This window comes from Streptomyces sp. NPDC032198, assembly GCF_040636975.1.
Classification (GTDB): domain Bacteria; phylum Actinomycetota; class Actinomycetes; order Streptomycetales; family Streptomycetaceae; genus Streptomyces.
The window spans coordinates 109771-222070 of sequence record NZ_JBEZVL010000008.1; the positions used below are offsets into that span (position 1 = coordinate 109771).

109 protein-coding genes and 3 pseudogenes (1 of these 112 cut by a window edge) are annotated in these 112300 nt (G+C 69.4%); 62 read left to right on the plus strand and 50 right to left on the minus strand.

Annotated elements, in window-relative coordinates:
* The first annotated feature begins 74 nt into the window (after positions 1-74).
* Positions 75-1067 carry a phospholipase gene (locus AB0E78_RS22135; RefSeq protein WP_361834990.1) on the plus strand — a complete coding sequence of 331 codons (993 nt, stop codon included), beginning with the start codon at positions 75-77 and terminating at the stop codon, positions 1065-1067.
* A 305-nt stretch (positions 1068-1372) separates the two neighbouring features.
* On the plus strand, positions 1373-3982 hold the full coding sequence (gene rph, locus AB0E78_RS22140) for a rifamycin-inactivating phosphotransferase (RefSeq protein WP_361835866.1): 2610 nt from the start codon (positions 1373-1375) through the stop codon (positions 3980-3982).
* Between the two features lie 33 nt (positions 3983-4015).
* Here the strand turns inward: rph and AB0E78_RS22145 are convergent, their stop codons facing one another.
* From AB0E78_RS22145 to AB0E78_RS22155, 3 genes are all read right to left on the minus strand, one after another.
* Positions 4016-4903, minus strand: coding sequence for a hypothetical protein (locus AB0E78_RS22145; RefSeq protein WP_361834993.1), 888 nt, complete (start codon positions 4901-4903; stop codon positions 4016-4018).
* 140 nt (positions 4904-5043) lie between these two features.
* Entirely contained in the window at positions 5044-5301 is a 258-nt protein-coding gene (locus AB0E78_RS22150; RefSeq protein ID WP_361834996.1) for a hypothetical protein, read from the minus strand.
* Between the two features lie 89 nt (positions 5302-5390).
* A complete protein-coding gene (locus AB0E78_RS22155; RefSeq protein ID WP_361835869.1) occupies positions 5391-8339 on the minus strand; it encodes a family 16 glycoside hydrolase in 2949 nt (982 codons plus the stop codon).
* Between the two features lie 647 nt (positions 8340-8986).
* On the opposite strand from AB0E78_RS22155, the gene AB0E78_RS22160 reads away from it, so the two are divergent.
* Together AB0E78_RS22160 and AB0E78_RS22165 are read left to right on the plus strand one after the other, a co-directional pair.
* Positions 8987-9622, plus strand: a complete 636-nt coding sequence (locus tag AB0E78_RS22160) for a TetR/AcrR family transcriptional regulator (RefSeq protein ID WP_361834999.1) — start codon at positions 8987-8989, stop codon at positions 9620-9622.
* 92 nt (positions 9623-9714) lie between these two features.
* The gene (locus AB0E78_RS22165; RefSeq protein WP_361835872.1) at positions 9715-10476 is read left to right on the plus strand and encodes an alpha/beta hydrolase; all 762 of its coding nucleotides are present in this window, start codon (positions 9715-9717) and stop codon (positions 10474-10476) included.
* Between the two features lie 94 nt (positions 10477-10570).
* On the opposite strand, the gene AB0E78_RS22170 is transcribed toward AB0E78_RS22165, so the two are convergent.
* Entirely contained in the window at positions 10571-11563 is a 993-nt protein-coding gene (locus AB0E78_RS22170; protein WP_361835002.1) for a hypothetical protein, read from the minus strand.
* Between the two features lie 179 nt (positions 11564-11742).
* Here AB0E78_RS22170 and AB0E78_RS22175 point away from each other — a divergent pair, with 179 nt between their 5' ends.
* Positions 11743-11997 (plus strand): hypothetical protein, encoded by a 255-nt coding sequence (locus AB0E78_RS22175; protein ID WP_361835005.1) that lies wholly within the window; start codon positions 11743-11745, stop codon positions 11995-11997.
* Between the two features lie 40 nt (positions 11998-12037).
* Here AB0E78_RS22175 and AB0E78_RS22180 read toward each other — a convergent pair whose 3' ends face one another.
* On the minus strand, positions 12038-12724 hold the full coding sequence (locus AB0E78_RS22180; protein ID WP_361835008.1) for a TetR/AcrR family transcriptional regulator: 687 nt from the start codon (positions 12722-12724) through the stop codon (positions 12038-12040).
* Positions 12725-12790: 66 nt separating this feature from the next.
* Between AB0E78_RS22180 and AB0E78_RS22185 the strand changes: the two genes are divergently transcribed.
* The gene (locus tag AB0E78_RS22185; protein WP_361835010.1) at positions 12791-14404 is read left to right on the plus strand and encodes an FAD-binding oxidoreductase; all 1614 of its coding nucleotides are present in this window, start codon (positions 12791-12793) and stop codon (positions 14402-14404) included.
* A gap of 27 nt (positions 14405-14431) precedes the next feature.
* Here AB0E78_RS22185 and AB0E78_RS22190 read toward each other — a convergent pair whose 3' ends face one another.
* Positions 14432-15721, minus strand: a complete 1290-nt coding sequence (locus AB0E78_RS22190) for an ROK family transcriptional regulator (protein ID WP_361835013.1) — start codon at positions 15719-15721, stop codon at positions 14432-14434.
* Positions 15722-15938: 217 nt separating this feature from the next.
* Here AB0E78_RS22190 and AB0E78_RS22195 point away from each other — a divergent pair, with 217 nt between their 5' ends.
* Positions 15939-18035, plus strand: coding sequence for a hypothetical protein (locus AB0E78_RS22195; RefSeq protein WP_361835016.1), 2097 nt, complete (start codon positions 15939-15941; stop codon positions 18033-18035).
* A gap of 56 nt (positions 18036-18091) precedes the next feature.
* A complete protein-coding gene (locus AB0E78_RS22200; protein ID WP_361835019.1) occupies positions 18092-19903 on the plus strand; it encodes an RICIN domain-containing protein in 1812 nt (603 codons plus the stop codon).
* Positions 19904-19960: 57 nt separating this feature from the next.
* Here AB0E78_RS22200 and AB0E78_RS22205 read toward each other — a convergent pair whose 3' ends face one another.
* The 5 genes from AB0E78_RS22205 to AB0E78_RS22225 form a co-directional block, all read right to left on the minus strand.
* Complete coding sequence (locus AB0E78_RS22205; RefSeq protein WP_361835021.1) at positions 19961-22522, minus strand: FtsX-like permease family protein; 2562 nt, start codon at positions 22520-22522, stop codon at positions 19961-19963.
* 93 nt (positions 22523-22615) lie between these two features.
* Positions 22616-23368, minus strand: a complete 753-nt coding sequence (locus tag AB0E78_RS22210) for an ABC transporter ATP-binding protein (protein WP_361835875.1) — start codon at positions 23366-23368, stop codon at positions 22616-22618.
* A 179-nt stretch (positions 23369-23547) separates the two neighbouring features.
* Entirely contained in the window at positions 23548-24855 is a 1308-nt protein-coding gene (locus AB0E78_RS22215; protein ID WP_361835023.1) for a HAMP domain-containing sensor histidine kinase, read from the minus strand.
* Positions 24856-24860: 5 nt separating this feature from the next.
* A complete protein-coding gene (cseB, locus tag AB0E78_RS22220; protein WP_361835025.1) occupies positions 24861-25601 on the minus strand; it encodes a two-component system response regulator CseB in 741 nt (246 codons plus the stop codon).
* 339 nt (positions 25602-25940) lie between these two features.
* Entirely contained in the window at positions 25941-26864 is a 924-nt protein-coding gene (locus tag AB0E78_RS22225; RefSeq protein ID WP_361835028.1) for a LysR family transcriptional regulator, read from the minus strand.
* A 121-nt stretch (positions 26865-26985) separates the two neighbouring features.
* Here AB0E78_RS22225 and AB0E78_RS22230 point away from each other — a divergent pair, with 121 nt between their 5' ends.
* Positions 26986-27798, plus strand: coding sequence for an inositol monophosphatase family protein (locus AB0E78_RS22230; protein WP_361835031.1), 813 nt, complete (start codon positions 26986-26988; stop codon positions 27796-27798).
* Positions 27799-27935: 137 nt separating this feature from the next.
* On the plus strand, positions 27936-28583 hold the full coding sequence (locus tag AB0E78_RS22235; RefSeq protein WP_361835034.1) for an NAD(P)-binding domain-containing protein: 648 nt from the start codon (positions 27936-27938) through the stop codon (positions 28581-28583).
* Between the two features lie 48 nt (positions 28584-28631).
* On the opposite strand, the gene AB0E78_RS22240 is transcribed toward AB0E78_RS22235, so the two are convergent.
* From AB0E78_RS22240 to AB0E78_RS22250, 3 genes and pseudogenes are all read right to left on the minus strand, one after another.
* Positions 28632-28829 (minus strand): hypothetical protein, encoded by a 198-nt coding sequence (locus AB0E78_RS22240; RefSeq protein WP_361835036.1) that lies wholly within the window; start codon positions 28827-28829, stop codon positions 28632-28634.
* A gap of 102 nt (positions 28830-28931) precedes the next feature.
* A pseudogene (locus AB0E78_RS22245) lies at positions 28932-29150 on the minus strand (ABC transporter permease); the annotation flags it as partial.
* Between the two features lie 39 nt (positions 29151-29189).
* The gene (locus AB0E78_RS22250; protein WP_361835039.1) at positions 29190-30056 is read right to left on the minus strand and encodes a YwqG family protein; all 867 of its coding nucleotides are present in this window, start codon (positions 30054-30056) and stop codon (positions 29190-29192) included.
* A gap of 130 nt (positions 30057-30186) precedes the next feature.
* Here AB0E78_RS22250 and AB0E78_RS22255 point away from each other — a divergent pair, with 130 nt between their 5' ends.
* The 11 genes from AB0E78_RS22255 to AB0E78_RS22305 all read left to right on the plus strand — a co-directional run bounded on the left by AB0E78_RS22255 (position 30187) and on the right by AB0E78_RS22305 (position 39442).
* Positions 30187-30717 (plus strand): isochorismatase family protein, encoded by a 531-nt coding sequence (locus tag AB0E78_RS22255; protein ID WP_361835041.1) that lies wholly within the window; start codon positions 30187-30189, stop codon positions 30715-30717.
* A gap of 148 nt (positions 30718-30865) precedes the next feature.
* Positions 30866-31459 carry a class I SAM-dependent methyltransferase gene (locus AB0E78_RS22260; RefSeq protein ID WP_361835044.1) on the plus strand — a complete coding sequence of 198 codons (594 nt, stop codon included), beginning with the start codon at positions 30866-30868 and terminating at the stop codon, positions 31457-31459.
* A 205-nt stretch (positions 31460-31664) separates the two neighbouring features.
* Positions 31665-32411: a DUF1838 family protein gene (locus tag AB0E78_RS22265; protein WP_361835047.1), complete on the plus strand. Its 747-nt coding sequence runs from the start codon at positions 31665-31667 to the stop codon at positions 32409-32411.
* 192 nt (positions 32412-32603) lie between these two features.
* On the plus strand, positions 32604-32783 hold the full coding sequence (locus AB0E78_RS22270) for a hypothetical protein (RefSeq protein ID WP_361835048.1): 180 nt from the start codon (positions 32604-32606) through the stop codon (positions 32781-32783).
* A gap of 190 nt (positions 32784-32973) precedes the next feature.
* Positions 32974-33696 (plus strand): peptidoglycan-binding protein, encoded by a 723-nt coding sequence (locus AB0E78_RS22275; RefSeq protein ID WP_361835878.1) that lies wholly within the window; start codon positions 32974-32976, stop codon positions 33694-33696.
* A gap of 83 nt (positions 33697-33779) precedes the next feature.
* Entirely contained in the window at positions 33780-34253 is a 474-nt protein-coding gene (locus AB0E78_RS22280) for a DUF6086 family protein (RefSeq protein WP_361835050.1), read from the plus strand.
* A 177-nt stretch (positions 34254-34430) separates the two neighbouring features.
* Positions 34431-35399, plus strand: coding sequence for a DUF3500 domain-containing protein (locus AB0E78_RS22285; protein ID WP_361835053.1), 969 nt, complete (start codon positions 34431-34433; stop codon positions 35397-35399).
* Positions 35400-35557: 158 nt separating this feature from the next.
* Complete coding sequence (locus AB0E78_RS22290) at positions 35558-36439, plus strand: hypothetical protein (RefSeq protein WP_361835055.1); 882 nt, start codon at positions 35558-35560, stop codon at positions 36437-36439.
* A gap of 172 nt (positions 36440-36611) precedes the next feature.
* Positions 36612-37295: an alpha/beta hydrolase gene (locus tag AB0E78_RS22295; RefSeq protein ID WP_361835058.1), complete on the plus strand. Its 684-nt coding sequence runs from the start codon at positions 36612-36614 to the stop codon at positions 37293-37295.
* Between the two features lie 191 nt (positions 37296-37486).
* Positions 37487-38314, plus strand: a complete 828-nt coding sequence (locus AB0E78_RS22300; RefSeq protein ID WP_361835061.1) for a PP2C family protein-serine/threonine phosphatase — start codon at positions 37487-37489, stop codon at positions 38312-38314.
* Positions 38315-38401: 87 nt separating this feature from the next.
* Positions 38402-39442, plus strand: a complete 1041-nt coding sequence (locus tag AB0E78_RS22305) for an MASE1 domain-containing protein (protein ID WP_361835063.1) — start codon at positions 38402-38404, stop codon at positions 39440-39442.
* 31 nt (positions 39443-39473) lie between these two features.
* Here AB0E78_RS22305 and AB0E78_RS22310 read toward each other — a convergent pair whose 3' ends face one another.
* The 4 genes from AB0E78_RS22310 to AB0E78_RS22325 all read right to left on the minus strand — a co-directional run bounded on the left by AB0E78_RS22310 (position 39474) and on the right by AB0E78_RS22325 (position 43509).
* On the minus strand, positions 39474-40079 hold the full coding sequence (locus tag AB0E78_RS22310; protein WP_361835066.1) for a sugar O-acetyltransferase: 606 nt from the start codon (positions 40077-40079) through the stop codon (positions 39474-39476).
* A gap of 258 nt (positions 40080-40337) precedes the next feature.
* Complete coding sequence (gdhA, locus tag AB0E78_RS22315; protein WP_361835069.1) at positions 40338-41693, minus strand: NADP-specific glutamate dehydrogenase; 1356 nt, start codon at positions 41691-41693, stop codon at positions 40338-40340.
* A gap of 216 nt (positions 41694-41909) precedes the next feature.
* On the minus strand, positions 41910-42374 hold the full coding sequence (locus tag AB0E78_RS22320; protein WP_361835071.1) for an STAS domain-containing protein: 465 nt from the start codon (positions 42372-42374) through the stop codon (positions 41910-41912).
* A gap of 226 nt (positions 42375-42600) precedes the next feature.
* On the minus strand, positions 42601-43509 hold the full coding sequence (locus AB0E78_RS22325; protein WP_361835073.1) for a LysR family transcriptional regulator: 909 nt from the start codon (positions 43507-43509) through the stop codon (positions 42601-42603).
* A gap of 71 nt (positions 43510-43580) precedes the next feature.
* Here AB0E78_RS22325 and AB0E78_RS22330 point away from each other — a divergent pair, with 71 nt between their 5' ends.
* Positions 43581-44543 carry an NAD-dependent epimerase/dehydratase family protein gene (locus AB0E78_RS22330; protein WP_361835076.1) on the plus strand — a complete coding sequence of 321 codons (963 nt, stop codon included), beginning with the start codon at positions 43581-43583 and terminating at the stop codon, positions 44541-44543.
* Between the two features lie 12 nt (positions 44544-44555).
* Positions 44556-45443, plus strand: coding sequence for an aldo/keto reductase (locus tag AB0E78_RS22335; protein ID WP_361835079.1), 888 nt, complete (start codon positions 44556-44558; stop codon positions 45441-45443).
* Positions 45444-45497: 54 nt separating this feature from the next.
* Here the strand turns inward: AB0E78_RS22335 and AB0E78_RS22340 are convergent, their stop codons facing one another.
* The gene (locus AB0E78_RS22340) at positions 45498-45926 is read right to left on the minus strand and encodes a VOC family protein (RefSeq protein ID WP_361835082.1); all 429 of its coding nucleotides are present in this window, start codon (positions 45924-45926) and stop codon (positions 45498-45500) included.
* Positions 45927-45975: 49 nt separating this feature from the next.
* Positions 45976-47442, minus strand: coding sequence for an FG-GAP repeat protein (locus AB0E78_RS22345; RefSeq protein ID WP_361835084.1), 1467 nt, complete (start codon positions 47440-47442; stop codon positions 45976-45978).
* Positions 47443-47731: 289 nt separating this feature from the next.
* Here AB0E78_RS22345 and AB0E78_RS22350 point away from each other — a divergent pair, with 289 nt between their 5' ends.
* On the plus strand, positions 47732-48184 hold the full coding sequence (locus AB0E78_RS22350; RefSeq protein WP_361835087.1) for a hypothetical protein: 453 nt from the start codon (positions 47732-47734) through the stop codon (positions 48182-48184).
* Positions 48181-48351, plus strand: a complete 171-nt coding sequence (locus tag AB0E78_RS22355) for a pentapeptide repeat-containing protein (RefSeq protein WP_361835090.1) — start codon at positions 48181-48183, stop codon at positions 48349-48351. Before AB0E78_RS22350 ends, AB0E78_RS22355 begins: the two co-directional genes overlap by 4 nt.
* 32 nt (positions 48352-48383) lie before the next feature.
* On the opposite strand, the gene AB0E78_RS22360 is transcribed toward AB0E78_RS22355, so the two are convergent.
* Both AB0E78_RS22360 and AB0E78_RS22365 read right to left on the minus strand, forming a co-directional pair.
* Positions 48384-49565, minus strand: a complete 1182-nt coding sequence (locus tag AB0E78_RS22360; protein ID WP_361835093.1) for a serine hydrolase domain-containing protein — start codon at positions 49563-49565, stop codon at positions 48384-48386.
* 253 nt (positions 49566-49818) lie between these two features.
* On the minus strand, positions 49819-50166 hold the full coding sequence (locus AB0E78_RS22365) for a hypothetical protein (RefSeq protein WP_361835096.1): 348 nt from the start codon (positions 50164-50166) through the stop codon (positions 49819-49821).
* A 378-nt stretch (positions 50167-50544) separates the two neighbouring features.
* Here AB0E78_RS22365 and AB0E78_RS22370 point away from each other — a divergent pair, with 378 nt between their 5' ends.
* From AB0E78_RS22370 to AB0E78_RS22380, 3 genes are all read left to right on the plus strand, one after another.
* Positions 50545-51210, plus strand: coding sequence for a pyridoxamine 5'-phosphate oxidase family protein (locus tag AB0E78_RS22370; protein ID WP_361835099.1), 666 nt, complete (start codon positions 50545-50547; stop codon positions 51208-51210).
* A 386-nt stretch (positions 51211-51596) separates the two neighbouring features.
* A complete protein-coding gene (locus AB0E78_RS22375; protein WP_361835102.1) occupies positions 51597-52508 on the plus strand; it encodes a MerR family transcriptional regulator in 912 nt (303 codons plus the stop codon).
* Between the two features lie 527 nt (positions 52509-53035).
* Positions 53036-53425, plus strand: coding sequence for an STAS domain-containing protein (locus AB0E78_RS22380; protein WP_361835104.1), 390 nt, complete (start codon positions 53036-53038; stop codon positions 53423-53425).
* Positions 53426-53577: 152 nt separating this feature from the next.
* Here AB0E78_RS22380 and AB0E78_RS22385 read toward each other — a convergent pair whose 3' ends face one another.
* A complete protein-coding gene (locus tag AB0E78_RS22385; RefSeq protein WP_361835107.1) occupies positions 53578-53862 on the minus strand; it encodes a hypothetical protein in 285 nt (94 codons plus the stop codon).
* A 584-nt stretch (positions 53863-54446) separates the two neighbouring features.
* Between AB0E78_RS22385 and AB0E78_RS22390 the strand changes: the two genes are divergently transcribed.
* From AB0E78_RS22390 to AB0E78_RS22410, 5 genes are all read left to right on the plus strand, one after another.
* Positions 54447-56069, plus strand: coding sequence for an AMP-binding protein (locus tag AB0E78_RS22390; protein WP_361835110.1), 1623 nt, complete (start codon positions 54447-54449; stop codon positions 56067-56069).
* 428 nt (positions 56070-56497) lie between these two features.
* Positions 56498-57289 (plus strand): phosphotransferase, encoded by a 792-nt coding sequence (locus AB0E78_RS22395; protein ID WP_361835113.1) that lies wholly within the window; start codon positions 56498-56500, stop codon positions 57287-57289.
* 224 nt (positions 57290-57513) lie between these two features.
* Positions 57514-58767 carry an enoyl-[acyl-carrier-protein] reductase FabV gene (fabV, locus tag AB0E78_RS22400; RefSeq protein WP_361835116.1) on the plus strand — a complete coding sequence of 418 codons (1254 nt, stop codon included), beginning with the start codon at positions 57514-57516 and terminating at the stop codon, positions 58765-58767.
* A gap of 220 nt (positions 58768-58987) precedes the next feature.
* Positions 58988-59884 carry a hypothetical protein gene (locus AB0E78_RS22405; protein ID WP_361835119.1) on the plus strand — a complete coding sequence of 299 codons (897 nt, stop codon included), beginning with the start codon at positions 58988-58990 and terminating at the stop codon, positions 59882-59884.
* Between the two features lie 310 nt (positions 59885-60194).
* The gene (locus AB0E78_RS22410) at positions 60195-60473 is read left to right on the plus strand and encodes a hypothetical protein (protein ID WP_361835122.1); all 279 of its coding nucleotides are present in this window, start codon (positions 60195-60197) and stop codon (positions 60471-60473) included.
* A gap of 136 nt (positions 60474-60609) precedes the next feature.
* Here the strand turns inward: AB0E78_RS22410 and AB0E78_RS22415 are convergent, their stop codons facing one another.
* The gene (locus AB0E78_RS22415) at positions 60610-60975 is read right to left on the minus strand and encodes a hypothetical protein (protein ID WP_361835125.1); all 366 of its coding nucleotides are present in this window, start codon (positions 60973-60975) and stop codon (positions 60610-60612) included.
* Positions 60976-61138: 163 nt separating this feature from the next.
* On the opposite strand from AB0E78_RS22415, the gene AB0E78_RS22420 reads away from it, so the two are divergent.
* Positions 61139-61774 (plus strand): hypothetical protein, encoded by a 636-nt coding sequence (locus tag AB0E78_RS22420; protein WP_361835128.1) that lies wholly within the window; start codon positions 61139-61141, stop codon positions 61772-61774.
* Positions 61761-62686, plus strand: a pseudogene (locus AB0E78_RS22425) (hypothetical protein). The gene AB0E78_RS22420 and the pseudogene AB0E78_RS22425 overlap by 14 nt, the downstream one beginning before the upstream one ends.
* Before the next feature lie 34 nt (positions 62687-62720).
* Here the strand turns inward: AB0E78_RS22425 and AB0E78_RS22430 are convergent.
* On the minus strand, positions 62721-63203 hold the full coding sequence (locus AB0E78_RS22430) for a nitroreductase family deazaflavin-dependent oxidoreductase (protein WP_361835131.1): 483 nt from the start codon (positions 63201-63203) through the stop codon (positions 62721-62723).
* A 188-nt stretch (positions 63204-63391) separates the two neighbouring features.
* On the opposite strand from AB0E78_RS22430, the gene AB0E78_RS22435 reads away from it, so the two are divergent.
* Positions 63392-63796 carry a nuclear transport factor 2 family protein gene (locus tag AB0E78_RS22435; protein WP_361835134.1) on the plus strand — a complete coding sequence of 135 codons (405 nt, stop codon included), beginning with the start codon at positions 63392-63394 and terminating at the stop codon, positions 63794-63796.
* A gap of 17 nt (positions 63797-63813) precedes the next feature.
* Here AB0E78_RS22435 and AB0E78_RS22440 read toward each other — a convergent pair whose 3' ends face one another.
* Both AB0E78_RS22440 and AB0E78_RS22445 read right to left on the minus strand, forming a co-directional pair.
* A complete protein-coding gene (locus AB0E78_RS22440; RefSeq protein WP_361835136.1) occupies positions 63814-63990 on the minus strand; it encodes a hypothetical protein in 177 nt (58 codons plus the stop codon).
* Positions 63991-64178: 188 nt separating this feature from the next.
* On the minus strand, positions 64179-64868 hold the full coding sequence (locus tag AB0E78_RS22445) for a nitroreductase family protein (protein ID WP_361835139.1): 690 nt from the start codon (positions 64866-64868) through the stop codon (positions 64179-64181).
* 107 nt (positions 64869-64975) lie between these two features.
* Between AB0E78_RS22445 and AB0E78_RS22450 the strand changes: the two genes are divergently transcribed.
* Complete coding sequence (locus tag AB0E78_RS22450) at positions 64976-65590, plus strand: TetR family transcriptional regulator (RefSeq protein WP_361835142.1); 615 nt, start codon at positions 64976-64978, stop codon at positions 65588-65590.
* Positions 65591-66127: 537 nt separating this feature from the next.
* Positions 66128-68017 carry an FHA domain-containing protein gene (locus AB0E78_RS22455; protein WP_361835145.1) on the plus strand — a complete coding sequence of 630 codons (1890 nt, stop codon included), beginning with the start codon at positions 66128-66130 and terminating at the stop codon, positions 68015-68017.
* A gap of 449 nt (positions 68018-68466) precedes the next feature.
* On the opposite strand, the gene AB0E78_RS22460 is transcribed toward AB0E78_RS22455, so the two are convergent.
* Positions 68467-69114, minus strand: coding sequence for a helix-turn-helix domain-containing protein (locus AB0E78_RS22460; RefSeq protein WP_361835147.1), 648 nt, complete (start codon positions 69112-69114; stop codon positions 68467-68469).
* Between the two features lie 124 nt (positions 69115-69238).
* Between AB0E78_RS22460 and AB0E78_RS22465 the strand changes: the two genes are divergently transcribed.
* Positions 69239-70600 (plus strand): cytochrome P450, encoded by a 1362-nt coding sequence (locus tag AB0E78_RS22465; RefSeq protein WP_361835150.1) that lies wholly within the window; start codon positions 69239-69241, stop codon positions 70598-70600.
* A 50-nt stretch (positions 70601-70650) separates the two neighbouring features.
* Here AB0E78_RS22465 and AB0E78_RS22470 read toward each other — a convergent pair whose 3' ends face one another.
* Positions 70651-70962, minus strand: a complete 312-nt coding sequence (locus AB0E78_RS22470; protein ID WP_361835152.1) for a putative quinol monooxygenase — start codon at positions 70960-70962, stop codon at positions 70651-70653.
* A gap of 233 nt (positions 70963-71195) precedes the next feature.
* On the opposite strand from AB0E78_RS22470, the gene AB0E78_RS22475 reads away from it, so the two are divergent.
* Positions 71196-72167, plus strand: coding sequence for an SDR family NAD(P)-dependent oxidoreductase (locus AB0E78_RS22475; protein ID WP_361835155.1), 972 nt, complete (start codon positions 71196-71198; stop codon positions 72165-72167).
* Positions 72168-72284: 117 nt separating this feature from the next.
* Here the strand turns inward: AB0E78_RS22475 and AB0E78_RS22480 are convergent, their stop codons facing one another.
* Positions 72285-72830 carry an AAA family ATPase gene (locus tag AB0E78_RS22480; protein ID WP_361835881.1) on the minus strand — a complete coding sequence of 182 codons (546 nt, stop codon included), beginning with the start codon at positions 72828-72830 and terminating at the stop codon, positions 72285-72287.
* Positions 72831-73389: 559 nt separating this feature from the next.
* On the opposite strand from AB0E78_RS22480, the gene AB0E78_RS22485 reads away from it, so the two are divergent.
* From AB0E78_RS22485 to xdhC, 3 genes are read left to right on the plus strand one after another with little or no spacing between them, the layout of a single operon-like run.
* Entirely contained in the window at positions 73390-74859 is a 1470-nt protein-coding gene (locus AB0E78_RS22485; RefSeq protein WP_361835158.1) for an FAD binding domain-containing protein, read from the plus strand.
* Complete coding sequence (xdhB, locus tag AB0E78_RS22490) at positions 74856-77282, plus strand: xanthine dehydrogenase molybdopterin binding subunit (RefSeq protein WP_361835161.1); 2427 nt, start codon at positions 74856-74858, stop codon at positions 77280-77282. The genes AB0E78_RS22485 and xdhB overlap by 4 nt, the downstream gene beginning before the upstream one ends.
* A gap of 1 nt (position 77283) precedes the next feature.
* A complete protein-coding gene (gene xdhC / locus AB0E78_RS22495; protein ID WP_361835884.1) occupies positions 77284-78093 on the plus strand; it encodes a xanthine dehydrogenase accessory protein XdhC in 810 nt (269 codons plus the stop codon).
* Between the two features lie 114 nt (positions 78094-78207).
* Here the strand turns inward: xdhC and AB0E78_RS22500 are convergent, their stop codons facing one another.
* Complete coding sequence (locus AB0E78_RS22500) at positions 78208-79431, minus strand: FAD-dependent monooxygenase (protein WP_361835164.1); 1224 nt, start codon at positions 79429-79431, stop codon at positions 78208-78210.
* A gap of 71 nt (positions 79432-79502) precedes the next feature.
* Between AB0E78_RS22500 and AB0E78_RS22505 the strand changes: the two genes are divergently transcribed.
* Positions 79503-80393 carry a LysR substrate-binding domain-containing protein gene (locus AB0E78_RS22505; RefSeq protein WP_361835167.1) on the plus strand — a complete coding sequence of 297 codons (891 nt, stop codon included), beginning with the start codon at positions 79503-79505 and terminating at the stop codon, positions 80391-80393.
* A gap of 69 nt (positions 80394-80462) precedes the next feature.
* On the opposite strand, the gene AB0E78_RS22510 is transcribed toward AB0E78_RS22505, so the two are convergent.
* Positions 80463-80831, minus strand: a complete 369-nt coding sequence (locus tag AB0E78_RS22510; RefSeq protein WP_361835170.1) for a VOC family protein — start codon at positions 80829-80831, stop codon at positions 80463-80465.
* Between the two features lie 63 nt (positions 80832-80894).
* Here AB0E78_RS22510 and AB0E78_RS22515 point away from each other — a divergent pair, with 63 nt between their 5' ends.
* From AB0E78_RS22515 to AB0E78_RS22525, 3 genes are all read left to right on the plus strand, one after another.
* On the plus strand, positions 80895-81353 hold the full coding sequence (locus AB0E78_RS22515) for a MarR family transcriptional regulator (RefSeq protein WP_361835173.1): 459 nt from the start codon (positions 80895-80897) through the stop codon (positions 81351-81353).
* 85 nt (positions 81354-81438) lie between these two features.
* Entirely contained in the window at positions 81439-82002 is a 564-nt protein-coding gene (locus AB0E78_RS22520) for a GNAT family N-acetyltransferase (protein WP_361835176.1), read from the plus strand.
* A gap of 156 nt (positions 82003-82158) precedes the next feature.
* The gene (locus tag AB0E78_RS22525) at positions 82159-82473 is read left to right on the plus strand and encodes a hypothetical protein (protein ID WP_361835179.1); all 315 of its coding nucleotides are present in this window, start codon (positions 82159-82161) and stop codon (positions 82471-82473) included.
* Between the two features lie 71 nt (positions 82474-82544).
* Here the strand turns inward: AB0E78_RS22525 and AB0E78_RS22530 are convergent, their stop codons facing one another.
* Positions 82545-83186, minus strand: a complete 642-nt coding sequence (locus AB0E78_RS22530) for a TetR/AcrR family transcriptional regulator (RefSeq protein WP_361835182.1) — start codon at positions 83184-83186, stop codon at positions 82545-82547.
* 84 nt (positions 83187-83270) lie between these two features.
* On the opposite strand from AB0E78_RS22530, the gene AB0E78_RS22535 reads away from it, so the two are divergent.
* On the plus strand, positions 83271-84008 hold the full coding sequence (locus tag AB0E78_RS22535; protein ID WP_361835185.1) for an SDR family oxidoreductase: 738 nt from the start codon (positions 83271-83273) through the stop codon (positions 84006-84008).
* 397 nt (positions 84009-84405) lie between these two features.
* A complete protein-coding gene (locus tag AB0E78_RS22540; protein WP_361835188.1) occupies positions 84406-85491 on the plus strand; it encodes a hypothetical protein in 1086 nt (361 codons plus the stop codon).
* Between the two features lie 119 nt (positions 85492-85610).
* Here AB0E78_RS22540 and AB0E78_RS22545 read toward each other — a convergent pair whose 3' ends face one another.
* From AB0E78_RS22545 to AB0E78_RS22555, 3 genes are all read right to left on the minus strand, one after another.
* Positions 85611-87722 (minus strand): PQQ-binding-like beta-propeller repeat protein, encoded by a 2112-nt coding sequence (locus tag AB0E78_RS22545; protein WP_361835191.1) that lies wholly within the window; start codon positions 87720-87722, stop codon positions 85611-85613.
* A gap of 173 nt (positions 87723-87895) precedes the next feature.
* Positions 87896-90250, minus strand: coding sequence for a PQQ-binding-like beta-propeller repeat protein (locus AB0E78_RS22550; protein ID WP_361835194.1), 2355 nt, complete (start codon positions 90248-90250; stop codon positions 87896-87898).
* Positions 90251-90266: 16 nt separating this feature from the next.
* Positions 90267-91121 (minus strand): hypothetical protein, encoded by an 855-nt coding sequence (locus AB0E78_RS22555; RefSeq protein WP_361835197.1) that lies wholly within the window; start codon positions 91119-91121, stop codon positions 90267-90269.
* A 216-nt stretch (positions 91122-91337) separates the two neighbouring features.
* On the opposite strand from AB0E78_RS22555, the gene AB0E78_RS22560 reads away from it, so the two are divergent.
* A complete protein-coding gene (locus AB0E78_RS22560) occupies positions 91338-94355 on the plus strand; it encodes a BTAD domain-containing putative transcriptional regulator (RefSeq protein ID WP_361835200.1) in 3018 nt (1005 codons plus the stop codon).
* A gap of 39 nt (positions 94356-94394) precedes the next feature.
* Here AB0E78_RS22560 and AB0E78_RS22565 read toward each other — a convergent pair whose 3' ends face one another.
* The 3 genes from AB0E78_RS22565 to AB0E78_RS22575 form a co-directional block, all read right to left on the minus strand.
* The gene (locus tag AB0E78_RS22565; protein WP_361835203.1) at positions 94395-94808 is read right to left on the minus strand and encodes a VOC family protein; all 414 of its coding nucleotides are present in this window, start codon (positions 94806-94808) and stop codon (positions 94395-94397) included.
* The gene (locus tag AB0E78_RS22570) at positions 94805-95389 is read right to left on the minus strand and encodes a dihydrofolate reductase family protein (protein ID WP_361835205.1); all 585 of its coding nucleotides are present in this window, start codon (positions 95387-95389) and stop codon (positions 94805-94807) included. The genes AB0E78_RS22565 and AB0E78_RS22570 overlap by 4 nt, the downstream gene beginning before the upstream one ends.
* Before the next feature lie 315 nt (positions 95390-95704).
* Positions 95705-96106 carry a RidA family protein gene (locus AB0E78_RS22575; RefSeq protein ID WP_361835208.1) on the minus strand — a complete coding sequence of 134 codons (402 nt, stop codon included), beginning with the start codon at positions 96104-96106 and terminating at the stop codon, positions 95705-95707.
* Between the two features lie 101 nt (positions 96107-96207).
* Between AB0E78_RS22575 and AB0E78_RS22580 the strand changes: the two genes are divergently transcribed.
* A complete protein-coding gene (locus tag AB0E78_RS22580; protein ID WP_361835211.1) occupies positions 96208-96591 on the plus strand; it encodes a helix-turn-helix domain-containing protein in 384 nt (127 codons plus the stop codon).
* Between the two features lie 169 nt (positions 96592-96760).
* Here the strand turns inward: AB0E78_RS22580 and AB0E78_RS22585 are convergent, their stop codons facing one another.
* Both AB0E78_RS22585 and AB0E78_RS22590 read right to left on the minus strand, forming a co-directional pair.
* Positions 96761-97162 (minus strand): hypothetical protein, encoded by a 402-nt coding sequence (locus AB0E78_RS22585; RefSeq protein WP_361835214.1) that lies wholly within the window; start codon positions 97160-97162, stop codon positions 96761-96763.
* 87 nt (positions 97163-97249) lie between these two features.
* A complete protein-coding gene (locus AB0E78_RS22590) occupies positions 97250-97876 on the minus strand; it encodes a TetR/AcrR family transcriptional regulator C-terminal domain-containing protein (protein WP_361835217.1) in 627 nt (208 codons plus the stop codon).
* A gap of 65 nt (positions 97877-97941) precedes the next feature.
* Between AB0E78_RS22590 and AB0E78_RS22595 the strand changes: the two genes are divergently transcribed.
* On the plus strand, positions 97942-99420 hold the full coding sequence (locus tag AB0E78_RS22595; protein ID WP_361835220.1) for an FAD-dependent monooxygenase: 1479 nt from the start codon (positions 97942-97944) through the stop codon (positions 99418-99420).
* Between the two features lie 33 nt (positions 99421-99453).
* On the opposite strand, the gene AB0E78_RS22600 is transcribed toward AB0E78_RS22595, so the two are convergent.
* Positions 99454-100572 carry a universal stress protein gene (locus tag AB0E78_RS22600; protein WP_361835223.1) on the minus strand — a complete coding sequence of 373 codons (1119 nt, stop codon included), beginning with the start codon at positions 100570-100572 and terminating at the stop codon, positions 99454-99456.
* A 326-nt stretch (positions 100573-100898) separates the two neighbouring features.
* Between AB0E78_RS22600 and AB0E78_RS22605 the strand changes: the two are divergent.
* The 8 genes and pseudogenes from AB0E78_RS22605 to AB0E78_RS22640 all read left to right on the plus strand — a co-directional run.
* Positions 100899-101012 (plus strand): annotated as a pseudogene (locus AB0E78_RS22605) (alpha/beta hydrolase); the annotation flags it as partial.
* A gap of 49 nt (positions 101013-101061) precedes the next feature.
* A complete protein-coding gene (locus tag AB0E78_RS22610; protein ID WP_361835226.1) occupies positions 101062-101214 on the plus strand; it encodes a hypothetical protein in 153 nt (50 codons plus the stop codon).
* Between the two features lie 108 nt (positions 101215-101322).
* Positions 101323-101766 (plus strand): SRPBCC family protein, encoded by a 444-nt coding sequence (locus AB0E78_RS22615; RefSeq protein WP_361835229.1) that lies wholly within the window; start codon positions 101323-101325, stop codon positions 101764-101766.
* On the plus strand, positions 101763-102182 hold the full coding sequence (locus AB0E78_RS22620; RefSeq protein WP_361835232.1) for a YrdB family protein: 420 nt from the start codon (positions 101763-101765) through the stop codon (positions 102180-102182). The genes AB0E78_RS22615 and AB0E78_RS22620 overlap by 4 nt, the downstream gene beginning before the upstream one ends.
* Positions 102183-102332: 150 nt before the next feature.
* The gene (locus AB0E78_RS22625) at positions 102333-102710 is read left to right on the plus strand and encodes a VOC family protein (protein ID WP_361835235.1); all 378 of its coding nucleotides are present in this window, start codon (positions 102333-102335) and stop codon (positions 102708-102710) included.
* The gene (locus AB0E78_RS22630) at positions 102707-103582 is read left to right on the plus strand and encodes a sigma-70 family RNA polymerase sigma factor (RefSeq protein WP_361835238.1); all 876 of its coding nucleotides are present in this window, start codon (positions 102707-102709) and stop codon (positions 103580-103582) included. Before AB0E78_RS22625 ends, AB0E78_RS22630 begins: the two co-directional genes overlap by 4 nt.
* A gap of 70 nt (positions 103583-103652) precedes the next feature.
* On the plus strand, positions 103653-104363 hold the full coding sequence (locus tag AB0E78_RS22635) for a hypothetical protein (RefSeq protein ID WP_361835240.1): 711 nt from the start codon (positions 103653-103655) through the stop codon (positions 104361-104363).
* A gap of 466 nt (positions 104364-104829) precedes the next feature.
* Positions 104830-105030, plus strand: a complete 201-nt coding sequence (locus AB0E78_RS22640) for a hypothetical protein (protein WP_361835243.1) — start codon at positions 104830-104832, stop codon at positions 105028-105030.
* A 336-nt stretch (positions 105031-105366) separates the two neighbouring features.
* Here the strand turns inward: AB0E78_RS22640 and AB0E78_RS22645 are convergent, their stop codons facing one another.
* The 5 genes from AB0E78_RS22645 to AB0E78_RS22665 form a co-directional block, all read right to left on the minus strand.
* Complete coding sequence (locus tag AB0E78_RS22645; RefSeq protein WP_361835245.1) at positions 105367-105678, minus strand: SCO5918 family protein; 312 nt, start codon at positions 105676-105678, stop codon at positions 105367-105369.
* A 70-nt stretch (positions 105679-105748) separates the two neighbouring features.
* The gene (locus tag AB0E78_RS22650) at positions 105749-106153 is read right to left on the minus strand and encodes a CBS domain-containing protein (protein ID WP_361835248.1); all 405 of its coding nucleotides are present in this window, start codon (positions 106151-106153) and stop codon (positions 105749-105751) included.
* A gap of 46 nt (positions 106154-106199) precedes the next feature.
* Entirely contained in the window at positions 106200-107711 is a 1512-nt protein-coding gene (locus AB0E78_RS22655; protein WP_361835251.1) for a DEAD/DEAH box helicase, read from the minus strand.
* A 352-nt stretch (positions 107712-108063) separates the two neighbouring features.
* A complete protein-coding gene (locus AB0E78_RS22660) occupies positions 108064-108267 on the minus strand; it encodes a cold-shock protein (protein WP_361835254.1) in 204 nt (67 codons plus the stop codon).
* A gap of 396 nt (positions 108268-108663) precedes the next feature.
* Entirely contained in the window at positions 108664-109053 is a 390-nt protein-coding gene (locus tag AB0E78_RS22665) for an ATP-binding protein (RefSeq protein WP_361835257.1), read from the minus strand.
* A 776-nt stretch (positions 109054-109829) separates the two neighbouring features.
* Here AB0E78_RS22665 and AB0E78_RS22670 point away from each other — a divergent pair.
* Positions 109830-110174, plus strand: coding sequence for a MerR family transcriptional regulator (locus AB0E78_RS22670; protein WP_361835260.1), 345 nt, complete (start codon positions 109830-109832; stop codon positions 110172-110174).
* Between the two features lie 358 nt (positions 110175-110532).
* On the opposite strand, the gene AB0E78_RS22675 is transcribed toward AB0E78_RS22670, so the two are convergent.
* On the minus strand, positions 110533-111099 hold the full coding sequence (locus tag AB0E78_RS22675; protein WP_361835263.1) for a rhodanese-like domain-containing protein: 567 nt from the start codon (positions 111097-111099) through the stop codon (positions 110533-110535).
* Positions 111100-111181: 82 nt separating this feature from the next.
* Between AB0E78_RS22675 and AB0E78_RS22680 the strand changes: the two genes are divergently transcribed.
* Positions 111182-111460 carry a metal-sensitive transcriptional regulator gene (locus AB0E78_RS22680; RefSeq protein WP_361835886.1) on the plus strand — a complete coding sequence of 93 codons (279 nt, stop codon included), beginning with the start codon at positions 111182-111184 and terminating at the stop codon, positions 111458-111460.
* Between the two features lie 39 nt (positions 111461-111499).
* On the opposite strand, the gene AB0E78_RS22685 is transcribed toward AB0E78_RS22680, so the two are convergent.
* Both AB0E78_RS22685 and AB0E78_RS22690 read right to left on the minus strand, forming a co-directional pair.
* Positions 111500-112243, minus strand: coding sequence for a sulfite exporter TauE/SafE family protein (locus tag AB0E78_RS22685; protein WP_361835266.1), 744 nt, complete (start codon positions 112241-112243; stop codon positions 111500-111502).
* Positions 112240-112300 carry the end of a rhodanese-like domain-containing protein gene (locus tag AB0E78_RS22690; protein ID WP_361835269.1) on the minus strand. Its footprint extends 305 nt past the window's final position, so the window shows 61 of its 366 coding nt (coding positions 306-366); its start codon lies beyond the right edge, outside the window; the stop codon is at positions 112240-112242. The genes AB0E78_RS22685 and AB0E78_RS22690 overlap by 4 nt, the downstream gene beginning before the upstream one ends.

The window sequence follows — 112300 nt, forward strand, 5'->3', positions numbered from 1 at the left end:
TACGACAGGCAGCCGCCGCACGACAGTCGGGCTGCCGCACGACGCAGCCCGGGGAACAGAAAGGACCCGTCCTCATGACCGCCCCACGTCGGCTTCGCACCACCTTGCTCCCGCTGGCTCTGGTCGTCTCCGCGGCCACCCTGGGCACCGGAGCCGCAATGGCCGTAGCGCAGGACGCGACCTCCCAGAGCACACCGAGGACTGCCGCGCAGCGCCCCACCTGGGCCATCGCCCACCGGGTGCTGACCACCGGCGGGGTGACCAAGGCGCTCGCCAACGGGGCCAACGCGCTGGAGATGGACGCCACGGCCTGGCGCAAGGGCTGGTGGGCGGACCACGACGGCACCCCCACCAGCTCCGGCGACACCATGGCCGACATGTTCGACCAGGTGGCCAAGGAGCACGAGGGCGGACGTCATGTCTCCTTCGTCTGGCTGGACATGAAGAACCCCGACTGGTGCGACAGCAGCGACCCCCAGTGGCGCCACTGCTCCGTGGCGGCGCTGCGGGACATGGCGCGCGAGAAGCTGGAGAGCAAGGGCATACGAGTGCTCTACGGCTTCTACGGCAAGGAGGGTGGCAGCGGCTGGAAGAACGTCCTCGGTGACCTGAACTCCAAGGAAGCCGTCAGCTACAGCGGCACCTACGCGCAGGTCCGGGACGGCTTCGCCGAGCACGGGCCGGATGTCCCCGGCGGCCAGCGCGTGATGGACAACGGCCTGTTCGACATGGCGCTGAAGTTCGGCAGCATCCGCAAGGAGCTCGAAGCAGGCCGGAAGGCCCGGGACGCCGGAGACCTGGCACAGACCGTCGGCTGGACAGTGGGCAAGGGCGACGGCGAGCGCACCGCCACCCTGCTCGACTCCTCCGACGGGAGCGCCGCCGTGGACAGCCTCATCTACGGCAACCGCATGTCGTGCTACCCCGACGGCGTCACCGGTCCCCAGGGCTGCGGCACCGACGACAGCGGGGTGCGGGAGTCCCTCTCGTACATCACGGATTACGTGAAGGCCCACCCGGAATCCCGCCGCATGGCCACCCCGAAGGACATCCCGTTCGGCAACTGACGCCACGAGCCGACTCGGAGCTGACGCCATGAGCTGCCCGCATAGAGCCGATCGGAGGGCAAAAAACAAAGGCAAGGAGAGAGAGCTCTCCTTGCCACTCTCAACTTATAGCGTGCTGGGGGGCTTGCCGCAAGGCCCCGGTCACGTCGCACAATCGTCGGCCGATGCCATAACCCCGACCCGGCAGAGGGACGGCAACCAGGGATGAGGACGTGCTCGACGTGAGGTTCGACAGTGTGGGAGGCGCCGGTCAGCCGATCGGCGACCGCAGGGCAACGGAGCACGGCTGCGTCGGAGGTAGCGCAATGGTCCAGCAGTACGTGTGCGAACTGCAAGAGGCCGACGAGACGCACGTCGCGGTCGTCGGTGGCAAGGGCGCGCACCTGGGCGGGCTCTCGCGGATCGACGGCATCCGCGTGCCGGACGGCTTCTGCGTGACGACGGAGGCCTTCCGGCGGATCATGGCGGAAGCGCCGTCGATCGACGACCGGCTCGACCGGCTGGCACGCCTGGACCCGGACGACCGGGAGACGATCCGCGCGCTGAGCGCGGAGATCCGAAAGACCATCGAGGACATCGCCGTCCCCGGGGATCTCGCGGCGGCGATCACCCACGCGCTCACCCGGCACGGCGAGCAGGCCGCCTACGCCGTCCGCTCCAGCGCGACGGCGGAGGACCTGCCGACGACCTCCTTCGCCGGCCAACAGGACACCTACCTGAACATCGTGGGACCGACGGAGATCCTCCGGCACGTCAGCCGGTGCTGGGCCTCGCTGTTCACCGAGCGGGCCGTGACCTACCGCCAGCGCAACGGCATCGACCACCGCACGGTCCACATGGCCGTGGTCGTGCAGCGGATGGCCTTCTCGCAGGCGGCCGGCATCCTGTTCACCGCCGACCCCGTCACGGGCAACCGGAAGGTCGCCACCGTGGATGCCGGATTCGGCCTCGGCGAGGCCCTGGTCTCCGGCCTGGTCAACCCGGACGTCTTCACGGTGCGGGACGGCGAAGTCGTCGCCAAGACCATCGCCGCCAAGGAGCGTGCCATCGAGGCCCTGCCGGCCGGCGGCACGCAGGAAGTGACGATCGACGCGCAGCGGCAGGAGCAGCCGGCGCTGACGGACGCCCAGGCCGTACACCTCGTCGAGCTCGGGCGGCGCATCGAGGCGCACTTCGGCCGCCCGCAGGACATCGAATGGTGCCGGGTCGACGACGGCTTCCAGATCGTGCAGAGCCGGCCGATCACCACACTGTTCCCCATCCCCGTCCCGGAAGAAGGCGACGAGGACAACCACGTCTACGTCTCCGTCGGCCACCAGCAGATGATGACCGACCCCATGAAGCCCCTGGGGTACTCCCTGTGGCAGCAGACGGCCATGGTGGCGATGCACGAGGCCGGCGGGAGGCTGTTCGTCGACGTCACCCGGCGCCTGGCCTCGCCCGCGAGCCGCGCCGGCCTTTTGGACCTCATGGGGAAGGGTGATCCGCTGGTCAGGGACGCGCTGGAGACCGTCCTGGACCATGACGGCTTCGTCCCGACGCTTCCGGACCCCGACCCCGCCCCCAGCAGGCCGTCGACCGGCGCTGCGCCCGACCCCATCGCGACCGACCCGGCCCTCGTCACCGAGCTGATCGAGCGCAGCGAGGCGTCCGTCGCCGCCCTGGAGCGCGAGATCCGCACGAAGAACGGACCGGCGCTCTTCGACTTCCTGCGGGAGGCCTTCGACGAGCACAAGCGAGTCCTCGGCGACCCTTTGAGCATGCAGGCGATCATGGCGGGGATGGAGGCCACGTGGTGGCTCAACGACAAGCTGCAGGAGTGGCTGGGCGAGAAGAACGCGGCTGACACGCTCACGCTCTCCGCCCCCGACAACATCACGTCGGAGATGGGCCTGGCGCTGATGGACGTCGCGGACGTGATCCGCCCGCATCCGGAGGTCGTGGCCTACCTCCAGGGCGCCACGGATGAGGACTTCCTGGACGAGTTGGCGAAGGTCGCGGGTGGGACGGAGGCACGCGACGCCATCGAGGCCTACCTCGACCGGTACGGCATGCGCTGCGTCGGCGAGATCGACATCACGAGGCCGCGCTGGAGCGAGAGCCCCGCCACGCTGGCGCCCGCGCTCCTGGACAACGTCAGGAACTTCGAGCCGGGCGCCGCCGAGCGCCGCTTCGAGCAAGGGCGGCAGAAGGCGCAGCAGAAGGAACAGGACGTGCTGTCACGCCTGCGGGCCCTGCCGGACGGGGACCGGAAAGCCGACGAGACCAAGCGGATGATCGACCGGATCAGAACCTTCATCGGCTACCGGGAGTACCCCAAGTACGGCATCATCAGCCGCTACTTCGTCTACAAGCAGGCCCTGTTGGCGGAGGCCGAGCGCCTCGTGCAGGCCGGCGTGCTGCGTGAGAAGGAGGACGCCTTCTACCTCACGTTCCAGGAACTGCACGACGTCGTGCAGTCGAACCAGGTGGATGACGGGCTCATCCAGCAGCGCAAGGACGCGTTCCGGTCCTACCACGCGCTGACACCGCCCCGGGTGCTCACATCGGACGGCGAGGCCCTCACCGGGGCGTACCGGCGCGACGACGTACCGGAGGGCGCTCTGGTCGGCCTGCCGGTGTCCGCAGGGACCATCGAGGGAAGGGCCCGCGTCATCCTCGACATGGCGGACGCCGATCTCGAAGCGGGTGACATCCTGGTCACGACCTTCACGGACCCCAGCTGGTCGCCGCTGTTCGTCGGGATCGCGGGCCTGGTCACGGAGGTGGGCGGCCTGATGACCCATGGCGCGGTGATCGCCCGGGAGTACGGCCTGCCGGCCGTCGTGGGCGTGGAGCGAGCCACCGGGCTGATCCGGGACGGGCAGCGGATCCGCGTGCACGGAACCGACGGATACATCGAGATCCTGCCCTGACCTTGCCGCCGAGCAGTTCCCGGAGGACGGGCCTCAACTGAGGGTCGTCCACTGGGGCGCGGGGGTGGGCCCCGGCCGCGCTTCGATGGCTTCCCCCCGCCCCCACGGCCCGTACCGCACCCGGAAGACGTCGTCGCCGGACCGTGAAGGCACCTCGGCCTTCAGCGACTTGGGCAGGTCGTGCGCGGTGACGACGAGGGTGAAACGTACGGCTCCTTCGGGGCGGGCGGTCGCGTAGGGGCGGTAGAGGCCGCCGATGGTGAGGTCGGCGTCGAGGGCGTTCAAGGGGGTGCTTCCGGTGAGGGTGCGGGTGCCGTTCGCCCGCTCGGTGGTCAGTTCGGTGGCGTTGTCGAGGAGTGCCACGAGGTGCGCGGGCTGGGCCAGCCAGCGGGTCTCCAGGGCGTTGCGCAGCGCAACGTCGTCCGCTGCCGCGGCGGATGCGTCGGCCTCGGTGCGGTACGCGCCCTGCGGGCCGAGATCGGGGCCGGTCATCTCCTTGGCCGGGGTGATGACGGCGCGGTTGCCGATCAGCACGATCTCCGGCGGGTACCAGCCGTGGCCTTCGCCCATGTCGTAGAGGACGTGCGTCGCGGCCCTGGCGGTGGTGGCGTCGACCAGATCGAGGCGGGCCTGGCCGGTGAAGGAGTCGGGATCACCGCCCTGGCGGGCGACGACCGCGACGCTGACCCGCTGTTTGGCCAGCATCGCGGAGCGGATGGGCTCGGCACGGGGTCCGGCCGTGGTTGCAGCCGTGGGGGCGGCCGACGGCTTCGCCCGGCTGTCGCTCTCAGTGTCGTCGGAGTCCAGCAGATGCGCGCCGACGCCCCCGAGGGCCCCGATCAACAGGCCGACCGCGACGGCCACGGCGACCGCGTGGCGGCGTGGCCGCGTGGGTTTTTGAGGGATTCCTTCGTCGGACACGGTCCCGCCCCCGTTCGCACCATCCCCGGCGACGCCGGAGTGGTCAGATCACCAAGAGGACTCCACGGTAAGGCCGTTCGAGGGGATTTACGCCGCTTCCGGAACTTCCACCCCCTTCGTCGTCGAAGGCGACCTGTGCATCAGAGCTCGGCGAAGACGCCCTCCAGCCAGTGGCCGAGCACACCTAGGTCTGTCTCCGTGAGGCCGATCGTGGAATCGACGCGGTGGAGCAGGGCCTGTCCCTCGTGCCGTGCCCGGGGATGACCTTGGCCAGCTGCGGGTTGGACGGGTGCTGTCACCGGTCCCACTAGGGGCGACGGCAACTGTGCGCCGCCGTAGGGCAGGAGCGTTCCGTCGACGTCCAGGAAGAGCAGGGGGCGCTGCGCGGGATCGGCCATGACGGCACGGTATAGCCCGGTAGCCGCGCACTGGCTTGAGGCTGTGCGGGCCGCCCGCCTGGTGGCGGGCGGCCCGCAGGGGAGTGGGTTCAGCTCGCGGGTTCGATCCAGACGTTGCGGAAGCGGACCTTGTTGCCGTGGTCCTGGAGCCTGATCGCGCCAGCCGCCGCGGATTCGGCGTCGCCTGCTCCGGTCGGGCCGTCGACGGCCACGTTGTCGTGGACCTTCTTGCCGTTCCAGATCACGGTGATCCTGGCGTCCTCGGTCTTCTTTCCGTCCGCGTCGAAGCGGGCGGCGCGGAAGGTGATGTCGTAGGTCTGCCAAGTCTCGGGCGCTGTCGAGGCGTTGAGGTCGGCGGCCTTCTTGGTGTAGATGGAGGCGGCCTCGTTCGCGGCGAGCTTCTGCACTCCGTATGAGTCCAGGATCTGGACCTCGTACCGCTCCTGGAGGTAGATCCCGCTGTTGCCGCGGTCCTGCCCGGTGACGTCGTCCGGCAGTTTGGGCACCCGGAACTCGGCGTGCAGCTTGAAGTCGCCGTAGGCCTGCTTGGTGCGGATGTCCCCGCAGCACACCTCGATCGACTTGTCGGCTGTGTGCGGCCACTCGACGCTGCGGCCGTCGGTGTGCTGCCAGGCCGAGGAGACGCTGCCGCCGGAGAAGAGGTCGATGCGGCCGCCGGGGCGGCGCACGTCGATCGCGTCGAGGTTGACGTGGCCGGTGTCCTCGGGCCGGTAGGTGTACTTGATGGTGTTGCGGCCCTTGCGCAGATCGAGCTTCTCGGTCTTGGTGGACCAGCGCTTCCACGTCTCGGTCGAGGGAAGGCTCGTCTGCCGCGCCGCCCCGCCGTTCACGCTGACACCCAGGGTCTTGGTGCCGGCGGACGGGTTGGGGCCGTTGGAGTAGCGCAGGCCCACGGCGTAGGTGCCCTTGGCCGGGACCTGGACGTCGAAGGTGGCAGAGGCGCCGGGTTCGCTCATGCCGTCGACGAAGCCGCCGCCGGTGAATCCGGCGTGCTCGGTGTCGATGTCGGCGCCGCCGGACAGCCGCGCCGACTCGGCGTCGTAGGTGGTGACCGGGTCGGTGTGGCCGGGGCGGGCGTTGAGGGTGTACCAGGCCTCGGTGGACCACAGCTGCTCGTCGTCGGCCGAGGAGAACGGGCGCGGCGAGCGTACGTGCACCACCCGGTCGCTCTTGAGACCGGGGATGGTCAGGTGCACGGTCCGGCGGTCGTCGGAGATGCGGGCGTCGGGGACGGGCAGGGATTCCTCGTCGACCTTGGGGCCGCCGTAGGCGGGGGTGGGGGCGTAGCGCCACTGCTCGACGGAGTAGGCCCCGCTGGTCAGCTTCTCGACCGTCTTGTCCGACAGCGGCTTGGTGTAGGTGAGCTTGAAGCCGTCGCTGGTGGCGCGCATGGTCTTGATGTCGAAGGCGGTCTTGCCGTTCGGGGTGAGCTTCTGCAGCCCGAAGCGGAGTTTGCCTTCCTGGCCCCAGTTGCCGTCCGCACCGAGCCCGCCCGTGTAGATCGCCCCGTCGGGCCCGGTGGAGATGCGGGTGATGCCCGACTCCAGACCCTGGGTGTGGCGGAACACCGCGCCCTGGAACTCGCCGTTGACCTTCTCCAGGTCGGCGCGCTGCAGACCGCCGTAGGTGACGTCGCCGAACATCAGCTGCCCGGCGAAGGTCCCCTTCTTGACCGTCATGGGGGTGCTGGGGGAGTTGGCTATCTCGTTCTGCGGCAGCCACAGCACCGGCTTGGTGACGCTCTCGTCGTCGAACGGGCCCTCAGGGTTGGTGTAGTGGTTGAAGAACCGGTCCTGCTTGACGTGCACCAGCTTCGAGGCGGGCAGCCAGCCGCCCTGGTTGTCGGTGACGAACAGTTCGTTGTCCGGACCGCGTCCGATGCCGTTGGGAGTGCGCAGCCCGCCCGCCAGGTAACTGACCTTGCCGCTCTTCTTGTTCACCTTGATGGTGGTGCCGCGATTCGCTGCGGGCTGTGGATCAGTCGTCGCGCCGCCGTAGTTGATGGCGACGGACAGGTTCAGATAGAAGTCACCCTTGTCGTAGAGCAGCCCGAAGGCGAACTCGTGGAAGTTCCCGCCGTACGGCCACTCGGCGATCTTCCGGATCTCGCCCGCGTCGTTGTTCCCGTCGAGGTCGGCGAGTTCGGTCAGCTGGTGCTTCTCCGAGACATACAGCTTCCCGTCCACATATTTGATCCCCATCGGCTCCTTGAGCCCGTCGGCGATCTTCTCGTACGTGACCTTGTCCGGGCCCGTGTCGCCGGTGACGTTGTCCAGGACGTACACCGCGCCCTTGGTCTCCTGGCTGCCGCCCCAGGTGGTCACCGCGAGCCGGCCGTCGGGCAGCCAGTCCATCGCGGACACCTGTGGCTCGAATCCCTTGGGGCGCAGGTCGGTCAGCGTGTAGCCGGGGTTGACCGACTTCAGCGGGAGGCCGTCGCCGGGCGTGTCGTAGCTGCCCTCGCACTCCTTGCGGCCCGGCGCGGTGACGCGTACGACGTCGGCGTCGGTGCTGAGCACGGAGTTGGGCACGAGGGTGAAGGCGTCGGCGCCCGGGGGCTTCCACTGCAGGGTGACCTGCTGGTCGTTGCCGCGGTCGAAGTGGTCGATGCGCAGGGGGTGGTAGCCCGGGTCGAGCGTGATCTCGCCGTCCTTGGGCTCGGCCCCGTGCAGTCCGTCGTGATCGATGACCTTCTTGTCGCCGATGAACAGGCGGGAGCCGTCGTCGCTGATCAGACGGAAGGTGTACGCGCCGTTGGCGGGCACGTTGATGTTGCCGATGATCTGCGACACGAAGTTGTCGGTGAACCCGAAGCCGTCGGTGGACGACCAGTCGATGGTGGGGATCAGCTTGTCGACGTTGGGGGTCTGGGCGGGCTTGAGGTCGCAGAGCTTGCTGAGCGGGGACTGGATGTCGAAGACCCGCAGCGTGACGCCGGGTTCCTGCGGCGGCAGGTCGGCGAAGGGCTTCTCCTTGGCCCCGGCGGCGGGAGTGGTGAGGGCGCCGCCGGCGAGCAGCACCCCGAGGAGTACTCCGAGGGTCCTGCGCGGTCTCAGGCGCGTACGTGGGCGGATGCGGTGTGGGCGCGGGGGGTGGCGGTGCTCGTGTGGCGTCACTCTGTCTCCTGCTGGGCGCTGCGAGGCGGCCCGGGCCGCCTCGGCCCGCGTCCGCGGAGTGGAGGTGATGCACGTACCGGTGGTGCGGGCAGCGGCATTTGGCCGCGCCTTGCGCAGACTTCCGTACGAGAGCGACGCCCAGCGTACGAACAGCGCCGCACATCGTCCATACTTTGTCCTCAACAAGGAGGAACTGGCGGGGAGTTGACCCGTCGGCAATTCGGTTTCAACTCCTTGCGAACGGCTGCCCCCGTGAGTGGTACAGCTGGCCCAAGGATCTGCGGCAGAACCCGGACATCGACATCCTCGCCTCCGTCGACCCCAGCAGCTTCCCGCGGGGCACGGATCCCGATTGCTGTATGCCAACTTCGGCCACAACGCGATGAATTACTCGCGGAGCCGTCCGGTAGGGGCTTCGGCTTCCTTCTGCACGTGCAGTGCACGCATCCCTGTCTCTGATTCGCCGTTCGTTCCGTCTGGCTGCTTGCCCCTTTCTAGAGGTGTCTCTAGATTTAGAGAGCTCTCTAATATTCGGAGGTGGGGCGGGGATGTCGGGAGATGGCGAGGGACTGCGGGAGGGACTGCGCGAGCGGCACAAGGCGCGGCGGCGGTCGCGGATCGTGGACGCGGTGCGTGAACTCCTGCGGGAGAGCCCGGAGTCGGCGGTCAGCGTCGAGCGGATCGCCGAGCGCGCCGGGGTCGCCCCGGCGACCGTGTACAACCTGATCGGGCCGCGCGAGAGGATCTGGGAGGCGCTCGCGGCCGGGTTCATGGAGGAGCTGGAGCGCCGCCTGGCGGGGCCGGAGGCCGGTGACCCGCACGTGGTCGTCCGTACGACGGTGCAGCTGTTCGTGGGCGATCCGGTGGTGTCGCGTCACATGGTGCGCGCGTGGGACGAGAGCGGTCTCGTACTCGACCGCAGTCCGCTCACCCGGCTCGCTGAGGCCATGGCGCAGGCACGGACGCAGGGCCTGCTGCGTGCGGATATCGACCTTGACGCGTTGGCCGCCGTGGTCGGCGCCGCGTGTGTGGGCGCGCTGCATCAGTGGGTGGCCGCCCTCATCGATGAGGACCGGTTCCTCTCGCGCGCGCTGTTCGCGCTGGACGTCGCGCTGGCCGCGGCAGCTTCGGATCCCTGCCGCGAGGAACTGGTGGCGCCGCTGCGATCCCGGGACACGGGGTGACGGCGGGGGCACGGCCGAGGCCTCGAAGCTTCGTGGGCGGCGGCGGGATCGTACTGGCGGCGGACGTGTGGGGTGAAGCGTCCGGCCCGCCGGTGCTCCTGCTGCACGGCGGTGGCCAGACGCGGCACGCCTGGGGTCGGACCGGTCCGCGACTGGCCGCGTTGGGGTGGCGGGTGATCGCCCCGGATCTACGCGGGCACGGGGAGAGTGGTTGGTCTGCCGACGGTGACTACGACCTGGGTCTGTTCGCGCAGGACGTGAGGGCGCTGGTTGCCGAACTCGGCGGCCGGCCGGTGCTCGTCGGTGCCTCGCTCGGTGGCCTGAGCGCGTTGCTCGCTGCCGGGGAAGCGCCCAGGGCGGCGGCTCGTGCCCTGGTGCTCGTCGATGTCGCCCATCGGCCCGATCCCCGCGGGTTCCGCCGAATCGCGGAGTTCATGCGCCGCGCCCCGGAGGGATTTGCCAGCGTGGAGGAGGCGGCTGCGGCGGTCTGCGCCTATCTGCCGCAGCGCTCGCGTCCGGAGGGCCCGGCGGAGATGGGGAACAACTTGCGACGCCGGGGCGACCGGTGGGTCTGGCACTGGGACCCGCGGATGCTGGACAGCTTCGAGGGCCGGATGGACCCGCCGGGCATGGCGGAGCGCCTTCTGTCCGCCGGACGTCACGCCGACGTCCCCGTCCTCCTTGTCCGCGGCCAGGTCAGTGACGTGGTGCGCGAAGACATCGCCGAGCAGTTCTGTGCCCGGGTTCCGGGAGCGCGACGCGTGGAGGTGGCAGGGGCGGGACACATGGTGGCCGGCGACCGAAACGACCACTTCCTCGACGCGATCGTCCCGTTCCTGGACGGGCTCGGGTGAGCGGGGATCGGGCCGGGGCGGGTGGGCAGGCGCGCGCGGGGCGCTACCGGCGGCGGTTGTGGTTGCGGCAGGAGGTCACGGCGCGGCCGGGAGGTCACGCTTCGGTTCGGGGCGGGCCACCGATTGCCGCAGCGGCAGGGTCCGCGCCACCGCCCTGGCCCCGCCCGCCGAAACGTGCCGCAACCGCCTGTTCCAGGGACAGGCCGCTCGGTTCGTTCTCCGGTTCGAGGAAAGCGTGGATCACGGCGAGGGTGACCGTGCCGGTCAGGGAGCGGCGGCGGGCGTCGTCGACGACGCCGGATGCCGGGTCGCCGAGGGCGCGCAGCGTGACGCCGTCGTTGGCGGCGGACAGCGCGTTGGCCAGGTCGTCGAGGGTGAGCCCCTGGCGCAGGCGCAGACCGCGCTCCCGCAGGACGGCGGCGTACAGCTGCTTCCATGAGCCCAGGTAGTCCGCGTAGATGCCGGAGGCGATCCGCGCGATCTCCTCGTCGGCGTCGGCCACCGTCATCAGGGCGAGGCCCAGCCGCACGGAGGGCATGTCCATGCCGTCCGTGGTGTGCCGGTGGGCGATGTCGTGGACGGCGCGCACGAACTCGCGCCCGTCACGCCCGTGCACGAGCCGTCTGGTGTTCGCGGCACGCTGTGTGCGGAACCCCGGGCGGTAGTTCTCCTTCCACATCGCGAAGTTGATCAGATCGACGATGAAATTCGAGTATGGCGTCCAACGGTCCCGCAGCAGCCCCGCGCCGTCGCCGTGGCGGTCGAACGGCTCGGGGTTGGCGCCGAACGCATCGCCCACGCAGCGCTGCGACAACGGGCCGAGAAGCAGGCTCTTGCTCGTGACCGGCCGCTCGGCGCACGGCCCGAAGTGTTGCTCCAGCAGCCGCATCCCTGCGGCCAGGAGCGACGCCGTCACACGGTGGTTGGCGAGCCGGGCGCGGCCCCAGACGGTACGGCGGTTCAGGCGCGGCAGGATGCCTGACAGGTCCTGGTTGTAGGGGAAGGGCAGGTCCCGCTTCCTGCGGTGCGAGCGCGGCTCGCGCATGTCGTTCAGGTCATCGCTGTCGTCCCGGTCCCAGTTCTCCATGCGCGCATGCTCTCCACCGCGGATGCGGCCAACAACCCCTCAGGCGCGTGGAGGTGACGGGGAGCCATGAGCGCCCCCGATCCCGCGGAGGAACTCCACGCTCCTGCGGGGCATCGAACCGCGGGCCCACGGCAGTACACCAGGCAGCTCACCCCCCTCTTCGTGGAAGGACGGTCAAGATGCTCACCTCCAGTACCGGCTGCCTCGCCCTGTGGCTCATGGCCTGCGCCGCCGCGAGCCGCGCCCTGACCCGGCTGCTCATCGGCCTGCTCGCCGCACACGCCACCCGCAAAGCCCTCAGCCAGCCGGACACGCCCCGGGATGAGCCGGAGGCGGCGGAACGGCTCCGCACCCACCGCCTCGCGGTCCTGCGCACCCTCCTGAACGGCCTCAAGGCTCTCGGCCCCACGCACAGGCTTCGCCGGGGGGAATGAGTAAGGGGCACATCGAGTGATCTACGACCAATCTCTGAAGCTAAACCTCAGCTTCAGTGTTGCCCGTATCCGCACCCGCACTCGCATCCCCATCCTCATCCCCATTCGCATTCGCACCGAGCATGGCGACGATCCGCCCGAAGCGGGAAGTCATCGCCGCGGCGGTCTGCTCGGGGTGGTGGCGCCACCAGGCGACCGCGGCGCTCACCGTCCCGTACCAGAGGTGCGTGGCGAGGTCGGCGTCGAGCGGGTCGGTGGCCGGGGTGGAGTGGAGGAACTCGGCGACTCCGACTGCTCCCAGGCGGTTGAGCTCGCGCCGGTGGACCATGGCCGCGGTGTGGAGGCCGCCCCCGGCCGGCAGGGTCGAGTCGTAGACCAGTTCCCAGTCGTGCAGCCGTGACTCCAATGCGTGGAAGACAGCCGTGAGGGTGCGTGCCGCGCGCGTGAGGTCGGACGGGCCCGCCTGCGCGCCCCGCACGGCATCGACCAGGCGGGTGCCGGCCTGCTCCAGGCAGGTCAGGTAGAGGCCGTCCTTGGATCCGAAGTACTCGTAGATCATGGGCTTCGTGATGCCGGCCCGTGCCGCCACCTCTGCCGTCGACCCGCGCGCGTAGCCCTTCTTGCCGAACTCGTCGGCCGCCGCCTCCAGGATTAGCCGCTCCCGGTCTTTACGGGGCATTCCCTTCGTGCCGACGCCGCGAGCGGCGGCCTTCTCCTGCTTGCTCATGACCTCACCCTATGCCAAGGTGACCGCCAGGTAACTTACCCTGCGTTCAGATGGGTGGTGCGGGCCATGAGGGGCAAGACGCGGTCGTGGTGGGGCTGGGGAAACGTCGAGGACGCGGTGGCCGGGGCGGAGCGCGAGGAGCTCACCCGCCGGACGGCGGCGCTGCTGCCGAAGGCCGATCTGACCGTCCATGAGGCACCTCCGGTCGAGGCGTTCGGCGTGGGCGCCAGCAGGATCGAGGCGCCCGAGACCCTCGCCGCGATCGCCTCCGTGGATGTGCGCGACCGCCTGGCGCACAGTCACGGGCAGGCCTTCCGGGACGTCGTACGGGCGCTGCTGGGCACGTTGTCCCATCTGCCCGACCTCGTCGTACGCCCGGCCTCCGAGCGCCAGGTCATCGACGTACTGGAGTGGTGCCACGACGCCGGCATCGCGGTCATCCCCTTTGGTGGCGGCTCCTCGGTCGTCGGCGGTGTCGAACCCCGCGTGGGGGATCAGTACGCCGGAGTGGTCAGCCTCGACCTCACGTCGATGGACCAGGTGCTCGAGGTCGATGCCACCAGCCGGGCCGCCCTCGTCCAGGCCGGCGTCCTGGGCCCGCACCTGGAGGAGCAGCTGCGGCCCAGGGGATACACACTGAGGTTCTTCCCCCAGTCCTTCGAGTTCTCCAGCCTCGGCGGCTGGCTGGCCACCCGGGCCGGCGGCCACTTCGCCACGCACCTCACCCACATCGACGACCTCACCGAATCACTGCGGGTCGTCACCCCCGCCGGAGTCGTCGAGTCGCGCCGCCTGCCCGGCTCGGGTGCCGGCCCGTCACCCGACCGCATGTTCCTCGGCTCCGAAGGCTCGCTCGGTGTCATCACCCAGGCCTGGGTCCGCCTCCAGGACCGGCCCCGGTGGCGGGCCGGAGCCTCGGTCGGCTTCGCCCACTACGACGCGGGCGTCCAAGCGGTGCGCGCCCTCTCCCAGTCCGGCCTGAACCCGGCCAACTGCCGCCTGCTCGACCCTATGGAAGCCCTGATCAACGCGGGGTCCGCGACCGCCGTCCTGGTCCTCGGCTTCGAATCCGCGGACCACCCCGTCACCGCCTGGATGGAACGCGCGCTGGAGTTGTGCCGCGACCACGGAGGCACCCTGGCCGAGGCGCCGCGCCACACCGACAGTTCCGGCGGGGCCGCGCGCACCGCGGCCGCCGACACCTGGCGCTCCGCGTTCGTGCGCATGCCCTATCAGCGGGACGCCCTGGCCGCGCAGGGCATGATCGTGGAAACGTTCGAGACGGCCTGCACCTGGGACCGGTTCGACGCCCTGCGCGGAGCCGTGGACGACGCCGCGCAGGACGCCCTGCGCCAGGTCGGCGCCGAGGGTGTCGTGACATGCCGGTTCACGCACGTCTATCCGGACGGTCCCGCACCGTACTTCGGCATCTACGCGGCGGGGCGGTGGGGCAGGACCGTGGAGCAGTGGGACGAGATCAAGCAGGCCGTCTCCCAGGCGCTCATCGCCACGGGCGCCACCATCACCCACCACCACGCGGTGGGCCGCGACCACCGGCCCTGGTACGACCAGCAGCGCCCCGACCTCTTCGCCGCCGCCCTGCAGGCCGGAAAAAGGGTGCTCGACCCGGCCGGGATCCTCAACCCGGGCGTGGTCATCGACTCCTTGCGTGCTGCCTGACGCGGGCGGCCCCCACCTCGGGGCAGATCACTCCATAAGCCCGGCACCCACGGACGCGGCCGTCCCGCTCGGGTCCTGGTACACCCGGTCAAGTGCCAGGTAGGCGCCGCCGCGTGCCGCGGCGCTGAAGCCCAGCGACGACAGCATGATCTCGCAGCCGCCCGCTTCGGGGGCCATGACGCGGGCGGAGAACTCGGCGCGTACGCGGTCGATGAGGTAGTCGCCGAAGTGGGTGAAGTAGCCGCCCAGGACGACCGCCCGGGGGTTGAGCACATCGGCGAGGAGCGCCACTCCCAGTGCCAGGCCGTCGGCGATCCGCTCCAGTGCGGCGAGGGTGGCGGCGTCGCCCGTGTCGGCGCGCCGGCGCAGCTTCGTCAGTCGCTGTTCCAGGTCGACGGTGGGGTCGTGGACCGGGTCGTGCGGCGGTGCGGCCTGGCGGAGCAGGGCCGTCAGGCCGACCAGGGTCTCCCAGCAGCCGACCCGGCCGCAGGCGCAGGGCAACCCGCCCGGGTCCAGGGGCATGTGGCCGATCTCGCCGGCGAATCCGGCCGACCCTTGCAGCAGTCGGCCGTCGGAGATGATGCCGCCGCCGACGCCCGTCTCGCCGGTCACGTAGATCAGGTCGTGGATGTCGGCCGACGCGGCGACGAGATACTCGGCGATGGCGCCCAGCTTGGCGTCGTTCTCCAGGCCGATCGGCGGCGCTCCAGGGCCCAGCCGGGCGCGCAGTCCTTCGGTGACGGCGACGTCCTGCCAGCCGATGTTGGGGGCGTAGGAGACCACGCCGGAACCGGTCTTGATCACGCCGGGGGCGGCGACGGTCACCGCCACCGGGGTCACGCCCTGCGCGATCAGGGTCGTGCGCGCCTCACCGATGGCCTGTGCCATCTGGTCGAGTACGGCGGCCGGTTCGGTGCCCCGGGTGTCCAGCGGAGTGCGGTGCCGGAGGACGATCTCGCCGCGCAGGTCGATGGCGATCAGGCTCAGATAGGCGACGTTGATCTCGACGCCGATGCCGCAGACAGTGCGGCCGTCGATCTCGACGGTGCGGCTGGGGCGGCCGACGGAACCGTGGCGTTCCGTCTCGCCTTCGCGCACCAGACCGCTCTCCATCAGCTCGGCGACCAGGTTGGTGATGGTGGCCTTGGGCAGGCCGGTCTCGGCGGCGATCCGGGTGCGGGGCCGTGGTCCGGCATCACGCAGCAGGCGCAGCACCAGGCTGAGGTTGGACCGGCGCAACGAGGCACGGTCGCCGGCTCGGGGTGCCCCCGCCCTGCCCAAGTCGCGTACGCCTGCGCCGCGTAGGTCTGCCTTCACCGGGTCCGCTCCTTGGTCCGTGCTGATGCTGATCGTCGCGTATCGCGGATGCCCGTCAAATTACGTGGTGGCCGGGGCGCGGGGGAGTGGGGGTGAGGCCGGAGTACCGGATTTGTTGTCGTGAACCTGTTGACGAGGGTGCCTTTATTTTGGATCCTAGCCGAACTAATTACGGCTGGGGGCGCGTCAGCCGTGTTCGGCAAGGGGGCCCGCACAGATGGACACCGGCACGGAGCAGGGCCCGGCGAGGGCCCGGGCCGCTCGGCGAGCGCGATATCACCTGCGGTTCCAACTGCGGCCCGGCGACGACCTCGCGGACCGTGCCCGCGCCCTGGCGAAGGTGTGCGGCGAGAACGGGGTGGAGGAGGTGGTGCTGTTGCTGGGTGCCGAGCAGCAGTACACCGGGCACCTCGCCGGAGCGGACGAGGCGCGCTGGTTCGCGGCCGCGGGCGAGGCCCGTGATGTGCTGAGCGCGGCCGGTCTGGACGTCAGCCTCAACCCCTGGGTCACCGTCGGCCACGCGGACCGGGGCCGGGCCGGCACGTTCGACTTCGCGCCCATGGTCTCGCCCACGGGCCAAGTCGCCGCCGCCCAGGCGTCCTTCGCCTGCCCCACGTGGCGGCGCTGGCTCTACGCGCACTACGGGCTCGCCGCCGAGCTGGGCTTCCGGGTGCTGTGGGTCGAGGACGACTTCCGCTACCACAACCATGCCCCGCTCGACTGGGGTGGCGGATTCGAGCCGCTCATGCTGGAGCGGCTGGCCGCGGTCGTGGGTGAGCCGGTCACCCGGGAGCAGGCGGTCGCCGCCGTCACCGCGCCCGGCCGTCCCCACCCCTGGCGCGCCCTGCTCCAGCAGGTGTGGCGCACCGCCCAGCTGGAGGTTGCCGAAGGCCTGGCGGAGGTGGTGAGCCGGCGCTCCGGCGGCCGCTCCCACCTGGGACTCATGAGCTCGCTGCCCGCGATGCACTCCGTGGAGGGCCGCGACTGGCGGGAGCTGTTCGCCGCGCTGTCCGTGGGGCGCGAGGTGACCCACCGGCCGCACTTCGCCCCGTACTCGGACACCCCCGCCCGTGGCCTCGCCGCCGCGCTCTGGTCCCTTGAGGCGCAGCGCCCGCTCCGCCCGCACGGTACGGCCTGCGAGCCGGAGATCGAGAACTGGCCGCACACCGCGTGGTCGAAATCGGACACCCAGACCTGGTCGGAGATGGTGACCGCCCAACTCTCCGGAGCCGACGCGCTGTTGCTGAACCTCCACCCCACCCATGCCGAGCACGCCGAGAACTTCCCGCGCATCGACCGGCTGCTGCGCCGCTCCCGCCCGGCCCTGGACTGGCTGGCCGCACACCGTACGGGCGAGGGTGAGGGGGTCCCGCTCGGCGTGGGGCTGCCATGGCGGCAGGACACCGCCGCCCGGCTGCCCGCCGAGACGGGCCGGATGCAGGACCTGGTGGCCGACCCCGCGCGGACCGCGGACTTCCTGCTCGGCTACGGAGTGCCGGTCACCGCACAACCGGCCCCGGTCCAGGCCCTGTTCGGCCGCATGGTCCACGCCTTCGACGACGACGAGATGCATGAACTGCTGCGCGGCGGGCTGCTGTTGGACGGCGTGGCCGCACACACCCTGACCCGGCGTGGGTTCGCCGAGCTCCTGGGCGTACGGGCGAGTGAGCTGGTCGGCCGCGAGGACCCGGCGCCGCCAGGACCGTACGCGATCGAGCAGGTCACGGGGGAGTGCGGCACGGACGAGGGTGCGGTCCTGAGCGTCGACGTACAGCCCGCGCTGGCCCGCATGCAGCCGCTGGCGGGCGCCCGCGCCCTCACCCGGATACAGACGCCCGACGGACGTCTCTGGGGCGCGGGCCGGTGTCACTTCGTCAACGCGCTGGGCGGGCGCGTCGCGGTCCTGGCCGCGACGACGCCCGCCGACCTGGCCCGCAGCGACGAAGGCCGCAGCCTGCTCCACACCACGGTCCGCTTCCTGGAGGGCGAAAAGCCCCGCCTCCCCTTGGTGAGCGGCGGCACGCACCTGATCCCGTACGCGACGCGTTCCGCCGGAGGTCACCGGCTCGCGGTGGCCAACGGCAGCGCCGACCCGGCGCACCCCCGCATCCACCTGCCGGGAACCGGCCACGACGTGAGCGCCACCCTGCTCGCACCGCTGGCCGAACCCGCAGAAGCCCGCGTCGAAACGCCTGGCGCCGGGCCGGACTCCGAAGCGGCCACCCCCGGAACGCGGGGCGTCCCCGGAGCCGTCCCCGCCCTGGAACTCAAGACCCCGCTGCCGCACCGAGGTTGGGCGGTCTTCGCATGGTGAACCACCGCCTCGCGGGCGCGCCGCCCGTGAGGTGTCCGGCCCCGAGAGGAGTCCTTGTGTCACTCCGTTCCCGAGCAAGAACCCTGGCCGCCTGCACGGCGGGCGCCGCCGTCCTGCTCGGTGTGGCAGCGCCCGCACCGGCGGCCCCCGACGCGCCCACGTACCAGGTCGCCGTCGGACAGAAGGGCCCGTGGACCCACCCCGACGACACCCCGGCCGCCACCTATATCGACAAGGACGGATCGTTCCACTACCAGTCCGCACACGCTCTGTACGGAGCCAACGACCCGCGCAAGTGGACGTTCTACTCGGGCAAGGACTTCGACGCCGCCACGCGTGATGCCAAGCTGAGCGACGCGGTCAACCCCGCCAACTCCAAGGACCGCAACAACGACACCACCTGGCGGTGCAACAACAGTCCCACCGGCCGCGAGGCCACCTCGGCCCCGGACACCTCCCACTACGCGCAGAAGAACTACTGCGACCTCATGGGCGTGTGGGTCGGCCCGGACACCGGCCACTGGTACGGCCTGGTCCACAACGAATTCACCCCGCAGCCCTTCGGTGACGGACTGCACTACGACGCGATCGACTACGCCGTCTCCAAGGACCAGGGCAGGACCTGGAACATCAAGGACCACGTCCTCACCTCGCCGTACAGCACCAAGCGAGGCGACAACACGGCGTTCCCGCACGACACTTACCACTACGGCAACGGCGACGCGCGCCTGTTCGTGGACACCGCATCCGGCTACTTCTACGTCTACTACAACTCCCGCGTCATCCCCAAGGGCGGCGTCCCGGGCGCATGGACGGACGGCAGCCGGGCCCATGTGGCCCGCGCCCCCATGTCCGCCAAGCTGGCCCCCGGCTCCTGGAAGAAGTGGTACGACGGCGCCTGGTCACAGCCCGGCATCGGCGGCCTGGAGAGCAACATGGAACCGGTCGACGCCGACAACACCACCGGCTACACCCCCGTGGAGCACGACTACGACCCAGCCACCGAAGGCTCCGTGAGGGAACAGCAGGCCGCCGGTGAACTGCCCGCCAAATCGGACCTGTTGACCATGAACATCGCGTACGACGCCTACCTCGGCAAGTACATCGGCCAGCCCGAGGCCCTCGTCCAGGACAGCACCCAACCGCAGCGCTTCTACGCCACCGACGACCTCTCCACCCAGAAGTGGGAGCTGATCGGCGACACCGGCGCCTACCGCTCCGGATCCTGGTACCGCTGGATGCTGGACTCGGTGAACAAGACCGGTTCCACGATCGTCGGCAAGAAGTTCCGCAGCTACTGCTCCTTCCAGTGCTCGGGCGGCACCGACGGCGAGTACTACGACACCACCATCGGGACCAGCAGCCCGGCCGCCCCCGTCGACACCGGCACCGCTTACACCATCAGCAGCGGCGCGGGACGTGTCCTTGCCCAGTCGGCCGGCGGCAGCGCTACGACCTCACGGCCGACCGGCGAGGACTCCCCGCGCAGCCACTGGCGCTTCACCTCCCAGGCCGACGGCTCGTACCGCATCGCCAACGCCGCAACCGGACGGCTCCTGGGCGTCGACTCCACCACCGACGCCGGCCGCGCCTGGGCCGCCAAACCGACCGTGACCGCGGCACCCCAGGCCGGTCCCACCGTCGGCCAGCAGTGGTTCGTCGTCCCCGGCCGGGACGCCCAAGGCCGCGCCACGGACACCGTGCACCTGGTCAACCGCTACAGCGGTCTGGTCATCGGCCTCTCCGACGCCAAGGGCCGGCTGGCCGAGACCACTCCGACCCGTGCCTGGACCGACGCCACCGGCGGCAGCGTCGGCGGAGGCAGGACCGCGGCCGAGCAGACACTGACCCTCAAGCCGGTGGACTGAGCAAGCCGCCCCCTTCCCTCTCGGCAGGAGAGGGAAGGGGGCGTCGGTCTGCCCGCCTCAGGCCTCCGCGACGGCCTCCAGCGGGCTCAGCGCTGCCGCCCGGCGGGCCGGAAGAGCGGCCGCGAGCGCACCGATCGCCAGAGACGCCAGGCATACGAGCGCCAGCGTCCCCCACGGCATCGACAGCGTGTACTGCTCCATCGCCCCGTTGGCCAGCGCACCGACCGCCCAGGCCCCGAACACCCCGCCCGCCAGGCCGAGGAGGGTGCCGAACGCGGCGACGGTCACCGCCTCCAAGCGGATCATCCGGCGGATTGCGGAGCGGTTCATGCCGATGGCGCGCAGTACACCGATCTCGCGGGTGCGTTCCGCGACCGACATGGCCAGGGTGTTCACGATGCCGAGGGCGGAGATCACGACACCGATGGCCAGCAGCCCGTACATCAGTGTCAGTAGATTGCCCACGGCGCCGGCCGCCTCGCGCACGAGTTCCTCGCGGTCCTGCACCTTCAGGAGCGGGCTGTCACCCACGGCCGTACGCAGCTCCTCCTGGGTCCCTGAGCTCGCCCCCTTGTCGGTGCGGACGAGGATGCGCTGCACGGAACCCGGCTTGAAGCTCTTCTGCTGCACCTCGCCGCGGGCGCCCAGCGCGTCGTGCGCGGTGGGGTTGTCCCGGTAGACGCCCACGACGGTGTACTGCGTGACCTTCTGGTCGCGGCCCATGGACGCGGTGAACTTGCCACCCACGCCCACACCTTGCTTCCGGGCGAGGGTGTTGGAGAGGGCGATCCGGCCCGGCCCGAGGTCGTCGAGCGAGCCGCTGACGAAGTCGAGCTTCATGGTGGCGTCGGCGGCCTGCGGATCGACGCCGGAGATCTCCTGGACGTGTCCGCCGACGAACAGGGTGGAGTCCGAGACCGCGGCCGCGGTCCGCACCCCGGAGAGGTCGGCCACCCGCCGCACGGCGGCCCGGCCGATGCCGGTCGTGGGGGTGCGGGTGCCGATCACGTAGTCGGCGCCGAGACCGGACGCGGTCTGGCGATCCAGCGCCTGCCCGGTGGAGTTGCCGATGACGGCGAGCCCGGCCACCAGCGCCGTACTGATCATCAAAGTGGCGGCGGTGGCAGCGGTGCGCCGCGGATCGCGCAGCGCGTTCTCCCGCGCGAGATGGCCGGTCACACCGAAGCGTCCGGTGAGGCGTCCGGCGAGACGGATCACGGGAGCGGCGAGCAGCGGCGCAAGGACGATCATGGCGGCGACGAGGACGGCGCAGCCGAGCATCGCGCTCCGCACGTTCTCCTCGGAAGCGTCCTCGGCCCCGGTCAGCGACACCAGCAGACCGGCGCCGAGAACCAGCAGGGCCAGCCCCGCCATGCCGCGCCGCCGGGATCGCGCGGCGCAGGGCGGCTGTTCGGCCACGCGCAGCGCCTCGATGGGGGCGACCTTGGCGGCCCTGCGCGCGGGCAGCCACGCGGCGAGCACCGTGACGCCCACCCCCACGCCGAGCGCTGCGAGGACCGGACGCGCGCCGATCACCAAGGGCCCGTCGGGCAGGGTGTCGCCGGTGTTGCTCAGGACGTCCGGGAGTACGGCGGCGATGCCCAGGCCGAGCAGGAAACCGGCCGCCGACGCGGCAAGGCCGATCAGCAGGGCCTCCAGGAGGACGGAGCGCACCACTTGGCGGCGATCGGCTCCGATGGCCCGCAGCAGCGCGATCTCACGGGTGCGCCGGGACACCAGCATGGTGAACGTGTTGACGACGAGGAACGAGCCGATGAACAGCGAGACCCCGGCGAAGATCATGGGCATCTTCTCGTAGCCGCGGGTCATGGTGTCGATGTTCGTCGCCTGCTGGTCGGCCTGGGCGCTGCCGGTGGTGGCCTGGGCCCGGTCGGCGGGCAGGACGTCCTCGATGCGGCGCAGGAGGTCGAACGGGTCGGTGCCGTCAGCGGCGGTGAGGTCGATGCCGGTGTAGTGGCCGCTGGACGCGAACAGTCGCTGGGCGCTCGCCTTGTCGAACAGGGCGAGGGTGCCGCCGGCCGTCACCCGCGTGTCCTTGGTCGAGACTATGCCGACAAGTCGCTTTTTCATGGCCGGGCCGTCGGTGGCCACCGTGACCAGGTCTCCGATGCCGAGGTGCCCGGCGGATGCCGTCCCGCTGTCCACGGCCATTTCCTTGCCGGTGCGCGGGGCGCGGCCCTCGGTCAGGGGATAGCGGCTGTCCTGGCCCTCCTTGCCCGGTACGTAGGCGGCGCCCAGGTTGGACCATGCCTTGTCGGCCCGCAGCGGAGTGCCGTCCGCCGCGTTCAGGACGGCTGAGCCGTCGGCCGCCGGGCGCGCGGCGGCGACACCGGGCACGCCCGCCACCTTCCTGACCAGGGCGTCGTCCAGTACGGGGGAGTGCTCATCGACGGCGGTTCCCGGCGGTGGGTCCTTCGGGGTCACGGTGACGGCGATGCCGGCGAAGTTCTGGGAGGCGGCGGCGCGGTAGGCCGCGGCCGAGGAGTCGGCGAAGACGAGGGTGCCGCTGACGAACGCGACACCCAGGCAGACCGCGAGGACGGTCATGGCCAGGCGGGCCTTGTGCGCGAAGACGTTGCGCAGAGCGGTACGGAACATACGAGGCGGATCCTGGGAGGCAGGCTCGACGGGCGCGAGCGGATGGCTGGTGGGCGCGAGCGGCGCGGGTGGGGCATGGGGAGTGAGGGTGTGTCAGCTGGTGCGCGGGCCGGTGTCGAGGGTCTTCATCAGGTCCAGGACCCGCTCCGGTGTGGGGTTCGCCATCTCGTCGACCAGGCGGCCGTCGGCCAGGAAGACCACGCGGTCCGCGTAGCCGGCGGCGACCGGGTCGTGGGTGACCATGACCACGGTCTGGCCCAGCTCGCGCACCGAGTCGCGCAGGAAGCCGAGCACTTCGGCCCCGGCCCGCGAGTCGAGGTTGCCGGTGGGCTCGTCTCCGAAGATGATCGCAGGCTTGGACGCCAGGGCGCGGGCCACCGCCACGCGCTGCTGCTGACCGCCGGACAACTGCCCGGGGCGGTGGTCAAGTCGCCCCGAGAGGCCGACCATCGACACCACGCGCCGCAGCCACTGTTCGTCGGGGCGACGGCCCGCGATGCTCAGCGGCAGCGTGATGTTCTCGATGGCGGTCAGGGTCGGCAACAGATTGAACGCCTGGAAGATGAAGCCGATCCGGTCACGGCGCAGCTCCGTCAGCTGCCGGTCGCCCAGCGTGCTCAGCTCGGTCGTGCCGATGCGTACGGAGCCGGAGCTGAAGGAGTCGAGTCCGGCGGCACAGTGCATCAACGTGGACTTGCCGGAGCCCGACGGTCCCATGATCGCGGTGAACTCGCCCTCACGGAAGGAGATGCTGACCTGGTCCAGGGCGCGGACGCGGGTGTCTCCGCTGCCGTAGACCTTTGACAGGTCGGTGGTGGCGGCCGCGATTCCGGTGGTCGCGTGCAGGTGGTGCGGGGCAAGGGGGCCGGGGGTCACGGGAGAACTCCTCTTCGGTGCGGAAGGTGCACGTCGAAGGGTGTCCGGGGAACGTATCGGCGCCTGGGCCGCGACGTATCGATGGCCGCTTTGGAGTGCGTCGGTTGTGTAGTGGGTGGAGCGAGTGCGGTGCGTGCGGTGTGCGCGCCTCAGGTGGGCAGGCGCAGGGTGGCGACGGCGCCGCCGTCCGGGGCGTTGTCCAGGCGCAGTTCGGCGCCGAGCAGCCGGGCCTGGCCCAGCGCGATGGTCAGGCCCAGGCCGTGTCCCGAGCCGCGCTCCGCCGCGCCGGTGTGGAAGCGCCGCGGCCCGTCGCGCAGTACGTCAGGGGGGAAGCCGGGACCCTGGTCGCGTACGACGACGGTGTGCTCCTCGATGGTGACCCGCACCGGGGTCTTCCCGTGCCGATGGGCGTTGACGACGAGGTTGCTGACGATGCGTTCGAGGCGGCGCGGATCGGTCTCCACGGTCTGCGAAGCCTGCTCTTGCGACGTCTTCTTTTGCGGCGCTCGCCGCTGGGGAGTGTGGCCCCCGGTTCCGTCGGCGACGGCGATCTCGGTGTCGAGGCCGGTGCGCGCCACCGCTTCGGAGACGACTGCGGCCAGCGGCACATGGGCCCGGACCGGCTGCTCGGCCCCCGCGTCGAGGCGGGAGATCTCGAGGAGGTCCTCGACCAGGCCGCGCAGATCGCGTACGCGGGCCCGCAGCAGATCCTCCGTCTCGCCCGCGGGCAGCAGGTCGGCGGCGGCCAGCAGACCCCCGACGGGGGTGCGCAATTCGTGGGCCACGTCCGCGGTGAAACGGCGCTCGGAGCGCAGCTGCCGGGCAAGGCTGTCGGCCATGAGGTCGACGGTGGCGGCGATGTCGTCCACCTCGTCGCGGCTGTCGGCCGACCCGGTCCTGGCGTCCAGATCTCCGGCGGAGATCCGGCCCGCCGTCTCCGAGACCCGCCGTAGCCGCCGGCCGAGGAGCCCGGCCCCGTAGACCGCCAGGGGGACGGCCGCGGCGAGCGCCAGCAGCGAAGCCACTGCCATGACCACGTCGAGCCGCCGCAGCTCGTGCAGTTCCGGGCTCATGTTGACCCGGACGGCCAGCACCCGGCTGCCCGTACCGCCGACCCGCTGGGCACCCCAGTAGCTGGGCCCCAGGTTGTCCTCGACGCGTTCGTCGTATGCCGTGTGCCGATCGCCGTCGGAGGGATGGCGCAGCGCGGTAGGCAGATCGTCCGGATCCAGCTCGGCGCCGTCCGCCAGCGTCCCGGTGCGGCGGTAGACGTCCATCGCGGAGTAGACGGTGTTGAAGGCGGTCGCCTCGGCCCGACCGCGGATGTCCTGCGCGGTCCACAGGTGCACGAGCACGCCCACCACCACCGCGACCAGACAGGCCGTGGCCGCTGCCAGCGCGGCGATCTTCCAGCGCAGGGCAACACGGACCGGCCGCCGCCGACGGAACGAGGACACGCGCCTCAACGCCGGAGCTTGTAGCCGAAGCCGCGGACCGTCTCGATGCGATCCCGTCCCAGCTTGCCGCGCAGCCGCTGCACACACAGGTCCACGACCCGGCTGTCGCCGTCCCAGCCGTACTCCCAGACGTTGCGCAGCAGCGTGTGCCGCTCCAGCACGATCCCTGGATGAGCGGCGAACTCGAGGAGCAGCTTCAGTTCGGTGGGGGTGAGCGCCACCGGCCGCCCGGACACCGATACCTCCAGGCCACCCGTGTCGATGGTGAGCTCCCCGAAGACCAGCATTCTCTCCTCGGACGGCGCCGCCTCCTCGCCTTCGGCCGGGCCGGGCCCTTGGGCGGGCGCGTACGTGGCCCGGCGCAGCAGCGAGCGGATGCGGGCCACCAGCACATAGGTGTCCACGGGCTTGACCACGTAGTCGTCGGCCCCGCCCTCCAGACCGGCGACGACATCGAGTCCGTCGCCGCGCGCGGACATCATCAGGACCGGCACCAGGCTGGTCTCGCGGACCCTTCGACACAGCCCGATCCCGTCGAGACCGGGCAGCATCACATCCAGGACCAGCAGGTCGAAGCTCTCCTCGCGGAAGAGTTCGAGCCCGGCGAGCCCGTCGGCGGCGACCTTGACCTCGTAGCCGTAGCGCTCCAGGGCGACGGCGAAGGACCGGCGCATCAGGTCGTCGTCCTCGACCAGCAGCACACGAACGGCCTGCGGGGCAGCAGGAGCCGGGGTGGGCGACGACACGGGGGATCACTCCTGTTCGGACGGACGGACTGAGAGACGGCCGGTGGGCCGGTCGGACGTCGGGCGGAACCCCGGTACCCGCACCTGCGGCGACCGACGACCCGCAAGGAACGATAGGGCAGACATCGGACGCGGCGACCGCGCCGCGCACCGGACACACGCCGCGCCTCTGCCGGGTTCTTCACCCGTGGAACCGCAGGTCAGGCGGACGAAGCGGCACACAGACTTCCGGCCCGCGCCCCCTGGACCCCTGCCACCCGGGGGCGGCGCCCCCCGAACCGATGGCCGACCAAGCGCTCCCTGATACCCACTGGATACAAACCGCTGGACGGCGAGGGCCTACGCGGAGGTGGCCGGTGGGGCGAACAGTGCCTGGACGGTTTCGGTGGCCAGGTCGCGCAGCCAGGTGTGGGCGCGGTCGTCGTCGTGGCGCTGGTGCCACAGCAGATACAGCGGGACGGCGGGCATCTGGAGCGGCAGGGGCAGCGGCAGTGTGATGAGGCCGAGCCGGTCCCGGGCTGTGCGGGTGACCGCGTCGGGGAGGGTGAGCACCAGGTCGGTCTCGGGGGCGAGTTGCAGCGCGAAGGCGACGGTGGGCCCGGCGGCGACGACACGGCGTTCGAACCCGCACGTGGCCAGGGCATCGTCGATCGGGTCACGCAGCCGCCCGCGCCGCGAGATGGTGAGGTGTTCGGAGGCCGCGTAACGCTCAAGGCTCAGCGGCCCCTCGGTGAGGGGATGGCCGGGCCTGACGGCGACGACGAGCTGATCGTGGCCGACCAGGCGGTGGCGGATGTCGGGCAGGACCGGCGGCCTGGAGCTGGACGCGAGGTCGACCTCGCCCCGGCGCAGCTCGGGGGTGTCCGTGCCGGGTTCGCCCGGCAGGCGCAGCTGGACGCCGGGGGCTTGGCTGCGGACGGCGGCGAGCAGAGCCGTCCCGCAGGCGGTGGTCAGGGCGTCGTGCCAGCGCACGGTGAACACCCGCTCCAGAGCCGGCAGGTCGAGCTCCTGCTGCTCGGACAGGAGGTGGTGGGCCTGCTGTACGAGGGCGTGGACCTGGGTGCGGATGGCCAGCGCGCGGGTGGTGGGGACCATGCTGCGGCCGGTGCGGACCAGGATCTGATCACCGGTGGCCTTTCGGATGCGGCCCAGCGAGCGGCTCATCGCGGGCGCGGTGACATGGAGGCGGGCCGCGGCGCCCGCGACACTGCCCTCTTCCAGCAGCGCGTCCAGGGCCGTGAGCAGGTTCAGATCCAGTTGCATGAGAGTAACTCTACGAGTGAAAAGCATGCACTTGTTGTTAATCACCGGGCGGCCTAGGTTCGAAGCACGGGAGCGGGACAAGCCGCCCGCCCGCACCACACCGCAACCACTGGAGTCCGCCATGAGCACAGCCATGCCTTTCGACGCCGACACGACGCTCATGTCCGAGGTGAAGGCCGCGGTGGAAACCGCCGGGCAGACGCTGCGCGAGCGCTACACCTCCCACGCCCGAGGGGTCAGCCTGAGCGAAGTCGTCGACGAGATCCATGCCAACGACGACGTGGTGCTCGACGTGTTGCGCGAACCGCTGCTGCGGGCCCGGCAGGGATCGCGGTGGGCCGAGGACGAGTTGGCGGGCGGCGCGCTCCCGCCGGGGGAGTGGTGGGTCGTCGACCCCGCCGAGGGCAACATCAACCACGTACACGGCATGCCGGACTGGGCCGTCACCGCCACCCTGGTCCGCGACAACCAGCCGGTACTCACCGTCGTGCACCTGCCGCTGACCGGCGACACCTACACCGCCGTCGCAGGCGGCGGCGCCCACCTCAACGACCGCCCCCTGAAGGCGTCCGCCAAGACAGACCTGGGTGCCTCGCTCGTCGGCACCGGGCAGGCCAAGCCCGGTGAGGACAAGGACACCTACCGGCGGATCGGCGACTCGGTCACCGCCATGCTCACCGGCGGACTCGTCGTGCGGGTGTCCGTTCCTGCCACGATGCAGCTCATCCACGTCGCCGCCGGACGCATGGACGCGTTCTGGCAGTTCTCCGACGTCCGCTCCGGCCTGGTCGCAGGTGCCTTGCTGGTGACCGAGGCGGGAGGCACCGTCACCGACCTGGCGGCCGAGCCCTGGAGCGCGGGCAGCCGGGACTTCCTCGCCGCCGCGCCCGGCATCCACGCCGCCGCCCTCGAAATCCTGACGCCGATCGCCTGACCGCATCGTGAGGCTGATCGCCTGACAGCGCAGCGGCGTACCCCCGCCCCACTTGCCCGACATCACCCGGGCGCCCAGGCGTCTCACCTCGGCACCTCGGCACCCCGGCACCCCGGCATCACAAGGAGCATCACCTGATGACCAGCATCGGCATCCTCGGCGCAGGCCGCGTCGGCACCAACCTGGCCGACAAGCTCGCCTCGGCAGGCCACCACGTCACCCTCGGCCTCCGCAGCCCGAAAGAGCCGACCGCAGCGCCCGCCGAAGACATTGACCCCCGCATCTCATACTCCGACCAACGCACCGCCGCTCGCACCGCGGAGATCGTGATCAACGCGACGCCCGGCGACAGCGCCTTGGAGCGCCTGACCGACCTGCGTACGGAACTCGCCGGAAAGATCCTCGTCGACGTCTCCAACGCCACCCGCGACGCCGCCGACGGCCTGCCCGGCGAACTCTGCTACCCCGGCAGCAGCCTCGCCGAGCAACTCCAGGCCGCTCTCCCCGGCACCCGGGTGGTCAAGACCCTCAACACCATGCTGTTCATGGTCATGACCGCCCCTCAAATCCTGGCCACCCCGCCGACCGCCTACGTCTCGGGCAACGACGAGCATGCGAAGAAGACCGTCACCAGCCTGCTCGCCGACCTGGACTGGCAGCCCGCGTGGATCGAGGACCTCGGGGACATCAGCACAGCCCGCGCCACCGAGGCCATGATCCTGGTCGTGCCCCACATTCTGCGCCGGGACGGCTTCAAGCCTTTCGCGGTCTCCCTCACCCGCTGAGAGGGCAGGGAGGGACGGAAGGGGCTGGGACGGGGCAGCGGGGAGGACCTACTGGGCCGCGTCACGCTCCTGGTTCCGCAGATAGGCATCATGCGCGGCAGGAGCGAAGAGTCCGGCGATGAACGCTGCCGGGCCGCCGTAGAGCAGCGGGGGCCCGACATCGGAAATCCAGTCTCCGATGGCGAGAACCGCCAGGACATCTACGTAGCAGAACAGGAACAGAGCCCCCGAACCGACCTTCAGCATCCTTCACCCCCGCTCGATCAGCACATGCCTCCCCTTGCATGCCCGGCCTGGTATCGACCAACACCGTTGGGAAGGCGGCTGGTTGACGCAGTGCCGTGGCGGCTACTTCGGGTCGCGGTTGAACTGGGTCATTGACCAGCGATAGCCGAGGGTGATCAGGGCGAGGCACCAGGCGAGGGCGATCCAGCCGTTGTGGCCGATCTCGCTGCCGAGGAGGAGGCCGCGGAGGGTTTCGATGGCGGGGGTGAAGGGCTGGTATTCGGCGATGGGCTGGAACCAGCCCGGCATCGTGTCCGCCGGGATGAAGGCGCTGGAGACGAGGCCCTCGTTCATGTCCATCGAGACGTGGACCCGAGCGCATCAGGCGCATTGCCAGGTGAACATGGCACGTTCGAAGCGTCGTTCGGCCAGGTCCTGCGGGCGGATCAGCCAGTACAGGGCCCCGCAGTCACCCCACATCATGTCCGCGGCGTTCTCGCTGTCGATCTGCGCCAGCAGCACCCAGTCACCCGCCTCGTCGGGCAGGCGCGGATCGTCCCAGGACGTGTCGCCGCCCAGGGCCGCCTGCGCGATCTCGATCTCCACCGGGTTCTGGACCGGGTGGGCGTGGCCGCCTATCTGGTGGCCCACGGAGCCGTCGAAGTCCCACAGCGCTTCGAGGAACTCCTGGGCGCACACCGGGTGGTCGTATCGATGCCCCAGTGGAGCTTCCGGCGCGAACGCCTCCCGGACGCGTGGGTGCCAGGGTTCGGCCGCCGTCATCTCCGGCCGGGCGGCCAGCGGTACCGCCGGATACGGCGTGAGCTCCTCAGGAGCGGCGCGCTCCATGGCCACCTCTCCGCCTGCCACGTAGAGCACGCGGGCGCCCGCCCAGCTTTCCGGGTCCTCGGGCAGGACGAGGGCATCCCCGTCATCAACCTGGCCGTCGAAGTAGTAGAACAGCAGGCACCCTTCCTCCGGCAGATCGATGTCCAGAACACCTGCGGGCAACATCGAGCAGTCGACCGAGGCGATGAAGGACAAGGGCCCGTGCCCGTCCCACCACGGCCACTCCGCATGGGCCGGCAGCCTCGGCAGACCCCCCAGCTGACCGACTGCCTTGTCCGAACTCGTTCCAACGCCAAGACATACGCCGGGCCGGAGCAGACCGAGCCACCGTTCTGCCGTCTCGGGGGAGAGGTACTGCTGAGCGAGGGCGCGCAACTCCTCAGAGGATCCATGTGTCATGCCTGCGATCATGCACGGTGCCACTGACATGCAGGCGGCGACCGTACTTGCTCCCCACGGAAGCCGGGGAAGCCAGCGAAGCCCGGGGAAACCCGGGGCAGCCCACGAAGATCATGCGTAGGCTGCGCCAATGGTCACCCTGGAACCCGCGAGCACGGCTCTTGTCCTGGTCGACTTGATGCCCCGGATCATCGACCTGCCGCTCGGCCCTCGTTCCGGCACCGAGACGCTGGATGCTGCCTGCGCTCTGGCCGAACGGTTCCGAGCCGGCGGTGCGTCGGTGGTCGCGGTGAGGACGGAACGACCCAACGTCGTGGAACAGCCGCCCGGCAGCGAACTGCATCAGCGGGTAGCGGCTTTGGCCGACGCAGTGGTCGTCAAGGGCACCATCGGCGGCTTCCACCACACCTACTTGCATGAGCTCTTGCAGGGGCGGGACGTATCCACCCTCGTCCTTGCCGGCATCGCCACCAACATGGGCGTTGAATCGACGGCGCGCGCAGCATCTGACCATGACTACGAGCTGGTCTTCGTGGAGGATGCGATGACCGCCCTCACAACGGCGGAGCACCAGGCGGCGATCACCCTGAACCTGCCCCGCTTCGGCCAGGTGACGTCCAGTCCCGAACTCACCCTGAGGGTGGCCGCCACCCCGTCCTGAGACGTCAGCCGCGCCTTGCGATCCTCGATCGCCCCGCTCGCCAGATGCGGCGCAGCTGCCGTGGCCGTATGGATCAGGATGAACTGGTGCTTCACGCCTCGTCGTTCGGCGCGCGGCGGCCGCATACGCCGAGCACCGTCCGGACTACGTGCAGACCGCGGTGCGTTGGGCGCTCGAACCCGCTCCTGGCCCACGCGTGCTCGACCTGGGTGCTGGAACCGGCAAGCTGACGGCCACGCTGGTCGCGCTGGGCGCCGAGGTCATCGCGGTGGAGCCCGACGCGGCCATGCTGACCGAGCTGCGCAGCGCGTTGCCGGGTGTGCGTGCCCTGTTGGGCGGTGCCGAGTCGATCCCGTTGCCGGATGCTTCCGCCGATGTCGTTCTGGCCGGGAATGCAATGCGTTGGTCCGACATGGCTGTCGCGGGACCGGAGATCGCCAGAGTTCTCGCGCCTGGCGGCATCCTGGCCGGCCTGTGGAACCTCATGGACGACGAGGCCGAGTGGATTGCCGAGCTCGCACGTGTCAGCGTCAGCGCAGCCATCGGCCCACGTGACACGCCCGCCAGCGGGCGCGCCGAGATAGCCGGCATGCACCTACCGAAGACAGGTGCGGCGGTCCGGTTCGGCTCGCCGGAGCGGACAGAATTCCCGCACCGCCGACTCGCGCGTCGCGACCATCGCGACGCGCGCGGGAATGCTGGTCATGCCGGAGCAGGAACAAGAGGCCGCACTGGGCCGTAACCGGGCATTTCTCGCGAGTACGCCGGAGACTGCTCGGGGCGAGTTCACCCTGCCGATGCTCACCGGCGTACTGCGGGTCCGTCGGCCCGGTGAAAAGAGGGCCGTTGGCACGAACAGCGCCCAGGAAGTGGCTCTTTCGGTCACTTTCACCCCCGCGTGGGGGTTGCCCGCCCGGCCCGTGCGGTAATCGCGCAAAGTACTCCGTATGACGACACCCGCAGAGCTGCTTCGTTCCTTCGCCCGCACCCGGGCCTCGCTCGACGGCGAGCAGGTCACGTACTGGTGGTCCGGAGACGTGTACTCCTGGGGCCCCGATGAGCCCTACCAGCGTCTCTTCGGCTTCGAAGGGCTCAATGTCGCCCGCCTTGTCCAGGACCCCGAAGCAGGCCCCGACGCCTACCAACTGCTCACCCGCGAGGCCGCCTTCTACCTGGACCCCGTATCGCGCGAGATCCTGGAGACCTGGCAGGACCTGCCGGTGGTGCACATCTGGAACGACCCGGCGAACCAGCGGTGGCGCCCCTTCCCCATACCGACGACCGATCTCGGCGGACAGGTCTGCTTCAGCCTGGAGATCCCGCTCGCCTACCCCTCCCCGCTGCCGGTGGCGGAGTACCCGCTGAACTCGGCCGACGACACGTACCGGGCCCTGGAGCTCTTCCAGTTCTTCGCGGACCGCACCGACCTGGCGGGCTCGGCGCCCAGCATCCCGGCCAGCATGTCGTGGACCCGAATGTCCCAGTGGCTCCCGTGGATGGCGCGCGGTCAGCGGCCCGGCGGCCTCACGTATCACTGCCGGGGTCGCAAGCTCGACGCGTACGCCGAGGTCCCCGAGCGGACCCGGGCCTACATCGCCGACCACCACCCGCAGTTCGCCGAGGCCCCGGAGAAGTGGAGCGAGCCGAACGAGACGAGCTGGACGTACTTCCGAAAGCTCCACCCGCCGAAGTAGCCGCGTGGCCTCACCGGCCCGGCGGTGAGGCTCTTCGCCCATCGCGTGCCGCTTCCCCTGGGAGTGGCTGTTCCGCGCCCGGGGGTCGGCTCTATCGTGATCACGATGAAGACTCGACTTGTCGATCCCCGGGACACCCAGTGGGAAGTGGACCGCCCTGCGTACCGTGTGTGTTTCTGGGACAGATCGGCCATGCACGCACACGAGCACGAAGTCACGGACGCTGATGCCGATGAGGTGCTGGCCTGGGCCAAGGAGCAGGCAGAGGCCGAGGGCTGGACGTACACCGCGTACCTCGTCGTGGAATCCGACGGCGCGGTCGGGCTCGTACGGATCAGCGGCGTCATCGGTGATCCGTGGGCTGCGCGATAGGGCCCGGCCGCGATGGTGACGCCGGGACACCAACTTCGTGGTCACTGGCCGGGCAGACTTATCCGGTCCTGAGTCGATCATCAACGCAGCCTTAAGGATCACGCTCTGGGGCCGACAGCGGGGGATCAGCGGCAAGTGGACGCTTACGTTCGGTCGTGTGAGTTTCCAAGCAACCGCCCCAGACCCGTCCATGTACCCAGCGCTTTCCTCCTACCTGACGCGCACATCAGATCTACGCCCGCGCAAGGCGTTCGGGGTGTCACGCCCGGCGGACGGGCCCACGTACGCCGCGCCATCGAGCGGAGCGCCCACTCCTGGCCGAGCTCCTGACCGAGAGGGCAAGGGGCGCCATCGCGCAGCCGCCTCCACACATCGGCAGCCTCGCCTCCGCGCCCTCCCTCGCCACGGCGCGATCAGACGTAGGAGAGGCATCCCCCCGCTTTCCTACGGCTACGCCTCCGCAGCCCTGCTCGTCCTGACCGCCGCGCTCGTGGCCCAGCCCCACGAGCCCGCTCCCGGCAGCCCGCATGCCGCGCCGCCCGCGGAGCAACCGGACGCTCCCCGTCATGTGTCTCCGCCCGCACCCGACAAGGAACCCTCCGCGCTCGCCCCGCCGAGCAAGCCCGGACCACACCCGAGGTCCCCGGCGAACGCCGACGCCCCGCCTGCCCGATCGGCGCCGGCGGCCAACAGCGCACCGAGCGTGCTGCGTTTGGGCAGCACGGGCAGCTCAGTACGGCAGTTGCAGGAGCAGCTGGGCCAACTACGGCTCTACACGGGCCCCGTGGACGGCTACTACAGCCACGACGTCGCAGCCGCGGTCGCACGCATGCAACAGGCGCGCGACATCCCCGAACCGCTCGGCGTCTACGGCCCGGGCACCCGCACCGCCGTCACGACCGCGGCCATGTGACTGTGGCCGCATCCCGCCGGCCGCGCATGACCGCGACACGACGTTCTACGCTGTGCCGAGGCTGCCGAGCAGGGGGATCGACGATGAGCATGTACTTCGATGTCGGCGACGAGACCTTGTGGAACCCGTCGAACGGGGCGGGCCGCCTCTTCCTCCGGCACGTCCAGGTCTTCGAGGCGGAACTCGGGCTGCCCTCGGGAATCGGCCAGGGCAAGAACTGGGGCGATCCGGACACACTTGAGGTCGACCCGGTCGCCTACGAGGAGTTCGCGCGCGGCCTGGTCGCCTGGCACTGTCGGGTGGGCCACTCCGTGATCCTCACACTCTCCGAAGGATTCGTGGCGACGGCACTCGCACTTGCGCGGCGCGCAGGAATCGAGGTCGAGATGCCCGAACGGAGTGCTGGGGCCTGCCGGGTGCCTGAGGGAGTCCAGCGCGACTTGCAGGTCGCAGGCACTCCCCGGACCACGTCGGACGACTCCGTCACCGACGCGCTCGGCACGCCCGACGCTCTCGACGCCCGGGCGCGGCAGGTGGACAGCTGGATGCCTCGCTGAGCCCATCGCCCGTAGCTCATAGCCCATAGACCTGAGCCAGGTCGACGAGGTCGAGGTGAGTGCGGCGCAGGGCCGGGATCCGGTGTCGTGTCGTCGCCGGATGGCGCACCATGGATCCCAGGGAACGACATCGCCTTGCGGGTGCGCCGAATCCGGCGCCGTGGCGGAGGAGGCGTGGTGGACGGGTATCGGTGGGAGGCGGCGGCCGCGGGAATGCGGGACGCGGTGGGCGCGCTGCTGAGCGTGCTGGAGCCGGAGCAGGTACGCGTGCTGCGCGCGGGGCCCGCCCACCTGGACGCTCCCGAGCTGCGGGAGTGGACGTACCTGCCGGGCTCACGCCCGGGGCTGCCCACTGAAGGCCTCGACGCTCGCCAGCGCGAGGCGGTCGATGCCGTGCTGGCCGCGGCCCACAGCGTGGCGGGCGCGGAGCTGGCTCGCGGGGCGATCGAAGTGGAGCGGTACCGCCGCGCCGCGGCCGGCGGCACGGGTGCCGACCGCTACTGGGTTCGCTTGTTGGGTGACCTTGAGGGCGGCGGGCCGTGGGGCTGGCGGATGAACGGCCATCACCTTGCCGTACACGTACTGATCACGGCGGCGGGCATCCGGGTGACGCCGCACTTCATCGGGGCGGAACCGGCGCGCATCGCGGACGGGCCGCAGGCCGGCCGCCGACTGCTGGGGCCGGAGGAGGATCTGGCGCGGCACCTGGTCACGGACCTGGACGACGGTCAGCGGGGCAAAGCTGTCTTCGCCGCTGCCCCGCCGGACGACATCTTGACCCGCGACGACCCATTCGCCGATCCGGACCTGCTGCCGACGGGCCTGGCCCATGGCGACATGACGCCCGGCCAACAGCAGTTGCTCGAGCGCTTGGTGCGCCGCTACCTGGACCGCGCGCCCGCTGCGTACGCGCGGGAGTGCTGGTCGGACACCGTGGCACAGGGGCTGGATGCCCTCACGTTCGCCTGGGCCGGTGGTCGCGCGCCAGGTGACCGGCACTACTACTGCGTTCGCGCCCCGGACTTCCTCATCGAGTACGACAACACCCAGGACAACGGCAATCACGCCCACTCGGTCTGGCGGCACATGCGCCATGACTGGGGCACCGACCTGCTGCGCGCGCATTACACGCAACAGCACAGGTAAACGACGCCTGTTCGGCTACTGGACCTTTACTACGTCCCTGTGCTGTGTCTACTGCAGGGAGCGTAGAAAGATCGGCTGCATGCGTGGGGTGTCATGTATGGGGCACTTGGGGCGCTGACCTGACACAGACTCAGTGCACGTATTGAGGGGTGGATTTGATGATCAGCGCAAAGTCCCGCACGTTCCGTCTGGCCCTGCTCGGCTCGGCCGGTCTGCTGGGGGCCACCGCGTTGACGGGCTGCGGTTCCGGTGACGAGGGCGATGGCGATCAGGCGGCGCGGTCGGGGAGTGAGGACAACCGGCAGTCTGCGACGCAGGTGGTCCGGGCGACGAACGCCAAGACGTCCAAAGCAGGTTCGGCCCAGGTGAAGCTGGAGACGACGGCCACTTCCGGCGGCCGCAGCGAAACCATCAAAGGCTCGGGCGTGATGGACTTCGGGGACGGTACGAGTCGGATCGAGCTGGGGCAGGACGGCCAGCGGATCGAGCAGCGGATCGTGGACAAGGTGCTGTACCAGAAGCCCCCGAAGGGAAGCGGGGGACTGCCTGGAGGCAAGGCATGGATGAAGATCGACCTTGAGCGGCTGCAGGCCGCGGGAGGGTCGGGTGGAAGCCAGGTCAGTGATCCCGCGGACTCGTTCGCCTACTCCAAGTCGCTGTCCGAGAAAGACGTGAAGAAGGTCGGACAAGAGCAGGTCGGCGGCGTGAAGACCACGCACTACCGGGTCGCGGTCGATGTGAAGAAGCTGGCCAAGGGCAGCCCCGAGCAGCAGAAGAAGCTCCGTCAGCAGCTCGGCGACACGGTCCCGATGGACCTGTGGATCGACGGCAAGGGCCTGATGAGGCGCCAGCAGCTCGAGATGTCGATGCCGGGGAAGGCCGGAGGCGGCACATCAAAGACGTCCGCCGAGAAGATCGAAGCGAAGGTCGTGATGAACTTCAGCGACTTCGGCACCGACGTCACCGTGAAGGCACCTGAGGCCGGCGACACGGTGGACATGACGAGCAAGGCCATCAAGCAGGGCGAGCAGAAGGCCTGAATATCCAGAGGCGTGGGCGCGTACGAGAGGCTGTGGGGATACGTTGCGTGGGGAGGCCGATCCGAGCGCGGTGATTCGCCGCGTGTACGGAGCAATGGGTAAGGCGCTCTGACGGTGGCGGCCTTTCGAGTTGTCGTCGGCCGGTGATCGTGCCGAGAAGCGGAGCCTTGCAATGACTACGTTCGTATTGGTCCACGGTGCCGGTGACGTCGGGTGGTACTGGCATCTGGTCGAGGCGGAGCTTCGGGCGCGTGGGCACGACGTGGTGGCTCCCGATCTTCCGGGCGACGATGACTCACTGACGCTGGACGACTATGCCGACGCCGTGGTCGAGGCAGTCGGTGATCGCCACGATCTTGTGGTCGTGGGTCAGTCGTTCGGTGCGTTCACCGCGCCCCTGGTCGCGGCCCGACGTCGGGTCGAGGAGCTGATCCTGGTCGCCGGGATGGTCCCGGCGCCCGGAGAGTCACCGGACCAGTGGTGGAGCAACACCGGCTACACCGAGGCTGTGCGAAGCCAGGCCGCCCGGGACGGCGGGCTCACGGGCAGCGACGATCCTTACGTGGGGTTCTACCACGACGTGCCCCGCGTGCTTGCCGCGGAGGCGATGAGCAGGGAGCGGGCTCACCCGTCGTCGGCGGCGTCAGCCCAGCCGTGGCCGCTCGATGCGTGGCCGACTGTGCCGACCAGGTTCGTGCTGTGCACCCAGGACCGCTTCTTTCCGCCCGGTTTCCTGCGCCGGCTCGCGCTGGAACGTCTTGGAGTGGTCCCGGACGAGATCGCCGCGAGCCACTGCGTCGCGCTCAGCCACCCTATGGAGCTCGCTGACATCGTTGCTGGTGCAGCCAAGAGCTGACGTCGTGGGGTACGACTGCCGTCACCTGCGGCGTCGAGGTTCCAGTTGCCGGACCGCTGGGGCGTCCCGGGCATCCAGGGTGCGATCGCCGTCATCTGAGGGCAAAGTTGATCGCGAGGTCATGCCAGTGGTGCACGTGGCGGAAGAGAGCTGAACTGACGCGAGGTGCTCTCGCGGAACCGGGGCGACCAATGTTCCGTTCGCAGGCGGCGGACGACGGTGACGAGCTGCTTGCCAGGCTCGGGGCGCTGACTGCCCGGGCACGGGAGCTCGCGGAGATGCAGCGCTCCCGGGTCGAGCTGGCGGTGGCCCTGCAGCGCGGCATGCTGCCTCATGATCTTCCGCACCCTCCGGGCGTCAGGCTGGCCGTGGGCTATATGCCCGCCAATCACGGGCTCAACGTGGGCGGAGACTGGTACGACGCCTTCACCATGCCGGACGGCCGTATCGGGCTGTCCATCGGAGACGTACAGGGGCACAACATCAAGGCCGCGGCGTTCATGGGGCAGGTCCGGGTGGGCCTGCGTGCGCTGGCCTCCGTCACGGGCGACCCGGGGGAGCTGCTCGCTCGTACCAACGATCTCCTGGTCTCCCTGGGCGAGGACCTCTTCGCGACGTGTACTTTTCTTCGGCTCGATCCGGCCACTGGCGTCCTGGAGTGCGCTCGGGCCGGCCACATCCCCCACATCTGGGCCACGGCCGACGGCCGCTCCGGTGTCGACGAAGGAGAGTGCGGCCCCCCGCTCGGCGTGCTCGAAGGCGCCGAGTACCCCGTGGTGTGCCACCGGCTCACCACGGATGGTGTCGTCGTGCTGCTGACCGACGGAGTGGTGGAGGGGCCGTCGCTGAGCCTCGACGAAGGCCTGAGCCGGGTGATGCGGCTCGCCGAGATCACCACCGCTGCCGGTCTTGGCATCAACACTCTCGTGAGCGGTGTGATGCGGCTGGCGGACACGGTGGGGCACGAGGACGACGCCGCCGTCCTCGTCGTCGGCCACGACGGCGGCGCGCTGGGGTGATGCCCACCGCGCGCCCGAGCCCGAGAGGGGCCGACGGAGGCGCGGACGGAGGCCCTCGCATGGCCGAAGTGGCCCGCTCGGTGTCTGATGGCTGCTGTGTTGGTGACTCGTCGGTTCCGGCTGTCCTTGGAGGTAGTGCTCAAGACACTGGCCGTGGCCGCCTGCTATTACGTGGCCGGGCGTCTGGGCCTGCTGGGCCGGCTGACGGTCGAGGGAGTCATCGTCACACCCATTTGGCCGCCCACCGGCCTCGCCGTCGCCGCGCTGCTCGTCTACGGCATGTCGGTCTGGCCCGGGATCGCCGTCGGCTCCTTCCTCGTCATCGCCTCCCTCACCACTCCGCAGCTCCCCACACTCGTCACCGTGGCGGGCAACACCCTCGCCCCGGTCTGCGCTTATCTGATGCTGCGCCGGGTCGGTTTCCGGGTCGGCATCTCACGTCTGCGGGACGGTCTCGCCCTGGTCTTCCTCGGCGGGCTCGGCGCCATGCTGATCAGTGCCACGGCGGGGGTCGGGCTGCAGGTGCTGACGGGTGGACTGGCGAGGGGGGAGTTCTGGTCGGTCTGGCTGGCCTGGTGGGTGGGCGATGCGATGGGCGTCCTGCTCGTCACTCCGCTCCTGCTCGTACTGGTGGGCGCCACTGGCCCCCTGCGGCTGAGGCGCTGGAAGGAGATGCTGTTCCTGGGCCTCGCGGCCGTGATCGTCGTACCTCTGGCCGTGGTCAGCGAATTGAGCCTGCTCTTCCTCGTCTTCCCCCTGCTCATCTGGGTGGCGTTGCGCTTTCAACTGGCCGGGAGCATGTTGTGCGCGCTGTTCGCGTCGGTGCTGACCACCCTCGCGGCGAACACGCAGCAGGGCGCCTTCCTCCATCTGTCGGCCATCGAGGTCATGACCAAACTTCAGGCGTTCAACGGTGCCACCGCGCTGACGGCGCTCTTGCTGTCCGCCATGGTCGCCGAACAGCGCGCCACCCGACGGTCGGTGCAGAGTGCCTGCCGGGAGCTCGCGGAGGTACTGGAGCACCTGGCCGCGGGGGAGACCCCGCCCGAACTGTCCCCCAGGCACGCCGCCGACCCTCAAGCCGACGAGAGGACGACGCCGGCGACGGACCGCCTCCGGGAGACGTAGCAGACGTACGAGAAGGAGGGCCCCACCAGTGTTACCCATGCTCGGCGGTACGTGTGGTGAGGTCCTCGTCCGTGATGGCGCGGACCACCTGGCAAGGGGTTCCGACCGCCACGGTCATCGGGGGAATGCTGCGGCTGACGACGCTTCCGGCGCCGATGACCGACCCGTACCCGATGCGCACGCCGGGCAGGACGACGGCGTTGGCACCGATCCACACCTTGTCCTCGATCACGATCGGTTCCGAGAACCGTCCGAAGTCAGCACGCCGCGAGGGATGCACCGGGTGACCCGTCGTGGTCAGTGTCACGCCGGGCGCGATCATGACGTCGTCGCCTATGCGGATGTCCACATCGTCGACGAACGTGAGGTTCACGTTCCCGAAGAAGTCGTCGCCGATGTGCACGTTGCTGCCGAACCCGGCATGGAACGGCGGCAGCAGCACCGTGCGTTCACCGACCGAGCCGAAAATCGCGACGAGCAGCGTTCGACGCTTCTCCGTTTCGCCGGGTGGCGTGTGGTTGTACTCGAAGATCTGCTCGGTGCGGCGCCGAGGGCCCTGGAAGGCTGCTTCCGATTCGGTGTAGACAAGCCCCTTGGCGATCCGCGCCAGGACTTCTTCCTCGTGCGGTTGCGTCACAGCGGGTAAGCCCCTTCGTTCAGCCGCTGGGGCACAGGCAGCCCCTCGGGCACAGGTCCGGCGCACCGCCCCTCGACGGCACGCGTCCAGAGCCTAGGTGCACCGCACACCCCTCGCCCCGAGTTGGAGACATGCAGAGGCCCGGGGCGCGGGCTGGTGCCGCGCCCCGGGCCTCAGCGGTGGCGTCCGGGTCTGCGGTGTGATGGTGAGCGGGGTCGTGCTACGGCCCTGTCATCACGCCGCGGTCGGTGATTCGGTTCAGATGACGCCCTGGGCCAGCATCGCGTCCGCCACCCGCTCGAAGCCCGCGATGTTCGCGCCTGTCACGTAGTCGCCGGGGGCGCCGTAGCGCTCGGCGGTCTCGTGGCAGGTGGTGTGGATGTCGTTCATGATGTGCGTCAGTTCCTCCTCGACGCGGTCCGCCGTCCACGACGTACGGGCGTGGTTCTGGGCCATCTCCAGGGCACTGACCGCGACGCCGCCCGCGTTGGCCGCCTTGCCGGGCCCGAACGCGACCCCCGCCTGCTGGAACAGGTCGACCGCCTCGGGGGTCGTGGGCATGTTGGCGCCCTCCGACACCACCTTCACACCGTTGCCGATCAGCGTGGCGGCGTCGTTGCCGTTCAGTTCGTTCTGGGTGGCCGACGGCAGCGCGATGTCGGCCGGGACCTCCCAGACGCGCCCGCCCGGCACGAAGCGGGCCGAGGCGCCCCGGCGTTCGGCGTACGTGTCGACCCGGCCGCGCTCGACCTCCTTGATCTGCTTGAGCAGCTCGAGGTCGATGCCCTTCTCGTCGACCACGTAGCCGGATGAATCCGAGCAGGTCACGGCGTTGGCGCCGAGGGCGGCCAGCTTCTCGATGGTGTAGATGGCGACGTTGCCGGAGCCGGAGACGACCGCTGTACGGCCTTCGAGGTCCTCGCCGCGCTGGCGCAGCATCGCCGCCGCGAAGAGGACGTTGCCGTATCCGGTGGCCTCCGGGCGGATCAGTGAGCCGCCCCAGCCCTGGCCCTTGCCGGTGAGGACGGACTCCCAGCGGTTGGTGATGCGCCGGTACTGGCCGAAGAGGTAGCCGATCTCCCGGCCGCCGACGCCGATGTCACCCGCGGGCACGTCCGTGTGCTCGCCGATGTGCCGGTACAGCTCCGTCATGAACGACTGGCAGAAACGCATGACCTCCGCGTCGCTGCGGCCGTGGGGCTGGAAGTCGCTGCCGCCCTTGCCGCCGCCGATGCCGAGCCCGGTCAGCGCGTTCTTGAAGATCTGTTCGAAGCCAAGGAACTTGATGACGCCGAGGTTGACCGAGGGGTGGAAGCGCAGGCCGCCCTTGTACGGGCCCAGCGCGCTGTTGAACTCCACCCGGAAACCGCGGTTGACGTGGACGCGCCCCCGGTCGTCCTGCCACGGCACCCGGAACATGACCTGCCGCTCCGGCTCGCACAGCCGCTCGATCAGTCCGGGTTCGGCGTACTCGGGGCGGGCCGCGATGACCGGCGCCAGCGTCTCCAGGACCTCGTGAACGGCCTGGAGGAACTCCGGCTGGGCCGGGTTGCGGTCCTCGATCTCGGTGAGCAACTGCGCGAGCGTGGTCTTCGTCTCGGATCGCGTGGTCAAGGGAGCCCTTTCTGGCACGGCTGACACCGGGGATCCGTCACGGTGCGCGGCGCATTGGCGGCGCACTCCGGAACGGCCCGGTCGGGGCGCTCGGCGCCGTTGCCGTGCGCGGGACACTCAAGCGTTACGCGCATGTAAACATACTGACCAGCACCCGAGTCCAGGGTTCGACCACCATGCGAGACCAGGATCACGGCAGGCACGTGGTGGTCCATGTCAGGACGCCGACGCCGACGGTGGCACCGGACGTGACGCCGGGTCCGTAGCCGGCTGCCTGCCAGGGGGCTGGTGAGGAAGCACGGAGCCGTCCCGGGCGTCGAGGAGCGTGCGGAGTTTCTGCATCCCCTGTTCGCGGGTGTCCGCCAGGGGCAGGAAGTCGGTGACGCCGGTGAGTTCGAGCAGGCGTTGGACGGCGCTGTGGAGGGGCCCGGCCAGGACGAAGGGGCGTTGTGCCTGCTCGTGGTCGATGCGCGCCTGGAGGATCAGACCGAGCAGGGTGCTGTCCGCGAAGGTGAGCATGGAGAGATCGAGCAAGGTGGCGTCGGTCTCGCTGTGGGTGCGGACGCGGTGGAAGGCTTCGGTGACGGCGTCCGCGTCCTGGAGGTCGATCTCGTGGCGCAGTGCGACCACGGCGACCCGTTCGTGTGGGGAGAGTTCAAAACTGTTGTCGTTGGGAAACATTTCACGACCTTGTCATACGTGCGCCTGGATGCGCACGGACACCCCTGTTCCCAGCAGGGTGGAGTAGGTGAAGTGACGGCGCACCGGCGCATCCGGTACCCCGCGTACACGGATGAACACGCCGGACGTTGCCGGCGTGCATGCAGGGACCTCCTCGGCCACGTACGGACGAATGGGGAGGCCCTCAGCCGCGTACATATGAACAGGGCTAGATCGGCTGTGCGGGTCAGGTCTTGTCCAGCGCTGCCACTTGTCCCTGGAGGGCCTGAACCAGTGTCATGACCTGGGGATGATCGCGGCGGAGAATGGTGGCAACGCCGATGTGCCGTACCGGAGTTGGCGGCGCGATCGGGACAGTGCGCACGCCCGCGACCTGCGGGCTCTGTGCGATGGAGGGGATCAGCGAGATCCCCAGGCCCGCGGCGACGAGCGAGCGGGCGAAGAAGTAGTCGGTCGTCGTGCTGCGTACGTCCGGCTCGAAGCCGGCACGCTCGGCGTAGCGGCGCAGGTACGCCTCGGTCTTCAGGCAGCCAAGTACCCATGGCTCGGGGGCCAGTTCGGCGATGTCGAGTGAATCGCGGCCGGCCAGCGGGTGGGTGTCGGGCAGGACGACATGCAGGGGGTCTTCCATGAGCGCCGTCCACGCCAGGCTGGAGCTCGGGCCGAGCTGACCGGGCAGCGGGCCGTCGAAGTGGTAGGCGAGGGCGAGGTCCACTGCGCCTTGGCGGACCAGCGGCAGGCTGTGTTCGGGCTCGGCCTCCCTGACATGGACCACGGCGTCGGGATGGGCGGCGGTGAGGCGAGCGAGCGCGCCGGGGAGCAGGAGCCTGCCTCCGCTGGTGAAGGTGGCGATGGTGAGCTGGGTGAGACCACTGCCGAGCTGGTCGACCTGCTGCTTGGCGTGCACGAGCTCCGCGGCGACCGATTCGGCGGCCCCGACCATGATCCGCCCGGCCGGGGTGAGGGTGACTCCGCGGGTGCTGCGCGCGACGACCTGGGCGCCGAGGCTGCGCTCGAGTGCGGCGATGTGCTGCGAGACAGCCGAGGGGGTGAGGTGGAGGGCCGCTGCCGCCCGGTTGAAGCTGCCGTGCTCCGCCACGGTCCGCAGCACACGGAGCCGCTGGACATCAATCAACAGTTTTCCTTAACACGTATCCAGTAAGTGGGTACTTCTGCTGCCGACTCTAGATGTTCAGGCTGGGGGGCATGCAAAAGATCTGCGTCATCGGCGGAAGCCGCTACTTCGGCAAGCTCCTGGTACAGCGCCTGCAGGCGGCCGGCCACCAGGTCACTGTGATCAATCGCGGCTCCACGCCGCCGCCGGCCGGGGTCGAACACCTCGTCGTCGACCGCGACGACGAGGCAGCCCTGATCGCCGCGTTGGGCTCCCGCAGCTTCGACGTGGTCGTGGATCAGGTCTGCTACACCCCGGTGCAGGCCGCGATCGCGGCCCGCGCCTTCAGCGGTCGCACCCGGCGTTACGTCATGACCTCCACGATCGAGGTCTACGATCCGGCGACCGCCGCACTTCCCGCCGTCCCGCTGGGGACACCGGTGCCGGAGGGAACGGTCGACCCGGCCACGTGGCTGGTGCGGATGGACCTGCCCTGGCACAACGCGGCCTACCTGGAGGCGCATTACGCCGAGGGCAAGCGCCAGGCGGAGGCCGTCTTCACGCAACACCACGTACTCGACCACCAACACCAGGGATTCGACTTCGCCGCCATACGCAGTGCCCACGTCCTCGGCGGCGGCTCCCAGGAGTTCACCGGCCGGCTGGCGCACTACATCGAGCACATCACCCACGGCGAGCAGATCAGGGTCCACGCCGAGGCGCTGCCCACGGTCTTCATCCACTACGCGGAGCTGGCGGAGCTGCTGGCATGGGCGGCCACGGCCAGCGACTTCACCGGTCCGCTCAACGCCTGCTCCGACGGCCCGCTCGACGCCCGCGGCCTGAGCGCTCTGATCGCCGCACAGATCGGCCGGGAGCCCGTATACCGCCGTGTCGCCGAGGGGGAGCCGGCATCGCCGTTCTCCTTCGACCGCCACTACGCAATGAGCAACTCCCGCGCGAAGAAGCTGGGCTTCGCCCCCTCCCACACCTCCGACTGGCTCCCCGGCGCCGTCACCGAAGCCCTCGACACCTTCGAAATCCCCGCCACCTGAGGAGCAGCCACCATGCAGTACCGCACCATCGGAGACACCTCCGTGAGCGCCGTGGGCCTGGGCGCCATGCCGCTGTCCATCGAGCACCGCCCGGACGAAGCGCGGGCGATGGCCACCCTCCACGCGGCCCTGGACGCCGGGGTCACGCTCATCGACACCGCCGACAGCTACCACTGGCACGCCGATGAAGCCGGCCACAACGAACTCCTCATCGCCCGCGCCCTGGCCCGCTACGGCGGCGACACCTCTCGCCTGCTCGTCGCCACCAAGGGCGGACGCGGCCGCCCCGGCGACGGCAGCTGGACCGTCACCGCCACCCCCGCCCACCTCAAGCACGCAGCCGAGGCTTCCCTCAAGCGCCTGGGTGTGGAGGCCATCGGCCTGTACCAACTCCACAAGCCGGACCCGACCGTGCCCTGGGCGGATTCCGTCGGCGCGCTACGCGATCTGCTCGACGCGGGCACCATCCGTTCCGCCGGGATCTCCAACGTCACCACGGGCCAGATCCGCGAGGCCCACGCAATCCTCGGCGATGGCCTCGTCTCCGTACAGAACCAGTACTCACCCGCGGTTCGCGACAGCGAACCCGAGCTGCGGCTGAGCACGCAACTGGGGCTGGCGTTCCTGCCCTGGAGCCCGCTGGGCGGCATCTCCCGAAGCTCCCTGGACGGCCCCTCCGGCCGGCGGGCCGCGGACACCGCCTTCCACAGCATCGCAGCTGAGCGCGGCGTGAGCCCACAACAGATCGCCCTGGCCTGGCTGCTGAACCGCTCCCCGGCAGTGATCCCCGTACCGGGAGCCAGCCGGCCGGCATCGATCCAGGACTCCGCCAAGGCAGCCGATCTCAAGCTGAGCGAGGAGGAGCAGACGCAGTTGGACTCCGCCGCATTGCCCAGCTGAGTGGTGCGGGGGGCGCGCTCCAGCGAATCCGCGGCGAAGCGCGCCCGGTCGTCGTCAATCGATGCAGAACTCGTTGCCCTCGATGTCCAGCATCGGAATGCACGAGTCATTGCCGTCATACAGCGTTTGCACGTGCACCGCACCGAGCGGGACCAGTCGTGTGCGCTCGGCCTCGAGTACGGCGAGACGCTCCTCACCCACGAGGCCCGTGCCGACCCGCACATCAAGATGCACCCGGTTTTTGGCGGCCTTGCCTTCCGGTACGCGCTGGAAATACAGCCGGGGGCCCTCGCCCGAGGGGTCCATACAGGCACACCACGCGTCCTGCTGTTCAGGTGGTTGGGAACGCTTGAAATCGTCCCACGTGGCAAACCCCTCCGGTGGCGGCGATACGACGTACCCCAGCACCTCGCACCAGAAGCGGGCGAGGCGCTCGGGTTCCGCGCAGTCGAAGGTGACTTGGAACTTCTTGATCGACATCATCGGGCCACCGTATGGGCACGTGCACTCCACCAGGGAGCTGTCGGCACAATCAGCGGCTGTTCAGCGGATTGCCGTACTTCTGAGCCGTGGAGAGGTACGGGAGGCCGAGCGTGCGGGGCGAGAAGGCCGCCGAGCCGTCGGCCGAGCCGTTGGGCAGGAGCCATACGGCACCCAGGGAGGCGTTCTCACCCGGGGACCCGACCGTGACATCCGGTACGCCGCCGGTGTTGTAGCCGCCCGTGGCGACCGCCGTACCGAAGGCGTCGCCCGCCTCGGCGACGCCCGGGACACCGGGTGTGTCCTGGTTCCAGGCGACGGACGAAGCAGCGCCGTTGGCATCGAGCAGGCCCTTTGAACCGCCGCGGAGCAGCCAGGCGGCGCCCGCCCCCGCTCTGCTTCCGATGGCCTCACCGGGAGCACCCGCGATCAGGTCGGAGCGGCCGTCGCGGTTGACGTCGGCGACGGCGAGAGCGGCGCCGAAGCGGTCGCCGTCCTCGGCCGCGCCCGGGACACCCGCCGTGTCCTGGTTGAGGGTCTGGGCGCGGCCGAACGGGCTGCCCTGGGGGCTCCCGTAGTGGATGTGGATGCCACCCCCCTTGGCGAGGTTCTCGGGGCCGCACGGGTCGTCGATGTTCTCGTCGGCGATCTCACGGCATTCACCGAGCGCCAGGTCGTCGTGGCCGTCGCCGTCGAAATCACCGGCGGCCAGGGCGCTCACCCCGGCGTTGTCCGTGTTCCAGAAGTTGGCCATCTCGGACCGTTCGGGATCCCACTTCCACAGGCGGACGTGGGACTGGGTGTTGGGCTCGCCCGCGGTCCAGTAAGCCACGGCCAGGTCCGCCGTGCCGTCGCTGTCGAAGTCCCCCGTGGTCAGGACGGGTGCACGGCCGCCCATGGGGGCGGCGACGACGGTGGTGACCATGCTGTCCTCGCCTTGGATGACACGAGCGACCACCTTGTCCGTGCCACCGATCACGATCGTTTTGTTGCGGCCGCCGGTCAGATCGGCCGCCACCACCGCTTTGCCGTACGCAGCCGACGGCGACGGCCCGGTGAGGACCGTCGACCCCGGTCCCGGCCCGTCCTTCGAGCCGCCTACGGCGATCACCATGCCCGCGTCCGTACCGCGGTCGGTGACGTCCTCGCCGGGGACACCGGCGAGCAGCTCGGCGATGCCGTCGCCGTTGAGGTCCACCAGGGTCACGGACGCACCGAAGCGGTCACCCGCCTCCGGGCTGCCGGGAACTTCGGCGGTGGCCTGGGTGACACGGATGCTTCCGTGGGCGCCGACGCCTCTGGGGCCGCCCCAGACGACATTCACGTACCCGGCCTTGGCCTGGCCGCTTACGGTCCCGTCCGGGACGCCGACAGCGAGATCCGCGTAACCGTCGCCGTTGAAGTCGCTCGTGGCGGGACGCGGTGCGGCAGCGGTGGCGCCGGACGGAAACACGAACCCGGCGGTGGCCGCAGCGGCTGCCGCGACGGCGCATGTGAGGATGCGGCGACTGTAAGACATGGAGGCTCCCACTCGGTCGACGGACGGGTCTACGGACTATCTGGTGTGACCGCCGAAGGGCTGCGCCGGTTGTACGGATTCGGGGCGCGGTTCCCGCGCAGGGTATCTGTGAGGCCAGCGGCGGGAAACGATGGCCCTGACCCGAGTTGAGCGAAGCTGTGAGCAGTGCCGCCCTGGCGCCGCCCTGCCGCCTCGCCGCCCTGCCGCCTCGCCGCCCTGCCGCCTCGCCGCACTGTCGCGCTGCGGGAGGCCATGAGCCCTGCCCCGCCGCCCCGATACGGTGTGTGCCATGGTCGAACCTGACGGTGGTAGCGGATCGACACTCATACGCGGCATGGCAATCTTCGCCGCCGTTGTCACCGCTGCCCTTTACCTCCTGGGCCTCTTGGCCATTGGCCTCGCTGTCAGCGAAGTAGGCGATGGTGCGGATTCCACGCCCCTGCGCGAGTGCCAGGACGCCGCCCATGGCCCGCAGGGCGCACACGTGCTGGGGCATGAGGTGCGGTTCATTCCCTTGGACGTCATGTGCCGAACGACCGACGGCCGCCACTTCGCCAGCCCGGTGGTTCCTTCCTGGCTCAACCCTGCCCTTGCCTGCTCCCTCGCGGGCACGGTCATCTTCACGGTCGGCGCTTTCGCGCAGGCGAATCGACGGGCGTCGGTCCGCGATGAGGGCCGCGGGGGCAGCGGTTCCGGGGAAGCGATGTCAACCTCGCCGGGGCCGACCTCACACGGGCAGTGATCGTCGACATCTACGGCAAGAACATGAACTTCACTGACGCCGAACTGCAAGGCGCCGACATGACCAACTCCAGCATGCCGCAGGTCGACTTCCGCGGAACCGGCTTGGAGCAGGCGCTGCTGCCGGGAACCATGACGGTCGCCAGCACGGTGCTCCCCGGGGCATGACGCGGCGGCAGTTCCGCGCACGCACCTCCTGCCTACGGCTTGCGCAACAGCGCGCAGACGAAGTTCTCCTCCACCGTCCGCAGCCGCTCGAGCAGTTTCGGCTTGTTCTTCTTGTTGACCTGGGTGGTGAGGGAGACGGTCAGGGACCGCTTGCCGTCCGGGGTGGCCGCGATCAGCTGCGTGTAGCCGGGGAAGTTGCCCGTGTGGCCGTACACCACACCGCAGCGTGTGGCGTACCGGAAGATGGCCAGACCGGCCTTGTTCGTGCCGGGACCTGCGGGTTCGGATGCCCCGTTCACCCAGTTCCGCTGCTGATGGTGTGTCCGGTCGGAGATCAGCTTTCCACCGGCGTAGCCGCGGATGAAGGCCGTCATGTCCTTCGGCGTCGAGATGATCCCGCCCGACGCCCACACACCCGACGCACTGAGCACCTCACTGAGGTCCTCGGGCGGATTCGGCGGGGTGACGTCGTAGCCGTGCATGTACGGCTTGGGCATCCGGTAGCCCTGCGGCAGGCTGGTGCTGCGTAGACCCAACGGGCGGTACACGAGCTCGGCGAGCAGGTCTTCGTAGGGGCGGTCTGTCACTGCCTCCGCCATCAGTGCCACGGCGATGTTGTCGGAGTTGGAGTAGGTGTACCGGCTCCCCGGGCGGAACGCCAACGGCTCACCGGCCACGAAGTCCAGCAGTCGGCGGGAGTCGAAGTGGCGGCGCGGGTCCTCGGTCACCAGCTCCAGAAACTCCGGGTCCATGCTGAAGTCCGGGAGTCCGCTGGTGTGCTGCAAGAGCTGCCGCAACGTGACCCGATGCCATGCACGCGGCAGCCGGGGAAGCACCTTGCCGATGGTGTCGTTCAGGCGAAGCTTCCGGCGGTCGACGAGCGTGAGGGCGACGGCGCCGCTGTACGCCTTGGCCGTACTGGCGATGCGCATGTGGTCAGTGGCCTTGATCGGACGGTCGGCGCCGATCTTGGCAACACCGGCCCGGTAGACCTCGGTGCGGGATCCGCGCTTGAGGACGGCGATCGCGCCGGGCGGGCCGCCGGGCGCGGTGGTCAGTTCCTGCAACTGCCGTCGCAGTGAGCCCGAGCGGTTGTCGTCGGCGGGGGTGTCCGCGGCTTGGGCCGGGGCCTGCACCAACCCGGTGATGCAGGCAGCGGCGGCCAGCAGGGCGACAAGAGGCAGGCGGCGCTGCGGGGAGCGTGGAACCAGCACGGGTGGACTCCTGAACCGTGAGCACGATGGGACGTCCAGATTCACCCGCGGTCCACGAACCCGCGCGCGACTGTGCTCCATCCAGCCGAGGGCGGTACGCGGGCGAGGCCGAAGGCCGGGGCAGGGTTGCTCTTCCCAGATGGCGAGCCGGCTACTGCACGTTCCTTGCCACCCCGCCCGCCTGTGCAGCGCCGCGTCGCTGAGGTTCTTTCAGGGGCCCGCCGCGCACGGGCTGTCGGCCCGCGGGAGACAGCTACCGACTCACGTCGACCGGAACCCCCCGGAGCTCCATCCGATCCTTCAGGAACTCCATCTCCGACAGCGTCCCCACGAGGCCGTCGTGACTCAGTTCCCGGACCAGCTCTCGGGCCCGGGGCAATGAGGCTCCTGAGACCTCCCGAAAGACCTTCATAGCCGGAACGAGACTGGGCAACGGCCCGACCAGCCGCAGCCTGGCCAGCCCGTGTGCTGCAAGCAGAGCCTGCCGGACATCATCAGGCGCAGCCTCCGGGCCAGCGTGCTCGCACATGGCGGCGCCACAGGACTCGCAAAAGAACTCGGAGTCCCACCACAGCTCACCGTCAAGGACGAACTGGTTCACCTGCCGCAGAGCCGTACTCCCGCATTCGCAACGCGCTGTGATGCTCGCTGTCTGACCACTCACCTGGGCTCCCCGATGTGCCACTCCTGCCGAAGTGATCCTCTCGCGGTCAGCAACGCCGACGCGACTGAATTCGGTCACGCTTGGTGAATGAGGTGAATGAGGTGGTCAGCAACGTTTCCGATTGCGGCTGTTCGAGGTAAACGGCACTGGATCCGGCAGTGCCCGTGAGGCGAGTGGGCCCTTCCGCGGTAAGCGGAGCGTGGGCGCGGCGACTGGGACACGGGTCTGTCGTGGGCCGTGCCTTCGGGTGGGTTGTCTCGAGCGGTCTGCCGCGCTCCTGCCTAACCGGCGGGTCCGCGTCTCACAGTCGCGGGCATGTCTCCCACTGCACGCACCACGGCGCAGCGGTATCCCGAACGGGTCATCTACGACCGGGACGCCGTCTATGCCATCTTGGACGAGGCGCTCGCGGTCCATGTCGGCTTCGCCGCCGACGACGGTCCGCTCGTCGTTCCCACTCTCCACATGCGGGAGGGCGACCAACTGCTGCTGCACGGCTCGGCCTTCGGCCGGTTCATGACCACCGCCGCCGGCGGCACGCCCCTGTGCGTGACGGCGACACTGATCGACGGCCTCATCCTGGGCCGGGCCTCGTCACATCACTCGGCGGCATACCGCTCGGCCATGATCTTCGGGCAGGCTTCCGCGATCGAAGACGAGGGCGAGCGGGCCGAGGCGTTGGCCCGGGTCGTGGAAAGCGTGGTCCCTGGCCGGCTCTCCGGACTCAACGCGGCTCGCCGCCCCAGCCTGGAAGAGGCGCACTACACCGCGGTGCTGACCATGCCCATCGAAGAGTTCTCGATGAAGGCACGCGTCGGGTTCGCCCGCGATGAGCCCAAGGACGACGAGATCGAGGCCCGGGCCGGTTACATCCCGCTGACCACCACGCCCGGCACGCCGGTCCCTGTCGCCATCACCGGCACCCGCTTCACCGCGCCCGTCTACGACCCGGCCGTGCACCACTTCCGCCAGAAGCCATGACAGGCGGCCTGCCGGGCACACCAGCATGCTGCCGGTGCCCGTCGGCGCGATGCTGTGCAGAAGGAACTGTCTGGCGGAGTGAGCGCCGAACTTGCAGACCATGGGCTGGGCTGGGCAGGGCAGGTCGCGAGGCGGGTTCACCACACAGATTCATCTGGCGTGTGAGCAGGGCGCGACAGCGACAGCAACTGCAGGCACCATAGCCGTGGCGGTGGCCGTCCGCCCGCCCGGATGCCCCGGCAGGAAAGGACGGGCCTGTGGTCACTACAGGGGAAGGGCGCGTTTCCTGGCGTTGGCGCGGGGCGGTGTGAATGGGTTGCACCTTCCGTAGCGGCATGTGGTCCGGTGGACTTACGTCCCGGTCCCTTGAGGAAAGGTCCCCGCTCATGCATTCGTCCTTCATGCCACCCCGCCAGGTCAAGATCGGTGACGCGGCGGCCTTCGCGGGCAGCACGCCGCGGGCGATTCGCCATTACCACGAGATCGGCCTGCTCCCCGAGCCCGAGCGGGGCGGCGATGACCGCCGCCGCTATGGGTACGAGGACATGATCCGCCTGCTGTGGATTCGGAAGATGGCCGACGCCGGGATCGCCCTGGACGTCATTCGTGACGCCTTTACCACCGGCACGGATTCCGCCGGTGCGGACAGCGGAGACGGTATCGCGGGCATCCTGGAGCAGTTGGAGGAAACCCTCGCCGAAAAGGAGGCGGAATTGCGGCGGCAGCGGACCGCCGTGCAGCGGATGCGCACCGAAGGCAGCCGGATGGGCCTGCTCTCCGACTTCGTCACCGACCGCCTCAATAGCCTGCCCGAGGGCTCCCTGCGTCAGGCGGACCTGGACAGTCTGCTGGTCACTGAGCGGATCTTCGGCCCGCTCGGTGCGGCCGTCCAGGCCACCCGCTTCGTCGTCCTGGCCACGCATCCCACTCTGCGGGAGGACTCCGACCGCGTCGATGATGCCGAGGAAGCACTCGATGACAGTGTCGCCGTCGATGATCCACGGGTGGCCCAAGTGGCCGTCGAACGGCACGCCTTCGAAAGCGCCCTGCAGGCCGTCATCGAGGAGTCCGGCCTGGATAAGGACGACGATGCCCTCTTCGACGCCTGGGACACTTTGCACCCTGCCACCGCCGATGACGGCGAGGACGAGGCCGACCTCAGCTCCGGCAGGCGGGAGGCTGACTCCATGAGCGCGTTCGAAGCCATCGGCAAGATGCCCTACGACTTCTCCCCAGCCCGCCAGCGCTGCATGGAACTGGCCGAAGAACTCTCCACCCAAGACCCACCCCGTACCTAAAACGCGCCGTAGAGCAGGATGTTCCGACCGGAACGGACTGCATCGGATCGCACGGACCGGCCTAGGCTGGGCGGTCGACCGTTCTTGCGGGCCGGAGGAGTCAGGGGAGACCGACGAGTGGAACCGGCCGCGCGCCCCGGGCTCACCCACCCCGCGCCGCAGGGGGGGTACAGCCCGCCCGGCGGCTGACGACAGCCCGCGTCGCGGGCACGAGGCCGCCGTGGCATCTCCGGATCTCCGGAGCCTGCCCGCTGGCCCCTCACTGCTGCCGCCGGGTCGTCAGGACGCGCTCGGCCTGATTCATCACCTCCCGGCCCCCTGCCCAGCGACGAGGCGAGAAGCCAAAACCGGCCAGGTGACTGTGGCGAGCCGCGGTCAAAACGGTGAAAGCGTTGAAGGGGGAGACGTGACGTCGGATCGTGAGTGTCAGCGCCGACGTCAATGTCATGAGCTCAGCGACGGTCCGAACCGTGCCCATACGTAGAGGAAGCGGCTGTGCATCCAACTCTTTGGGATGTACTTCTCCTGTGCCGCTGCCGACTCTCTCCGATGGTGCGCAAAATGCGACCATGGACCGGTTGGCTATCAGGGAGACGTTGTCCGGGATCCCACATTTTCTCACCCTCGTGCTGGTCGGTGAGTTGGACGTCTTCAACGTCGGCAAGCTCAGCGACACCGTCGTCCGTGAACTCGAGGCAGGCCAGCGGCACCTGCTGATCGACCTATCCGGGGTCACACGGTGCGACAACGGCAGCCTCTACACCCTCCTTGGCGTCCGGCACGCCGCGAGCCACGCCGGGGGCAGCCTTGCGCTCACTGCGGCGAGCGGGTGCGTCCAGGATGCCCTGGACCGAGCTGGATTACGTGCGCTGTTGCCCTTCGCCGGGCAACAAAAGGACCTTGACGCCGAACATTGAGATTTCCCGGGGTCTCAAGGTCAGGCCCATGCCCGCGCGACGGTGGCGCCGTGCCCGTTCGCCTACTTACGCACCATTCGGGGTGCGCCGCTGCATTGGCGCAGTGCACTGCCGATGGGGAGACCGGCACGGCCCGGTATGGCGAGGTCTGCTCACCGATCGCTGCTGAGGTAGTCGCGGAGCTCGTCGCTGCAGTCGTTCTCGGTGCCCCCCTGGACTCGTGAAAGTCCCACCACACCGTCTTCCATGCCTTCCTCTTTTGCCTTTGTCAGTTCTGCATCGACATGGGCGATGTATTCGGCGCAGGCAGGCTTTTCAGGATTCGTATCCGGCGTCGAGGAAGCGTTCATGGTGGCAGTGGCGGCGAACCCGGCCACGCAGAGCACCGCCCATCCGGCAACCCACGTACGGCGATTCATCGGTATCGGCTTGGGCATTCCGGCATCCTACGAGGACAGCACAGGGCTGTCATCGAAGTGCGGATTCCGGCGCGACGAGCACCTGGGCGGCCTGGAGGAGGGGCTTGCGGTGGCCGGTACTGATCAGCACAGGCGGCGTCGCGACCGCGTACATGCGGCGAGTACGGTGCTCTGAGCCGGCGTCAGGGCCGCCCGCGCAGGAGGACTTCGTGGAACCGACATCATGAGTCGGCACATCCAGTCGTCACCGCAACCGCAACCGCAACCGCAACCGCATACGCAACACCGGGTTGAGGCCGACCTCGCCGGGGAGTCGCGCTTGTTGTCACAGGCGAAGCCTTCGAGCTGTGCCCGGTCTCGCCGGTCAGGATGCCGCAGTTTCGGTCTTCCGGGGCGAGGGAACTTGGTCGCGGTGACGACGTCGACCGGGACCGCGGTGGGAGCCTGCAAGCGCGTGACCAGGCCCTGGCGTGAATCGGCTGGGTATCCCCAGCAGGGGGCATCGGCGCTGACAGGGGCATGATACTCCGTCAGTTGATGACCGAAAGAGCCCCCTATGGGGTCACGGTTCCCCAGCGGCATGTTTGCATATGTTCATGATCATGAACGCGCAGAAGACAGACGAGCCGTGGACGTACGTGGACCACATCCTGGAGCACTGGCACATGGACGAGGACGCCGAGGCGCTCGTCCAGGGCGCGCAGCGGCTGACCCGGCGGGAGGCCAGGCAGCGGCTGTTCCGCTTGGGCCACGCGCTGCGCCGCCAGGGGCTCGAGCCCGGCGACGGAGTGGGACTGTTCCTGGCCAACCGGGTGGACTCCGTCCTGGTGCAGCTCGCGGTCCACCTCATCGGCTGCCGCGTCGTGTTCCTGCCACCCGAACCGGGGCCCGGCGAGCTCGCCGCGCTGGTCGAGCAGTCCAGGGCGCGCGCCGTGGTCACCGACCCCCTCTTCGCGGAGCGGGCCGCCGACGCGGCCGGCCGCAGCGTCCACGCCCCCGTGCTGCTCAGCCTCGGACCCTGCGAGCAGGCGTGCACGGACCTGCTGGCGCTGGAGGCCGAGTGCCCGGCAGTACGCCCCGACGGCGTGCCCGCGCCGGGAGCAGACGAGGCCGTCACAGTCCTCTACACCGGCGGCACCCTGGGCCGCCCGAAGCTCGCCGCGCACAGCCACCGGCTGTACGACGCGCTGGTGGACCTGGTGAAGGGCGCTCCACAGGACTCCCGACCGGCAGTCTTCCCGACCATGGAACCGGGCACGGACCGCGTGCTCGCCTCCACACTGCTCACCCACGGCAGCGGCCACCTCATTGCGGTGCAGGCGCTGGTGACAGGCTCCGTCCTCGTCGTGCTGCCCGAGTTCGAAGCGAGCGCGGCGCTGACGGTGCTGCGCGAGGAGCGGATCACGGCGACCATGTTCGTGCCGCCGATGCTGTACGCCCTGCTCGACCACCCGGAGTGCGAGCCGGGCGTCCTCCCCGCTCTGCGGCGGATCGTCGTCGGAGGCGCGGCCTCGTCGCCCACCCGGCTCCAGCAGGCGGTCGAGGTCTTCGGGCCCGTGCTCAGCCAGGGCTACGGGCAGTCGGAGGCGCTCGGTATCGCGGCGTTCGGTGCGGAGGACCTCGCCTCGGAGGGAGCCCAGCGGCCTGAACTCTGGCGCAGCTGCGGTCGCGCGATATCCGACACCGAGATCGAGATCCGTGCCGAAGGCAGCACGGTGGCGCTCCCCGCCAGGCAGGTCGGCGAGGTGTGCGTCCGGGGCGAGACAGTGATGCTCGGCTACTACGAGGACCCGGAGCGCACCGCCGAGGCCCTGCACGACGGCTGGCTGCGCACCGGCGACTTGGGCTACCTCGACGCCGAGGGGTACCTCTTCCTCGTGGACCGGGCCAAGGACATCATCGTCACCGGCAGCACCAGCGACAACGTCTACTCCCGGGTCCTGGAGGACTTCCTGCTCACGCTGCCCGGTGTGCGCAACGCGGCCGCGCTGGGCGTACCCGACGAGGAGTACGGGGAGGCCGTACAGATCTTCCTGGCCACGGCCGAGGGTGCTGACGTCGACCCGGACAAGGTCGCCGCCTTGGTGACCGCCGATCTGGGAGAGCTGTACACACCCCGCAAGACGGTCCTGCTGGATCAGCTGCCGACGACCAAGGTCGGCAAGGTGGACAAGAAGGCGCTGCGCGCCGCGTGGACGAGCGCGGCTCTGGAGCCCGCACCGTAGGGGCCGCTGTCGCCGAAGACGCGCATCGCCTGCTGGGAGGAAGGGTGCTGGCCAGCACCCCCGCCCGCGGGCGATCACAGCCACGGCGAGGTGCTGCCCCGCCGCGAAGGGCATGGCGCGCCGACATGCCACCCGCAGACGACCGGCGATGCCACCCGCAGACGACCGGCGATGCCACCCGCAGACACCGGCGATGCCGCCCGCAGACACCGGCGATGCCGCCCGAGGGCCGATGAACTAGGAATCCCCCGCTTCAACTGGGGGAGGATTCACCTGCCCAGTCGAAGCCGGCGCCGCGGAGCACGACGTTGTCGTCCTCCTTGACAGCGCCGCCCAGGAACACCTCACGACGCCTTGACCCCCGGGCGGCTCGACAAAGTCTGCCTTTGACCTTTCGATGCGCATTCAATGGCGGGTAGAACCGACCCATGGACGACGAGCGACGTCTGCCCGGGGGCAGGACAGTGGGGGCGGTGCGCCGTGGTGACGCCGTGCACCGGCCCGTCCAGCCTTGGACACCCGCAGTCCACGCGGTGCTGCGCCATCTGGAGGCGGCCGGGATGGAGGGCGTACCCCGGGTCCTGGGAGTGGACGGCCAAGGGCGCGAGGTCCTGACCCACCTCGAAGGCGAGACGGCGGGCGAGGATCTCCCTTGGCCCGCCTGGGTGTACTCGAAGACCGCGCTCGTGGAGGTGGGCCGGTGGGCCCGCAGACTGCACGACGCGACCCAATCCTTCGTGCCGCCGCCCGACGCTCGCTGGCTCGCCGGGCAGAGGTGGCGTCCCGGCCTGGTCATCGGCCACCATGACGCCGCCCCATGGAACGCGGTATGGCGCGAGGGGAGGCTGGCGGGATTCTTCGACTGGGACACCGCCGGCCCGTCGACGCGTGAGTTCGACCTGGCTTTCACGGCGTTGACCTGGGTCCCGCTGCACGCGCACCTGTTCGCCGAGCGGACCGGCTTCACGGCCTTCGAAGACCGCTCCCGGCGGCTGCATCTGCTGCTGGACGCCTACCAGTACGAAGGCGACCGCTCGGCGTTCGGGACGGTGGTCGCCACGCGGGCCAGGACCAACGCGGACGTCATTCGCCGTATGGCCGCTGACGGCGACCCCGTCTACACCGCGTTGGAGCCGGTCGCCGCCGAGCTGGAGCAGGCCGCCCGTGAAGTCGACCTGCTGCCCGCCTCTTTCTGGGTCCCGCCGGCGTGGTCGGTGTGACGCGTGCCCAGCGCGCGTCCGCCGGTTGGTCGACAGCCCACAAGACGGGACCCGGGTGTCGCTGGTTCACCCGCCAGAGCTAGTGGGAACCCTCCAAGCCCGGCCGATCATCGTTGTGCTGCTCAAGATCACCGTGCTCATCCGTACGGCCGCAGACTTGCGGGACGGGGTGGCCCAGGTGGCCGCCGCGTCCTTGTCCGTGACGACACCTGGGGCACCACACCATGAGCGAACGCGTCATCGCGCCCAAGAGCCGGGGCTTCCTGTTCCTCGACTCCCATCCTGGCGGCTGCCGACAAGTGGTGGACGACATGTGGCAGGCCGTTCCCACCCCGGCAACTGCCGGAGGCGAAGGGCCGGTGGCTCTGGTCATCGGCTCGTCCGCAGGCTATGGCCTGGCCGCCACGATCGCGGGCCTGGCCCGTGTCGGTATCCGTGGCATCGGCGTGTGCTTCGAGAAGGCGCCCGCGCGACGCACCGGCACGGCCGGCTGGTATCGCACCGCCGCCACCGCACGGCTCGCCCAACAACACGGGCGGGACATGGTCTTCGTCAATGGCGATGCGTTCAGCGACACGGTGAAGGAGCAGGTCGCCGACCTCCTCGCCGAGCGGTTCGGCGGACGCCTCGACTTCCTGGTCTACTCGGTGGCCGCGCCTCGCCGAACCGACCCGGACACCGGCCACGTGTACGCCTCGGTCCTCAAGCCGATCGGCTCGCCGTACACCACCAAGACCCTGGTATTCGACGAGTCCGGTGCCCCGGAGGTGAAGGAGGTCACCACCGCCTCGGCCGAGGGCGACGACGTCGAGCAGACCGTCGCGGTGATGGGCGGCACCGACTGGGAACGGTGGATCACGTTCCTGGCCGACAAGTCCCTGCTCGCCGATGGCTTCGTCACCGCCGCCCTGTCCTACATCGGATCACCGCTCACCGCGGCGATCTACCGGCAGGGCACCATCGGGGCGGCGAAGTCTCATCTGGAAGCCACCGCCCGGAAGTTGGACGAGCGCCTCGGCAAGACGCTGGGCGGCCGGGCCGTGACCTCGGTCAACGCCGCCGCTGTCACACAGTCCTCCACCGCCATCCCCGGTATCGCCCTGTACGTCGGGCTGCTGCGCGGCGTCCTCGGCGACGCCATGGTGGCTCCGGTCGGGCAACTCGTGGACCTGTGGGACCAGTTGACCGGAACCCGCCCCCTCGACCTCGACGACGAGGGCAGGGTCCGCCTCGATGACTGGGAACTCGACCCCGCCGTGCAGAACACCGTCGCCGAACGCTGGAGCGCTGCCACCAGCGACACCATCACCGAACTCGCCGACCTCGACTGGTTCAGCAACGAGGTCCGCCGCCTCTACGGCTTCTCCGTCCCGGGCGTCGACTACACCGCCACCGTGGAAACCGACGTCCCCTGGCCTACTCCCACCAGCCCACCAGCCCACGACCAACGGCGTACGCCCGGTAACGCGGTGGTTTGACGGATGGTTCACGTCAGACGAGAGCAGTAGGCGGGGCGTCCAACCACCGTGCGATGCGGCCGTCCCGGGCAGGGCCCTAGCTTCGGCTGTGCGGAACATGCCGTATCCGCATCCGTATCCGTATCCGAAGCATTCAACAGGAGGAGAGATGCATTTATTAGCAGCCGCAGAACGTAGAACCGGGCGAGGACGAGGCGCCGGAGCCGCGCTGATCCTGGCGATGATCGCCGCCCTGGCCCTGCTCCTGGGGCAGGCCTCGCCGGCGACGGCGGCCGCCGCGCCGCCTCGCGACGACAGTGTCGACGAACCGGTCATCATGATCCATGGCTTTCACGAGCGCCCCTATCTGGGCAACCCGGTGCCCTGGGGATACGACTGCGCTGACTGGTGGAAGTCCGCTCGGGACGCGATGACCGCCCAGGGCTGGACCGGCGAACTGCGCACCTATGGCTATTACCAGAGTGACGAGAACTGCGACTGGTCTTACACCGACGACACTCCTGATGAGGAGAAGCAGACCAAGCTCGGGGACCGCAACACGCCCCTCACGGACATCGCCCGGGATCTGGCCTGGAAGATCTATCGCTCCTACTCGTCCAAGGGCAAGTCGGTGGACGTCATGGCGCACTCCATGGGCGGTCTGGTCATCCGGTCCGCACTCACCGAGGTCAGCAAGGCCAACCCCTGGTTCCCGCCGTACCTGTACGTCGAAGACGTCGTCACCTACGGCACCCCGCACGGCGGAACCACCGTCAGCGCCCTGTGCGGGAACCGCTTCAACCGCTTCAATCAGTGCGACGAGATGCAGATCAACTCGGCGTTCCTGCAGAACCAGATCGAGAACCCGCAAGGCGCACAGGGCACCGACTGGACGCTCTTCGGGTCCGACTTCGACTACATCGTGCCTGCCTGGAGCGCCACCGGCATGAAGGCAGACCACAAGGTGATCTACGACCGGAGCGCGCGGATCAACCATCAGCGCTTCCACGCGGTCACCGATGGCACCTACGGCATGAGGTACCAGAACGCCCCGAACACCGGCTGGACCCACGACGACAGCGGAGCCGCACCGGTGCGGGCCGGCACCAACTCGCTGTATTGGCAGCAGGCTTGGTAACGACCGTCGGCAGCCGTTCCACCATCGCCGACGAGGCCGGCAACCACCGCAGAACTCCCTGAGAGCATGGCCGCGGCAACCAGCCGCGGCCACCAAGGTGTACGGCGGAAGTTCCCTGGCCAGCCTGCCGCAGCCGTGATCAGCCACAAATCGCTGGCCAGGCCATGCTCCGGCAGGAAGACTCGGGGGTATGCCGCGCTTCTTGTGTGACCACTGCCGTCAGCCTCTCACCGGGCCAGTTTCCAAGATCAAGGTTCCACCTCTGGTCCCCATGTCAGACGTACCCGGCATCCGGACGCGGCCTGTACGCATGCCCCGCGGCACCTATGCTCCCAACTTCCGTCTGGAGGAATTCGCCGTCGACCTGCCTGGCTTCGTCGTCCATCCTGAAGACGTCATCGGGACCGATCAGCACCCTGACATCATGCGATGGATCGGTTGCTGCCAGGGGCCCGCGGGCGGTGATGGCCCGAACCTCGTCTGCTCAGGCTGCGGAGCCGAGGTCGCCACCCGACAGGCAGACTGCTCCACCCAGGACCAGGTAGTCATGGAACCTGCTGCGGTCTGCCTCTCCTTCGTCGACGGCTGAGCCCACGGCATCGCACGACACGCCCCGGGCCCGAAGCTCAGTTGGGTGCGGATCCTTTGAAGTGAAGCGCCGTCCCAGCTCGGTGATTCTCTTCAGCGGAGCCAGGAGCCGCACCCAATTGACATGATCGGCACGGTCAGGCCCGGTCCGTCAGCTCCTCTGCGAACACCTGCGCCAGAGGCTGCGGCCCTACATATTGCTGGCAATTGCACTGGTCAGCCTCGTACCGAAGCGGCTTCTTGTTCTCGTCCCAGGCAGTGGGCACTTCGACGTGTTCGTGGCAGCGGCCCTGCTTGTCGTGCTTGGCGAGATGATGCGTGCATCCGCACACCGGCTCCGGCGGCTTATGCGCTGCTTCGATGGCCAAACGATCCTGCTTCGCGGCCTCCATCCGCTCCATCTTGCGCTCATGCCGATTGCGGAGCGCGGTACGGACGTTGTCGGCCGCCCATGCGAAGCCGCCCGTCCAGAAGATGATGAGAACCCACCAGAACCAGTCCATCTGCCTCCCCTTCCCCCTGCACTGCTGCGGATCAGCATAGGCCCGGCTCATCATTCCCCGGCGGGCACCGGCATCTGAAGGGAAGCGTCGGGCTGGAAGGACGCTGATCGGGGTGTGCTCGACTCGGCCCGTTTCTACCGTGGCGGTGGAGGAGGCGCCTCTGATGGGCTCACTGTTCGAGGAGTTGGCGGACCGGGAGGAGGCTGCTGCCCGGGTGCGGGTGGAGGAACTCGAGGAGCAACTCGCTGAGGTGACCGGCTGGTTGGAAGAGGATCAGGGGAACCTGGAACGGTTGCGGATCGCCCGGGAAACGGTGTCCGAGGTGATGACCGAGATGTCGGCGGGTGCTTCTCCCGTGCCGAATGCGTCACTGGAGGGGTCGGCGGGAGCGGACGATGACCGGGAGTCGTCCGCGTTCGCAGGAGCCGAGCGGCGGGTGGTGGGGGTGCTCACCGTGCCCAACCGGCGGCCGGGGGTGGACACCAGTGCACTGCCGCGGATCTACCGGGGCGTTGTGGAGGTGGTCTGGGATGCGCCGGGGCCGGTGCGGGCGAAGCAGATCGTGCCGCGGATCGGGCTTCCCGCCGAGGTGGGGAAGATCGAGGGCACGCGGGGCAAGCTGAAGCGGCTGGTGGCCAGGGCTGACTGGAGGAAGGAGATCCGGGCTTGTTCACCCCGGCCCGCCATGAGGCGGAAACCGCGTCCGACTCCTCCTTGGGGCTGGGCTCTTCTCCCTAGAGTCGAAGGTGCCAACCGATTCGACGCTGCACGAGAAGAGCCCTGGGATGGAACTGTATGACACACGTGTGAGTGCTGACCTGTTTGTCTGCTCGGTCAGTGCCTTCGAGTCGCTATTACGCACCCTGCAAAGCGAGACGGCCCAGTTGTGGACCCACGCTGAGCTGGAGGAACACCTCGAGGAAGCCGGACGGCAACTGCTGCGGCAGCTGATGCAGGACCACCTGGACCTGCGGGCCCGCCGGGAGGAGGAGGCGGTGCGGTCGGGAGGTCACCGGCGGGTGGCTGGCCTGGACGGACGGCTGCGTCCGTGGCGCGAGACGGCACACGCACGCTGGCTGGCCTGCCTGTTCGGCCTGGTCAGGGTGGAGCGCATGGCACCCCGGGGCCCTTCGATGGCCAACGTTCACCCGGCTGACGCGGCTCTGTCGCTGCCCGCGGGCCGGCACTCGATGGGCCTGCGGCGGCTCGCGGTCACCGAAGCGGTGCGAGGCTGGTTCGACCAGGCCCAGACGGCGATCGAGCGACGCTGCGGCAGAGCGGCACCGCCGAGGCCGACGCCCGGGTCGCCCGCCATCTGACCACGATCCTCGGAGGCCAAGCCGACCGCGCCGCCGAGGAGATGACCACTCAAGCCCACCGGGACAGCCTCTCCGCCAACCGGCGAAAAGCCGTCGATGCCTGTCATCGCTATCTGACCGGCCACCTCGACCAACTCCGCTACGACATCGCCCTGGCAGCAGGCTGGCCGATCGCCACCGGTGCCACCGAGGGCGCATGCCGCCACCTGGTCGGCGACCGCCTGGACATCACCGGCGCCCGCTGGGGACTGCACGGCGCCGAAGCCGTCCTCAAAATCCGCGCGTTGATCGACAATGGAGATCTCGAATCCTGCTGGCGCCTCCATGCCGCCCGCGAGCACCAGCGTCTCTATCCAGCATCCGACCAGCAGGACTATGACCTCACCGCCTGATCACGACATTTCCTTGAGAGTAACTGCACCCAGCTCAGTTACCCGTCGGCGCGGAGGCCTTCGCCGGCCCGGCCAGGTGCTCGGGTTCGAGTACGAAGACGGGGATCACGCGGTCGGTCTTCGCCTGGTAGTCGGTGTACGGCGGATACGCGGCGACCGCGCGCTGCCACCACTGGGCCTTCTCGCCCCCGGTGATCTCACGGGCCACCATGCCCTGGCGTCCGGGGCAGTCTTGGAGATCCACCCGCGGGTCGGCCTTGAGATTGAAGTACCAGACAGGGTGGCGCGGGAAGCCGCCCTTCGAGGCCACTGCCGCGTACCGCCCCTCGTGCTCCACGCGCATCAGTGGAATCTTGCGGAGCCTGCCGGTCTTCGCACCGCGCATCGTGACAATGACGACCGGCAGGCCCGTGTCCCAGAGCGTCGCGCCCTGGGTGCCACCTGAACTCTCGTACAGGTCGACCTGTACGCGTATCCACTGCGCCGGACTCGGTTCGTACTCGCCCTCAAGAGGCATCGCATTCACCCCATTGTCGCGTACGGACCATGTCGGGACAGTTCAACACAAGCCTCACGAGAAGGGGAGAGTGTGGTTCCTGCTCTGCCGACGAGTTCAACCGAAACGGCAAGGTTCCGGTGTCGCACCCGGCTTCGTGTCTCCGCAGGGCATGACATCGCGAAACGACTTCCCTAGCATCGACGCACATGACACCAGAGTCACCGGCGCAGACCGTGCAACGCTTGTTCCCGCTGCTCGCCGAGGGGAAGACCGCGGAGGCGGCGGCCCTGTTCGCCGACGCGGTGTCCTTCTCGATTCCGCATCCACCAGGCATTCCGTGGGTGCCGGTGGTCGACTCGGCGGAGGGGATGCAGACGTTCTTCGAACTGCTGCGAACCCATGTCCAACCCAAGGAGTTCGACTTGCGGCACGTGATCTCCGAGGGCGAGGACGTGGTGTTGATCGGGCGCATGGTCTCCGAGGTCAAGAAGACGGGCAGGGACATCGACACAGCGTTCGCCCTGCACGCCACTGTCCGGGGCGGGCAGATCACTCGCTATCACCTCTACGAGGACACCTACGCCGTCGGCAAGGCCTACTTCGACGACTGACCGGCCGGCGGGTTCACTCACACGCCAGCCGCCGCCCGGTCGATCTCCTTCAAGTTGGCCGCGTAGACCTCCACTCCGGTGTGGTCCTGGTGTCGCCGGCACTCCTGCCAGGCCTTGCGCGTCCAGGCCCTGGCCTCGTCGTATTCGTCCGAACCGACCATGCCGACCGGCATGTTCATCGCGGCGTGAGCCACCCGGCGAGGGACGTGATGTCGACCGCGGAGGCCTCCGCGCCAGCCTGGACGCCGCCTCGCGCATCGGGGGCATGTTGGACGGCCCGTGTCGGAAACGCCGCGTGGACGCCGCGCTTGCGTGGGTGAGCGTCCCGGATGGTCACCCGGGACGACCGCCACCTCCCGCCTGCCGACTCACACGGAACTGCCTAGTCATGGAAGGCCGTGGTCAACTTGAGTGGAGCCCGCTCGGCCTTCACCCGATTGACCGCCGCCGTCTCGTCGGCGTACCCGAAGGAGATGGCGACGAGCAACTTCCCTCCGGTGAGGCCGAGTTCGGTGCGAACGGTGTCGGCGTAGAAGCTCAACAGTCCCTGCGGGCAACTGTCCACGCCGTACGCGGTCATTGCCAGGAGCAGCGTCTGCATGTAGGCGCCGACATCCGCGGCCAGCCGGGCCTCTCCGTCGCCGTGGACGAAGAGGAAGGCCGCGTGGGGCGCGCCGTAGAAGCGCAGGCTTTCCGAGTCGTAGGCCGCACGTGCCGTGTGATCGTCGGGGCCGATGCCCAGCGCCCCGTACAGTTCGGCGCCGAACGCCGCCCGACGGGTCTGGTGCACCTGCGCGTACATCCCCTCGGAATACGAGAAGTCCACCGAGGTGCGCCGTTCGGCGTGGGCCGTCTGCAGGGCACCGGCCAGGCGCTGACGTGCCGCGCCGCTCACCACCTCCACCTGCCACGGTTGTGTGTTGGAGTTGGACGGCGCGGTGCCGGCCAGCGAGAAGATCCTGCGCATCGTGTCCTGGGGAACGGGGTCCGAACGGAACGCGCGGGACGCGTGACGGCCGCGTATCAGCTTCTCCGCGCAACTGCTCAGCTCAGTGGGGAAGGACCTGCTCATGGGACTCCTTGATGACGAACGAGTTCATGTAAACGATTCCGTTTACATGTGGACGTCACCGTAACGTGGCATGGCAGCCGAAGTAAACGCATGCGTATACTTACTTCATGGACACGACCGTGAGTACGACGGCCACGGCATCCCGGGGGCGAGGGCGCGGCGGGCGGGAGCGCATTCTGGCTGCCGCCGCCCGACTGTTCGCGACCCAGGGCATCAGCACGACCGGCATGGAACAGGTCGCCGAGCAAGCGCCGGTGTCCAAGCGGACGCTCTACGCGCACTTTCGCACCAAGAACGATCTGGTCATCGCCCACTTGCAGGGCCTCGCACTGTCGGGGGCGACCCTGGAAAGCGTGCTGACCCGCGAGGACATCCCCCCGCGTGACCGGATCCGCAGGCTGTTCGACCAGCCGGTGGCGGACGCGGCTCCGGTGCGCGGGTGTCCGTTCATCGATGCCGCCGCGGAGTTCCCCGACCCGGAGAGCGCGGTGCACTCCTACGCCCGGGAGCAGAAGCTGCGCATGGTGCAACTTATCGTCGCGGTGGTGACGGAGCTGGGCTGCCGCGAACCCCTTCCGCTCGCCGAGCAACTGGCCACCCTCGCGGACGGGGCGGCCAGCCGTGCCATGGTGCTGGACGAAGCGGACTACGGCCGACACGCGCGGGCGGCGGCGGAAGTCCTCCTTGATCAGGCTTTGCGGGAGAAGACAGGAAAGGGCTGACGAGGAAGACGGCGGAAAGTGGTCTGAGAGCGCCGTTGTTACCTGAGCTGCCGAGGCCGCCGCGTGGCTGCTCAGCGGCCGTGCCGCGTGTGGCATCTCGTCATCAGGTGACCCATCGTTGGGCATGGTGGCGCTTCCGCGTATACACAACGGCGGTCGGGCGGTGGACACTTGGACGGTTGAGCCCTGGGTGTCACTGGGGCGGCGGTACCTGTGGGGTGGGTGGTGCACAGGGGTGACAGTGGGGGCGACTCCTTGCAGGTCTCGGCAGGTCTCGGCAGATCTCGGCAGATCTCGGCAGGTCTCGGCAGATCTCGGCGGGTCCCGGGGCGGTCCCGGCAGGTCTCGAACAGACAGCACCGGTTTTTCGTCAATCGAAATGTCCCCATGAACGCACCGGCGCGCCCCGCCGTATGGGCTCAGTGACAGGGCGGCCGCGGTTTGGTCGCCTTCGCTGCGCGGTCCTGGCTCATTGCCTCTGCTCACTGATCCTGCTCATTGGTCCTGGCTCATTGAATGAAGGGAATCCGAGGAACCATGCCTCCCGAGATTGTCAGTCATCAAGGCGCCCTGGCCGGCGAGCGGTTCGGCATCGGAGCGAAGCCCCTCACGTTCGGCCGCAAGCCGGCGAACGACGTCGTGATCCGCGACGCGAGCATCTCGCGCTTCCACGCCGAGGTACGCCGCGAGGGTCATGGCTTCATGCTGTACGACCTGGGAAGCAGCAACGGCACGTTCGTCAACGGGGAGCGAATGACCTCCCGGGTGCTCCAGCCCGGCGATCTGATCACGATCGGCGAGGAAACGTTCCGTTTCCAGGCGGCCGGCCCGATGGAAACCATCATGGACCTCTCCGTGCTCGAGGCGCTCACGCCGCCTCCCGTCGAGCAGCCGGTGCCGGTGCTCAAGGTCACGGTGTCGGGCGGCGGGCCCGTGGGGCTGGCCTTCGCCCTGCTGCTCGAGTCCTTTCTCGGCCCCCGGGTCGCCATCACGGTCTACGACGGCCGATGGACCCGGGACGGGGGCAAGGCCGTATGGAAGGACGAGAAGCAGGGCAACGTGCGGCGGCAGCAGGTCGTCACGGTCCAGAGCCGCCAGTACCTGGGCCTTCCCCAAGAGGTCCAGGACCGGCTCTTCAGGGACGGCACGTACAGCGAGATGTGGCCTGCGGGCCCGGACTCGATCAACGGTCACAACCCGCGGAACATCCGCATCGCCTACGTAGAGGACACGCTGCTCGAGCTGGCCAACGAGAAACCGGACCGCATCCGTCTGATTCCGGAGCGGTTCGACGCGGTCGAGCACCGCAAGACCGCGGCCGCGGACCATGTGCTCGCCATCTGCGAGGGAGGCCGCTCCCGGACGCGTGAGCACTTCGCCGAGAAGTTCGGCCAGGCCGACAAGTCCATCTACTCCCTGGAAGGCGCGCACCTCCAGGACGTGGTGCTCGGCCTCAAGGTGAAGTCCACGCTCCCGGATCCGATGTCCGTGCTGCTGACCGTGGCGCAGAACCGCTTCCTCCTCAACTCCCTGCGTGGCGAGGGCTTCCTCAACATGCGGCTCACCGACGAGGAGGCGAAGGAGGTCGTGGGGATCGATCCCGTACGGCAGGTGTTCGAGGAGTGCATCGCCTCCCGCCCGTGTGTGATGAACCGGAGCGAGGACGGCGACTTCTGCTGTGACACCCACAGCACCCTGTTCCTGCCCGCCCTGATCAAGGGGTCGGCGCTGTGGAAGCGGGTCAAGGAGGGCCTGGCGCTGTTCGGCGTGCCCGAGTCCGATCTGACCGCCGTCACCGCGTTCCGCCTCGACATGGTGCAGCGGCCGCGGTTCACCGCGCGGCTGCACCCCCGGACGTCCACCGACCCCGGCACGTACGGGTTCCTGCTCGGGGACGCCGCCAACGCCATCCACTTCTGGCCGGGGCGTGGCCTCAACAGCGGCTGGGGATCGGTCATTTCGCTCGCACGGTCGCTCAGCGGCACCTGGCGGGGGCGACCGTTCCGCGACGCGGACTTCGTCCGCCACGAGGCGGCCATGTCGATGCTCCAGTACCGGCACAAGAGCCGCGCCTGGAACTCCATGATCACCACGGATGAGCACGGGGTGACCCGGGCCATCAAGGACAAGATCCAGCAGAGCATCTCGGAGTCCGCGGAGCGGGGCCCGGGCATAGAGGTGGACCGGGAGTCCGATCTCGAAGCACTCATGAGGCAGCTTCGCGCGATCCGCGACCGCCTGGCGCCGCGGCTCCCCGGGATGCCCGACGACGCGACGCTCCTGAAGCACCTGGACGCGTTGAACAGCCAGAGCCTGTACACCTTGGTCCGCAGCGGCGCGTGGGACACACAGATCGTCGGAGGCGAAGAGGTCGACATCGACATTTTCTATCCTGCGGAGCGGCTGGACTCGGTCCCGGTGGGGTGAATCGGCATCAGGCTCGCCCGGCAGTCGTCCACGGTCCTCGACCCCTGGATCCAGATGGTCGCCGGTCACGGTCACGATCTCGATGAAGGTGGGTCGGGGTCGGCATCGCGACGGCGGTCTCCTCGACGCGTCAAAATGCCGCCTCGGGGGACGCCGGCCGCGGCCTTGGGCGGGCCGCGGCCAGCGGGACGTCACCTTTCACCGCACCCGACTCGCCCTACTGGTGTCGGGCGAGTTCCCCGTCGATCGGGCGCTGTGGCCTGAATCGAGTGCTTGGTGGATCAGCTGGCTACCGCCATCGATGCGGGCGCCGCTCAGCGGACCGAGGCCGCCGATGCGTTGCGACCGAGGCCGCCGATGCGTTGCGGCTGATAGGGGCAGCCGCGTCGCCGGCTGCCGAGCCCGGCCGCGTAGTCGGGCGACGCAGTTCCCGGCGTCCGCCCCGGCCGTCACTCCTGTCCCGCGGAGGGGGTCGGGAGGCGGTGAAGTGCCCCCAGGGCGCGACCCAGTTGCTCCCCGTTCAGCGGACTGCCGGGCAGCGGCTCGCTGTCCGCGTTGCGTAGTCCGTCCAGGAGCAGCGCCAGCAGCCGACGCCAGGATCCGGGGGCGGCCGCCTCGGTCGCGGGCAGGGCGCAGCCCAGCGCCGCGAGGGCGAGGAGCAGGTCCTCCACGGTCACGTCGTCCCTGATGGTGCCGTCGGCGCGGCAGCGTTCCATCAGCAGGCGGTAGGTCTCGGCATTGTGGGCGTGCAGCGCTTCGAGGGTGGGGACGCCGGTGATCCGGGTCGTCATGAGCTCGACGGCACCACGATCGGCGGCCAGACCGGCGAAGACTCCAGCGGCGTACGAGGTGAGGCCCACCCACGCGTCGGTCGCCAGGCGCGCTTCCTCCCCGGCCCGCATCGCGGCCGTGAGGGCATCGTGAAAGACGGCTTCGACGAGCGCCGCGCGGTCGGGAAAGCGCCGGTAGAGCGTGGCGTTGCCGACGCCCGCACGCCGGGCGATGACGTCGAGAGGAGCCTCGACGCCCTGCTCGGCGTAGACCTCCCGGGCGGCGGCCAGCACGAGTTCACGATTCCTCAGCGCGTCTTGTCTCACCGGCCCACCGTAGCGCAACCGTGGAGGTGTCCCCACTTGCTGCTACGGTACGAACGACGGTAAGTGGGGAGAGCTCCCCAGTTAGCCGTGAGTACCCCTTTGCCGCTCGCCCCTGGAGGAAGTCATGTGCGCACAGAACTCGGATTCGCCCGCGTCCGGCGGTGAGGCTGCTCCCGGCGGTGAGCCCGCTCCCGTCGGTGCGGCCGCCACGGAGGAGCTGCTGCCGCCCCTCTTCCCGGATCAGGCGCAGTTCACCGCTGACCCCCACTTCCGGTACGCACAGTTGCGCGCAGCGCACCCCGTCCAACGGGTCATGCTGCCGCAGCGTGCTCCGGCATGGATCGTCACCGGCGGCAAGGAAGTCCGCTCGGCTCTCACTGATCCGCGGCTGTGCAACGACATCAAGCACTCCGGTACCTGGGAGGCCGATGGCGGCTTCGCCATCGGCCTCAACATGCTGCAGGTCGATCCGCCGGTCCACACTCGGCTCCGCCGCCTCGTCGCGGGTACGTTCACCCACCGCAGGGTCAAGGCGCTGGGGCCGAGGGTGGAGCAGATCGCCGAGGACCTGCTCGACGCACTCGCTCCTTTGCGGGGTGCGGACCTGGTCGAGTCGTTCGCCTTCCCGCTGCCGGTGACCGTGATCTGCGAACTGCTGGGGGTGCCCGCGGCGGACCGGGCCGCCTTCCAAGCCTGGTCGGCTCTGATCGTCACGGCCACCGACCCGGAGGCGGCCGTGGTCGCCGGCCAGGAGATGACCAGCTATCTCACCGGTCTCATCAAGGACAAGATCGACGCGGCCACCAGTACGCCGAATTCCGACGACCCCGGCAAGGCGCAGGCGGCGGCGTCCTCATCCCTGTCCCCGTCCGCCACGCCGTCCGGCGAAGGCCACGACCTGCTCACCGCCCTCGCCCTGGCCGGAGACGGAGCCGATGCCGCGCTGACCCCGGAGGAACTCCTGGGCATGGCCTTCCTGTTGCTCGTGGCCGGACATGAGACGACCGCCAACCTCATCTCCAGCGCCGTATACCTCCTGTTGCGACACCCGGAGCAACTCGCGGCTCTGCGCGCGGACCCGTCACTGATCAGCGGGGCCATCGAGGAGACCCTGCGCTACGAACCCCCGGCCCTGGCCGTCGCCTACCGCTACGCGGCCGAGCCTCTGACCCTGGGCGGCGTCGACATCCCCAAGGGGGACGCACTCATCCTCTCGCTCGCCGCTGCCAACCGGGACCCGGCGTACTTCCCCGACCCCGACCGCTTCGACATCCACCGCGACCCCGCCACCACGGCTTCCCACCTGGCCTTCGGCCACGGCATCCACCACTGCCTGGGCGCACCGCTCGCCCGCATGGAAGGCGTGATCGCCCTACGCGCCTTGCTGCAACGCTGCCCGGACCTACGGCTCGAAGGCGAGAACGGCACTCCGACCTGGCGACCCAGCCTGCTGCGCGGACTCCAAGAGCTCCCTGTGCGTTGGTGAGCCGCGCGGAGAGCGTTACCCGTTGCCGTTGTGATCGCTGTCCGGGGCCTTCATCCGCGCAGTCCGGCCCCGCCGGCGGGGGAGAGGTCGATCCGCTCGGGTGGTCCCGCCAGGAGGGGGAGGGCTTGCCCGATCAGCTCCTTGGCTCCGGCCGCGGACAGCGAGGCGGTGTGGTCGGCCTCGCTACGCCAGATCTCGGTGACCCACACGACGTCTTCCTCGCCGGGTGTGGTGTTGACGACGTAGAGCTCGCACCCGGGGGTGTCCTCGGCGTGTTCCGCAGCCTGCAGGAGAACCTTGACCAGGGCATCGCGTTGTCCTGGCTGGGCGCGGAACTTGATGTACAGGCCGACCTTGCCCATGTCTGTCTCCCGTCGCGTTGCGTATGTGGATCAGGGGTGATGATGGCATGGGCGCGGAGGGGCGGGGGCGGCTCGGGTTCCTCGGTTCGCCTGAGTGGTCGTAGGTGGCCAGTGGGCCGGCCCCGGTGTTGTCGGTGATCCGTCGGTGATGTGTCGGTGGCCGTTGCGATCATGGTGCCGGGTTGCCCGACGGGCAGCCGTACCCGCCTTCCGTAGCAGGGGAGCCCCTCGCCATGTCGTCCACGCCCTCCACTCCGCCCTGGGATGTTCGACGGCTCCCGCGTGCCGACGGCAGCGTCGTTCTGGTCACCGGCGGCAACGCCGGCATCGGGTACTTCGTCGCGGAGCAGTTGTCAGCAACCGGGGCTTCCGTGGTCCTGGGCAGCCGGGACCCCTCGAAGGCCGAGGTTGCGATGGCGTCGATCCGTGCGCGTGTTCCCGATGCCCGAGTGCGGGCCGTGCGGCTGGACCTGGCCGACCTCTCCTCGCTCGAAACGACGGTGGAAGCACTGGACGTGGAACGCCTCGACGCCGTGGTCCACAACGCCGGTGTCGCACTCGACGACCCGCCACGAAAGGCGACTGCGGACGGTCACGAGCTCATGTTCGGCACGAACCACCTGGGGCACTTCGCGTTGACTCAGCGGCTCATGCCGCTGCTGACGGCAGCGCCGACGGCCCGCATCGTGACCATGGGCAGCTTCGCGGCCAAGACTGAGCGGCTGGATCTGGACGATCCGCAGTCCCAGAAGGACTACCGGCCCAAGCGCAGCTACGGACGCTCCAAGCTCGCGCAGATGTATTTCGGCGTCGAACTCGACCGTCGGCTGTGCGACACGGGCAGCACGGTGGCCAGCGTCGTGGTCCATCCGGGCGGTGCGCTGGACTCCCTCACCCCGTCGCGACCGCCGCTCCACGCCCGGACTCTCGGCGCACGGGTGAAGACGGCGCCCGCGGCCCTGCTGGTCCAGGGCAAGGACGCCGGCGCATGGCCCGCGGTACGAGCCGTGCTCGACCCGGCGGTGCGGGGAGGCGAGCTGTGGGGACCACGCGTGTTCGGCCTGCGAGGCGAGCCCCGACGCGAACCGATGTGGAACCACCTCGCCGACACCGCAGTCGCGGCGCGGTTGTGGGAGGCAAGCTGTGATCTGACCGGCCTCGACCTTGATGCCGTTACTGACTGGCGCAGGCCGCAGACGCGTTGACCCACCTTCGGCGCCAACATCATGGAGACCGGCACCGACGCCTACCGTCTGGGCCACAGCAAGGACCAGCAGGGCGGCGGCTGGCCTCGCGAACACGAACGCGAACGCGAACCCGGATTACCGGCCCGGGAGCACACCCACGCGGTCCAGCACGTTGTTGGCCAACTCCCGCGGGCCCAGCTCGCCGTCCAGGAATACGGTGTCACGGGGCAGGGTGTCCACTGCGGCCGTACACGTCTCGATCTTGGACTTGCACCACCCGCGCACCCGCTCGTCCTGCGCGGGATCGTCAGGCGTGAAGCTCCGCCCGTCGATCCGCTTCACCAGCGCATCCTCGGAGACCTTGAGGAAGAAGTGGTGAACAGGTATGCCCGTGTCCTTCAGCGCACCAAAGATCTCCGCGACATAACCGGGGTTGATCAGCGTCATGGGCACCAGAACGGGCCGCTGATACTCCTCGACGAGTCCCTTGGCCAGGTCCGCGACCTGTCGCCTCCACAGCCCCAGATCCTGAAAGTCGCCGGTCGGGACCTCCACGATCTCGCGCAGCACAAAACCGACCATCTCCGGGTCGAAGACCAGTGCCTCGGGCCAGCGCGGACGCAGTTCATCCACCAGTGTGCTCTTCCCGCTGCCGAACGCGCCGTTCACCCAGACGATCACAGACATCTCTCCCTCGATGGAAACGCCCACCGGCCACAACCGCCCCGGAGCCACACACTCTCACGCCAGGGTGGGGTCAAACACTGACTGATCATGCCTGAACGATCGTCAAGTGGGGCCGAAACCCACTGACAAGCGGGGCCGGCGCACGCTGTCGAAGCCAGGGCGGTGATGAGGGGCAGCGGAGGGCACGCCTGGCGGTGTGGGTCAAGGGATTGACCCACACCGCCCCAGCCACTACTTTGCGGTGATCGTAGGTCCACGACTACCGAAGGAGGCGACCAGCGGATGTACACCAGCTCTGATCTTGGTCGCCTCGCCCAGTGCACCGTTTGGGTGCCGGGTCGGATCGCGCACGGCTGCTGACACGCCGTTCTGATGTGCCCGTCTGTGGCGCATTCCCGTTTCTCCGTTGTATTCACTTGTATTCACCGGCACGTCATTGCTGCGTGCTGTCGTGCGCCCGCTCCTCTTGCGTGGCGCCTCTGAACACAGAAAGCTGCCTGACGTTGGCGAAGATGATGAATCGACCGCCCATGCTCCGAAAAGAAGGTTTGTGATGGTTGCGGCGCGTATAACGGTCAATGGGAAAGAAGCGCCGATTTCACCCGTTGCGCCCCACACCACAGCGCTGGACTTTCTGCGCGAGCGCGGCCTCACCGGCACCAAGGAGGGCTGCGCCGAAGGTGAATGCGGCGCCTGCTCGGTCCTGGTGGCCCGCCCCGGGGTGAACAAGCCCACCGACTGGGTGGCGGTCAACGCCTGCCTGGTCCCGGTCGCGGCACTCGACGGTCAGGAGATCGTCACCTCAGAAGGGCTCGCCACCGCCGGCGCACCCGGTACGCCGCCCGTCCTTCACCCGGTGCAGGAGGAGATGGCGGAACGCGGCGGCTCCCAGTGTGGCTACTGCACGCCGGGATTCATCTGCAGCATGGCGGCCGAGTACTACCGGCCCAACCGCTGCGCGCACGCGGACTCGGACGGCAACGACAGCGCCGACGCCGAGCATGGTCCCAACGGTTTCGATCTGCACGCGCTGAGCGGAAACCTGTGCCGCTGCACCGGCTACCGCCCCATTCGTGACGCCGCGTTCGCCGTGGGTGCGCCTGCCGACGAGGACCCGCTGGCGCAGCGTCGCGAGCTGGCCCCGCCCGCACCGGCCGCCACCGAATACACCCGGGACGGCAGCACGTTCGTACGCAAGAGCACTCTGGCTGAAACGCTGCGGCTGCTGCGCGAGAGGCCCGACGCGGTGGTCCTCGCCGGCTCCACCGACTGGGGCGTCGAGGTGAACATCCGCGCCCGTCGCGCGGATTGTGTGGTCGCCATCGACCGGCTGCCCGAACTGCGGGAGCTGACGGTCGCGTCCGACGTCATCGAGATCGGGGCGGCGTTGACGCTCACCGAGATCGAGCGTCGTCTCGACGGTGAAGTCCCCCTGCTGGCAGAGCTGTTCCCGCAGTTCGCATCCCGTCTCATCCGCAACGGCGCGACCCTCGGCGGCAACCTGGGCACGGGCTCGCCCATCGGTGACAGTCCGCCTGCGCTGCTCGCGCTGGAGGCATCGGTGGTACTCGCCGACGCCGACGGTGAGCGCGAGGTCCCGTTGGCGGACTACTTCACCGGCTACCGCACGAGCGTGCGTCGTCCCGGTGAGCTGATCCGCGCGGTGCGCATCCCGTTGCCGCTGTCGCCGGTCGTGGCCTTCCACAAGATCGCCAAGCGGCGCTTCGACGACATCTCCAGCGTGGCCGCGGCCTTCGCGCTCGACATCGAGGACGGGATCGTCCGTAAGGCGCGCATCGGCCTGGGCGGAGTGGCCGCCACACCGATCCGCAGCCTTGCCACCGAGGCGGCCCTGGAGGGCGAGCCGTGGTCCGCGGAGACGGTCGAGTCCGCGGCCCGGGTGCTGCGGGACGAGGGCACCCCGATGAGCGATCACCGCGCCAGCGCCGCATACCGTTCCGCGATGCTGGGCCAGAGCCTGATGAAGCTGTACGCGCACACCACCGAGGCGGTCTCGTCATGAGCCATCTGTCCCAGCGCCCCGACAAGCCCGTCGTCGGCGTCTCCATGCCGCACGAGAGCGCAACCCTGCACGTCACCGGCAAGGCGCTCTACACCGACGACCTGGTCCATCGCACGAAGGACGTGCTGCACGCCTACCCGGTCCAGGCCATGAAGGCCCACGGCAGGATCATCGCCCTGCGCACCGAGCCCGCGCTCGCCGTGCCCGGGGTGGTCCGTGTACTGACCGGCGCCGACGTACCCGGCGTCAACGACGCCGGGATGAAGCACGACGAACCGCTCTTCCCCGACGAGGTCATGTTCTACGGGCACGCGGTCGCCTGGGTACTCGGCGAGACCCTGGAGGCGGCCCGGCTCGGTGCGGCCGCCGTCGAAGTGGACCTCGACGAACAGCCCTCCCTGATCACGCTGCAGGACGCGATCGCGGCCGACAGTTTTCACGGCGCCCGACCCGTGATGCTGACCGGTGACGTCGACGCGGGCTTCGCCGACTCCGCGCACGTGTTCACCGGGGAGTTCCAGTTCTCCGACCAGGAGCACTTCTACCTCGAGACGCATGCGGCCCTGGCCCATGTCGACGAGGGCGAGCAGGTGTTCGTCCAGAGCAGCACCCAACACCCCTCCGAAACACAGGAGATCGTCGCGCATGTGCTGGGTCTGCACAGCCACGAGGTGACCGTGCAGTGTCTGCGCATGGGTGGGGGCTTCGGCGGCAAGGAGATGCAGCCGCACGGGTTCGCGGCCGTCGCCGCGCTCGGCGCCAAGCTGACCGGTCGGCCGGTCCGGCTTCGGCTCAACCGGACCCAGGACCTGACGATGTCCGGCAAGCGGCACGGCTTCCACGCCGAGTGGAAGATCGGCTTCGATGCCGACGGCCGCATCCAGGCCCTGAACGCCACGCTGACCGCGGACGGCGGGTGGAGCCTGGATCTCTCCGAACCAGTGGTGGCCCGCGCACTGTGCCACATCGACAACACCTACTGGCTTCCCAACGCGCGCATCACGGGCAGGATCGCCAAGACCCACAAGGTCTCCAACACCGCCTTCCGGGGCTTCGGCGGGCCTCAAGGCATGCTGGTGATCGAAGACATCATGGGCCGGTGCGCGCCGCTCCTCGGCCTGGACCCGATGGAGCTGCGGGAGCGCAACTTCTACCGGCAGGACCAGTCGACGCCGTACGGGCAGCCCGTTCCCCAGCCCGAACGGATCTCCGCCGTCTGGAAGAAGGCCCAGGAGAACGCCGCCGTCGCCGAGCGCCGACGCGAAATCGACGCCTTCAACGCGGCGCACCCGGACACCAAGCGGGCGCTCGCGCTCACCAACATCAAGTTCGGCATCTCGTTCAACCTCACCGCCTTCAACCAGGGCGGCGCGCTGGTGCTGATCTACAAGGACGGCTCGGTCCTGATCAACCACGGCGGCACCGAGATGGGCCAGGGCCTGCACACCAAGATGCTGCAGGTCGCCGCGACCACACTAGGCATCCCGCTGCACAAGGTCCGGCTTGCCCCGACGCGCACGGACAAGGTCCCCAACACCTCGGCGACCGCGGCCAGTTCCGGGGCGGACCTCAATGGTGCGGCGGTGAAGAACGCCTGCGAGCAGTTGCGCGACCGTCTGCTGCAGGTGGCTGCCACCCAGTTGGGTACGAGCGCCGCGGACGTACGCATCGTCGAGGGCCTCGCGCGCGGTCTCGGCAGCGACAAGGAGCTGGCCTGGGACGACCTGGTGCGCGCCGCGTACTTCCAGCGGGTTCAGTTGTCGGCGGCCGGCTTCTACCGGACCGAAGGTCTGCACTGGGACGCGAAGACGTTCACCGGCTCGCCGTTCAAGTACTTCTCCTACGGCGCCGCCGCGGCCGAGGTGGAGGTGGACGGCTTCACCGGCTCGTACCGCATCCGGCGGGTGGACATCGTGCACGACGTCGGCGACAGTCTGTCCCCGATGATCGACATCGGTCAGGTCGAGGGCGGTTTCGTCCAGGGGGCGGGCTGGCTGACGCTTGAGGACATGCGCTGGGATGCCAGTGACGGTCCGCACCGTGGCCGGCTGCTGACCCAGGCGGCCAGCACCTACAAGCTGCCGAGCTTTTCGGAGATGCCCGAGGAGTTCAACGTCACGTTGCTGGAGAACGCCACGGAAGAAGGGGCGGTGTACGGGTCCAAGGCCGTGGGCGAGCCTCCGCTGATGCTGGCGTTCTCGGTGCGAGAAGCGTTGCGGCAGGCCGCCGCGGCGTTCGGGCCGAGCGGGGTCAGCGTCACGCTGGCCTCGCCCGCGACGCCGGAGGCGGTGTACTGGGCGATCGAGAGGGCACGCCAGGGCGATGCCTCCCGGGACGACCATGGCCGGAACGGCGTCGGCCCCGAGCCGCAGCTTGGCGACGTCAAGATCCGCCCCGGCGCAGTAGCGTTGAACAGTGCCTGACATGACGTGGGTCGCCGCGGTCGCACGGTTGCGAGCACGCCGGGAAGCCGGCGTGCTGGTGACCGTCGTGACCGTGCGCGGTCACGCCCCGCGCGATGCCGGAGCGAAGATGGTGGTCGGGCGGAGCGAGACCTGGGGCTCGATCGGTGGCGGAAACGTCGAGGCCGTCGCGATCGACCGGGCCCGAGAGATGATCACCACCGCCAAGGCCGAGCCGGAGCTGATCGACTTCGCCCTGAACGACAAGGTGACCAACCAGCACGGCGTGCAGTGTTGCGGCGGCACGGTCACCGTGCTGCTCGAATCACTGTCCGTGGTACGGACGGTGGCGATCTTCGGTGTGGGGCACGTCGGCCTGGAACTGGCGCGCATCCTGGCACGCCAGGACCTCGACCTGCATCTCATCGACACGCGTTCCGACATCCTCTCCGACAAGCGGCTCGATGTGCTGGCCGACGCGGTGGCCCAAGTACACGTACACCACACGCCGTTGCTGCCCGAAGAGGTGCTGGAGGAGCTTCCGCGCGGCACCCACATCCTGATCATGACCCATGATCATGCCGAGGATGCCGCCCTGTGTGACGCGGCCCTTCGCACCGCTCATCTGGGTTCCATCGGCCTGATCGGGTCGGCGGCCAAGTGGGTGCGGTTCCGCAAGCGCCTCGCCACCGAGGGCGGTCACGACGAGGCCACCATCGATCGCATCAAGACCCCGATCGGGCTGGCCGACGCCACCGGCAAGGAACCGGCGACCATTGCCGTGAGTGTCGCTGCCGATCTGCTGCGCACCTTCGAAGCCGAGGGGAACTGACTCCTCGCTGATCGTTCCGCGAAGGGCCGGGGGAGCACCTCACCGTCCTGCGCAGCGCGTTGCGGGTGCACGCCTTGAGCGCGACGTCGGGCGGGGGCGAGGCGTGCACCCGCGTCACGCCGTCGCGTTGACCGCCGTCACGTCCCCGCCCGTCGTCCGTCGGTACCTGTCCGTGACAGCGGCAACCGAATCCCCGCTCATCCTTCCGCGCATGCTCCGGTCCATCTCCCGATTCGCGCGCAGCACGTCCGCCGTGGGCCCGACCCGCGCTTCCTCGTAACGGGTGAGCGCGGCGGCCACACCGCCCCCGGCGGCCAGTTCTACCGCTAGCGTCCGGGCGTCCACGATCGCCTGGGAGGCACCGTTGGCGCCCGTCGGATAGACAGGGTGCGCGGCGTCGCCGAGCAGCGTCGCGCACCCCCGACCCCAACGCGGCAGCGGATCGCGGTCCACCATGGGGTACTCGAAGATGGCGGGGGTGCTGGTGACCAGCCCGTGCAGGTCCACGCCGAGCGCGGCGAAGTCCCAGCCCGCAAGGTGGCGCAGCACGTCGTCTCCGCTCCCCTCGCGATTCCAGCCCACGTCCTCGATCAGCGGCCCCGGGGCCGCCTCGGGCGCCAGGCACACCCAGTTGACCAGCGGGCGCCGCGCCGAGATCGGGTAGACGACCAGTTGGATGTTCCGCGCGTCGTTCGCGATGATCGCGGATCGGCCCGTCAGGAAGGGTGCCGACTCCACGACGCCCCGCCACAACCGCACCCCCGACCACCGCATCGGACCCTCGTTCGCGTGCAGCGCCGCCCGCACGATCGACCGGGCGCCGTCCGCGCCGACCAGCGCCTGGGCCTCGATCACCGCGGGCAGCCCGGTCGCCCGGTCGGTTGCCCTGACCCGTACCGCGTCCCGCCCGTCGGCGAAGGACTCGAGCCGCGTTCCTGTGCGGACCGCGGCCGGGCCGAGCCGCTCCCGTACCGCGTCGAGCAGCAGGAGCTGCAATTCGCCGCGGTGGATGGCGTATTGCGGCCATCGGTACCCGGCTGCCATGCCGACGTCCTCGGCGAATCGGCGCCGGCCGCGTTCGTCGGCGTAGACCTGCTCGGCAGTGGCGACGCCGGTCGCGGCGAGTGTGTCCCCGAGGCCGAGTCGGGTCAGTTCGCGCACCGCGTGCGGCTGGAGGCTGATGCCCACTCCAAGGGAGGCGATCCGCCGCACCCGTTCGATGACGGTCACCTTGATGCCTTCCGCGTGGAGGGCGAGCGCGGCGGTCAGTCCGCCGATTCCGGCCCCGGCGATCAGTACGCCGGTCTTTTCCGCACTGCTGAGGTCGTTGATTTCCATGGATTCACTGTCGAGCAGCAGCCGATCAGAAGTCCAAGTAGTTCTTCTTCGTCCAACTATGCTTCCCAGTTATGGAGTTGCGACAGCTTGAGTACCTGGTGGCCGTGGTCGAGGAGGCGAGCTTCACCCGGGCGGCGGAGCGGCTGCATGTCACTCAGCCGGGAGTGAGTTCCCAGATAAGGCAACTGGAGCGCGAGCTGGGCCAGCGGCTGCTGGATCGCTCGGGTCGTACGGTCCGTCCCACCGAGGTGGGTGCCACCGTGCTGGAGTACGCGCGCTCCGCGCTCGCCGCGGTGGCGGGCGCTCAACTCGCGGTGGACGAGTACACCGGGCTGCTGCGCGGCTGTGTCGCGGTCGGCACGGTCACCATGGCGTCCGAGCTCGATCTGCCCGGGCTCCTCGCCTCCTTTCACCGCCGCCACCCGGCCGTGGACATCAGCCTTCGGGAGTCCAGTTCGGACGAGCTGGCCGCCGCCCTGACCGCCGGCCGGCTCGACGCGGCCGTGGTCGCCCCGGCCCATGGCCCGCCGCCCGGCATCGAGCTCCAGACCATCGCCGATGAACCGCTGGTGGCCGCCGTGAGCAGGGAAGACCCACTTGCCCTGTCCGGGCGGGACGAGGTCACGCTCACGGAGCTGGCCGACCGTACGCTGATCACTTTCACCCACGCCACCGGCACCCGGGCAGACATCGACGCCGCCTGCGCCGCCGCCGGCTTCCGGCCGCGCATCGCCTTCGAGGCGAGTGACCCGAGGGTGCTGGCGCGGCTCGCGGCGTACGGCATGGGCGTGGCGATCCTGCCCGAGCCGATCGCCCGCGACCACCCGGACGAGCTGCATGTGCTGTTCACCCACCCCGTCATCTGTGGTCGGCTCGCCCTGGCGTGGCGGACGGCGGGCACGGAGAGCCCAGCGGCACGGGCGTTCCTGACCCATGCCCGCACCGCCCTGCGGCCGCGGTGACGAGTGATGGACCGCTGCGCCATCAGCTGGTCTTCGGGCCGACGGTGATCGTCGGTGGCGTTCGGCCTGTCAGGCGCGGTCGTGGAGCGTGACGTGGTAGCCGTCGGGGTCGGCGAAGGTGAAGGTCCGGCCGAAGGGGCCGTCGATCGGCGCGGAGGCGATGGTGTGACCGTCGGCGACGAGAGCATCGTGAATGGCCTGGACGTCCGTGGCGTGGAGCCAGATCGCGGCCCCGATGCCGGGCTGGGCGACGGATGCGAGATCGGTGCCGGGTACGACGGCGCGGAGTGCGAACGTGATCGGCTTCGTCTCGAATACGACGGCGTGTGGAGGCCCGGTCTGTGAGCGGACGAGGCCGAGGTACTGCTCGTAGAACGCCTGCGAAGCGTCGAGGTCGCGTACCTGGAGCGAGATGAAGTCGGGGCCGGTGACGGGCATGATGCTGCTCCTTGTGTCCGTGTCAGATTCCTGACACGGGCCAACGTATGTCAGACTTCTGACATGAGTCAAAAGGGTGTCGGCGTCGACCTGGCCAAATCACTGGGCTACCTGCTGAAAGAGGCATCGAGCGCTCTGCGCGCAGCCATGGAGGAGGTGCTGCGGCCGCTCGGGATGAGCGTGACGCACTACTCCTGCCTGGAGCTGCTGGCCCAACGGCCGGGCTTGTCGAACTCCGAGCTCGCGCGGGGCGCGTTCGTGACACGGCAGTCGATGAACGTGCTGCTCCAGAACCTGGAACGAGAGGGCTACGTGACCAGGCCTGCGGAGGCGCCCGTCGGGAAGGTTCTTCCCGCGCGGCTCACGCCTCGCGGCCGACGGAGCCTGGAGAAGGCGACCGTGGCGGTCCGTTCCGTCGAGGTCAGAATGCTGGCCGACATGACCGAAGCCGAGCAGTCAGACGCGTTCCGGATTCTGCAGGGCATGATCCATTCCCTGCGTAATGGCAACGACGGTGCATAGCTCGCTCCTCGCTCCTCGGCTCGACAGGCCCGGACAGGCGTGAAAACCATTGGGATGCCCGGCTTGCTGCAGGCATGATCGGCTCGTGGACATCTACCTGCAGACCGAGCGCCTGGCCCTGCGCCGCTTTACCGCCGATGACGCGGACCTGCTGATCGAGCTGGACAGCGATCCGGCGGTGATGCGCTACCTGTCCGGCGGACATCCGACCGCACCGGAGGTCGTGCGCGAGCGCCACCTGCCGAACATCATGGCCGGCTACGACAAGTGGGGCGGGGACCTCGGACTCTTCGCCGCGCACGAGAAGGACGGCGGCGCGTTCATCGGCTGGTTCATCCTGCGCCCCGAGCCGGAGGGACCACTGGACGAAGTCGAACTCGGCTACCGGCTGCGGCAGTCGGCCTGGGGCAAGGGCTATGCCACCGAGGGCTCGCGGGCCTTGCTGGGCAAGGCGTTCACCGAGCTCGGTGTGCGCATGGTGTGGGCTGAGACGATGTGTGTGAACCGCGGTTCACGCAACATCATGGAGAAGCTCGAGATGACGCTCGCGGACACCATCCCTACCCCCTCCGACATGCAGCTGGTCGAGGGCTCCGAGCAGGGAGGCGTACGGTACGAGATCACCAAGGAGCAGTGGGAGCGGCAGTAGCCACGGTGAGCAGGGCCGTTCCGCATCCACAACCACCGGAACCGACCGGTGGACGGCAGGCGTCGTGCCAGGTTGAACCCGGAGCGTGCCAGGGGCCGTTGGCGGCGGCAGCAGCAGCAGTAGCAGCGGCGGCGCTGACGCTGCGATCATGGCAGCATGACCGCGCCGCTTCCTGAGCCCCCGCAGCCCACGCTCCAGATCGTGGAAGTGGATGTCCTCGGAGCGGACCGGATGGCCATTGCGGTGCGTTGTCTGGAGACCATGCGGCTGGGCGCCGAGTTTCACCGCACGGATCGGCGCGGCCAAGTGATGCACTTGACGGTGGTGGAGATCCGTCGCTACCCGTCAGTGCCGCCGGTCCCCGTGGTGCATCCGCCCCATGCGGCCCGCGTGATCCTCACGGGTGCAGGGGCTGGACAACTTCGGCTGCGGCCCTGGGGCATCATCAAGGGCAGGAACCCAGCCGGCTGATCCAGAGCAATGGCGCGAAGGAAGGTCATTGGCCACTGTCCGGCGGACCATGTGGCCGTGAGGGCGCCAAGTTAGTTCTCGCGGGCTGGACTGCGCCCGGCTGCGAGGCCTTTCTGCCCGTCGCCCATGGGCAGGACGGCCAGTGCGGTGTCCGCAATGTTCCGCAGCGTCTCCGGGGCGAGGCCAGCTTTGCCCACCGCCTCAATTCCGCGGACCACAGTCAGCAGGAGTGCCGCCAACCGCTCCGGGTCCGCAGTGCTGTCGATGTCGCCGTGGCGCTGGGCGGCGCTGATCTCCGTTCGCAGCAGGGCCAGCAGTGCCGTCATGGTCTCGGCCGACCGTCCGGCGACCGTGGGATCGTTCTGGGCCAGTTCCGCCGCGCCCTTGGCCAACAGGCACCCGCGGCGCTCGGTGTCGGAGGCGGTGTTCTCCGCCATGAGGTGCACGTATCCCGACAGCCGGGCCAAGGCTTCCGCGTCCGGGCCACCTGTCAGCCGCTCTTCGGCCACCTCGACGACTGCGGTGCACCAGTCGCCGAACACGCGGTGGAACAGCTTGCCCTTGTCGCCGAATGCGCCGTACAGGCTGCCCTTGCCCAGTCCGGTCACCCGGGCGATGTCGTCCATCCGGGTTCCCGCATAGCCGGCCGCCCAGAACTGTTCCCGGGCCCGCTCCAGGACGTGGCGTTCGTCGAATGCGCGTGGTCTTGCCATGGTCTCAGCGTATCCATTCTTGACTCGATCGTCCATTACTGCCTAAGTTGTGGACGATCCATTCCACAACTGAAGGGGTTCGCCATGTCAGGCGTGCTGCAGGAGAAGGTGGCCGTGATCACCGGAGGGACCAGCGGGATCGGGCTGGCCATCGCCCACCGCTTCGTCCGGGAGGGTGCACGGGTCTTCGTGACGGGCCGGGACACCGACCGCCTCGAAGCGGCAGTCAAGGAGTTGGGTCCTGCGGCCACCGGCGTACGGTCCGACGTTTCGGTCCTGGCCGACCTGGACGCGCTCTACACGCGAGTCCGCGAGGAGGCCGGACGCATCGACGTGCTGGTGGCCAACGCGGGAATCGTCGCGGACGCTGGGCTCGGCGCCCACACCGAGGCGAACGTCGATCTGACGCTCGCCGTCAACGTCAAGGGCCCGCTCTTCACCGTTCAAAAGGCGCTTCCGCTGCTGGCGGAGAACGCCTCCATCCTGGTCATCGGCTCGAGCAACAGCGTGCGGCCCAATGAGCAACTCGAGGTCTACAGCGCCTCGAAGGTGGCGCTGAGCAACCTCGTGCACAACTGGGCCCGGCAGTCCCGGGAGCGCCGGTTCCGGGTCAACGTGCTCAGCCCCGGGCCCACGCGAACCCCTGGCCTGCTGGGCGCCGCGGGGCCGGACGCCGACCGGTTCGCCGAGGCCGTCGTGCCACTGGGGCGGCTGGCCAACGCCGAGGAAATCGCCGCGGCCGCCCTCTTCCTGGCTTCGGACGCCTCCTCGTTCGTCACCGGCGCCGAACTCTTCGCCGACGGCGGCTACACCCGGGCCTGAACGACGGCCGGTGGTGCGCCTCTGGCTCCCTCGATGCGATGGGGGCGCACCACCGGCCGCGCGTGTGGAGTGCGTCCTGTCGAAGCCAGCGGGCCGACCGCCCCTGCTGCCGTTGCGCTGCCGGTTGGCCCGCTGGTCCTCCCGTGGGCGTCCCAGGCCCTCATCGGGACGGTGCGGAGCGTGAGTCCTTTCCGGGACTCTGTGGCCCGGCGCGCTGTGAAGCCGACCGCTTTCACTTGACCGGAACCGCGCCTCTCGATAGTCACGCGACGCATTGACCCCACAGCACCATCACGGTTGCATGCTTGTGGCCCTCCGGTGGGGACCGGGAAGAGGGGTCATGACTTGTCTTGGGGGGAAAATGAGGGGAACCACGAAGCGGCGAGGCATCAGACGTGTGCGGGCCGCCTTATGCGCCACCGTCGTGGTCTGCGCGGTCACGACGGTGCTGCCCGGAGTCGCTTCGGCCGAGTCCATGAACGTGGCGCGCGTCGCGAGCGACAGCGGAGCCGGGGTCGAGCGGATCAGTGTCGCGCCCGACGGAACCCAGGGCGACGGCGACTCCACCGCCGCCACGATCACCACAAACGGCCGCAGTGTCGCCTTCTCGTCGTTGGCGAACAACCTCACACCCGACAACCCGGCGATACGGGAAAGGGTGTACGTCCGCGACCAGCGGATGAGCAAGACCACGCTGATGAGCACCCCCGTCCGCCCGGACCAGCCCCCGGTGATCAGCGGTGACGGGCAATACGTTGCCATGTGGGGACTGTGGCAACGAGACACGAAGTCCTTCCTGTCCCAGGTGAGTTCGGGAAGCACGATCGGCATGAACTGCGCGGGACTCAGCTGCAGCCAGACATCGCTGAGCGCGGACGGCCGCTACATCGCCCAGGTCGCCACCTTCAACCGACCGCCGTCCCGGCAGCGCATCGAGGTACGGGACTGGCGCGCCAACACCACCGAAACCGTCTACGAGTTCGACCACACCGTCTCGTCCCGGCCCTCCATCAGCGGCGACGGCCGCTTTGTCGCCTACCAGGACGGCAAGACGGAGGACGTCTTCGTGTGGGACCGGACCGACGACACCTCAGCCGGCCCGATCGAGGGGCCGTCCAAGGCAGCGAAACTCGTCCAGATCAGCAAGGACGGCAGCAAGATCGTCTACCTCTCGGGCTCCGACACCTACGTCCAGGACGAGAGCTCGGGCACCGACCAACTGGTGCCCAACGTACGGGGCCTGGCCATCGACCCCACCGGCCGCTACCTGCTGTACGCCCCGAACGACACGACCGGACCGTCGCTCGTGCTGCGCGACCTGCGGACGGGCACCGACGAGGTCGTCTCGAACCAGCCCGCCACGGCCGGGACCGACACGGTCAGTGCCGGTGGGCGTGACGTGGTCTTCCACTCCACGGCCGACGACATCGTGCCCGGCGACACCAACGGTAAGTCGGACGTCTTCGTCCGCCGCTTCTACTGATCGCACCACGACAGCCACGCTCTCCTGCTGCCCCACCGCTCGCGCGCGAGCGGCGGGGCAGCAAGGTTCGTAGCGGAGCCGGGGCCGACGCAGGGGCCCGATCCAGCCGGGGGACTCTCCTACGTCTTGGGCACCGAGAAGCGGAAGAGCTTGCCGGACCAGGTGGCGTACAGGTTGTCGCCGACGGCTTGCGCGGTCCAGGATCCGGGGCCGCCGGTGGCCCGGTAGTGCCAGACCTGCTTGCCGGTGTCGGCGCGGAAGGCATACAGGCCCTTCGTGCCCGCGGCGAGGAACAGTCCGCGCAGGGCGCCCAGGAGTTTGAGGTCACCCAGTCCCGCCCCTGCCGTCCAGCGTTTCCCTCCGGTCTTGGCGTCGAGCCCGTGCAGGACCTTCTTGTCCAGGTAGCAGACGGTCGAACCGGTGCGTGCGTAACCGCGGTTGCCGCGGGCGGCGGTCTGCGCCGTCCACAGGGTCTTGCCCGACGCGGGGTCGAAGGCTGCCAGCAAGCCGCGGGTCGAGCCATTGAAGCCGGTGCTCGGGTAGCAGAACAGGGTGCCCCCGAGCAGGCTCAGGGATCCGGCCCAGCCGAGGACCTCGCTGTTGGTGGGAGGGAGTTTGGTGGGCTTGCTCCAGAGCGTCCTGCCGTCGTCGGGATCAAGGGCGAGCAGCTTCATTTCGGCGTCGATGCCGTAGAGCACCTTGTCCTTGTCCTGCGGGCCCTCCGACAGACGCTCCGGTGGGTACAGAGTGACGAGGTCCTTCGTCCATACGCGCTCGCCCGACTTCCGGTCGAGGGCGGAGTAGCCCCTGAGCATCGCGGCCGGGTTGACTTTCGACGCATCGCCCCAGGCGAGCAGCGCCCCCGCCGGGGTGGCGCCGATGATCACGCTGACGTCCTGCTCGTCACGCGAGGTCCACCGCACCTCACCGCTCGATGCCTCCAGGGCCCGGAAGCGTCCGCCGCTCGTGGTCATGACCAACTCGCCGTCCGAGAAGTCCAGTTTGGGCGCGCTGCCCCCGGCCGGGGGCGCGTCCCACAGCTCCTTTCCGGACCGGCCGTCGAATGCGTACACCTTGCCATCGGTGCGCACGGTGTAGACGCGCTTGTCGTCCGGGAGGGCGTCGGTGTTCTGGCCGCCGAGGTCCTTCCACAGGAGCTTGCCGGTGCCCCGGTCGAAGCAGGCACCGGAGGCCTTCTCCGTACACAGCAGCGTGGAGCGCGTGACCGAGCGCAGGAACATGCCGGGCTGCGGAAGCTCCTTGGCCCAGTCGAGGGTGGGGGCGGCAACCGTGCCCCCGCCGTCCCCGCCGCGTGAGCGAAGGAACCAGGCGGTGCCGCCCGCTGCCGCGCTCGCGGCGAGTACGGCGCCGCCGGTCAGCAACCGGCGGCGGCTGAGCAACGGGGTGCGTAGGGCGCCCTGCAACATGCGCTGGTCCTCGGTCACCTGGAGCTCGACCGCGCCGAGCCAGCCGGCGGTGGTCTCCGGGCGCAGCCAGGCCTGGAGCTGTTCGACGGTGGGGCGGCGCGCGGGGTCCTTTTCGAGGCAGGCGGTGACGATGCCGAGCAGGCCGTGGGGGACGCCGTTCAGCTGCGGCGCTTCGTAGGCGGCCCGGTAGAGCAGGGCGTGGACCGCGCCCGTACCGAAGGGCGGAGCGCCGGTGGCTGCGAGGGCGAGTACGCAGCCGAAGGCGAACACGTCGCTCGCGGGGGTGAGTTCGCCCCCGCGCGACTGCTCGGGCGACATGAAGCCGGGCGATCCCGCGACCTGGCCCTCGGCGGTCAGCACGGTTCCGTCGACGGCCCGGCTGATGCCGAAGTCGATGACCCGGGGGCCGTCGCGGGTGAGGAGGATATTGGACGGCTTGAGGTCGCGGTGGATGAGCCCGGCGCGGTGGATCGCGGCCAGCGCCTCGGCCAGGCCGCCGCCCAGGACGCGCAAGGTGGCCTCGGGCATGGGCCCGTGGGCGTCCAGGGCGTCGGTGAGGGAAGGGCCGGGGATGTACGCGGTGGCCAGCCACGGCTGGGGTCCCTCGGGATCGGCGTCGACGACCGGCGCGGTGAAGGCACCGGACACCGCTCGGGCGGCCTCGACCTCGGCCCTGAAGCGGCGGCGGAAATCGGGGTCGGCGGCCAGTTCGGGACGCACGACCTTGACGGCGACCGCACGGCCGCTGCGCGACGCGGCGAGGTGGACGCGGCCCATGCCGCCCGCACCGAGTTCTCGGATCACCCGGTAGGGGCCGATGTACGTGGCAGGGGCAGGGGCAGGGGCAGGGGCAGGGGCAGGGGAGGCGGCTTGCGGGGGAGGCGCGGACGGACTTGGTCCGGGCGGCGTTGGCCCAGGCGGTGTTGCTCCCGGCGTCGCGGGTGCGGACGGCGGCACGGGTGGTGTGGGTGGCATGGTCACGGCGTGTCGCTCCGGAAGGCGTAAAGGGTGGTCTCGGATGCGGCGAAGAGGGTGCTGCCGGAGATCTGGAGCAGCCAGTTGCTCTTGCCCCCGGCTTCGGCGCCGGAGGGCTGGTGTGCCCACTGCGCCTTGCCGTCGGAGGCGCGCAGGACGACGAACCCCGGTACGTCACCGGTGGCCCAGGTAGGGATCGCCACTACGGACGAGGAGACGACGGGCCCCTGGTCCTGTGCGCCGCCGGTGGTCGTCAGGTGTACCGGGCTCTCGGTGTGCCACGCCTGCTCACCGCTGCGCATGTCCAGGGCGAACACGGTGCCCGGTCCGTCGTAGAGATAGGCCCGCTTGCCGCGGACCCTGGCCGGGCTGATGGTGGTCGTCTCGTTGACCGCGGTCCACAGCTTCTTGCCGTCGGCGACGCGGAAGGCCTGCACCTTGGTGCTGGTGACGAGCAGGGTCTTGCCGTCGGTGGACAGATGGGGATAGGCGCCGGGCTTGATGACGTCCCGGACCTTCCACCGCTCGGCACCCGAGCGCAGGGCAAGGCCACGGAGCGTGCCGTTGTCCTGGAGGAAGCAGCGGCTTCCCTCGGCGTACGCCTGGAAATCGCTGCCCTTGACCTTGCGCGACCACAGCACCTCGCCGGAGCCGAGATCGACCGCGAGCACCCCGTATCCCTTGTGACCGCTGGTGCCGACGACCGCCACCGAACCGGCGACGGACAGGATGCTCTCGACGAAGTCGGCGGACTGGGCGTCGGCGCGCTGCTCGGTGATCGCGTGGGTGAACTTCTGCTTGCCCGCGGCGTCGACGCCGAACAGATAGCCGCGCTCGCCGCTCCAGGCTGAGGCGAAGAGCGTCGGCCCGTGCACGCCCAGCCACTTCGGGTCCCCTGACGTGCCGGAGGGTAAGCGCAGCGACCCCGCCCAGAGTTCCTTCCCCGCAGTGGTGTCATAGGCGGTGGCGCGTCTTTGCTCCCAGTGCACCAATACGTCGTCCAGGAGCTGGAGTTGGGCGCTGTCCAGCTTCTTCAGCGGGACCGTCCACCGCGGCTTCGGGCCGCCCGGGACCTTGGGTTCGGGCCGGCCGGTGGTGCCCGCGCTGCCGCCGCCGCGGGCCGGTGTCGTGCTTGGCTTCGACCGCCACCCGGTCAGCGCCGCGGCCCCGCCGCCCGCGGCGACGGTGGTGGCGGCCGCGGATATCCACAAGAACCTGCGGCGACTGGGCCCCCTGGGGGGAGCGGTGGCGAACGGGTCCTCTGACGGTCCAAGGGGCGTCATGGGTACGGGCGGCGCGGACACCAGAACGGCGGCGTGTGCCTCCCGCCGCGCCAGATCCTGCCGCAGGCCCTGCGTGAGCAGGGCGGCAGGGTCCGCGGTCCCCAGCACGCCCAGCACTGACGCGGCGGGCGGCCTGCGGGCGGGGTCCTTGTCCAGGCAGGCGCTCACCAGCGGCGTCAACGCCGAGGGTATTCCGTCCAGTTGGGGCGGATGGTGGACGGCCCGGTAGAGGATCTCGGCTGTCCCTCCGGAGCCGAAGGGGCCGCGCCCGGTGGCCGCGAAGACCAGCACGCAGCCCAGCGAGAAGAGGTCGGCCGCCGGTCCGGCCTCGCGGCTCGAAGTGATCTGCTCGGGTGCCATGAACCCGGGCGTCCCCATCACGGCACCGGTCCGGGTCACCTGGGTGGCGTCCACCGCGCTGCTGATGCCGAAGTCGATGACCCGGGGCCCGTCTTCGGCGATGAGTACGTTGCCGGGCTTGAGGTCACGGTGCACGATGCCGGCGTCATGAATGGCCAGCAGCGCCTCCGCGAGGCCGGTGCCAAGGGCCCGCAGGCCCGCCTCGGGCAGCACACCGAAGCCGCTGACGACCTCGTGCAGCGACGGCGCGGGAACGTAGGCCGTGGCCAGCCAGGGCTGCGGGGCGTCCGCGTCCGCGTCGAGCACCGGCGGGGTGAAGAATCCGCTCACGCGGCGGGCGGATTCGGCCTCGCGCCGGAAACGCCCGCGGAAGTTCGGCGCCTCGGCGTACTCGGGCCGGATGACCTTCAGGGCCACCAGCCGCGAACCCGGCGACCGGGCCAGGAACACCCTGCCCATGCCGCCTTCGCCGAGGAGCTGAAAGACCTCGTAGGGGCCGATACGGGAAGGGCTCCGCTGGCCCGGGACTTGCCCCGGGACTTGCCCAGGGATCTGACCGGGCGGCTGCGGGAGGCCGGTGAGAGGCCGGGTCGGTGTGGCCGGAGGCTGGGGCACGGTGGTGTGCGCCGCCCTTGCGGCCGGAGGCTGCGGCACCGTGGTGTGCGCAGGCCGTGCGGCCGTGGGGTCGCTGCTTTCGTGGGGAGGGGTATGCACGACGTCGCCGCGGCGATCAGCTCAGCGAACCGAGCACATCACGGGCGGCAGCGATGGCGGCGTCCTCGGCCTGCTTCTTGGTGGTGTCGGAGTTCTCCCGGCTGTAGGTGAAGTCCACGCTGAGCGCGGCGTTGCCCTGCAGGACGACCACCTCTGACTGGGCCAGCGACCCGTCCCGGGCGTCGACGGTGTCGACGATGAGGGACTCCTCGCCCAGCCCGCTCACCGGCCGGGAACCCTCCACCTTGCGTATGCCCTTGAGGTCGCTGTTAGCGGTCGTCTTCTTCGTGTCGTACTGGCCCTTGGCGCTCGCGCCGACCGTGAGGCTCACACTCAGGCTCTGATAGCTGCCGCCGTAGTCGGCGGGCTCCCACCTCGGCATCCTGCTGATCAGTGTCGGGAGATCCTTCTCGTCCATCAGGCCCGGCGTGCACTTGCCTCCGGGCGCGACCTTGTCAATGGTCGACGCCTTGATCAGCTCGCATCCCTTGGGGACCTTGGTATACGCCTTGCCCCCTGACGGCGCCTTCGGCTTGGCGACGCCTGCCGGAGCGCCGGAGGGCTTGCCCTTCGCGGTGCTCTTGTCGTCGTCCCCCGACGTGGCGACGACCACGCCGATGACCACGGCCGCGACGAGCGCCGCGGTGCCCCCGATCAGCCAGACGCGAGAAAGGCCGCCACGAGGGCCCGAGCCGCCGGGGCCGCGGTGGCCGTCCGGAGGAACCGGCTGCGACCAGGCCGAGGGCGGGCCCGGCGCGTGCGGCGGGACCGGCGGCGGCGCCTGGCCGGGCATCGGGGGCGGCGCCTGGCCGGGGCCCTGAGGGCTGTCTCCGAAGCCCTGCGGGGGGCCCACCTGCGGGTTCTCGCTCACGAAACAGCTCGCTTTCCTACGGTCCAGGTCCTTGGGAGGGGCAGGAACCCACCCCAGGGGAAGTGGCCGGAACCGGTCGACCGGGACCGGGCACGACGCGCCGACCCTCTCGCGAGACACTGCAATGCTGATGAAATTCTGCTGAAGCAGAGGATTGGGTTTCCGCTGGGACAACGGGGAACTGCGGGAACTGCATAGACCACGGGGGAGTTTGAAGTGGGCACCAACAGATTCGAAGTGGGCACGAACAGGGCTGACACAGCTGACACGGCTACGGCTCCTGATACGCCCGGTGCGCAAGGCGCGGAGAGCGCGGCAGGTCGGCTGCGTCTCGCCCTGCTCGGCCCGGTCGGCGCCCACCGCGGCGAGACGCCCCTCGACCTGGGGCCCGTACGGCGTCAGGCGGTGCTGGCCGCGCTGATCCTGCGGGCAAACACGCTCGTCACCCACCAGCAACTCCTGGACGACGTATGGGGACTTGAACCACCAGGAACCGGGCGCCGGGTCCTGCCCAGTTACGTCTATCCCCTGCGCAAGGCACTGGATGGGCCCGGTGCCCGCCCCACCACATCCGTGATCCGCGGCGAGCGGGGCGGATACCGCTTCATGCCCGGCGAAGCGCGCACGGACATCGCCGAGTTGACCGCACAAGCCGGTGCCATACGCGGCGCGAAGGCCGCGGGGGACCTCACTGCCGCTCTCGACGGCTGCACGCGGGCACTGAACCTGTTTTGCGGGGAGCCGTTGGCCGGCCTGCCCGGCCCGCTCGCCGACGCAGAGCGGCAGCGTCTCGCCCGGCAGCGGCGCACGCTTCACCAGGAGCGAGTGGAGTGCCTGGTGCTTCTGGGCCGGTATGCGGAGGCTTTGGACGAGCTTCTGGCCGCGCCCACGGCGCAGCCGTACGACGAACCACTCGCCGCTCTTCGGATGCGCGCCCTGTACGGCAGTGGCCGGCAGGCCGAAGCGCTCGCCGCCTACCGGGAGACGCGAGACCGGCTGCGCGCGGAACTGGGCGTGGAACCCGGCGAGGAACTGCAACGGGTGCACCAGGGCGTGCTGCGCCGTGATGACCCGCTGCTGCTGCTGGGCCGGACCCCGCCGCCCCGCACCACAAACTCCGCCACCCCGCAAGCAGCGTCCCCGGCAGCCGCCGCACAGCACACCCAGCCACCGGCGCCCGAGCGCTCCCCGTCCTCGCCGCGCCCCCGCCGTAACGAACTGCCCGGCGACACCGCCTGGCTCGTCGGCCGGGAGACGGAACTGGCCCTGCTCACCGAACCGGTGCCCGCCGACTGTGTCTCCGTGGCCGCCGTGGACGGCACGGCAGGGGTCGGGAAGACCGCGCTGCTGGTCCGTGCCGCCTGGACGCTGCAGGATCAGTACCCGGACGGCTGCCTGTTCGTGGACCTGCACACCTTTGGCGCTCCCCACGAGAGCCTGCGCCCGCAGCGCACCCTGCACCAAATGCTCCGTGCCGTCAACGCTGCCGACGATGAACTGCCCGACGAACTCCACGAGTTGGTGTCCGCCTGGCGGGCGGCCACCAGCTCCTTGCGGCTGCTGTTGGTCGTGGATGACGCTCGCAGTGCGGAACAGGTGCGCCCCTTGCTGCCCGCGGGCCCCGGCAGCCGGGTCCTTGTGGCGGGCCGCCAGCGCCTGCCCGGCCTCGACGCCGACCGGCGGCTCACCGTGGAGCCGCTGGACACGGGCGAGGCGGTCACCCTGCTCACGCGCCTCCTTGGCCAGACGCGCGCCGGCCAGGAACCCGAGGCCGCGCAGGAACTCGCCCGCCGCTGCGGCGGACTGCCGCTGGCTCTGCGGATCGCCGGGGCCCGGTTGCAGAACCGCCCGTCCTGGACACTGGCCCACCTGGTCGGCCGGATGTCGGACGACGAACGCCGCCTGGGCGAGCTCCGGGCGGAGGACCGCAGCGTGGAAGCCGCCTTTCGGATGTCCTACGACCTGCTTGCCCCCGAACTGCGCCGCGGATTCAGGGCGTTGAGCCAGGCGCCGACCGCCGAGTTCGACGGGCTCACCCCCGCCGTCATGCTGGGCCGCTCGCTCCAGGACACCGAGGACCTCCTGGAGCGTCTTGTCGACGCGAGCCTGCTGCAGCAGCCACGGCCCAGCCGCTACCGGCTGCACGATCTCGTACGCGACCACACGCGCCGCCTCGCCGCCGAGATGCCGGATGAGGCCGCCGCGGACCGCGCCGCAGTGCTGCACCTCTACACGGCCGCCGGGCGCATGGCCAGCGACTGGGGCCCCGAGGGCTACCCGACCGGCCCCGATGTCGCCGACGCCCCCTTCAGGGACTGGCGGGAAGCCGACGCGTGGCTGGAGGCCGCGGGCGGTCAGCTGCTCGACGTAGTCGCTTTCGCGGCGGCCACCGGGCAGCGCGAGTACGCCTGCTGGATCGCCGAGTCCCTGGTCGACCCGCTGGTCCGCCAGGGCCGCTTCCACGAGTGCCGCTCAGCCCTGGAGCTCGCGCTGCCCGGCGCCGACCTGGCCGACGACCCGCGGATGCCCTCCTCCCTGCGCAACTGCCTGGCCATCGCGGACATCTACCAGGGACGCTTCCCGCAGGCACACGCCTGGTGCACCGATGCGCTGCGCCTCGCCCGTCACCAGGGCGACCTTCGCGAACAGGCCCGGGCGACCGCCTCCATGGGCGCCGCGGAGCGTGCGCTGGGCCGTTTCCCGGAGGCGGCCGCGCACCTGAGTGAGGCGATGGGGCAGGCGGCCCGGTTCGACGACGACTGGCTGTCCGGGATGTCGAGCTGCAACCTCGGCGCCCTCCACGACCAGCAGGGGCGGCATGAGGAAGCGCTCACGTACTACGCCACCTCCCTCACCTTCGCCGAGAAGATCGGCCGCCCCCGAATGATCAGCAAGACCCTGTGCTTCACTGCCGAGGCCCACCTGGCCTTGGGCCGGCACACCGAGGTCAAAGACCTGGCACGGCGCGCGGCGGACCTGGCCCAGGAGGTCGGCGACCTGCAACTGCGAGCCACGAGCCTGTCCCTGCTCGGCGCCGCGGAACACGGCCGCGGAGACCTGCCGTTGGCCATCACTCTCCAGCGGGAGGCCCTGGCGACGCTCACCGAACACACCAGCAGGCCCCTGGAGATGGAGGTCCGCCGCCGCCTCGGCCGCACCTACGAGGCAGCGGGCCACCCGGCCGAGGCCGAGCAGCAGTTCCACATCGCCCGGTCGTTGGCCGGGACGGCCTGATTCCCGCGCTGCGCAGACGCCCGCTGCTGACCGGACCGCTCAGGCGAAGTCCGCGGCGGTGATGCCCTCGGGGTGTCCGGGCGGCCACTCCACCAACTCGATGCGGTAGCCGTCCGGGTCGGTGAGCCACGACGTCTTCGGGCCGTGGGGTCCGCCCGGCTGCTGGACAGGTCCCGGCTCCAGGCCGGCGTCGGCCAGCCGCTCCAGGGTGGTGGCCAGTGTGTCCACCTGGATCGCGAGGTGGTCGAAGCCACTGCCCACGTCGACGCGTGCGTCGACGGGCCGGTGGACCAGTTCGAGCGAGGCTGCCGGTTCGCCGGGGAGCTTGAGGATCACGAGGTGGCTCCCGCCCTCGGTGTCGACCCTGCCCAGCTCGACGTAGCCCAAGGCGGCGTAGAAGGTGAGCGACCGGTCCAGGTCGGTGACGCGGTAGGCGGCGAAGAGCGTCTTCATGAGGCCTCGTTGGGGCGGCGTACCTGGTAGCGGAGGTGCGTGACGTCTCGGTCCTTGAGAACTCGGACGAGGTCGAGTTCGATGTGATCACCACCGAGGTGGTCGAAGAGCCGTCGGCCGTCCCCGAGGAGGACCTGCACCAGGTGGATTTCCATCTCGTCGATGTGTCCGGCTCGCAGGAGCGCCTGGGCCGCGCCCGCCCCATGAACCATGACCGGCCGGTCACCGGCGGCCGCGCGAGCCTGACGGGCGCAGTCCTCGACGTCGGTGACGAATCGGGCGTGGCCGGGTGGCACGTCCCCCTCATCCACCTGGTGGGTAAGGACGAAGATCGGTACACCGTCGTGGTGGTCGCCCTGCCACCGCCCGGCGAGTTCGAAGGTCCGGCGGCCTGAGATCACCGCGCCGGTCGCCAGCGCCTCGCGATAAACCTGCCCGCTGGGACCGTCGGATTCCCGGTCGTCGAGCCAGTTGAAAAGACGCCCGCCGGCGCGTCCGAGCTCCTGGCCCGGCCGATCGTCCGGACCGGCAATGAAGCCGTCGAGCGACATCGACATGTACAGCCGAATCGGATTGCTCATTCTGGCCTCCTCCCTCTCTCCTCCATGGCATGGGGACGCTCCCTCGCCCCAGGGGCGGGCATGTCACAGGGAAGACTTCAGACAGCAGGCAAACTCATCGGCCTGATGAGGCGTAATTCAAAAGTGGCCGATCAGTTGCGCTGATTGGAGCAGCGGCAGCCTCTCGGAGATCTTCGGCGAATTCCGGAACCGGGGCGGCAGGATCGTTGTGGAGAACCGCGACACGCTGTCGTACGTGCTCTGTAGAAGCCCGGCAGACACCTGCCGCCGCGGCCGTCGGGCCCGGGGGTCTGTGGGACGTGCGAGGAGCAGACTTCAGGCGGGCAGTTTCGTGTCGATGACGAAGCTGATCTCGATGACCTGGCCGGGCAAGGTCAGTTCAGTGACGCCCAAGACCGTGCTGGCCGGGCGGTGGTCGCCGAAGTAGCCCAGGTTGCCCTCCGCCGTCGCCGCGGCGTGCTGCCGCAGGTTCACCACGTACAGGGTCTGCGAGACGATCTGGTTCCGGGTGGCGTCGTAGTGGTCCAGGACCCTGTCCATGTTGGCGTAGGTCTGCTGTAGCTGGGCGGCGAAGTCCCCCGCGTAGAGGAACTCGCCCGCCTCATCGAACGAGAGCTGTCCAGAGACGTGGATCAGCTCGCCGGACTTGATCGCCTGCGCGTAGCCGAAGTCGCTCTCGGCCGGCACGTCGTAGGTGAAGACATCAATGGTGGTCATGGTGCTGACCCTTCCTATTCGCTCTCTTGTGGTTACTCGGGAACTGTAGGAGAGTGATGGCTGACCTGGAAGAACGCACTTTTCGGTGACTGGGGAACCCAATGGTGACCAAGCAGCTGCTCAAGGGCCTGCCCGAGGACGCTGACCTGCGGCGCGCGGACTCCTTGGCGCGGGAGATCTTCTCGGACGTGGCCAACAAATGGGCGCTCCTGATCATCGAGGCGCTCGGCGAGCGCACCCTGCGCTTCAGCGAGCTGCGCAACGAGGTCGAGGGCGTCAGCCACAAGATGCTCACCCAGAACCTGCGCATGCTGGAGCGCAATGGCCTGGTCGACCGGAAGGTGTACCCCACCGTCCCGCCGCGGGTCGAGTACACCCTCACCGAGCCGGGCAGGGGCTTGCGCACCGCTGTCGACGCCATATGCGGCTGGACCCATCAGCACCTCGGTCACATCGAGAGCGCACGCGGGCGTTTCGACGCCTGACGAGCACGCGGCGACGTCCTCGCGCGTTGCGCACAATTCCGCACGGCCAGGCCGTGTTGACGGTGCTGCGAAGAGTTGATCCTCGCGCGGGCGCCGGCGGTCGGGGCGAACGGTGTCCGGGAGCGTTCGTCGCCTTTATGCGTCGTCTGCGCACCTCATTCTGAAGCCATCAGTTGGCGACGCTGAACCACCCCGGTCGCACCTCGGTCAGAAGCGGTTGCAGGGATTGCACCGCGGTCCGCAGGTCCTGATCCGTGACGTCGAGAGGCTCGGACAGGCTCAGCCCGTACAAGCGCAGTCGCCAGAGGTCGAAGATTTCGCTTCCGTCGACTGCGAAGTCGACATCGACCTCAGTGCCGTTGTCGCTGACGAAGCGGCACCCTGCCCCATGAACCATGTATGAGTAGGTGCCGACCTGCCCACTCCGGCTGATCCGGCGCGAGTGGACCAGGCCGAGGACATCTGCAAGTCGCTCAAGCGAGGGGATCGCCGCCCTCATAGCTTCGTCAACCGCGCTCAGAGCGTCGACGTATCCAAGCACGATCCCCCGCGCATCCCCAACCCGTTCCATACGGTGTCATCCCCCTGAGCCAGTGGCTGAAGGGATTGTTCCATGGGCCGCCAGTGCCTCCGCAGGACGGCATTCTGAAACGGTCAGTTACTCGGGCAGGCGGGCAAGGATCGCCTCCAGCCCGAAGGTGAAGCGGTCCTCGAAGGCGTCCTGCCGCATGTGCGCGGCGACCCGGTGCAGTGCTGGGTACGCACCGGCGTCCACGGCCTGGGCCAGCCGGTCGTCGGACTGGTCGGGCGCGGCCTGTTCCTCCTGGACCAGACCCAGGAGGAAGTAGATGACCGTCCACACCGTCCAGACTGCCTGTTGCTCGTCCGCTCCCGCTTCCAGCAGGGCGTCGACGAGGCGGTCGGCGAAACGCAGCGTGTGCGGCTCGGCCGGGTAGGTCCCGGTCACCAGGGCGGCGCCGTCGCGGTGCGCGAGCAGCGCGCGCCGGTACCGGCGAGCCAGTTCCCGCGCCCGTTGCCGCGGCTGGGAGGGCAGGCCCTCGTAGCCGACTTCGCCCACGACCGCGTCGGCCATGAGCTCCAGCATTCGCGCCTTGGTCTTCACGTGCCACAGCACGGTGTTCATGCGCACCCCCAGGCTGTCGGCCACCGCCCGGGTCGACAGGCCCTCCAGCCCCCGGTCCTCCAGCACTTGCAGCGCCGCATCGACCACGGCCGCGCGCGTGAGCTGGCCTGCGGCGTCTTCCCTGGCTTGCTTCTTGGTCACTGACCTAGTTTACTTCAGAACAGTTCTTGGTCACTGACCAAGGCGATGGATGAAGGGGAAGAATCATGAACTACCAGGTCATCGTCGCCGGAGGCGGGCCTGTCGGCCTGTGGCTGGCCGCCGAACTGCGCCGCTGCGGAATCACCGTTGCGGTCATCGAAACGCGCACCGAGCGCGACACCCGCTCCCGCGCCCTGACCGTGCACCCCCGCACCATCGAGACGTTCGCCTCCCGCGGAGTGCACCACCCCTTCATCACCGAGGGCATGCCACTGCCCGGCGGGCACTTCGGCGCCCTGGACTCCCGGCTGGACTTCCGCCGCCTGCCCAGCCCCTTTCCGTACACGCTCGCCCTGCCCCAGGAGCGCACCGAGGCCCTGCTGGAGCAGCAGGCTCTCGAACTGGGGGCGACGATCCTGCGCGGTCACGAGGCCACCGGACTGAGCGAGGGGCCGGACGGCGTCCGCGTGCAGATCCAGGCCCCCGACGGCCCGTTGACCATGGAGGCGGCCTATCTGGTGGGCTGCGACGGCGCACGCAGCACCGTGCGCGGCGCGGCCGGCATCGACTTCCCCGGCACGCCGTCCACCGTGCTCGGCTGGCTCGGCGACGTCATCCTCGATGCGCCCCCGGCCCCCGGCCACAGCTACTTCGGCCCGGCCGGCAGCCTGATGGCCGTCCCGATGCCCGGCGGCCTCCACCGCATCGTCGGCATCACCCCTCGCGACATCACCACCACCCGGCCCGGCGACCTGACCCTGGAGGAACTGCGCGAGAACGTCATCACCATGGCCGGGACCGACTTCGGCATGCGCGATCCCGTCTGGCTCTCCCGCTTCGGCAACGCCACCCGCCTGGCCGCCCAGTACCGGAACGGCCGTGTCTTCCTCGCCGGTGACGCCGCCCACCAGCACTTCCCCGCCGGCGGAGTCGGCATGAACGTCGGTATCCAGGACGCCGCCAACCTCGCCTGGAAGCTCGCCGCCACCCTCAACGACTGGGCCCCCGACACGCTCTTGGACACGTACCACGCCGAACGCCACCCGGTCGGCGTCAACCTCACCGACACCAGCCGCGCCCAGGTCGTCCTCATGACCGCCTTCACCCCGGAAGGACTCGCCCTCCGCGGCCTGCTCAGCCAACTGATCACCACCCTGCCCGAGCTCAACGACCACCTCGCCGCACAGGTCAGTTCCCTCGCCGTCACCTATACGCCGACCGCGCCCGCCGATACCCAGCAACTGACCGGCACCCGCGCCGACGACCTCGCCCTCGACGACACCAGCCTGTTCGCCCTGCTGCGCGCCGACGGCTACCTGCTGCTCGACCTCACCAGCAGCCCGGACCAGCCCCTCCGCCACCTCGCCCGGCCCGGCCTGCGCGTGCACACCAGCACCCCGCACCTGCTCCCGGCCCACTGGTCCGGCATACGCGCCGCCCTCATTCGCCCCGACGGCCACGTCGCCTGGGCAAGCGCGGAGGGCCACGACACCACGCTCGTCAACGACCTCACCGCCGTCCTCGCCACCACCCACCGGACGTAACCCGGCCCATGGCCACCCAGCACACTGCAGGCCTCATGGCCGGGTGCCGGCGGGATGAGTGAACAGGCGGATGTAGCGCCCAACGGCCTTCCGGGCCAGGCGGGACAGTCCGCGGACACGTGGCCGCCTCTGTGGACGGTGATACGTGACCTCCTGCGGAACGGCGATAACGGGGCACCGGGCATGACGCAGCACGCGACCGAGCACCGAGCCGAGCGGCACACGGCGCGCGTGGCGATGACTCCGGATACCCACAATCAAACCGAGCGAATGCTCGGACTCCTGGGCCAGCACGTGTGCCACGGGCCCGCGGAGCAGTGCGTGTTGGACCTTCACGGCCGGATGAAGGGTCTGCAGACCGGCCACGGATTGCGAAAGCAGGCGGCGGCATTCCCGCATGGCCGCCCGCTCGTCCAGCACGCCTGGGAGCGGGGGACGCCACACATGTACGACATGGAGCTCCGCACCGTGGGCTGCGGCCATTTCGAATCCATGGTGGAGGGCGGCTGCGGAGGGACGGCGTCCGAACCAGGCGACATCCGTTCCAACGACGAGGAACGGCTGGTGACCGTGATTGGCGGGTTCGGGCACGACTGCAACCGGGCACAGCGCGTGAGCCATGACAGCCAGGGTGCCGGGCCGTGGGCCGAAGAGCCTTCCGCGTCGCTTGGGCCGCTGCGAGTCGAGGACCAAAGTGGCCGCGGTACGGGCCTGTTCGCGAAGGAACGCAACAGGTGCATCCGCGGCCGGCAGCGCGGAGACCACCAACTGGGGGTGCCGGCTCTTCACGAAGGAGGCGGCGTCTTGGAGGGCCGCTTCCGCGGCGTCAGGGGATCGTTGGCCTGATCTGTGCGCGGGCCCTGACGGCTGCCGGTGAGCCGAATGCCGTTGGGCGAAGACCAGTTGGAGCGGGAGGCTGAGCCGTAAGGCCTCATCGGCTCCCCAGGCCAAGGCGTGGCGGCGGGACGGGTCGGCGTCAACACTGACCACGATAGGTGCGCGCATGACTGCCATGGGCTTCTCCGTCGTCGTCTCGGCGCCCGGGCCGAGTAGGCCGGATCCGAAGGGTGAGCTCGTTCGCGACACTGCCATTGCCGGCGCCGGTGGTTGAGGCGGTACGTGTGCCCGAAGAGGGCACCGTTCACGCATCATTGGCTTGTCGCGGTGGTCGAGTCCTGAAGCCTGTCAGCCCGGCAGTCGGCGGAGACCGGGGGAGGGCCGGAAGCGGAACACTGCCACCGTAGGGCGCGATGCCGGGCCTGGCCAGGATGGTTCCCGGTCAGCCGGTCAGCCGGTCAGCCGGTCAGCCGGTCAGCCGGTCAGTCGGCTGGCGCACGGGGCGTCGGCTGTTTGGATACGCGCGGTCACAGGAGACTGGGGCACGCGTCGGGAACAGTAAGTAGCAGGCCACGAGATGTACTTGTTCTTGCTTACGTCGCAGGTGATGGCCGTGCCTGTGGGACCTGACGGAGGTCACCCTGGTCGGTCATTCGACCGGCACAGGCGAGGTTGCCCGTTATCTCACCCGGCATGGTTCCGAGCGGGTGGCCAAGGTCGTTCTGGTCTCCACCCTGACTCCGCTGCTGAGGCAGCGCGCGGACTACCCCGAGGGTGTCCCTGGCAGCGTCTTCGATGACATGCGTGCCCAGATCGGCAAGGACACTGATTCCGGGCAGCGTGCTCAAGGTGTACGACAACGGACCGCACGGCCTGCATCTGACGCACATGAACCAACTCAACGCCGATCTGCTGGAGTTCATCAGCGATCCGGTGAAGAGTGAACCGGTGAAGTAGGCGAAGCAATCGGCCCCGCACCGACGTCCGGCCCTGAGAGAGTAAGTGCCCCTCGTACCCGTGGAAGGCGGCGGCATGCTGAACCGGTTGCTCTACCGAGGTCCATCCATGGAAGTCCTGCATGAGGAGTACGCGAAGAAGGGGCGTCTGGACGAGCGGGCACCGGTCCGCGGATCGCATGAGATACGCATCGAGGCCCCCGTCGAGCGAGTGTGGCCCCTGCTGTGCGAGCCGGCGAACTGGGGGAGCGTCGACCCTGCCATCCACGGGGTCACCGTGGAGTCCTCATCGGGCGGTGCCGAGATGGACGCCCGGTTCACCTGGACCAACGGCAGGAACCGGATCAAGTCCCGCTTCGCGGTGATCGATCCCGGCCGGGAGATTGTCTGGACCGGACTCGCGGCGGGCGCAAAGGCCGTCCACCGGCATGTGCTGGAAGCAACCGAGGAGTCCATGGGCGGACCGTTCCTCATCCTCTTCTTCTCCGACACCAAACTGCACACGGCCCTGGAGAAGTGGCTGAAGGGCCTCAAGAAGGCTGCCGAAGCGTGAGAGTCGCCAAGCCGGGTCCCGTGAAGGACCGCAAATGGACCCCCCTCACCATCGCCAACGCGGCACTGGCCCTCGCCCTGGAGGGCGGGCTCCTGGTGTCACTGTTCCTCTGGGGCATGGCCACCGGTCCGGGCACCCTCTCCGGGATCGTCATCGGCGTGGGGAGCGCGGCCCTGGCTGCAGTGGTGTGGGGGACGTTCCTCGCGGCCGGGGGACCGAAGATCCCGCTGCCGGTCGGCCCGGAGATCGTCATCAAGCTGGCGGTCCTCGGCGTGGCCGCGCTGTCCCTTTCCGGCTTCGGGCACGGCACCCTGGGGCTGGTCTTCGCGGGGCTCGCGGTGATCAGCGTCGCGGTGGAGTACACGGCAGTGGGACCGCCGGCGGAGCCCAGAGGGACGCCCTCCGAGGGTTCCTAGGCTGGATGTCAACTCGTATGTCGGTGCACCGCATGCGCCCTGTATCCGTCCGGCCGGACCGGTCCTGTTACCTTCTCCCGGCGGCACTCGTCATAGGTGTGACGACCGAATACGAACGGTCGTCGGACCGACGAGTGAATCGAGATCCGGATGCTGACCAACATCATGTACGTGACGGTCTACGTCACCGATCAGGACCGCGCGCTGGAGTTCTACACCGAGGGGCTCGGCCTGGAAAAGCGGATCGACCACCCCGGACCTGACGGACGTTTCCTCACCGTCGGTGCTCCCCACAGCCCCGTACAGATCAATCTGTGGTCGCAGGCGGCGGTCGCGGGACAGCCGGTCGGCGTGCCCGGTCCGCTGATCCTCGAATCCGACGACCTGCGAAAGGACTTCGAGACCACGCGCCGACGCGGCGTCACCTTCGATGAAGCCGGACCCCAGGAGTATCCGTTCGGGCTCCGCATCGAAGCAGTGGACCCGGACGGCAACCGGGTCTCGCTGCGTCAGCCGCGCAAGCCGTGACCGCCCACCCGTCCGGCCTCCTCACCGAGGCGTTCGAAGCCCAGCGCGATCGGCTGCGCGCCGTCGCGTACCGCGTGCTGGGCTCGCACGCCGACGCCGAGGACGTGGTCCAGGAAGCCTGGATGCGTCTCGTCCGCCAGGACCCGACCACCATCGGCAACCTGGCGGGCTGGCTGACCACCGTGGTCGGCCGCATCAGTCTGGACCTCCTCAGATCCCGCCGGGCCCGCCCGGAAACCGACTACGAGCAAGAGTTCGCGAACCTCGTAGTGACACCGGACGACGACCTCGCGCCGGACGAACAGGTGGCGCTGGCCGATTCGGTCGGACTCGCCCTGCTCATCGTGCTCGACTCGCTCACCCCGAGCGAACGTCTGGCGTTCGTCCTGCACGACATGTTCGCTGTCCCGTTCCACGACATCGGCCAGATCCTGGGGAAATCCGCCGACGCCACCAAGATGATCGCCAGCCGTGCCCGCCGTAAGGTCCGCGCCACGGACCGGCCTACGGGCTCTGACCGTGAGCACCGACAGGTCGTCCAGGCATTCGGCGCCGCTGCCCTCAGTGGCGACTTCGAAGCACTCCTGCGCGTCCTCGACCCGAACGTGAAGCTGAGCGTCGACACCCCCGATGGCAGGGTGGTCACTCTCGGGGCCACCAAGGTCGCCTCCGGTGCCCGTATGTTCTCCGGTAAGGCCGCCCGCCAACGACCTGTGCTGGTCAACGGCATCCCCGGCCACATGTCCTGGCGCCCCGACGGAAGTCCTTTCTCCGTCATCGCCTTCACCGTCACGGAAGGCCGGATCGTCGGCATCCACATCGTCATCGACCCGGCCAAACTCGCCTCGATCCAGCTGCCCGCCCCAGCCTGAACGGGTGTCGTCAGGCCTGCCCCTGCATGCGCAAGTCGGCCGGGGCCGAGCGGGCGTTTAACCTCGACCAGTGACAGAACGTCACATGCATGATCGAAGTATGTCGAGGGATTCAGTGTTGGAGCCGGTGTCGGATGACGATTCGCTGGGTGGTATGCGTCCGATCCTGGACGGGGATGATGCCGTCTTGGGTTACGAGCCCCAGGAGGGTTTCCCGGACCGTTGCTGGGTGCTGCACACCGTCACGGTGAGAGGCGAACGAGTTCGGTGGAACGACGTGCTGGCGCACGTCGGCAAGCACCTGGAGGACTGGAAGTACACCCCCTCCTTCAGGGTCTTCCAGGGGCGGGACCTGCCCGAAGCCTTTGAGAAGCCGGACCTTGGGGAAATCGACCGTGGCAGTCTGGCCCGCCTGGTCGAGGTCCTCACCCGCCACAGCCCTGAAGGGCCTCGTACGGAGTGCTACTGGGCCCAGGCGGCGATCGAAGACATGGGCCGCCCGGTTTTGGCCCGCCGGGGGCGGCTGGGTGAGGCACTCGCCCACCACGATGCCTGCCGATGGCCCGACCGGAAGACTGGCACCCAGTTCCCCGCGCACTGGTGGCCGTTGGAGGGTTCCTGGTTCGTCCTGACCGACCGCGACCTGAGCGCCACCGAGGTCTTCGGCCCCCCGGCCCTGATCGCTGACCTTCTCGCCGATGATGGCCTGGATGCCGTGCGTCACCCGAGCATCGCCGAGGTGCAGGGCAACCGCGCGGAATGGCGCGACACTGCCAACTGAGCCCCGTCTATCCGGTCGGCCTGCGTGATCTCGAACGGTGAGCCGTACGGGATCACTCACCTGGGGATCCCTATTGCTGAGAAATGCGCCCGGGCATAGGCCTCCTGGCGCATTCCCAGACGACCACCGCCAAGGCGGCTGACGCCCTTCACAGCAACGGTGATCCGTTGGCCGAAATCGGCGGCGATGCCTGGCCCTGGGTACCCGAAGACGGCATCTCCTCCCGCGACTGAAGCCCGCAGCGGCGGGCCGCGGCCGAGACACTGTCCGCCGCGGCCGAACGGCGCACCGGTTACCGATCCCCGCATTGTGCTGTTCGAGGATGGGGGAGCCGTCCGCCGCCGATTTTCCGACGTCAGAAGCGAGATGCGGCTGTACCCCGGAGGGGGCCTCGTAGGGGTGGGCGCTACGGTCCTCGTTCAGGGAGTCGGCGGGTAGCGGGGAAGGGACCATGGTGGGGGCACGTATGGCAGCCGTGACGTTGGCTGTGTGGGGGGTGCTGGTCGTCCTTCTGCTTGCGCCGTCATTCCTTCCGGTGGCGTGGCACTACTACATCTATTCGCCTGCGAGCGTGGGCTTGTGGCTGCTCGCGATGTTCATCTCGCCCTTTGTGGCTTGCGCTGTGAAGTGGGAATGGATCAGAAGAGGCGGCACGCGGCGGTTCTGATTCCGTGCAGGTGGCCGCCCGCGGTGGCGGGTTGGCCAGGAGAAGCGCGCCCCGACTGCAGCATGTGCGCTCCGCCCTTGCTCCCTGACCGCTGCGACCGAAGCGGGCGGCTCCAGTTGGCCCTGGCTGAGTTGAGGGGCGCTCCGAGGGACGCGGCCGCAAACCCAGCGTGGCGGCCTGGGGGATTCCGCCTTCGCGAGGGTGCACCGACGCGGCGGGGTCGGCCGGAGACGGGCGGTACCGTGCCGAGCGCCGCTGGTACGCAGTGAGGGTCCGACCGGTGTATTCCGGTCGGACCCTCACGTTGCTGTTCTGACGGCGGCGTCTGCCTGTCGGTCAGGCTGCCGCAGGGGTGCCGAGCATCGCGGAAGCCTCTTGCCAGGGGCTGAGGACGCGCGTGGGTACGGCGGCCGGCGCGACGCCGCGGCAGGTGAAGCCGAGCTGGGTCATGGCCCGCAGGACTTCGCCGGTGCTGAAGTCGCGAGGGTCTTGACGCGTGATGACCTGTCCTACCTGCTTGACGGGGTAGGTGCGGCGGCCGATGATCACGGATTCACCGGAGACCTGCTCGGGCTTGATCCCCTTCATCGATTCCAGAACCCCGCTCTTGGTGAGGTCGAACGGGAAGCGGGCGATGACACAGCGCATGATGCCTCACAGGGAGAAGAACGAACGAGGGGAGTGGTTCTGCCATGGCTGAGACCGCGGTGGAGACGGTTCAGCGGGCAAGGGCGAGGATGCCCAGAGCGTTGCCGTGTTCGTCGACCACAGGCAAGGCATCGAGCCGGCTGTAGCGCATCGCGTGCTGGGCTTCGGCCACGCTGGTCACGGGCGAAGTGAACGGCCCGCGATCGCCGAGAATGTCGCGCAGTTGGACCCGGTCCGTGTACGCGGAGCCGTCTCGGGCCGCAGTGAGCTGGGCCCGGGTGAGAAGTCCGGTGCACAGGCCGTCGTTGTCGCAGACGAGCAGGTGTCCCGTGCGGGCACTGGCTATGACGGACAGGGCGACCTCGACGGTCATGTCGTCGCACACCTGCGGTCCGCCGGCATCCATGGCCTCGGCCGCCGTCCTGTGCGCGGGGGCGGCACGTGCGGGCCGGGGCTGCATCTCAACCAGTGTCAAAAGGTGCCTCCTGCAGTGGTGCGTCAGATTCCTGATCACGAAGGTTCTAGGCCGCCGCGTCGAAGGTGGACTGCCGCACGTTCGCGCGCCGCGCCGCCGAGGCAGGGCTGCGCCGGCCGCGTGAGGACGTACCGCGCTGACGTCGCTCGACCACCGGCGCGGTGATCGTCACGGGGATGCCGGAGGGAGTCTGGGCGCCGGTGATCCGGCTGAGTGTCTCCTCGCCGGAGCGGACCTGGGCGGTCTGCGGGGTGATGCCCGCGGCGGCCATCAGGCGGCTCATGTCGCGGCGCTGGTTGGGCGTCACCAGGGTGACGACGCTGCCGGACTCACCTGCGCGGGCCGTACGGCCGCCGCGGTGGAGGTAGTCCTTGTGGTCGGTGGGCGGGTCGACGTTCACGACCAGGTCGAGGTTGTCGACGTGGATCCCGCGTGCGGCGACATTCGTGGCCACGAGCACGGTGACGTGCCCAGTCTTGAACTGGGCCAGGGTCCGGGTGCGCTGGGGCTGTGACTTGCCGCCGTGCAGGGCGGCGGCCCGGACACCGCTCTTCAGCAGGTCCTGCGTCAGCCGGTCGACGCCGTGCTTGGTGTCCAGGAACATGATCACCCGGCCGTCACGGGCCGCGATCTCAGTGGTCGTCTGCTGCTTGTCCGCGCCGTGTACGTGCAGGACGTGGTGCTCCATCGTGGTGACGGCACCGGCGGACGGGTCGACGGAGTGGACCACCGGGTCGGTGAGGTAGCGGCGGACCAGGCGGTCGACGTTGCGGTCGAGGGTGGCGGAGAACAGCATCCGCTGGCCCTCGGGGCGTACCTGGTCCAGGAGAGCGGTGACCTGGGGCATGAAGCCCATGTCGGCCATCTGGTCGGCCTCGTCTAGGACGGTGATCGCGATCTGGTTCAGGCGGCAGTCACCTCGGTCGATGAGGTCCTTGAGCCGCCCCGGCGTGGCGACGACGACCTCGGCGCCGGCGCGCAGCGCGTTGGCCTGCCTGCCGATCGACATGCCGCCGACGACGGTGGCCAGACGCAGCTTCACCGCACGGGCATAGGGGGTGAGGGCGTCGGTCACCTGCTGGGCCAGTTCACGCGTGGGCACCAGGACCAGGGCCAGGGGCTGGCGGGGCTCGGCGCGCTGACCTGCGGTGCGGGCGAGCAGGGCCAGACCGAAGGCGAGGGTCTTGCCGGAGCCGGTGCGGCCACGGCCCAGGGCATCGCGGCCCGCGAGGGTGTTGGGCAGGGTCGCACCCTGGATCGGGAACGGGACGCTCATGCCCTGCGCGGTCAGCGCGGCCAGCAGGGGGGCGGGCATGTCGAGGTCGGCGAACGCCTCGACCGCGGGCAGCGCGGGAGTGATCGTCTTCGGCAGGGCGAACTCGCCCTGGACCGGGGCGGGCCGGCGGCCGTGGCCGGCCGGGCGCCTCGGGGCGCCGGAACGGCTCGGGGCGGGCGCGCTGGAGCGGGGGTCTCGCCTCGAACCGGCGCCGGACCCGATGGAGGGGTTCTCGGTCCGGCGGGGGCGGGAGGAACGAGTGTTCGTACGTGTGGGGTTCATCGAGAACCTTCCTTGATACGGCGCGCATCAAGGAATTCCCGCAGCGAAAGAGCAGCGCGGGGAATCACAAGCACGAACCGAATGGAATGCGAAAAGGAATGTGAAGAGGTTGCGAGAAAGAATGCGGCTTGCAGTGCATCCGTGCCGGATGCAAGCCATGAAATTGGAGACGCCATGGGGGGCGTAAAACCTTGGAGGCAGTCAGTCGTAGTGTCGTAGTTACGAAAGACGCTCATCCCGAGGGTGGGGCTGTGAGGCGTTGTTCCACAGGCGACACCACTGTGGGAAATGTCCGTAGCTGGGGCCCGCACCCCTAGGGATGCGGGCCCCAACTACGAAGTGTGCGTCAGCGTCAGGCGAGAGCGATGTTCTCGGCCGTCGGGCCCTTCTGGCTCGGCGCGATGTCGAAGGTCACCTTCTGGCCCTCCAGCAACTCGCGGAAGCCCTGGGAGGCGATGTTCGAGAAGTGGGCGAACACGTCAGCACCCCCGCCGTCCTGCTCGATGAAGCCGAAACCCTTGGCCGCGTTGAACCACTTCACGGTGCCTGACGCCATGTCATATCTCCTTTGGGGGCAGAACGCCGGGATCCGCGATGTGCGGATGCCGGGTCGCCGCGATGATGCCCCGTCCGGAGGGAAACCGGAAATACAAAGAAGCTTGCAGTGACGGGAAAATCCGGCACTGCGGCTTGAAGTTTTTGGGAACCACAACTGCAACTGAGATCGACAGTAGCACGAGGTAGCAGGCCGCGAACGGAAAATAACGCTGCTCGATTCTGGACCGAAAAAACACTTCGCGCCCTGGGTGGTAAACCCTCATCTCGCGGTCACAGATATTTCCCCGCTCGGGCCGTCGCGTTTCAGAAATTCAGGCCCTACTCGCGACTCGGAGGGCGCATCTAATCCGGAGGGTGCGTCTAATCCGGTGGCACAGGGCCCCTCGGCTTGGAGCTAGCGAGCGAGAGCGGCGCTCACTGTCTTGCCGCCCGCTGTCTGGCGGGTGACGGCGGTGGAGCGGGCGAGGTGGTTGACCATGGGCCAGCCGAAGCCTCCCGTGCCGCCCTTCAAGTCCGGGGAGCGCATCCGCGGCGCTTCCGGGCTGGGGTCGTCGACGGCCACCTCGAGCGTGTCGGGGCGGGCGGTCAGGCGGAGAGTGCAGGTTCCGCCGCCATGGCGCAGGGCATTGGTGACGAGCTCCGAGACGACCAGGACCACGGCATCCGCAACTTCCCCTGCGAGAGGGCGGGTGAGACCGTCGAGGAAGTCCCGGGCGCGCTCGCGTGCGCCGGCGAGGGACCCCGCGAAATGGGCGGTTGCGACATCGAGGTTCATCGTGTCCATCGGGATCAGGTCCTCCTGGTGGCTGGTCGTCGTCGGTCGGCCCTGCCTGCCAGGGTGCGTGTGCCCTGCATTTGTGGCGCCAACCCGGCGATGCCTGCCGGGTGCTCCGTAACCCAGTGATGCCTGTCTTCCTCTGTGCTGTTCGATGGTGACTACCTCACCGTCGAACGCGCGAAAATCTATGTTGGCTGGAGTAGACATTGGGCGGTGGTGTGGCTATGGTTTCTCTCGTAGCCGAGATCAAGCAGGGCCCGGCAGAGATGAACTGCCGGGCAGCAGTACCCGCAGGCGCAGTTCGCAGGACGGTGCGGTGGTGGAGCTTCGAAGCCAGAGCGGTTGCAGGACGGCGACGGGGCTGACGACCGGACCGGGTGGCCCGCAGTGATCAGGGGCCACCGCCAGCAGGATCGCAAGTGCAGTACAGGTAAGTGCAGTTCGCATCACCAGCAGTACGCAGGAGAGCAGTACCCGCAGTAGGCAAGTGATTGATCCCAGAGGGAAGAACGGAGGAGCCGAGCGCCATCAGGATCGCCCGGGCGGAATTCTGAGTCCGGGTACCGCAGGACATCGATAGTGAGGTGGTCTCCGGTCAAGCAACCGCGATCCCCGCGGCTCCGACGGCAGTTCGGTCGGGCAGGCGGAAACAGAAGGCCGGCGCAGTCTTAGGGCCGGCAGATGGTGTAGCAGTTCCTTCGGGGCCCTGGTGCGAGTACGGCACCAGGGCCCCTCCACGCGTTCCAGAGGTTCCAGATGTTCCGGGCACATAGAGAGGTGCAATGACAGCAGACGACACGTTCGGCCGTCTTGATGACGACGACTACCCCGCATACACGATGGGCCGGGCCGCCGAGATACTCGGCACCACCCAGGGCTTCCTCCGGGCCATCGGCGAAGCCCGCCTGATCACCCCGCTGCGCTCGGCGGGCGGACACCGTCGCTACTCGCGCTATCAGCTGCGCATCGCGGCCCGCGCCCGCGAACTCGTCGACCAGGGCACCCCCATCGAGGCTGCCTGTCGCATCGTCATCCTCGAAGACCAACTCGAGGAAGCCCAGCGCCTCAACGCTGAACACCGCCTCAACGCCGAACACCGCCGCGCTGACGAAGCGGCGCATTCATAGGCGAATCATGGAAGTGCCACCCCTGCCCACTGAAAGCCCGGCAAGCTGCCAGTAGCTGAGGTGCCAGGCCGTCCGGAGTGTCGGATTGGCCGTGTCTGATCGGCCCACCGCCGCCGACGAGCGCTTGGAGCAGGTGCGCGCCGCTTCGTCCGAGGCGCGCCGAGCGCCGTGCTGTGTTCGCCTTGCCACACGCGCCAACCCGTTCCTTTTTGGTCTGGCAGGGTGCTCCGATCGATGCGCTTGCGGGCATCGCCGTTCCCGGGCCGTTGTCGCGCACCGTTCCTCCGCCAAATGGGGCGTGTTGAAGTACGGAGTACGCGCACAACGGGTGCAGTGCCCTTCGCCCACGGCAGCCGCCTCAGCCCTGCAGTGCTTGCAGGGTGGTGTGGAGGTCGGTGGTGCGGGGCTGGTTGTGGGGGAGTTTCGCGAGGGCGGCGGCCATGCCGCAGGTGTCGGTGGCGGCGGAGAAGACCAGGCCGGTGCCAATGGCGGCGGATAGCCGGCGTGCGGGGCGCCAGCCGGCGCCGGCGGCGAGGCCGAGGACAACGAGGGATCCGGCGGCGAGGCGGACCCGGCGTTCCATGGGCCAGACGGCTCGGGCGTTGCGGGGGTGGTGGAGGGTGTGGCCTTCGCCGGCCCAGGCGGTGGTGCCGCCGCTGAGGGTGGTGGCGGGTATGTCGGCGGCGGCGAGTTCGGTGCAGGCGGTGGTGGAGCGGTTGCCCGAGGCGCAGACCATGAGGAGAGCGGCGCGGGAGGCTGCGGCTTTGAGGGGGGGCAGTGTGGTGTGCAGGTGGTCGAGGGGGATGTTGTGGGCGCCGGGGAGGTGGCCGGAGGCGTATTCGCCGGGGGCGCGCACGTCGATGATCGTGTAGTCCTCGAGGCGGGCGGCGGCCTGTGCGGGGGTTATGGCGGTAGGCGTGGTCATGTACGAAGTCCTTCCGCGGTGTTCCGGGAGCGGTCGCCCGAACCCGGTATGATACCCCTAGGGGTATTGATGGAGGTGGATGATGGAGCTGGAAATGGCGGCCGACGAGCTCAAGTCGGTCCTCAATCGGCTGCGGCGGGCTCAGGGCCAGATCGCGGGGGTCATCAAGATGATCGAGGAGGGCCGGGACTGCGAGGACGTGATCACGCAGCTCGCCGCGGTCTCCCGCGCGCTGGACCGGGCCGGGTTCGCGATCATCGCGACCGGTTTGCAGCACTGTATGGCCGAGGGCGGCCAGGCGGTCGGTGACCGCGATCAGATGCGGGCCAGGCTGGAGAAGCTGTTCCTGTCCCTGGCCTGAGAGCCGTGGTGGCCGTGGTGGCCGTGGTGGCCGTGGTGTTCATACGATCACGTCGATCAGCATGAACACGGCTACCGCCAGGAGCACACCGGCGAAGGCTTTTTGCAGGGTGTCGCCGGAGACCTTGGTGCTGAGGCGTTTCCCGTCCCAGGCACCGAGGATCGCCGCTCCGGTGAACGGCCCGATCAACGCCCAGTCGAGGCCGTCGCCCGTCCCGGTGCGGGCGACCAGGGCGGCGAGCGAGTTGACGGTGATCACGAGCAGGCTGGTGCCCACCGCCCGCCGCATGGTCAGGCCGAGAACGCTCACCAGGGCCGGGACGGCGAGGAAGCCGCCGCCGACGCCGAGGAAGCCGGTCACCGCACCGAGTCCGGCGCCTGCCGCGGCCGACTTGCCGGGCCGTATGCGCTTGGGCGGCCGGGAAGAGGACGGACGGAACATCCGTACCGCTGCCAGTGCGGCGACAACGGAGAACGTGATGGTCAAGGTCGCTGCGGGTACGCGTCCAGCGGCTGCCCCCGCGAGGTAGGCGGGGATGATGCCGGCGGCGGTGAACAGTGATCCGGTCTTCCAGGCGACGTGCCCGTCGCGGGCATGGGCGTACAGAGCGGTGGCGGAGGTGGTGGCCACGATGATCAGGCTCGCCGTGGTGGCCGCGGACGGACTGAAGCCGAGCAGGTAGATCAGGGCGGGCACGGCCAGGACGCTGCCACCGCCCCCCAGCGCTCCGAGAGCGAGGCCGACGCCGGCCCCGGCCATGAGGGCGAGGACGATCGCAGTCACGTTATCTGGCCGCTGTTTCCGCGTTCGTCGACGACCGGGTGCCCGGCGGCGATCCAC

Excerpts from the sequence above, each read along its gene's own strand:
- AB0E78_RS22300 (WP_361835061.1), top strand. The coding sequence starts at position 37,487 with ATGTTCCGTTCGCAGGCGGCGGACGACGGTGACGAGCTGCTTGCCAGG.
- AB0E78_RS22600 (WP_361835223.1), bottom strand. The coding sequence starts at position 100,572 with ATGATGCGTGAACGGTGCCCTCTTCGGGCACACGTACCGCCTCAACCA.
- AB0E78_RS22150 (WP_361834996.1), bottom strand. The coding sequence starts at position 5,301 with ATGGCCGATCCCGCGCAGCGCCCCCTGCTCTTCCTGGACGTCGACGGA.
- AB0E78_RS22445 (WP_361835139.1), bottom strand. The coding sequence starts at position 64,868 with ATGAGCAGGTCCTTCCCCACTGAGCTGAGCAGTTGCGCGGAGAAGCTG.
- AB0E78_RS22230 (WP_361835031.1), top strand. The coding sequence starts at position 26,986 with ATGAGCACAGCCATGCCTTTCGACGCCGACACGACGCTCATGTCCGAG.
- AB0E78_RS22160 (WP_361834999.1), top strand. The coding sequence starts at position 8,987 with ATGTCGGGAGATGGCGAGGGACTGCGGGAGGGACTGCGCGAGCGGCAC.
- AB0E78_RS22420 (WP_361835128.1), top strand. The coding sequence starts at position 61,139 with ATGGGCTCACTGTTCGAGGAGTTGGCGGACCGGGAGGAGGCTGCTGCC.
- AB0E78_RS22500 (WP_361835164.1), bottom strand. The coding sequence starts at position 79,431 with ATGGAAATCAACGACCTCAGCAGTGCGGAAAAGACCGGCGTACTGATC.
- AB0E78_RS22180 (WP_361835008.1), bottom strand. The coding sequence starts at position 12,724 with ATGAGCAAGCAGGAGAAGGCCGCCGCTCGCGGCGTCGGCACGAAGGGA.
- AB0E78_RS22275 (WP_361835878.1), top strand. The coding sequence starts at position 32,974 with ATGTACCCAGCGCTTTCCTCCTACCTGACGCGCACATCAGATCTACGC.
- AB0E78_RS22435 (WP_361835134.1), top strand. The coding sequence starts at position 63,392 with ATGACACCAGAGTCACCGGCGCAGACCGTGCAACGCTTGTTCCCGCTG.
- AB0E78_RS22455 (WP_361835145.1), top strand. The coding sequence starts at position 66,128 with ATGCCTCCCGAGATTGTCAGTCATCAAGGCGCCCTGGCCGGCGAGCGG.
- AB0E78_RS22250 (WP_361835039.1), bottom strand. The coding sequence starts at position 30,056 with ATGACACATGGATCCTCTGAGGAGTTGCGCGCCCTCGCTCAGCAGTAC.
- AB0E78_RS22645 (WP_361835245.1), bottom strand. The coding sequence starts at position 105,678 with ATGCGCTGTGTCATCGCCCGCTTCCCGTTCGACCTCACCAAGAGCGGG.
- rph (WP_361835866.1), top strand. The coding sequence starts at position 1,373 with ATGGTCCAGCAGTACGTGTGCGAACTGCAAGAGGCCGACGAGACGCAC.
- AB0E78_RS22515 (WP_361835173.1), top strand. The coding sequence starts at position 80,895 with ATGAGTCAAAAGGGTGTCGGCGTCGACCTGGCCAAATCACTGGGCTAC.
- AB0E78_RS22320 (WP_361835071.1), bottom strand. The coding sequence starts at position 42,374 with ATGTTTCCCAACGACAACAGTTTTGAACTCTCCCCACACGAACGGGTC.
- xdhB (WP_361835161.1), top strand. The coding sequence starts at position 74,856 with ATGAGCCATCTGTCCCAGCGCCCCGACAAGCCCGTCGTCGGCGTCTCC.
- AB0E78_RS22505 (WP_361835167.1), top strand. The coding sequence starts at position 79,503 with ATGGAGTTGCGACAGCTTGAGTACCTGGTGGCCGTGGTCGAGGAGGCG.
- AB0E78_RS22340 (WP_361835082.1), bottom strand. The coding sequence starts at position 45,926 with ATGATGTCGATCAAGAAGTTCCAAGTCACCTTCGACTGCGCGGAACCC.
- AB0E78_RS22525 (WP_361835179.1), top strand. The coding sequence starts at position 82,159 with ATGACCGCGCCGCTTCCTGAGCCCCCGCAGCCCACGCTCCAGATCGTG.
- AB0E78_RS22485 (WP_361835158.1), top strand. The coding sequence starts at position 73,390 with ATGGTTGCGGCGCGTATAACGGTCAATGGGAAAGAAGCGCCGATTTCA.
- AB0E78_RS22240 (WP_361835036.1), bottom strand. The coding sequence starts at position 28,829 with ATGCTGAAGGTCGGTTCGGGGGCTCTGTTCCTGTTCTGCTACGTAGAT.
- AB0E78_RS22335 (WP_361835079.1), top strand. The coding sequence starts at position 44,556 with ATGCAGTACCGCACCATCGGAGACACCTCCGTGAGCGCCGTGGGCCTG.
- AB0E78_RS22655 (WP_361835251.1), bottom strand. The coding sequence starts at position 107,711 with ATGAACCCCACACGTACGAACACTCGTTCCTCCCGCCCCCGCCGGACC.
- AB0E78_RS22535 (WP_361835185.1), top strand. The coding sequence starts at position 83,271 with ATGTCAGGCGTGCTGCAGGAGAAGGTGGCCGTGATCACCGGAGGGACC.
- AB0E78_RS22585 (WP_361835214.1), bottom strand. The coding sequence starts at position 97,162 with ATGGAACGGGTTGGGGATGCGCGGGGGATCGTGCTTGGATACGTCGAC.
- AB0E78_RS22265 (WP_361835047.1), top strand. The coding sequence starts at position 31,665 with ATGACGACACCCGCAGAGCTGCTTCGTTCCTTCGCCCGCACCCGGGCC.
- AB0E78_RS22350 (WP_361835087.1), top strand. The coding sequence starts at position 47,732 with ATGGTCGAACCTGACGGTGGTAGCGGATCGACACTCATACGCGGCATG.
- AB0E78_RS22225 (WP_361835028.1), bottom strand. The coding sequence starts at position 26,864 with ATGCAACTGGATCTGAACCTGCTCACGGCCCTGGACGCGCTGCTGGAA.
- AB0E78_RS22330 (WP_361835076.1), top strand. The coding sequence starts at position 43,581 with ATGCAAAAGATCTGCGTCATCGGCGGAAGCCGCTACTTCGGCAAGCTC.
- AB0E78_RS22465 (WP_361835150.1), top strand. The coding sequence starts at position 69,239 with ATGTGCGCACAGAACTCGGATTCGCCCGCGTCCGGCGGTGAGGCTGCT.
- AB0E78_RS22660 (WP_361835254.1), bottom strand. The coding sequence starts at position 108,267 with ATGGCGTCAGGCACCGTGAAGTGGTTCAACGCGGCCAAGGGTTTCGGC.
- AB0E78_RS22185 (WP_361835010.1), top strand. The coding sequence starts at position 12,791 with ATGAGGGGCAAGACGCGGTCGTGGTGGGGCTGGGGAAACGTCGAGGAC.
- AB0E78_RS22475 (WP_361835155.1), top strand. The coding sequence starts at position 71,196 with ATGTCGTCCACGCCCTCCACTCCGCCCTGGGATGTTCGACGGCTCCCG.
- AB0E78_RS22570 (WP_361835205.1), bottom strand. The coding sequence starts at position 95,389 with ATGAGCAATCCGATTCGGCTGTACATGTCGATGTCGCTCGACGGCTTC.
- AB0E78_RS22255 (WP_361835041.1), top strand. The coding sequence starts at position 30,187 with ATGGTCACCCTGGAACCCGCGAGCACGGCTCTTGTCCTGGTCGACTTG.
- AB0E78_RS22470 (WP_361835152.1), bottom strand. The coding sequence starts at position 70,962 with ATGGGCAAGGTCGGCCTGTACATCAAGTTCCGCGCCCAGCCAGGACAA.
- fabV (WP_361835116.1), top strand. The coding sequence starts at position 57,514 with ATGAGCGAACGCGTCATCGCGCCCAAGAGCCGGGGCTTCCTGTTCCTC.
- AB0E78_RS22665 (WP_361835257.1), bottom strand. The coding sequence starts at position 109,053 with ATGGACACGATGAACCTCGATGTCGCAACCGCCCATTTCGCGGGGTCC.
- AB0E78_RS22450 (WP_361835142.1), top strand. The coding sequence starts at position 64,976 with ATGGACACGACCGTGAGTACGACGGCCACGGCATCCCGGGGGCGAGGG.
- AB0E78_RS22530 (WP_361835182.1), bottom strand. The coding sequence starts at position 83,186 with ATGGCAAGACCACGCGCATTCGACGAACGCCACGTCCTGGAGCGGGCC.
- AB0E78_RS22375 (WP_361835102.1), top strand. The coding sequence starts at position 51,597 with ATGCATTCGTCCTTCATGCCACCCCGCCAGGTCAAGATCGGTGACGCG.
- AB0E78_RS22415 (WP_361835125.1), bottom strand. The coding sequence starts at position 60,975 with ATGGACTGGTTCTGGTGGGTTCTCATCATCTTCTGGACGGGCGGCTTC.
- AB0E78_RS22625 (WP_361835235.1), top strand. The coding sequence starts at position 102,333 with ATGCTGACCAACATCATGTACGTGACGGTCTACGTCACCGATCAGGAC.
- AB0E78_RS22640 (WP_361835243.1), top strand. The coding sequence starts at position 104,830 with ATGGCAGCCGTGACGTTGGCTGTGTGGGGGGTGCTGGTCGTCCTTCTG.
- AB0E78_RS22565 (WP_361835203.1), bottom strand. The coding sequence starts at position 94,808 with ATGAAGACGCTCTTCGCCGCCTACCGCGTCACCGACCTGGACCGGTCG.
- AB0E78_RS22305 (WP_361835063.1), top strand. The coding sequence starts at position 38,402 with ATGGCTGCTGTGTTGGTGACTCGTCGGTTCCGGCTGTCCTTGGAGGTA.
- AB0E78_RS22390 (WP_361835110.1), top strand. The coding sequence starts at position 54,447 with ATGAACGCGCAGAAGACAGACGAGCCGTGGACGTACGTGGACCACATC.
- AB0E78_RS22295 (WP_361835058.1), top strand. The coding sequence starts at position 36,612 with ATGACTACGTTCGTATTGGTCCACGGTGCCGGTGACGTCGGGTGGTAC.
- xdhC (WP_361835884.1), top strand. The coding sequence starts at position 77,284 with ATGACGTGGGTCGCCGCGGTCGCACGGTTGCGAGCACGCCGGGAAGCC.
- AB0E78_RS22595 (WP_361835220.1), top strand. The coding sequence starts at position 97,942 with ATGAACTACCAGGTCATCGTCGCCGGAGGCGGGCCTGTCGGCCTGTGG.
- AB0E78_RS22345 (WP_361835084.1), bottom strand. The coding sequence starts at position 47,442 with ATGTCTTACAGTCGCCGCATCCTCACATGCGCCGTCGCGGCAGCCGCT.
- AB0E78_RS22135 (WP_361834990.1), top strand. The coding sequence starts at position 75 with ATGACCGCCCCACGTCGGCTTCGCACCACCTTGCTCCCGCTGGCTCTG.
- AB0E78_RS22405 (WP_361835119.1), top strand. The coding sequence starts at position 58,988 with ATGATCGCCGCCCTGGCCCTGCTCCTGGGGCAGGCCTCGCCGGCGACG.
- AB0E78_RS22510 (WP_361835170.1), bottom strand. The coding sequence starts at position 80,831 with ATGCCCGTCACCGGCCCCGACTTCATCTCGCTCCAGGTACGCGACCTC.
- AB0E78_RS22170 (WP_361835002.1), bottom strand. The coding sequence starts at position 11,563 with ATGGAGAACTGGGACCGGGACGACAGCGATGACCTGAACGACATGCGC.
- AB0E78_RS22290 (WP_361835055.1), top strand. The coding sequence starts at position 35,558 with ATGATCAGCGCAAAGTCCCGCACGTTCCGTCTGGCCCTGCTCGGCTCG.
- AB0E78_RS22235 (WP_361835034.1), top strand. The coding sequence starts at position 27,936 with ATGACCAGCATCGGCATCCTCGGCGCAGGCCGCGTCGGCACCAACCTG.
- AB0E78_RS22270 (WP_361835048.1), top strand. The coding sequence starts at position 32,604 with ATGCACGCACACGAGCACGAAGTCACGGACGCTGATGCCGATGAGGTG.
- AB0E78_RS22395 (WP_361835113.1), top strand. The coding sequence starts at position 56,498 with ATGGACGACGAGCGACGTCTGCCCGGGGGCAGGACAGTGGGGGCGGTG.
- AB0E78_RS22580 (WP_361835211.1), top strand. The coding sequence starts at position 96,208 with ATGGTGACCAAGCAGCTGCTCAAGGGCCTGCCCGAGGACGCTGACCTG.
- AB0E78_RS22410 (WP_361835122.1), top strand. The coding sequence starts at position 60,195 with ATGCCCCGCGGCACCTATGCTCCCAACTTCCGTCTGGAGGAATTCGCC.
- AB0E78_RS22670 (WP_361835260.1), top strand. The coding sequence starts at position 109,830 with ATGACAGCAGACGACACGTTCGGCCGTCTTGATGACGACGACTACCCC.
- AB0E78_RS22205 (WP_361835021.1), bottom strand. The coding sequence starts at position 22,522 with ATGTTCCGTACCGCTCTGCGCAACGTCTTCGCGCACAAGGCCCGCCTG.
- AB0E78_RS22195 (WP_361835016.1), top strand. The coding sequence starts at position 15,939 with ATGGACACCGGCACGGAGCAGGGCCCGGCGAGGGCCCGGGCCGCTCGG.
- AB0E78_RS22430 (WP_361835131.1), bottom strand. The coding sequence starts at position 63,203 with ATGCCTCTTGAGGGCGAGTACGAACCGAGTCCGGCGCAGTGGATACGC.
- AB0E78_RS22280 (WP_361835050.1), top strand. The coding sequence starts at position 33,780 with ATGAGCATGTACTTCGATGTCGGCGACGAGACCTTGTGGAACCCGTCG.
- AB0E78_RS22175 (WP_361835005.1), top strand. The coding sequence starts at position 11,743 with ATGCTCACCTCCAGTACCGGCTGCCTCGCCCTGTGGCTCATGGCCTGC.
- AB0E78_RS22680 (WP_361835886.1), top strand. The coding sequence starts at position 111,182 with ATGGAGCTGGAAATGGCGGCCGACGAGCTCAAGTCGGTCCTCAATCGG.
- AB0E78_RS22575 (WP_361835208.1), bottom strand. The coding sequence starts at position 96,106 with ATGACCACCATTGATGTCTTCACCTACGACGTGCCGGCCGAGAGCGAC.
- AB0E78_RS22370 (WP_361835099.1), top strand. The coding sequence starts at position 50,545 with ATGTCTCCCACTGCACGCACCACGGCGCAGCGGTATCCCGAACGGGTC.
- AB0E78_RS22385 (WP_361835107.1), bottom strand. The coding sequence starts at position 53,862 with ATGCCCAAGCCGATACCGATGAATCGCCGTACGTGGGTTGCCGGATGG.
- AB0E78_RS22615 (WP_361835229.1), top strand. The coding sequence starts at position 101,323 with ATGGAAGTCCTGCATGAGGAGTACGCGAAGAAGGGGCGTCTGGACGAG.
- AB0E78_RS22675 (WP_361835263.1), bottom strand. The coding sequence starts at position 111,099 with ATGACCACGCCTACCGCCATAACCCCCGCACAGGCCGCCGCCCGCCTC.